Below are 90,907 nucleotides of genomic sequence, written 5' to 3'. Positions count from 1 at the left end.
TTTTTTTTTGGAGGTTTAGCTCAGTTGGGAGAGCATCTGCCTTACAAGCAGAGGGTCAGCGGTTCGAGCCCGTTAACCTCCACCATGAGTCATTAGCTCAGTTGGTAGAGCATCTGACTTTTAATCAGAGGGTCGCAGGTTCGAATCCTGCATGACTCATACTAGTTGTATTCATATGACTAGTATGTTTATCTATTGCCAAATTAAATACTATGCGGGTGTGGCGGAATTGGCAGACGCACTAGATTTAGGATCTAGCGCCGCGAGGCGTGGGGGTTCAAGTCCCTTCACCCGCATCATTACTTTTTTGAATGGCAATACTACTTGCCGGCTTAGCTCAGTTGGTAGAGCATCTGATTTGTAATCAGAGGGTCGAGGGTTCAAATCCTTTAGCCGGCATCATTTGCGGAAGTAGTTCAGTGGTAGAACATCACCTTGCCAAGGTGGGGGTCGCGGGTTCGAATCCCGTCTTCCGCTTTCTAGATTATCTAGATACTGAACGTAAATCTTCTGAATCTTGTTCATTATTGCCGGGGTGGCGGAACAGGTAGACGCACAGGACTTAAAATCCTGCGGGTAGTGATATCCGTGCCGGTTCGATTCCGGCCCTCGGCACCATTTATTTAGCACCCATAGCTCAATTGGATAGAGTACTTGACTACGAATCAAGCGGTTGCAAGTTCGACTCTTGCTGGGTGCATTTCTTTTATTTTATAGAGAAGCATAGAAGCGCATACATACGGGAATTAGCTCAGCTTGGTAGAGCACTTGGTTTGGGACCAAGGGGTCGCAGGTTCGAATCCTGTATTCCCGATAATAAAATCGTGTTTAAAGTGAGTGGACTCGTGTCTAGCTCGCTTTTTTTTGTGTGAATTTTTAATTTTTATAAACTATAGCACAGGATATTGTACACGTTATTGGATTGATTTATTATGAAAGATAAAACAGTTACCTTTTTAGGGAGTGATAGAAAATGACGATAGGTGCAGGGAATGGATCTCTTGGACGTTCTTCAGTTGTAAGAACGATACAAGCAGGTGGACTGAGTAAAATAGACCTTATGAATAAGCTGAATGAGAAAGATATATTTATCAATGAACTAGGTAAGCAATTATTAATGGATGGACGAATGAGTGTATCTGAGAAAATGTATGAATTAAAAACGATTGAATTAACTGTTGGAGATCTCGGGTTAATAGATGGAGCTGTTTTACCGGATATTTATGAGCAAGCTATAAAAAAAGGGTTATTTCTTTGTCCATTAGAAACGGGACCCTATTTAAGGTTAGCTTATTTGGATCAACCTGAAGGGTATACGGATAAACCACTATACGAAAAGCGAGCACCTTATGGTTCAATAACGATCGCTTCAGAAAAAGTTGATAAGAGAGAGGATTTTCCTAGAGGATTTTATATAAGAAAAATCGAAGGCAGACTTTGGTTGAGAGGTTACGTTGCAGATGACATCCACAAATGGAATTCGAATGATCGATTTTTATTTTGTTATTCTGACCAATAAAGAGGGCATGAAAACAGTACAGCAGCAACTTTTTATAAGTGGGCTTTTCAAATCAGCTTTTTTCCAGTATAATATTAGTCAGGATTAGTCAAAGGTTATTGAAGATTATTGACTAAATTAGATGGTCTTTTTTAAAGACTAAAAGAAAAGGAGGGTTATTAAAAATCAGGTATTGGAATGTGTTAGAAAACAGTGTATGATACTAAAACACCAATGACCTATTTTTAATAACAAGAACGCATGGAAAATAAAAATATGTCAGATATCATTGAATCTTATTTGAAAAAAGTGCTAGGGCAATCAGATCAAGTGGAAATCAGAAGAAGCGAAATGGCTGATTTATTTAACTGTGTTCCTTCTCAAATAAACTATGTGATCAATACTCGATTTACAGTGCAAAAAGGTTATTTAGTTGAAAGCAAGCGTGGCGGCGGTGGATACATCCGGATCATCAAAGTTAAATTGTTGGACGAATCCGAGATGTTAGATACAATAATAGAAATAGTTGGCAACAGTATTTCTCAAAATGATGCTTTTTCAATCGTGCAAAAGTTGTATGAAGATGAATTTTTAAATAAAAGAGAAGCCGTATTATTAATGGCTGCTATGGATAAAGTCGTATTAGGATTAGACAATAAAGCGGCTAAAGAGGTAAGGGCACGTATATTAAAATCTTGCCTAAACAATTTGAGGTATGAATAACGATAAGTCGGAGGCGAGAACATGAATGAATTATTTACAGAAAAAGCAAAAACAGTATTAGGGATTGCTCAAGAAGAAGCTAAGGCTTTTCGTCACCATTCTGTTGGAACTGAGCACATCTTACTAGGTATTGTAAAAGAAGCAGAAGGTATCGCTGGTAAAACACTTCGTCAGTTCTCTATCACGGAACAAGATGTTCGTGAAGAAATTGAACATTTCACCGGATACGGAACAATGAAATACATTTCAAAAGAAGCTGTTTTGCCTTATTCTCCTAGAGCAAAACAAGCCATTACATTTGCTACAGATGAATCGAGACGTATGGGTTCAGCATTGGTCGGAACAGAACATTTGTTATTAGGATTATTGCGCGAAGAAGACATTTTGTCGGCTAAGATATTAGGTAACTTGGATGTAAGTTTAAACAAAGCTCGTCAAGTAATCTTTAAAAAAATCGGACAAGATCAAATGAAGAATACAAAAAGCAAGCGTCCAAGATCAGCTGCTAAGCAGACTTCTGCAGGAACACCAACATTAGATTCTTTAGCAAGAGATCTAACAGCGCAAGCTAAAGATGGTAAAATGGATCCTGTTGTAGGTCGTAAAAAAGAAGTGAAACGGATTGTACAAATCCTAAGCCGCAGAACAAAAAATAATCCGGTTTTAGTTGGTGAACCTGGTGTGGGTAAAACTGCAATAGCTGAAGGATTAGCTCAAAAAATTATCGCAGGAGAAGTGCCGAGCACTTTGGCGAATAAACGTTTGATGATGTTGGATATGGGTTCTTTGGTTGCCGGAACAAAATACCGCGGTGAGTTTGAAGAACGAATGAAAAAAATCATCGAAGAAATTTATCAAGATGGAGAAATCATTTTATTTATCGACGAGTTGCACACTCTGATTGGAGCCGGAGGAGCAGAAGGCGCGATTGATGCTTCTAACATCTTAAAACCAGCTCTGGCACGTGGTGAATTGCAAACTATTGGAGCAACGACTTTAGATGAGTACCAAAAACACATCGAAAAAGACGCTGCTTTGGAAAGACGATTTGCTCCGATCCATATCGATCCTCCAAATGCTGAAGAAACAGAAGAGATTTTATATGGTCTGCGTTCTCGCTATGAAGATCACCATGGCGTAAAAATCACAGATGAAGCAGTTCAAGCTGCGGTCAAATTGTCTACGCGTTACATTACTTCTAGACAATTACCTGATAAAGCAATTGATTTGATTGATGAAGCTGCTTCTAAAGTACGCATCGATGTAACTGGAAAACCAACAGCAATAGCAGTTGCCGTTGAAGAATTGGATGCATTGGTCCAAGCGAAAGAAGAAGCTATTCAAAATCAAGATTTTGAAGAAGCCGGCGAAATCAGAACGCGTGAAATGAAACAACGGAAAAAAGTAGATGCCTTAATGAAAAAACAAGGGCAAAAAGAAACACCAACTGAATTAGAAGTTACTGAACATGACATAGCTGAAGTTGTAGCTTTATGGACAAGTATTCCAGTTCAGCAAATGGAACAAAAAGAATCCGATCGTTTATTAAAAATGGAAGATGTGCTGCATAAACGAGTGATTGGACAAGAAGATGCGGTCAAAGCTGTTTCTAAAGCGATTCGTCGTGCAAGAAGCGGGTTGAAAGATCCTAACCGTCCTATTGGTTCATTTATGTTCTTAGGCCCTACAGGGGTTGGTAAGACGGAGTTAGCTAAAGCATTGAGTGAATCGATGTTTGGAAATGAAGAAGCATTGATTCGTGTCGATATGTCTGAATATATGGAAAAATTCAGTACAAGTCGTTTAGTAGGTTCGCCGCCAGGTTATGTAGGATACGATGAAGGTGGACAATTGACTGAAAAAGTTCGTCAAAAACCATATTCTGTTATTTTGTTAGATGAGGTAGAAAAGGCACATCCTGATGTCTTCAACATTTTACTTCAAGTTTTAGATGATGGTCATTTGACAGATGGTAAAGGTCGTAAGGTAGATTTTAAAAATACGATTATGATCATGACTTCCAATTTGGGCGCAACAGCGTTACGTGATGAAAAATCAGTCGGTTTTTCACTGGAAGATAAAAAACACGATCATAAGACAATGGAAAAACGGATCCTTGAAGAATTGAAGAATTCATTCCGTCCAGAGTTCTTAAACCGTTTAGATGAAACAATTGTATTCCATTCATTAGAAAAAGAAGAATTGAATGAAATCGTGAAATTGATGTCTCGTACGATCGTCAAACGTTTAGAAGACATGGATATCTATGCTAAAATCACACCAGCAGCGATAGAGGTTATTTCTAAAGAAGGGTTCGATCCTGAATACGGCGCTCGTCCTTTACGTAGAGCCATTCAAAAGAAAATTGAAGATTTGTTGAGTGAAGAGTTGTTAAGCGGGAACATTAAGATTGGAGATCATGTGACTATTGGAGCTCAAAAAGGAGAAATCCGATTCACTGTTCGTGATCCTAAAAAATCTGCAAAACAAAACAAAGAAAAAGTCTCTGCTCAATAAGACAACTTTTACAGCCTACCAGATACGATTCTGGTAGGCTTTTTATTCGTGATAAAAAAATATTTCTGATATGATGAAGCTGATAAAACAAACGAGAAGGATGTGGATTTTCATGAAAAATTCTACGCGTAATTTGTTATTGGGCCTCGCAACAGCGACAGCAATTGGTGCGGCTTATATGATCTTGTCTGATTCAGCAATGGAAAAAGTAGAAAATAAAATCAATCGTAAACGTGCAAAGTATTTTGTTCAAAAAAAATTGAATGGCAATCCTAAGGCGATGAAAGTGGTAGAAAATTTATCAGATGAAGAGTTGATCAATTTATTAAATGTTGTCGATAAAGTAAGCAATATAAGAGGCAATATCAACGAATACACAGATCAATTTAAAGATGCTACTATGCACAAAATGAAAAAGTAATGAAACTATCCTGGAAATCAAAAGACAACGAAGCATCGCGAAAGATGCTTCGTTGTCTTTTTAATTCAGCGTCAATAAATAGCAAAGCAACAAGTCATCCATATTGCGCAAAGATAAGCCGCTAGCTTGATGGAATCGGTCTATGCGGTATTGTAAAGTATTACGGTGGATATATAGAGATTTGGCAGCCACTGAGATATTACCTTGGCTTTTCCACATCGCTAAAATCAATTCTTTGAACTCAGCATCAAAAACAGTCTCTGCTTTCAACTTCTGCATCAAGGGACTCTTTTTTATGGCGTCAGCAGTATAATGATGCAAAGCAATCGTTGATAAGTCGAACACTTGAGATTGCTTGTTTTTTTGAGTATCAAAAATATTTTGTTCTTCTTTGAAAATCTGCGTCAAAGTTGTTTCTATTGGCCAAAATTGACCGATGTAATACACCGTCTTGATGGAAAAGTCATCATCTAAAGTGCGTATGATTCCAGCCATTTCTTCATTGCTCAGCAAATGCTCTTGCTTTTCTTCAATAAGTATTCCTTTTGTTTCAGTAATGAAAAAAGCTTCTTCTATGTTCAAAAATAAACTTTTAAATGCATCGAGCCAAACAGACTGCGTAAACGTGTCATCTATTTTAACAATCTCAAATTGAATGATGCGGTAACTGCCTTCGTTTCTCGGCAAAGCAAATGACTCTTCCAACAGAAACGACTGCCATTTTGAAGCAGCAGAACGAGTTGAAGAGGTCTTTTTTTGTGTCAAAGCATACTGGATCAAAGCTAATTCAGTGTCGCTTTTTTGTTTTCTTTCAAGTTGGATCCATTTGTCTTTATAAGGGAAAGCTACATATTTTTCTCCAGAGGTGTTGGAATGTGTCAGTACAGCTTCTGGATACAATAATTTCATTTCTTTGAAATTCACTTATGTTCCTCATTTCTGTAGAAAGATATCGGTTGATTAGAGCTTCCTCTTTATTTTATCATGGTTTGACTTTTTTTGTAGGGTTTGAGGAAGAATATGCTATCATAAGGGAAGTGAAAACAGACAGAGGAGAATGATATGGAATTATCTAGCGTTGAAAAAGAGTTTTTTATGCGAGAAGCCATCAAAGAAGCGAAAAAAGCAGAAGCAAAATTAGAAGTTCCGATTGGTGCGGTAGTGGTCTTGAATGGAGAGATTATCGGCCGTGGACATAATTTGCGCGAGCTGACTCATGATGCTACTACTCATGCAGAAATGATCGCGATTCGGGAAGCAAATCAGCATCTAGACAATTGGCGTCTAGAAGATACGCAATTATTTGTGACGCTTGAACCTTGTCCAATGTGCAGTGGAGCAATGATTTTGTCGCGTGTAAAAGAATTGTATTACGGAGCTCCAGACCCTAAGGGCGGTACTGCGGGAACATTGATGAATCTGTTAGGGGATGGGCGGTTCAATCACCAAGTAGACATTGAAAAAGGGTTATTGGAAGAAGAGTGTGCAGCTCTATTGACGGATTTTTTCCGTATGCTTCGTGCACGTAAGAAAGCAGCTAAACAAGCCCAAATAGAATTAGAAGAAAAAGAGGATTAATATGAAAAAGACAAGAAATACAAAGAATTGGTTATACAGTATCGTTGGAGTACTGGTCCTTTTATTTGGAGGACAACAGCTGGATGTATTTGATACGCTGCTTCCATCAGAAAACACGCAGATAGAATCTACAGTTCAAGAGAGTGGCGTTACTGAAGGAAATGCTTACTCCACGAAAGATGAGGTTGCTGCTTACCTGCATCAATTCGGCGAATTGCCGCCTAATTATTTGACGAAGCAAGAAGCAGAAGCTTTAGGTTGGGATAATGAAAAAGGCAACTTATGGGAAGTGGCAGATCAGATGTCCATAGGGGGCAATAAGTTTGGAAATTATGAAGGGTTGCTGCCTGAAAAAGATGGACGCATCTATTATGAAGCGGACATTGATTATCAAGGAGAATATCGAGGTCCCAAACGAATCGTTTATTCGAATGATGGGTTGATTTTTTACACTGATGACCACTATGAGACATTTGAACAGCTTTATTAGGAGGTTGCTATGATAAAGAAAATAATTCTTGACGGCAGTCAAATGACGGATCGAGAAGAATTGCATGCCTACTTGAAGAGAGAGCTGGACTTGCCTGATTATTACGGCAATAACTTAGATGCTTTGAAAGATTGTTTAACGATGGATTTTTCTTGTAAAGTGATCGAAGTCTGGTATCCAGAAATGATGGAAGAGCAGTTAGGACGATATGGAAAAAATTTACTGCGAGTGCTGAAAGATTCAGCTGCTGAAAATCAATATCTTGAAGTTGTAGTAAAAAAAGCTAGAGAATAAACAGTGGTAAGCTGTTTTCTCTAGCTTTTTTTTACTGTGTTCGATTTTTAAAGACAGGTGCGGTGAAACGGTGCAGCAATACGGCCATGAAAGCTCCAACGATTCCTTGAAGTAAATTCATGGGAAATGCTGCTAGACCTGCAGCCAGTCCGAAGAGAATCCAGTCTCCCAAAACATACCCCACTGCCATCCAAACACCAGCTGTCAGAGCAGGAATCAACGGTTTAGAAGAAGGCAGCTTAATAAATAGCCATCCGCATAGCAAACCTTCTATCCCTTTGACCAAAAAAGTGATGGGGGCGTAGAAAGAATAGCCTGTAAATAAGTCTGCTAATGCACTTCCAATACCACCGATCCAAAAACCGCCAGCCGGACCCAGAAGCATGCCTGCCAGCAACAAAATCGAATCCCCAATGTTCACGTACCCTTGGGCAAATGGAATCGGAATGCGAATAATAAGCGTCATTACTACTGTCATTGCAATAAATAAAGCAAATAATACCAAGTTTTGTGTAGTGAGTGTTTTCTTATTCATAAGTTGTCCCCCTGATTTATTTTCTATTATACATTATTCGCTATGCAGATAAGAAGATAGTTTTCAGAAAAATGATGGTAAGGGAAGAAAATAGAGATAAAACTGGTATAATAAACAAAGAATGTAATGGAATAGTGGTGAAATAGATGAAGCAACCAAAAGTATTAGTTATTCAAGACATCTCAGCCAGTTGCCAGATTTCGATGAATGTGGCTGTGCCGATTTTAAGCAGTTTGAACAACAGCACTCATATGCTGCCTACTGCTTTGCTGTCTACACACACGGGTGCTGGATTTGAAGATTACACTTACTTGGATCTGACGAGTGAGATGTCTAAAATTTTAGACCATTGGAAACAACTGGGTCTTATTTTTGATGGAGTATTGATCGGCTACTTAGGCTCGCATGAGCAAATAGAAATAGTGAAACGCATCATTAAGGACTTCACAGCACCTGAAGCAGTCATTGTACTGGATCCGGTAATGGGCGATCATGGAGTGTTGTATGATGGATTTGATGAAGATTATGTTCAGCAAATGCGGGAATTGTGTCAACTGTCGACTGTGATTATCCCGAATTTGACAGAAGCAGCTTACTTAACAAAAACTCCTTACCGAAAAGGACCTTATACACCAGAGGATATCAAAATCTTGATGGATAAAATGGTTCAATGGAATGGAAAACAAGTCGTTTTGACTGGAGTAATGCTGAATGAAACAGAGATCGGAGCAGCCAGTATGTCAAAACAAAACCAACAAGTCAGCTATGCTTTTTCAGCTGTTTATCCTGGGCGTTTTGAAGGTACTGGAGATGTGTTCAGCAGTGTGATCGCTGGATTTTTGTTTCAAGATCTTCCTCTGGAATCAGCTATGACAAGTGCGGTGGAGTATGTGGAAAAAGTCATTAAATGCACTCTTGAAAATAGAGCTAACTTAAGATTCGGAGTACAATTTGAGACAGATCTACTGTTTCTGATTGAAAGGCTGTATGATTTAAAAAAATAGACAAATAAAAACTGCTCATTGGGATAATTACCCAGTGAGCAGTTTTTTTGTTGTACCTTTTAAAATGAATGGAATTGCTTTTAAAAAGCTTTATCTTACTTAGTGTCTACCTTTTCTACAAATACTTTAAAAGCTGCCTTGTAACTTAACATAAAAGTCTTTCCCTCTGGGGTTTGTAAAGCCAGCGAACCTTCATATGCTTCTTTGGCCAGCAATGTGTAGCGCTGCTCTAATTTGATGCCTTTAACAGTAATGTAATCTAAAAAGTCAGGATCGTCTTCTACTTCTTTTACAACAAATGACTCACCAGGCGTCAAATCATTCAATTGAGGGTAGTCATAGCTTTCTGTGGTACCGTCTTTTGCAGGGATTCTTCCGCCGTGAGGATCAAATTCAGGTTCTCCCAAAAATTGATTCAGTCGTTCGATCAGCAAATCAGAAGAAGCGTGTTCTAAACGGTCCGCGTCGGCATGGACTTCTTTCCAATCATAGCCCAGCTTTTCCAACAAAAAGACTTCCCAAATACGGTGTTTTCGAATAACTTGGTTTGCCAGACGCAATCCTTTTTCAGTTACTTGAACACCTCTATAAGGAGTATGAGTGATCAGGCCTTCTTTTAATAATTTGGTATTCATATCTGTTACTGACGCAGCAGATACATTCATCGCTTCTACCAACTGTTTATTGTTTACTACTTTGGTGGCTCCTCCGAGACTAACGATGGTTTTTAAATAATCTTCTTTGCTTGGCGTCATTTGAATACTCCTTTTTACTTCCGCATACAGATAAGAATATTTACGTTGAATGTTCTTGCCTGTAAAAACTTGCTTAATGTAACTGACGTTTATGAATAATTTTCAATAGGTCAGTTTAAATCGGTACTTCCATTATACCTCATACAGAAAAAACAACCAAGTAAGGAATGGACGGTTTTGCTTGTAGCGATCCATTGACCTGACTGGAGCCTATAATCCTCCAGATGTTAAAATTTCAGACAGAACCGTCCATGTATTCCGAAATAGCTGCATACAACATTTATTAGTTTTGTTTTACAGCCAGACAGCAATTCACGTTTTTCTTTTAGCCTACCAGAGACGATTGGATATATAAGCTTGTTTTTTATTTACATTTTCCCACGCGGATAATTTAATAATGAATTAGTTTAGGTTGACTTTATATAATTTTTAGTCTAATCTAAAAATAACTTAAAACAACTCGAAAGAAGGTAAATAAAATGAAAAAACTAGCTGTGCTTTTTTCTGCTGTTGTCCTCTTGATTTTGGCAGGATGCCAATTTGATGCATCAGATGCGAATGAGGGGAATTCGACCGCTCAAGGAGAAGCTGTTCAAATTATTACGACAACAACTATGATCACTGATTTAGTCAACCAAATAGGTGGCGAGCACGTAGAGGTAGAAGGTCTGATGGGACCTGGAATCGATCCTCATGGATACCAAGCTTCTGCTTCAGATGTCACCAATATGATGGAAGCTGATGTCGTTGTTTCAAACGGGTTACATTTAGAAGCTCAATTAGGAGAAGTTTTCGAAGGACTGGAACAACAAGGAAAAGAAGTTTTTGTATTAGAAGAAGGTTTATCAAAAGAAACATTTTTGTCATCTGATGATGATTCACTAGCTTATGATCCTCACATTTGGTTTAGTGTCAGCAACTGGAAATTGGCAGCTGACTATATCACAGACCAGCTAAGTGAATTTGATAGTGAAAATGCAGATGCCTATCAAGAAAACAATGAGAATTACCAAAAAGAATTGGATGAGTTAGCAGCTTATATTAATGACCGTATCACAGAAATTCCGGAAGAAAGTCGTTATTTAGTCACAGCTCACGACGCGTTCCATTATTTTGGAGAAGAGTTCGGATTTGAAGTGGTTGGACTTCAAGGGTTGAATACTCAGTCTGAAGCTGGAACACGTGATGTTAGCGATTTGGCGCAACTCGTAGCAGATAAACAAATCAAAGCGATTTTTGTAGAAAGCTCTGTGCCTACTCGTACGATTGAATCTCTTCAAGAAGCTGTCCAACAAAAAGGTTGGGATGTTTCGATAGGCGGAGAGTTGTTTTCAGATGCATTAGGGGATGAATCTCAAAATGCCGAAACCTATGTAAAGATGTACAAATCCAATATAGATACGATTGTGGATGCTTTAAAATAAACAGAAAGAAGGGCTTGTCATGAATCAAACAGCTATTCATATTGAACAACTAACCGTAGCCTATCAAGCCGTACCTGTATTATGGCAAGTAGGTTTAAACATTAAAAAAGGAAAACGAACAGCCATCATTGGACCAAATGGAGCAGGAAAATCGACCCTCATCAAATCCATTTTAGGATTGATGACTCCGCTGACAGGAGAAGTGGATTTCTCTGTAAAAAATGGAGAATGGTCGGATTACAATTCAATCAAAAAATCAGTTGCCTATGTTCCTCAAAAAAGTTCAGTAGACTGGGATTTTCCTATAACTGTTTTGGATGTTGTCGTGATGGGGAGATATGGTCATTTAGGCTGGTTCAAGCGTCCAGGCAAAAAAGATACGGCACTGGCAGAAGAGATGTTGGTCAAAGTAGGGATGCATTCTTTCAAAGACAGACAAATCAGTCAACTTTCAGGCGGACAAAGACAGAGAGTCTTCCTTGCTCGCGCTCTAGTCCAGCAAGCAGAGATTTATTTATTGGATGAACCGTTGGCGGGAGTAGACATGAAGTCGGAAAAAGTGATTATGGAATTGCTGGAGGAATTAAGTTCAGCCGGGAAGACTGTTATTGTGGTCCACCACGATTTGCAGACGGTAAAAGAATATTTTGATGAAGTTATTTTTTTGAATCGTGAAGTAGTGGCTGCTGGATCAGTTGCAACAACTTTCACTGAAGACATTATTGAAGAGACCTATCGTAAAGACCATAGTGTTGCTGAAAGGGTCGATCAGTTATGATAGAACAATTGACTTCGTTATTGAGCGACTATACGTTTCAACTAGTAGCTTTGGGGACAGGATTTCTTGGACTCCTTAGTGGAGTGATCGGAACATACGCTACTTTAAGGAAAGAAAGTTTGCTGGGAGATGCTTTGAGTCATGCAGCTCTACCAGGGATAGCCATTGGATTTTTATTTATTGGACGAAAAGAATGGATCGTTTTGATGATCGGCGCAGCCGTCAGTGGGCTATTTGCTACTTTTTTGATCCAATGGATGAGCCGAAAAAATGTGGTGAAATTCGATAGTGCTCTGGCGTTGATTTTATCGAGTTTTTTCGGTCTTGGTCTAGTATTGTTGACGTATATCCAAGATCAGCCCAATGCAAATCAAGCTGGGCTGGATAAGTTTATTTATGGACAAGCCTCATCAATGCTGCTGTCCGATGTCAGAATGATCAGCATTATCGGAATTGTGCTGTTAGTGTTAGTAGGGATATTTTGGAAGGAATTCAAAGTTTTTACTTTTGACCCTGTCTTCACTCAAACAGCTGGATTTTCTAGTTCCATACTCCAATTTTTGTTGTCTACGATGATGGTCTTGGTCATTATTTTGGGATTAGAATCGGTAGGGGTCATTTTAATGAGTGCTTTGGTGATCGGGCCTTCCGTAGCTGCCAGACAATGGACTAACCGATTAAGCGGGGTCATGGGATTAGCAGGTGTGTTTGGATTCTTGTCTGGAGTGATTGGAACGATACTCAGTTCACTTGGAAAACAAATCCCTACTGGACCTACTATCGTACTGGTGATGAGTGTATTCGTAGTCTTCAGTCTATTTTTTGCTCCTAACCGCGGTTTGATTCGAAAATACGTCTCTCAGAAAAAACAGCAACAAATGTATAAGAAACAAATAGAACTAAAAAAGGAGGGGAAAGAATATGCTGGTTGAGATCCAATTGATTGCCATTGTAGTAGCAGTTGCTTGTGCTTTACCAGGTGTTTTTCTAGTTTTGAGAAGTATGACGATGCTGTCTGATGCTATAACACATACTGTCTTGTTAGGAATTGTTTTAGCGTTCTTTGCGACTCAAGATTTAAACTCTCCTTTATTGATGCTGGGAGCTACCCTTGTCGGTGTGGCTACAGTATGGGTGATTGGTGCTCTACAACGAACGAAATTATTGAGTGGAGACGCTGCGATCGGGATCGTGTTTCCTTTGTTTTTCAGTATAGCCATCATCTTGATCACGCGCTATGCAGGAAGTGTGCATTTGGATACCGATTCTGTATTGATGGGTGAATTAGCTTTTGCTCCTTTCAAGCGAACTCAATTGTTCGGAATGGACATTGGACCACAAGCATTATGGACGATGGTAGTTATTCTATTGATCAACAGTGTGTTTATGCTCCTTTTTTATAAAGAGTTGAAACTCTCTACTTTTGATGCGGCTTTAGCTGCTGCGTTAGGATTTTCTCCAGTGTTATTGCATTATGGACTAATGTCTTTAGTTTCACTGACGGCTGTTGGAGCTTATGATTCTGTAGGATCAGTATTGGTCGTCGGTTTTATGGTAGGTCCTGCTTTAACAGGGTACCTTCTCACGCGGCAATTGCATCACATGATTTGGGTAACTGTTATAACCGCAGTCTTCAATAGTATAGTTGGTGTGCAGCTGGCTTTCGCTTTAGATGCTTCACTAGCTGGAATGATTGCTGTTGTCACAGGTGTCACAGCATTTGCAGCATTCTTGTTTTCTCCAGAAAAAGGTTGGCTCAAAAAAACGCTGAGTCGTTCAAAGCAGCAAAAGAAATTGTACAAATGGAAAATGAAACAAGAGATGGAACAGCATTAAAATTCACTAAAAAGGCTTCTGCTCAAAAATGAGTAGAGGCCTTTTTGCTTATTCTTTGTTCATATTTCGGTCTTTTTCTACAACGGCGTCAACGGCTTTAACCACAGAAGTCATAAACCCGTTTTCTTCTAAAGCCAGTACACCTTCAATAGTAGTACCGCCTGGAGAAGAAACTTGATCAATCAAGTTCCAAGGTGTCTGGTCACTTTCTTTGAGCATTTTACCGCTGCCGAGAACCGCTTGAGCAGCAATTTTGGTTGCCATCTCTTTTGGGATACCATATTTAACAGCTGCTCGAGAAAGAGCATCGACAAATAAAAAGGTAAATGCTGGAGAACAGCCTGCAATCGCAGAAAAGACGCTGAAATCTTTTTCTTTCATCACGATTGCTTCACCAATCGATTCAAATACACTGACAATAAAATCGATTTCTTCAGCAGAAGCGTGCTCATTCCCGCAAACTGCAGCCATTCCTTCACTAATCTGCGAATTTAAATTAGGCATGACACGAATGATGCGCATGGGTGAATCTTGCCCAATCATAGAATGCATTTGAGCTAAAGAAATACCTGCTGCAATAGAAACAACGACAGGATTGTGTTCAATCAGTAATGGAGCTAATTCTGGGAGTACGGTAGAAAATAAATTCGGCTTAATTGCTAAGATGACAACATCTACTGTTGACACCAGTTCCTCATTGGATGAACACACCGTAGCCCCTGTTACACTAGCTAACCGATCTCGTTTTTCTGGTGTTCGGTTAGAAAGATAAAGATTCTTTTTAGGCATCTGCCCTGAAGCAACTATCCCTTTTACGATGGCACTCGTCATGTTGCCTGTACCGATAAAACCTACTTTCATCATTCAATCTCCTTTCAATACTAGAACTATTTTTCTACACCATTTATTGACTAGAGTAGAACTAGAAAACTACTGTCTTATTTTAGCATAGATTTGACCATTAAAAACAAAAGGGTTGACTTAATTCGATTACAGTTGTAAACTGTGGTTGTAGATGATTACAAATGTAAACGATATAATTTTTTTCGAAAGGAAGAAGACGATGGAAGCTATTGAGAAAACGAAAATCAGCGGTGCTGAATGGGAAATCATGCGAGTCGTGTGGACATTAAAAAATGCAACCAGCAAAGATATCAGTTCTATTTTACAAAATAAAATGGATTGGAAACCGGCTACGACTAAAACATTGATCGGACGTCTCGTTAAAAAAGGTGCTTTGATCACAGAAAATGAAGGAAATCGATTCATTTATTCAGCTGCTGTGAGTGAAGAAGCAGAAGTGAAAAATGCGGCTCAAAGTATTTTACAGAATGTCTGCAATCGAAAAGTCGGGGAAATGATAGCAGACTTGCTCAGTGAAGCTATGTTAAGTCATGATGATGTCGCTTTGCTGGAAGCAATTTTGGAGAAAAAGAAACTCGAAGCTGTTGATCAAGTACCCTGTGACTGTGTTCCAGGACAGTGTACTTGCCAGCACATGCATGGATAGGAAGGACTATAAGGAGGGTAACAATGGTACAAAAGACAGTGAAAATAGAAGGCATGAGTTGCGCTAGTTGTGCTCAAACGGTTGAAAAGGCAACAGCTAAACTAGCAGGGGTACAAGAAGCGAATGTAAACTTGATGACGGAAAAATTAACCGTTCAATTTGATGAAGCTAAAACAAATATGGAAGACATCAAGGCGGCAGTTGATGCGTCTGGCTATAAAGCGGTGGAAGAAGGTCAAACAAAAACGTTTGTGATAGAAGGCATGAGTTGCGCAAGTTGTGCTCAAACGGTTGAAAAAGCAACAGCGAATTTAACTGGTGTAGCCAATTCGACAGTAAATTTAGCGACAGAAAAAATGACTGTTCAATATGATCCGTCTATTCTTTCTGTCAATGATATTACAGGTGCGGTTTCGGCTTCTGGGTATAGTGCTCATGAAGAAGTTGGTAATGCAGATTCAATCGACGAAGACCGCGAGAAAAAAGAAGCTCACATGAAAGAAATGTGGCGTCGTTTCTGGTTGTCAGCAGTATTCACTGTACCGCTATTGTATATTTCGATGGGACATATGATTGGAGCACCTTTGCCAAGCTTTTTAGATCCGATGCATCATGCTGGTGTATTTGCTTTAATTCAATTGATATTGACCATTCCGGTGATGGTATTAGGGAAAAAGTTTTTCACTACAGGATTTAAAGCGTTAGTAAAAAGACACCCTAACATGGATTCTTTGGTGGCTTTAGGAACCAGTGCAGCTTTTATCTATAGTCTGGTTGCTACGGTATCCATTTGGCAAGGGAACGATTCGTTGGCAATGGATCTGTATTACGAGTCAGCGGCAGTTATTTTAACGTTGATTACTTTAGGGAAATACTTTGAAGCTCGTTCGAAAGGGAAAACCTCTGAAGCCATCAAGAAATTGATGGGACTGGCTCCAAAAACAGCCAAAGTCATGCGTGATGGCAAAGAAACGGAGATTTCTGTAGAGGCAGTTCAAGTTGGCGACATTGTGGTGGTTCGTCCAGGAGAAAAAATGCCGGTAGACGGGGTTGTCATTGAGGGAACGACTTCTGTTGACGAAGCGATGTTAACAGGGGAAAGTATCCCTGTGGAGAAATCAGTTGGCTCCCAAGTTATCGGAGCTAGTATCAATAAAAACGGAACTATTCAATACAAAGCGACAAAAGTCGGTAAAGACACAGCTCTTGCGCAAGTCATCAAATTAGTGGAAGATGCGCAAGGATCCAAAGCTCCGATTGCCAAATTGGCAGACATCATTTCAGGCTATTTCGTACCAATCGTAATAGTGCTGGCTGTATTAGCTGGAGTCGCTTGGTTTATTGGAGGTCAATCCGGCGTCTTTGCATTAAGCATAGCGATTTCTGTTTTAGTCATTGCTTGTCCGTGTGCTTTAGGTTTAGCAACGCCGACAGCAATCATGGTTGGTACAGGAAAAGGTGCTGAACACGGAGTCTTGATCAAAAGCGGGGCAGCGTTGGAAACCACTCACAAAGTTCAGACAGTCGTATTAGATAAAACTGGAACGATTACAGAAGGTAAACCACAAGTGACAGATATTTTATCTGCAACAGGCATTTCAGATGAAGAGTTGCTGGCGATTTCGGCTTCTGCTGAAAAGGGATCAGAACACCCATTAGGTGAAGCAATCGTTCGTGCAGCGGAAGAAAAAGGATTGCATTTGCGGAAAACGAACTCCTTCAATGCAGTTCCTGGACACGGAATCGTTGTTCAAATTGATGGAGACGTGTATGCACTCGGCAATAAGAAAATGATGGAGCACCAACAGATTTCATTGGATGATTTCTCCGGCAGATCAGATAAATTAGCTGGTGAAGGGAAAACACCGATGTATATAGCTAAAAATGATGATTTAATGGGAATCATTGCTGTAGCCGATACAGTAAAAGAGACAAGTGGTCAGGCTATCTCTAAGCTGCACCGTATGGGGATCGAAGTAGTGATGATCACTGGGGACAACCGTCGAACTGCTGAGGCTATTGCGAAACAAGTGGGTGTGGATCGTGTCTTAAGCGAAGTCTTGCCGGAAGACAAAGCGAAGGAAATCAAACAATTGCAAGAAGAAGGCAAAAAAGTCGCGATGGTTGGAGATGGAATCAATGATGCTCCCGCACTAGCTCAAGCGGACATTGGTATCGCTATTGGATCAGGAACGGACGTTGCGATCGAGTCTGCGGATATTGTTTTGATGCGCAGTGACTTGATGGACGTACCAACAGCCATTGAACTAAGCAAAGCTACCATTAAGAATATCAAAGAAAACTTATTCTGGGCATTTGCTTACAATACATTGGGTATTCCGGTTGCCATGGGCTTGTTGTATCTATTCGGCGGACCATTATTGAACCCGATGATTGCTGGAGCAGCGATGAGTTTCAGTTCTGTATCGGTATTATTGAATGCTTTAAGATTGAAACGATTTATGCCGTCTGCAAATCAGTAGCCGTTTAACTCAATGAGGATTACACTAGAGATAATGACAAAACAAAAGGAGAAATGACAGATGAGAAAAGAAATCACTATTGAAGGTATGAAATGTGAAGGCTGCTCAAATGCTGTAAAACAACGTTTTTTAGGTGTTGAAGGAGTCAACGATGTCGTTGTCAATTTAGAAGCTAAAAGCGTCCTTCTTGAAGGAAATTCAGCAATAGATGAAAATGAATTGCGCGAGTCGTTATCAGATACAAATTATTCAGTAGTCGGCATCAAGGAAATGGATGCCTAATTGAAAACAGAACGCTTATCTTATTTAATGAGATAGGCGTTTTTATTTAAACCTATTCTTGTTTTAGATGAGGACTAAATACTCAATATAAAATGAAGGAGTGATTTGAATGGATAAGAAAAATATTGATGAACATCAACATCATAACCACCACCATCACCACAATGGTCACGAGCATATGCATCATCACAGACCTAAAGATGAAGAACACGTGGGTCATATTTATCATGAAGAACAAGTAGAAGAAGGGATGCAGGAGGATTCAAATCCTTCTGAAGCGCATAATCATCATCACCACAGAGATCATGACCATGATGATCATCATGATCATATGGACCATGGCGGACACCATCACCATGGGAATTTCAAAGAGATTTTTTTGAAGTCGCTGCCTTTAGGAATCGTGATCTTGATTTTGTCGCCATTGATGGGATTTGAACTGCCATTTCAGTTTGCATTTCCTTATTCTGACATTTTAGTAGCTGTATTGGCAACGATTCTATTCGTATATGGAGGCAAACCTTTCTACCAAGGAGCCGTTGATGAGTTCAAACAAAGAGCTCCGGGAATGATGGCACTGATTACTTTAGGAGTAACCGTGTCGTATTTGTATAGTATGTATGCAGTGGCAGCCAGGTATCTGACAAACGAACATGTGATGGATTTTTTCTTTGAATTTGCATCCTTGATTTTAATTATGTTGTTGGGACACTGGATTGAAATGAAAGCAGTGGGTGAAGCAGGCGATGCACAACAATCGTTAGCTGAATTGCTGCCAAAAGATGCTCATGTGGTATTGGAAGACGATTCAATTGAGACGCGCTCAGTGTCTGAATTAAAAGTTGGAGATATTGTACGGGTACAAGCAGGCGAAAATATACCAGCCGATGGTGTGATCAAGAGTGGCGAGTCTCGAGTGAACGAAGCACTTTTGACTGGTGAATCGAAGTCTATTGAAAAAGGGGAAGGAGAACAAGTTATTGGCGGCTCAACAAACGGCGACAGTATTTTGTATGTAGAAGTAAAAGAAACCGGAGATAAATCGTTTATTTCTCAAGTCCAAACCCTTATTCGACAAGCTCAAGATCAACCTTCAAGAGCTGAAAACATTGCGCAAAAAGTAGCAGGATGGTTGTTTTACATTGCGGTAGCAGTTGCAGGAGTCGCTTTTGTCATCTGGTTGTTGGTCGCAGATATAGAAAATGCCGTTATTTTTACCGTAACGACTTTAGTCATTGCCTGTCCTCATGCGTTAGGTTTAGCCATTCCTCTAGTCGTAGCACGCAGCACTAGTTTAGGGGCAAGCAGAGGATTGTTGGTCAAAGACCGTGAAGCATTGGAATTGGCCATAAATGCTGATGTGATGGTGTTGGATAAAACGGGCACATTAACTACTGGTGACTTTAAAGTGTTAGAAGTTGAGGCGTTGGATGAGAGTTATTCTCAATCGGAACTGATAGCGTTGATGGCAGGAGTCGAAGGAGGATCGAGTCATCCAATTGCACAGTCCATTAGAGCTTATGCAGACAGAAAAGGGATTAAGCCGGTCCTGTTCGATTCTATTGATGTCATATCAGGCGCTGGGGTCAACGGAACCGCTAATGACAAACAGTATAAACTGATCAGTCAAAAAGCTTATGGCGAAGATTTACCTGTAAATATACCTGCAGGGGCAACCCTCAGTGTCTTATTAGAAAACGATAAAGCAATTGGAGCAGTAGCTTTGGGAGATGAGTTGAAAAAAACGAGTTCAGAACTCATCAAAGTATTGAAAGCAAATGGAATTCAGCCATTGATGGCTACGGGTGATAATGAAACTGCAGCTAAAGCCGTTGCAACCGAATTAGATATCAACTACAAAGCTAACCAATCTCCAGAAGACAAATACGACTTAGTTGAGATGCTGAAAAATCAAGGTAAAACCGTCATCATGGTAGGTGATGGAGTAAACGATGCCCCATCACTTGCTCTGGCAGATGTTGGAATAGCCGTTGGAGCTGGTACTCAAGTAGCGTTAGATTCGGCAGATGTGATATTGACACAGTCGGACCCTGGTGACATTGAGTCATTTATTGAGCTGGCCCAAAAAACAACCAGCAAGATGAAACAAAATCTTTTATGGGGAGCAGGATATAACTTTATTGCGATTCCGTTAGCAGCAGGGATATTGGCCCCTATAGGCTTTACCCTGAGTCCGGCAGTTGGTGCCATCTTGATGTCATTGTCTACTGTGATCGTAGCGATCAATGCGATGACGCTTAGATTGAACAACTGATTGTCTTGTAGTGAAAAAAAATCTTTCAACGTTAGTTTAGAAGTTAGAGTGAAATTTCAGAGAATGAATATTAAATAGGTGTTTTACCCCTTATTGTTTTTAGACAAGTGTATAGTAAATACAGCAACGCAAAGGATTCATTAACGTATACAACTAATGAATCCTTTGCGTTGCTTTTTGCAAAATGAAATCTATTAATCTAAATTGATTCTTGCTAGACCTTGTCTATCTTTTAAGAGTCTTTTTTATTCATTATCTTTTTTTTCAAAGTCTGCCAAAAAACCAACCAATTATAAATTCCTTAAAAGTATTGAAAATGCTATACTGAAAAATGTAAGGGATTTTAAAACGAGAATAAATAGTTGGTTAAAAAGCAAATGTACCTAGGAGGAGAAAAAATGAGAGAGATTATTTTTACGACAGAGAGCGGGGCTGACTTGCCAAAAGAGTTAGCTGAAAAATACAACATCAAAACTGTACCAATGCATGTAGTGATGGATGGAAAAGATTATAAAGACGACGGATCATTACCGGTCAGTAAGATTTATGACTATTACAATAGAACGAAGTTGATTCCTTCTACCACATCAACTAATCCAAATGAGTATGAAGGGTTCTTTGCACAAATAAAAGCGGAAAATCCTGGATGTACGATCGTCCACGTTGGATACACCTCAAAAGCTTCATCTTCTTTTCATAATGCAGAGATCGCCTCAGAAAATTTTGAGGATATTTATTTGATTGATGCGTTGAACGTTTCTGCGGGATTGACGGTAGTGACGTTATACGCAGCTCAACTTTTAGAATCAAATCCAGATATGCCGATGGACGAACTAATTCAAAAAATTCAATCCAGTGTGCCGAAAAGCAGGATGTCATTCGTACCGGGGAGTTTAGAATTTTTAAAAGCTGGAGGACGAGTATCGAATGCGGCTTATATCAGTGCTTCTTTGTTGCAAATCAAACCGTTGATTGAGTTGATTGATGGAAAATTGGTCTCTACGAAGAAATACCGAGGAAAAATGAGTCGAGTGGCAGAAGAACTGTTGAAAGATTATTTGAAAAAATACCCAATCGATAAAAAGCAGATTTATTTCGTCTTTTCAATCGGCTTAGATGAACAAGTCAAATTACAAATGGAACAATCTGCTAAAGAAAAAGGATTTGAAAATGTGACTTGGATTCAAGCTGGATCAGTGATCTCTACACACGGCGGACCTGGTGCTTTTGGGATCGCTGGAATGGAGCAATAAATAAGTTTTAACGGAAGGAATGGGCATGGAGAAAGAAATCAACCTAAAAGAACTATATAGTCAGTTGGATCATTATGTGACCGCAGGAACGACTTGGCCGGCAGATAGTATCTATGAAATGATGTTGGGAGCTATTTTAGTGCAAAATACCACCTGGCACAATACGACTCTTTCTTTAGCGCGCATAGGCGAAGCCACTCATTTCGACCCGGAAGCTATTTCTGCTCTAACCATTGTAGAAGTAAAAGAACTGATTTATTCGAGCGGATTTCATAAACGTAAATCTCAACTGATTCTAGATTATTTTGACTGGTTGAAAAAATATGCGTTTGATTTAGAAGATATCAAACGCAAGTACCAGGATAAGTTGCGCGAACGGTTGCTTCAATTTAACGGGATAGGGAATGAGACAGCGGATGTTCTATTGTTGTACGCTTTTGAAATACCCGTGTTCGTAGCGGATACTTATGCGCTCAAATTATTTCGCCAGCTAGGCAGTGAACAGAGTACAGACTATCTGAGTTTGAAGAGATATGTAGAAAATTCTGCTGATTTTAAGCTGAAAGAGTGGCAGAAATTTCATGGACTGATCGATGAATATGGGAAAGTCTATTTGCGTGGAAAACAAGAAAGCATTCATCCTCATTGGGAAGAATACAAGTTAGTGATCAAACCGAGTTGAGCGTCTGGGAGTGGAATGTAAATGGATTTAGTCGTTATCATAGGACCGCAAGCCGTTGGGAAAATGACTGTGGGAAGAGAATTGGAAAAAAGAATGGATGCAAGGTTGTTGTATAATCACGAAACGATTGATTTATTCGCTAAATTTTTAGATTACGGAAAGGAAACGTTTCGTTTATCTGATCAGACTAGAAAAGAGTTGTTCAAAGCGTTTGTCAAAAACAAGACAAATAAAGTCGCAAGCATTATTTTTACAGTGGTAGTGGCATTTGATTTGAAAGAGGATGTAGAATTTCTACAAGAAATCAGGGATATCTTCTTAAATGCTGACGGAAGAGTGTTTTTCGTTGAACTTGAAGCAGAACTAGAGACTCGCTTAGAAAGAAATGTCAGCGAAAGCCGCTTGGTAGCCAAACCTTCTAAGAGGAATTTTGAATTTTCGCGAAATGAGTTATTGACGACTTATAAAAAGTATCGATTGAATTCTTTACCTAATGAAGTAGAGGAAAAAATCCAACAAGTAAATTATTTAAGGATAAACAATACTTATTTAGAACCGGAAGAGACTGCGGAAAGAATAGCAGCATTTATCCAAAGTAAAGATTAAAAGTTAAGGCAATCGTTGAGTCAGTGTCTTAACCATTTAAAAATAACCGATGCTTATTAGGTAGAGCATAGACGGTTATTTTTTTTATAACGATTAAATACCTGTTTACTTATTGCTAGGTCTATTATTTGAAGAGAAGAGCCTCAAAAGGATACAATATAAAGCGAATAAAGAAAGCGCTTCTTAGCTGAATAGATGGGAGAGATGGTAAGCATGAAAAGTATTTTTGATACCGTTGAATTGAATAATGGGGTAAGGATGCCTATTTATGGTTTGGGTACTTCTGGGAACAAAGATCAGACAGTTTGTAATGATACAATAAAAGCAGCGGTTGAGGCTGGCTATCGTTTGATCGATACAGCTCAAATGTACGGGAATGAAGAGCAAGTAGGAAAAGCCATTCACCAAGTCGATCTTTCTGACAAGAACTTGTTCATTACCAGCAAGGTGGATAACCCTAATCATGGGTATGAGGCAGCCAGTAAAGCGATTGATGATTCACTGGAAAAGATGGGTCTAGATTATATTGATTTGTACTTAATCCATTGGCCTGTAGTTAAAGGTCGAGGAGAGAACTGGCAGGAAGATAATATCGAAACATGGCGTGCATTGGAAGATGCTTATGAAGCAGGGAAAGTCAGAGCCATTGGTGTCAGCAACTTTATGGTGAAACACTTGGAAAACCTGCTCGCCAACTGTCGAATCAAGCCGATGGTCAATCAGATTCGACTGCATCCAGGTGTACTGCAAGAAGAAACGGTTGTTTTTTGTGAGAAAGAACAAATCATTATAGAAGCTTGGTCACCTCTGTCTCCAATCAAACAAATGTCTGAGGATGAAAAAGTAAAAGCCATGACAGAAAAATATGGGAAATCTTTGGCTCAGCTGTTGTTGCGCTTCAGTCTGCAACACAATTTCGTTCCACTGACAAAGTCAGCGCACCCTGAACGAGTAACAGAAAATGCTGAGATTTTTGATTTTGAAATCTCAAATGAAGATATGGACTACTTGAACAAGTTGAAATTTGATGATTTTGAGGCACCAGATGTAGATATAGAAAGATAGATTTTGTTCAAATCATCGAAAATAATTTACTGAGAACCCCAACGATCAAAAAGTCTGTTAGGGTTCTTTTTTGATTGCCATTTCTATTTGTTTTTTTCTAAGGTAAAATAGAGGGAAACAAATAAAGAAGGAGTGAAGAATGGTGTCAGTTGAATTTTGGGTCGCTGCAGAGACCTTTTACAACACTACAATGGTTGCAGTTGCTGTTGTTATCCTAGTGCTGATTATGTTGTCCGGTATGATTTTAGGTTATTCAAAAAGTCGGTACAAGAAAAAAATAGCTGCGGCAGGCGGAGTTTTAGTTTTAGGACTCAGTATTTGGTTAATCATAGGACATTTGAGGTATCAAGAATTCTTGGAAGTGAACGAGCATGTCACACCGCTAGTACGCGACAGACAAAAGAAATTTGGCGATTACACCTATCGTTCAGAAGATGAGATGCAATTTTTTGCCAAATTACATGATCCAGACAGCGTAAGGTCGTTAGAGATGTATCGGGAAGAAACGGTCACTGAACCAATCACATATATAGGGAAAGACGCCAACTTTTATTATTTTGAGCAAAATGAAGATCTGTTCAAACAGCGAAGCAACGTCTTATTTGACGCTGACGCAGATGAAACAGAGATGGTGGGAAGCGTTTTTCATTTAATAGATGAATCTTATTTTGACATTGGCTTCCGCAATCCGCCTTATATCATGTTTGATCACATTGTTGTCGATCAAGAAGAAGAGAATGAATTGATCAATGTCGAAAATGATGATTTCGTGGCTACGGCTGAAGAACATTTCAGCAAAACATGGTCGTTTTAATGGAGAACGGAATATAGGCAGGTGAATAATGTGAGCAAAGTTTTGTTAACTAATATGTGTATGATCATAGATTTAGAAACTAAACGGGTCTTGGTTCAAGATCGCAGAAAGAGCTGGAAAGGACTGACTTTTCCAGGAGGTAAAGTAGAGCCTAAAGAATCGATCATCGGTTCAACGATCAGAGAAGTGAAAGAAGAAACAGGGCTCGATGTCACTCAGTTAACGTTATGCGGAGTGAAGGATTGGTATGAAGAGAAAGAAGACTTTCGATACATTGTTTTTCTTTACAAAACGAATCAGTTTACAGGAACGCTATTGAAAGAGACTGATGAAGGTTCTTTGCATTGGATGAAAATGGAACACCTGACAGAAGAGAATTGTTCGCCAGGGTTTGCAAAAACTCTTGATGTGTTCAACTACCCAGAAAAGCAGGAACACTTTTTTCATTATAATGAAAATGAGGAACTTATCAGCAATCAAGTGATTTGATCATTAAATTTAAGGGCGGTGTCTATTATGAATAAAGAATACCTTTTTGCTTTGCACGATCATATTGACGGAGAACGTATTTACTTAAGACATGTGTTGCTGAAAGATGCAGAAGACATGTATGAATACGCTAAGGATGAAGAAACGACTAAATTTGTTTTTGATAAACACGAGGATTTAGAAGACACGCGAAAAAATATCGCTAAATATTTTTTGAGCAGTCCATTAGGCAAATATGCTATCGTCTTGAAAGAAACAGATAAAATGATTGGGACAATCGATTTGCGTATTGAAGAAACTCATAAGAAAGCGGAGTTGGGCTATACTGTGAATAAGGAATATTGGGGAAAAGGATATGCAACGGAAGCTGGAAAAATGGTGATCCAATTAGGTTTTGAAATCTTTGGACTGCAGCGGATTTTTGCTTTTCATGACGTGCGGAATCCTGCTTCTGGTAAAGTGATGGAAAAGATGGGACTGACTTATGAAGGTTATTATCGAACAAATCGTTTTGTTAAAGGAGAATTCGTGGACGATAAATGTTACAGCATCATCAAAGAAGATTATTTTTCTGAATAAATTATAAACTCTCTTTCCAAATTAGCTGTTATTTGGCGAGAGACTTTTTGAGCAAAAAACTTGATGAGCGTCAATTCTTTCAAGTATTTTTTCCTCTACAATGAAGGTACCTCAATAAAGATATCTTGAGGACAAGGAAAGGAAGCGAAGCTGATGTCTTCAATAGAAAGAGACGAACATGATCACAGTTTAAAATCTCATAAAGCGTGTGTCTCTTTAGTCCCTATTTTCAAGCATCTAGACAATGAACAATTGGATGAAATCATGGCTGCAACTCGTTCTGTTTCATTTAAAAAAGGAGAAACCATTTACCGCGAAGGAGATAAAGCTGATTCTCTTTACATTGTTCATAAAGGAAAAGTCCGTATTTATCGATTGACAGAATCAGGAAAAGAACAGCTGGTTCGCTTATTGAATCCTGGGGACTTTACAGGAGAAACTGCTTTATTTACAGACTCTATTCATGGATCATATGCTGAGGCGACGACAGAAACTAAAGTTTGTGTGATTCAGCGGACGGTATTGCAAGGATTTCTATTGAAGTTTCCAAGTATCTCATTAAAAATCCTGGAGGAATTCTCGAATCGATTAAATATTTCAGAAACACAAACTACTCGTTTTTCCAGCGAAACAGTAGAAACGAGAATTGCACTTTTCCTTACTGAACAAATGGATCAGGAAAATGACAGCAACCTAGTCCATTTGCCTATGAGTAAAAAAGATTTGGCTTCTTATTTAGGCACGACTCCTGAGACGATCAGCCGAAAATTTGCAGAATTGGAAGTTAAAGGGCTAATTCTCCAAAAAGGAACCAGACAAATTGAAATTTTACATGTAGATGAGTTATTGCTCGTTTAATAAGATGAGAGCCCTATTCCCAAGTTAAGAGGAATGAATTTAACTTTGGAATAGGGGCTTTTTTTTTTACACAAATAACTTGGGAAAGAAATTGAGTGAAATATTTAAAACCAGCTCAATTATTTACATGAGTTTGTTATACTGGTTAAAGAAACAAAGACTATTTTATTTTTGGGGGAGACTACATAAATGATTGAATTCAAACAAGTTAGTAAAGTTTATGGGACTAAACAAGCATTAAGGGATGTTTCATTTACCATACAACCGGGAGAAATATTTGGGTTGATAGGACACAACGGAGCTGGAAAATCGACAGCAATCAAGACTTTAGTCAGCATCATTAATCCGACTCAAGGAGAAATATGGGTCGATGGAGAAAAATTGGATCAGAACCGACTAGAAATCAAAAAAAAGATAGGCTACGTACCTGATTCACCAGATATGTTTCTTCGTTTATCGGCAACGGAATATTGGAACTTGATGGCTTCAGCTTATGAATTATCTGATGAAGAAATGACTCAACGGTTAACCTATTTATTGGATTTATTTGATATGAAAGAGAATCAGTACGGAATCATCAGTTCTTTTTCTCATGGGATGAGACAAAAAACATTTATTATCGGAGCTATATTGTCCAATCCTGATATTTGGATATTAGATGAACCGATGACTGGTTTAGATCCGCAAGCAGCGTTCGATCTGAAAGAAATGATGAAAGAACATGCAGCAAAAGGGAAAATCGTGTTGTTCTCTACTCATGCTTTAGAAGTGGCACAACAGATTTGTAATCATATTGCGATCCTTAAAAAAGGAGAGATCCTTTATGATGGAACGATTGAAGATTTGCAGGCTAAGAATGAAAATCAATCTCTGGAAAGCATTTATTTAAAAATGGCTGGTAGAGAAGCCCAAGCTGGATCTGTAACAGGAGGCATCGAATAATGAGATGGAGACTAGTAGGTGAATTGACTAAGGTAAATCTTCTGTATGCTAATCCGCAAATGATTGAAAAAAAGCGGAACAAAGAAGCTGAAACAGGAAAACCTTCTAATGTGTCGGCTTATAAAAGTGTGCTGGGACAAAATTTATTGATGTTTGTCATCTTTTTCTTTTTATTTTTTGTAACGATGTCTATTGGAATCAACTATGTGGATTATCCAGGATTATTTACTGTTAATGTGCTTGTCTTTTTAATGATGTCTTTTTTACAGTCTTTTTTGATCGTTTACAATTTGTTTTATGAATCTAAAGATTTAGAGTATTATTTACCGCTCCCTTTTAAATCCAGCGAGATATTTGCGGCTAAGCTTTCAGTATTGGCTTTAATGATTTCACCTTACTTGGTACCTGTAATGGGGTTGTTCGTTTTACTCGGAGTAAGTACAGAAAATAGCTACGTGCTGTCTCTCCTTGGAGCAGTATTATTGTTTCTTTTGCTGATGGCGATATTAGTGCTTGTGTCCTTCTTACTTGTCCACTTCATGACAAGCTTAGCTATTTTCAGTAAGAATAAAAATGTGGTTTCTACCGTTCTTTATACGGTGTCCAGCATTGGGATGATCGTAGCGATTTTGTTCATAACAAATAATCCGTTAGCTGGGGATACGGCGCTTCCTGGACAGTTGATACCAGACAGTCAAGCTATACCATTCATTGAAAGCTTTTATACATTATTAGTCTATCCTTCTCAAATCGAAGGCTGGGCGGGATTAGCTGGATGGCTTGCTGTATTGATTATTTTATCTGGAATTGTGTACAAATGGGTCGTTCCTAACTTTTATGGCGAACAAAAAAATTCAGCTGAAAATGAAACGCAAGAACAGACAGAACAACCTATCCGAAATAAAAGGCAAGTCATTGGCGGACGAGTTAAGAACGCTAAGCCTGAATCAGTCAATCGTATTCTGTGGAAATACAATGCAGGATTGATACAAGACGGGACACTGATTATGCAATTTATCAGTTCGAAGATTTTGTTCCCGGTATTATTATTAGGACCTACTTTGTGGGGTGGGTTAGATTTAAGTTCTATACCGTTCTATTATTGGGGAGTATTCTTTTTTGGAGGTTTTATTTATGCCTTCTTAACCTTGAATAGTATCTCTATTGTAGGGGTCATCATCTCATTAGATAGAGAAAATTTTCTTTACATGAAATCATTGCCCTTTTCAATGAAACACTATTTAAAACAAAAACTTTGGTTTTCTTACAGCATAGAATTGGTTCTTCCATTCGTGTTAGGAGTGATTTTTATGGTTCTTATCAAACTTCCTATTGTTTTAGGCCTATTGTTATTGCTGGGACTTGTATTAGGAACGTATGCTTTATGTCTTTTCTATTTTATACGCGACTATAAAAAACTGCATATTGACTGGCAAAACTTAACAGAATTGTTCAATCGAGGAGGCGGAAACTTTATCCAAGTAATCAGTATTATGGGGTCGATATTCATTGGTATTATTCTAGTAGCATTATTGTCTTTCTTGATTGCTTCACTGCCTCCAATGGGTCGAATAGCAGTTTCGATTACTGCCGTTGTCATCCCAGTTGCCATTAGTGCAAGTGTTATAATATGGGCTAATAAACAATTTTGGTCAAAATTCGAAGAATAAAATAGGTATGAAACTGTTTCTCCAGCATTTTATCCAATGCTGGAGAAACAGTTTTTTCTTGTGTTCAACTTTCAATAGAAACAAGAATAAATTCAAAATCAATGTATAAGAGTAATACAGTTTTTAGTACTGTTTCGATTAATAGATAAACAATATTGTTTTTTAATAAAACTTTGAAAAGCTTGTTTTAGTGGTTTTTATCAACTTTTAGATATTTTTCAATACCCCAAAATGGATTTTATTTCAGACTAAATTGACGACAGAAATCCGTGCTGTTACTATTTGTAAAGCGACTAAAAACTAAAGGGGATTTAAGGATGAAAAAGAAACTGATTTCGGCAATTATCTTACTTGCATGTGCAATGCTGATTATTTCAGCTTGCGGAACTAAAGCGACAACTGATGAAGAACAAAAAAAGGTGACAGAACAATTAGTTTCAAGAGACTGGGAAATAATCAAAGAAGACGGTGTTTTGAACGTGGCAACTTCTGGGACGTATTTTCCTAACTCATATCATGATGAAGAGTTAAACGAGTTGACTGGTTTTGAAGTAGAAATTTTACGAGAAGTAGCAAATCGTTTGGGATTAGAAGTTGAGTTTACTGAAATGGGAGTAGACGGCATGTTGACTTCTTTAAACAGCGAACAAATAGACATAGCAGCACTTGGAATCGATCGGGATGGAGAAAATGCGGATAAATACAACTTTACGATCCCGTATAAATATTCTTTCGGCTCTATGGTCGTTAGAGAAGAAGATAATTCAGAAATCGAAAAACTCGAAGATTTGAAAGGGAAAAAAGCAGCAGGAGCAGCAACGACTTCTTATATGAAAGTAGCAGAGAAATTTGGAGCTGAACTGGTCATCTATGATAATGCAACAAATGATCAATACTTGTGGGATGTAGCTAACGGACGTACAGATGTCATTTTGAACGACTATTACGGTCAATTGATGGCAACTGAGGCGTTACCGGAAATACCCGTTAAAGTCCATGATGTATTTTACAATCCTAGTGAAACGAATTATGCGATCAAATTAGGAAACGATGAATTGACGAAACAAATCAATGCACAATTAGAAGCGATGCATGATGATGGAACATTAAGCGAAATTTCTAAACAATTCTACAACGGAGAAGACGTAACGGTTCAAAAAGATTACGAATTCCAAGAAATAGATGTTTCGAAATAATAAGGAGCTGGCAATAAAACATGTCTGACGTACAATGGCAATACATCTTTGATCCGCAACTAGCTCTAGAGAGTATACCGTTCTTGTTAAAAGGATTGCCTTATACATTAGGGATTGCTTTAGTCAGTACTATTTTTGGGACCATTATTGGATTTATAGTAGCGCTCATGCGAATATCACCCGTTCGACCATTGGAGTGGTTGGCTCGGTTTTATATCTCTTTCATGAGAGGGACACCGGCGTTGGTCTTATTGTTTTTACTTTATTTTGGCCTGCCATTTATAGGTGTTCAGTTCGATGCAGTAACAGCAGCCGTTATAGGGTTTAGTATCAACTCGGCTGCGTATATTGCTGAAACAATCAGATCCGCTTTATCTTCGGTGGATCACGGACAATGGGAAGCGGCGTATGCTCTAGGATTGAAAAAATCGTTTATCATGCGCAAAGTCATTATTCCACAAGCAGCGCGAATCGCTATTCCGCCTTTGAGCAATGTCATGCTGGACATAATCAAAGGAACATCGCTGGCAGCAATGATTACTGTTCCAGAAATGTTTCAAAATGCTAAAATCGTAGGAGGCCGTGAGTTTGATTACATGACGATGTACATTTTAGTAGCCGTCATGTATTGGATCGTTTGCAGTCTTTTTGGAGTACTGCAAGAGTACTTGGAAAAACGAACTTCTGTCTACGTTGAAACACGATAAAGACTGTTAAAACTAGGGATCATAAAAAATCTTTTGAAAAAGGGTAGATATAACTTCAAATATCTAGTATAATAAGAATTGCCGAAAGGCCATATAGCAATGGTGGACTTATGAATCGTGTCAGGTCTGGAAGGAAGCAGCACTAAGTTTGCTTCACCATGTGCTGTATGTTACATAGAATAATTATTTTATCAAAATGATATTATAACATAGCGTAAAACCACACCAGTCGTTTATTCGGCTGGTTTTATTTTTGTTTTAACTCCCTTAGATCTTCAAATGGCTGATCGTAAACTGCCGCAAAAAGATACGATACTATCTTCATGGCCGCTTGCAGAACAAGTTACTGCCATGAGAAGTTTAATCTGATCGCTTATGGCAATTGCGTTTCAAAATCCGGTCATGAGAGAGTTGAACAACAGGTTCATGGTCGAAAACGGATCTTGCATCCGTCTATAAAAATAAAGCAAACATGCTGAAGATCAGCTCTGTCAAATAAGCAAAAAACAATCTCTATGACGGTTTAAATTTGGCAGGATTTACCGTATAATAGTAACTAGTACAGTGGTTAAAGGAAGGGAGAAGCAAGATGAGTTATCAAGCACTTTATCGAGTCTGGCGGCCTCAACGATTTCAAGATATTGCAGGTCAAACCGCTATTACTCAAACGTTAAGAAATGCTTTGATTCAAGAAAAGACGAGTCATGCTTATCTTTTTACTGGCCCTCGTGGTACGGGGAAAACAAGTGCGGCAAAGATTTTTGCTAAAGCGATCAATTGTCCTAATCGAGAAGATGGTGAGCCGTGTAATACCTGCGAAATTTGTACAGCGATTACTACAGGTCAATTAAATGATGTGATCGAGATCGATGCGGCCAGCAACAACGGTGTTGAAGAAATCCGAGATATCAGGGACAAAGCCAAATATGCTCCAACGAGTGCAGACTATAAAGTCTACATCATTGATGAGGTGCATATGCTTTCTACAGGAGCATTCAACGCGCTGTTAAAAACGTTAGAAGAGCCGCCTAAAAATGTTATTTTCATTTTAGCGACTACGGAACCACATAAGATCCCGCTGACGATTATTTCTCGTACGCAGCGATTTGATTTCAAGCGTATTTCTGTTAGAGATATTTGCAATCGGATGGAATATATTTTACAACAAGAAAATATCGCATTTGAAGAAGATTCGTTAAAAGTAATTGCTCGAGCTGCTGAAGGCGGTATGCGAGATGCTTTGAGTATATTAGACCAAGCGATCTCTTTTGGCGATAGTCTGGTTACGATGGAACATGCGATGGCTGTTACCGGAAGCTTGACGCAAGAACGATTGATCGGCTATTTCAAAGCAATTATACAAAATGATACTGAAAAAGGGCTATCACTTGTTCAAGAGATTCTTGCAGAAGGAAAAGATGTAGCTCGTTTTGTCGAAGACCTTATTTTATTCAGTCGAGACATTTTGGTCTATCAACAAGCGCCTCAAAAAGCTGATTTGCTGGAGAGTGCTCATATTGATGAAGGGTTTATGGAACTGAGCCAGCAAGTGCCCGTTCAGACTTTGTATGAAGTGATTGCAACTCTAAACGAGACACAACGCGAGATGCGTTTGACAAGTCATGCTGACGTTTATATAGAAGTTGCGACCGTTAAGCTGACACAGTTCAGATCAACGGCTCAAGTGACTGCTGTTCCCAACCAGATGCAGGCGGAACAGACAGTGGAGAACGCTGGATCTCGTATGCAAGAATTGGAATCAGAATTAGCTCAAATGAAAAAGAAAATTCAAGAAGTTATGGCAAATGGTGCAGCTCAGCCAGCTGAAAAAGCTAAAGCTAAGCCGAAGTCTCCTCATAAAGGGGCCTTCAAGCCCAATTCAGCAGCTATTTATAAAGTCTTGGAAGTAGCGACAAAAACAGATCTAGTGCAGTTAAAAGACGTTTGGCCTGATTTGCTGAATATGCTGTCCGTTACACAAAGAGCTGTTATGAAAGCTTCTACCCCTGTAGCAGCTAGTCCAAATGGTTTGATTGTTTCATTTGAGTATGATATTTTGTGTCAAAAGGCAACAAATGATGCCGAACTGATTGAAGCTGTGAGTGAATACTTAAGAAGATTGATTGGTCACTCGCCGCAAATGATCTGTGTGCCAGCTGAACAATGGCCGACAATAAGAAATACCTATATCAAACAAAATAAAGATCGCTTAAAAGCTAAAAAAGCTGCTCCTGCTGAAAATCTTCCCAAAGGAGACCAAGAAAAAGAACGTTCGACCTCCAAGGAAGTTCCAGGAGATTGGGAAAGCTTGGATCAATTGATCCCAAGCGATGAAGAAGAGCTGGAAGAAAAAGTGGATGAGAAAGATGATCCGCTTGTCAGCCAAGCGATGCAGTTGTTTGGCTCAGACATTGTAGAAATCAAAAATGATTAAGAAAAGAGAGGAAGATTAAATATGCGCGGTGGAATGGGAAATATGCAAGGTATGATGAAAAAAATGCAAAAAATGCAAAAAGAAATGCAAGAGGCTCAAGAGGCATTAAACGCTACTGAATTTGTGGGAACTGCAAATGGAGACTTAGTAACAGTAACCTTTACAGGAGATAAAAAAATGACTGCTATCAATATTGATCCTGAAGTGATCGATCCAGAAGATAGCGAAATTTTAGGAGACTTGATTTTATTAGCAACAAATGATGCTTTAGCTAAAATCGATGCTCAAACAGAAGCTTCAATGGGTAAATATACTAAAGGCTTAGGAATACCAGGTCTTTAATCAGCAGATTAAATAGAAGAATGAATAGGGATGCCACTGCGGGATCCCTTTTTTAAAGGAATAAAAGGCTAAACGCAGGAAGGAAATGGACATGCAATATCCTGAACCGATATCAAAATTAATGGACAGTTTTATGAAATTGCCGGGAATTGGAGCTAAGACGGCTGCTCGATTGGCTTTCTACACGCTTTCCATGGATGAAGATGATGTAACTGACTTTGCAAAAGCGTTGATCAGTGCTAAGCGTGATCTGCATTACTGTTCTATATGTGGTCATATCACTCAAGGCGATCCGTGTGAAATCTGCCAAGACAAAGCACGAGACCGCAGTATGATCTTAGTAGTAGAAGATGCTAAAGACGTGATCTCCATCGAAAAAGTGAGAGATTTCAATGGTTTGTATCATGTGCTGCACGGTATCTTATCCCCAATAGAAGGTACAGGCCCAGAAGACATCAATATCCCTTCTTTACTAAAAAGACTGCAATCCGATGAAGTTCAAGAAGTGATTTTAGCAACTAACGCAACCGCTGAAGGTGAAGCCACAGCCACCTATTTATCACGCTTGATCAAACCAGCCGGCATCAAAGTAACCCGCTTGGCACACGGACTATCCGTCGGAAGCGACATCGAATATGCCGACGAAATAACCCTAATGAAAGCCGTAGAAGGACGCCGCGAAATCTAGAGAGCGGAGAAAAGCGTTTAGCCTATCGGGTATAAGAAAATCCCAATAGACAGGTGCTTTTTACCTGGCAGTTGGGATTGGCTTATAAACGCATAGGCTGCTTTGCGCAGCTCGTTTTAGATCAGAGCCAAAACTCGCTTAAACCCGTAAACCAAACTGACCACACACATATTGTCTCTCGTACCATAAGAAAGTTGGAAGCAAAATGAAATGGAAGAAAAAATATCGTTTGCGCAAGGAATATGATGAATCTTTGTTACTTCTTATGACCAGACTGAGAGAAGACTGGGAGCATGCAAGAAAAATAGAAGAAACATCTATTGAAACAGATGAGTACCTATTTGCGCAGACAAAATTAGCTGAAGCGAAGTTTTTTTATTTGTTCAAAGAAGCACGTTGCCGAAAAATAAAAGGCGATTTGAGCGCATACAGCTCTAAAAAATAAGAATAAAACTAACTAAGGATGGTGAAAGTTGTGAAACGAAGTAAGAATGTTCAACAACAACGCCGTCCTCTTTTTTGTGCACTCAATGATCATGTAGAAAAAGAAAAAGTGTCTTTTCATGTTCCAGGACATAAAAACGGTATGAATTGGCCGCTTGATTCGGCTATGAGGCAAATGTTGCCATTCGACCAAACGGAAGTGACAGGATTGGATTATTTGCACGAACCAGAGGATGTATTGAAAGAAAGCCAAGAGTTATTAAGCAGCTTTTACAGCAGCAAAAAAAGTTATTATCTTATCAACGGCTCAACTGTTGGGAATTTATCTATGGTCATGGGAGCTACGTCTAAAGGAGATTGGGTATTGGTGGATAGAACGTGTCACCAGTCAATCATCCATGCTTTAGAGTTGGCAGGTGTCCGACCAATATTTGTAACGCCAGCTTATCAAATGGAAATAAGAGAAGCAGTCGGAGTATCGTTGGAAAACGTACAAGCGGCATTTAAAATGTACCCGGATATAAAAGCTGTCATCTTAACCTATCCATCTTACAATGGGCAAGTATTTTCATTAGACAAAATCACGGAGTATGTTCATCAAAAAGGAGCTGCTGTTTTAGTAGATGAGGCGCACGGTGCACACTTTGTATTGGGAAATCCATTTCCAAAACAAGCCCTTAGTTTAGGAGCAGATATTGTGGTGCAGTCGGCCCATAAAATGTTGCCGGCTATGACACAAACAGGCTACTTACATATTCATCCCAGAGTTTCAGAAGCAATACAACGAAAAGTCGAGCAGTATCTGCATATGCTGCAGTCAAGCAGTCCTTCTTATGTGCTGATGCAGAGTCTAGAATACGCCCGCTTCTTTGCAGCGCAATTCAATGAAGAAGACCTGAATACTACACTCGGTTATCGAAATCATTGGATAAAAATTTTTAAAAACTCAGGATTGATGTATTTGCAAAGTGATGATCCGCTAAAAGTTAGATTGTACTGGCCAGGAAAAAGCGGCAGTCAATTGCTTAAGGCATTGGAAGAACAAGGGCTGTTTTCAGAAAAAAACGATGAAGAGAGTGTTTTGCTGACTTTTCCTTTATTGAAAAAAGACGACAGATCATTAGAAAAAGTGGAAGCAGTAAAACTACCAGAATCTTTTCCGGATGTTTTGAATAAACATTCGGTTCAATTCAATATGGACAAGTTTCCGATGCTTTCAGAATTGGCGATTTCCTATGAACAACAGCAGCAGTTGCCGATCAAAAAAATCAAGTTAGACAAAGCAGCAGGTGAAATTGCTGCTAGAAATATCGTCCCGTACCCTCCTGGAGTACCTTTAATTTTAAAAGGAGAAGCAGTTACAACAGAAGCCATCGAACAGCTGACATTTTATCTTGAACAAAACATGCGTGTAGTTGGTTTGAATAATCAACTGGAGATGGATTTTTTTTCAAACTTGCAGGAAATCAATTAGACTGAATCGTTGAGATACAGTATAATGATAAATAAGATAAAAGATTAAGGGGTTTTTGAAGGTGAAGGGAATTTTTATAACTATTGAAGGTCCAGATGGGGCCGGAAAAACGAGTGTCATAAAAAAGCTGCTTCCAAAATTAGAACAAGCTTTGGGAGAACGCATTGTATCCACAAGAGAACCTGGTGGCAGTCGAATTGCTGAAAAAATTCGCGAACTGATTCTGGACCCTGAACATACAGAAATGGATATACGCACTGAAGCATTGCTATATGCAGCGGGCAGAAGACAACATTTAATGGAAAAAATCTTGCCTGCCTTAAAACGTGGTGAAATCGTTTTATGCGATCGGTTCGTAGACAGCTCTTTGGCTTATCAAGGTCATGCTCGTGGAATTGGAATGGAAGAAGTTGCTTCTATCAATCGTTTTGCGACAAATGATATTGAACCAGATTTTACACTTTACTTGGATATTGAAGCAAGCGTGGGCTTGGAACGAATCCACAAAGGGAAAGCTGACCGCCAATTTGACCGTTTAGATCAAGAAAAGTTGGAGTTTCATGAAAAAGTACGGGAGGCTTATTTGAAATTAGCGGACGAACATGCTGAACGCATCACACTGATTGATGCTGCTCAAGAGCTGGATATAGTAGTGGATGAGTGTTATAAAGTGATAATAGAAAAGTTGAAAAACAGAACGTAAGTGGACCAGGAGGGTGTTAAAGATGAAACTGATATTAGCTATTGTTCAAGACAAAGATGGAAACCGGTTATCAAACGAGTTCGTTGAAAGAGGTATTCGTGCTACGAAATTGTCTACTACAGGTGGATTTTTAAAAGCAGGAAATACGACTTTTATCGTAGGGGTAGAAGAAGAGCGAGTGGATGAAGTGTTGGATGTTATTCGCGAAAATTGTTCTGCAAGAGAACAATACATGCTTCCTCCAACTAGTTTTGATGTTTCTTTAGAAACAAGTTTCCCTTACCCTGTTGAAGTTGAAGTCGGAGGCGCTACAGTTTTCGTTATGCCTGTCGATCAATTTGAACGTTTCTAAAGATGAAGTAAATATAAATAATGAATAAAAATTTCAGTACAGCAAGGTCGTGAAATCCAATCAAAAATAGAATAAATCGGCTTCAGCCTGTATTAATACAGCAATTTCAAAAAAATATGCAACACAATAAGTTAGCTCACGCTTATCTATTTGAAGGCGCACGAGGGACTGGTAAGAAGGAATTGGCTTTATGGGTGGCAGCAGGTATCTTTTGTGAAAACAAAAAGGAAGGTCTGTCCTGTACGACTTGCCAAAATTGTACCAGAATATTGGAAGGTCATCACCCTGATGTTGTGGAAGTGGAACCGAGCGGGCTGTCGATTAAAGTGGAACAAATACGCTACTTAAAGTCTGAATTCGGCAAACGTGGAGTGGAAGGGAATAAAAAAGTGTTCATTGTAACAGATGTCGAAAAAATGACAGCTGGAGCAGCGAACAGTCTATTGAAATTTCTGGAAGAGCCCAATGGAAACGTGACAGCTTTTCTGTTAACAACCGCTAAAAATCGCGTTTTGCCTACTATCTTATCCAGATGTCAGCTGATTCATTTTTCACCTCTTCCAAAGCCGGTACTGCAAGAAGAATTAGAGAACAATGGAGTTACGCAAAATCAAGCAGCGTTATTGGTCCATTTGACTAATGATGTAACAAAAGCTGTGGAAATGAGTCAAGATGAGTGGTTTATAGATGCTCATCAATTGATTTGGAAATGGTTTATGAAAATAGCTAAAAAAGACAAACAAAGTTTTGTGTTTGTCCAAACATCTATAATGAGTCATTTTAAAGAACGCAGTCATTATCAAATGGCTTTAGAATTGTTATTGATTATTTACCGTGATGCTTTAAAACTGGCTTTTGATGCAAACTCAGAGCAGTTAGCTTTACCTCGGTATCGCCAGGAATTGATAAGATTTGTAGAAGACAAATCTTCAAGAATCATGGTTTCATCGTTGGAAGAAATCTTAGCCAGTCAAAAGAAATTAGAGAGTAATGTCAATGCGCAAGGTGTATTTGAACAATTAGCTATTCGTTTGACGGACGAAAGAACCCTTTTATCAAGAAAATAACTTATTTTGAAAGGAGATCAATGATAAGCGTGGGTGAGAAAATGGATAAAAAAGCATTGTTTGATAGTTTTAATCGTTTGGAAAATGATGCAGGCGAAACATTGAATCGAATTTCAGAATTAAAAGATGAAGTCGAAGCACTTGTTGAAGAAAATGCATCATTGAGAATTGAGAATCAACATTTAAGAGACCGTCTGACAGATTTGGAAAAACAACAAGAAGACGCAAATAAAGAAGCAAGCGGAACAGAAATGTCGAAATCCCGATTGAATTTGGAAAAAATCTATGAAGATGGATTCCATGTGTGCAATGTATTCTATGGCTCAAGAAGAGTTAATGATGAATCTTGCGCGTTTTGTTTGAATGTTATTTATGGTGAGCGTCGCTAAAGGAAAACGTACAAGAATACTCAGTCAATACCGGTCTAGCGATTGGTAATGAAGGGGTATTTTTTATTGATTAAATGAACGCGAGCTGGGACGGAACGGTCATCAGCCTTGAGCTGTTATAAATTGGTGCTCATGGCCATTCGCTATTGCCTTTTCGGCCATGAAGAGTTTGTCGCTCGCTCTCATGGCCGAAATGAATCAGTTATCAGCCATGAGGCCTCAGTTTAAGCTACTCATGGCTGATAACTGAAATTTAAGCGGGTTTTGAAAAATAGATATCTAAAAAATGGCGTGTTATAGTAAATAAACAAAAGGAATCAGAAAGGTGAGATAAAATGAAAGCTGTTAGTATCAAACAACCAGGAAGTGCAGAGAAATTAGTGATTGAAGAGCGTGAAAAACCTGTTGCTCATGAGGGAGAGCTATTGGTAAAAGTGGCAGCAAGTGCTATCAACAGAACGGATATCTTGAAACGGGAAAGCAAACAGCTGCAGCCTCCTTACCCTATCTTAGGTGTCGAAATGGCTGGTGTAGTGGAAGAAAATAATAGCGGAAATCCTGATTTTGCTCCGGGAACTCGTGTAGCCAGTTTAGTCAATGACGGAAGTTATGCAGAGTACGTGACGATACCTGTGGAAAGAGCTATTGTATTGCCAGATGAGTTTTCATTTGAAGAAGGAACGGCTATCCCAGAAGTGTTCTTGACGGCGTATCAAACATTGTACTGGCTGGGTGATTTAAAAGAAGGCGAAATGGTGCTGATCCATGCTGGCGGGAGCGGAGTAGGGACGGCTGCTATTCAACTGGCAAAAGTTTTGACAAAAGCAACGGTAATCACTACTGCAGGGTCACAAGAAAAATTGGATTTTTGCAAGAGCTTAGGTGTAGATGCAGCGATCAATTATAAAACAGAAGATTTTTCTGAACGCGTTGAAGAATTGACTCAAGGCAGAGGAGTCGATTTGATCTTAGACTTTGTAGGGGCTTCTTACTGGGAGAAAAACTTCCGGTCGATCAAAGTGGATGGTCGTTGGATCGTTATTGGAACATTAGGCGGAGCAGTGATAAAAGAAATGAATTTGTGGGAATTGATGGGAAAAAGAATCACTCTTAAAGGAACATTGCTGACTGCCAGAAGTGATGAATACAAAGCGGAATTGACCGCGGATTTTATAAAAGATGCACTGCCTCATTTCAAAAATAAGAAAATCCATCCAATCATAGATCGTGTGTTTCCGTTTGAAGAAGTACAAGAAGCACACCGTTATATGGAGTCCAATAAAAATATCGGAAAAATCATTTTGTCTTTAGATAAATAACGCTGTGAAGCTAAAACTTCTGTCAAAAGCAATACCCTCATTATGCTATAATAAAAAGGTATAGTGTATGGAGGAAGTGTAAAAATGGATCAGTTATTACAAAACGACGAAAGACTCGACCGATTGATCAGCCATGATTTAAGTATTATCCAAAGTCCATCAGTGTTTTCATTTTCACTTGATGCGATTTTACTAGCAGATTTTGCTCAAGTCCCTAAGCATCACAAAGGGAAAGTAGTAGATTTATGTGCAGGAAATGGCGTTATTGGTTTAATCCTTAGTCAAAAAACAAAGAGCCCGGTGATTGGGATCGAATTGCAAGAGCGATTGGCTAATATGGCGGAGCGTAGTATTCGCATGAACAATCTGCAAGACCAAGTTTCGGTGATCAAAGGAGCTATTGGTGATGTATCTAATTGGATACCCAAAGATACGGTGGATGTGGTGACGTGCAATCCTCCTTATTTTGCGGCTAATGAAAGAAGCACGCGCAATCCAAATCAACATTTAGCGATCGCCCGTCATGAGCTGCACACGAACTTGGAAGAAGTGATGGAAGTGACCAGTGGATTGCTGAAAATGAATGGCAAAGCTTACTTTGTCCATCGTCCGGATCGGTTGCTGGAGATTTTGGAAACTATGAAAGCTCATCGGTTAGCACCAAAAAAACTACGGTTTGTGTACCCTAAAATTGGGAAAGAAGCCAATACGATTTTGATTGAAGGAATCAAAGATGGGAAAGATACTGGATTCCGGGTGCTGCCCCCTTTGATCGTATACAATGAAGAGAATGAATACTTGCCGGAAGTGAGTGCTATGTTATTTGGAAAAGAAAGTGATTAGCTACTTTTATGTATTGTTTTGTGCGGATGGAACCTTCTATGGCGGTTATACAACCGATTTAGAGCGACGAGAAGCTGAACACAATGCCGGAACGGGCGCCAAATACACGAAGCCGACCAATAGACGTCCAGCAAAAATGATTTATGCTGAAGGTTTTCTCACTAGAAGTGAAGCCACAAAAGCAGAATATGCATTTAAGAAGCAAACCCGTAAAAAGAAAGAAAACTATCTCATGCAGCGAGGGGTAAAGTTTCCTTTTGATACCCGGCAGCCATGCGTGGTGAACTTGGAAATGGTAGAAATTAAGGAGGAAACTGCACATGTTTCAGCAAAAGAGTTTTGAGGCTCAGTCCACAGGAACATTGTATCTTGTACCGACTCCAATCGGAAATTTAGAAGATATGACTTTCCGTGCGATTCGAATCTTGAATGAGGTAGATCTCATTGCCTCGGAAGATACGCGCAATACACAGAAATTATTGAATCATTTTGAAATCAAGACGAGTCAAATCAGTTTCCATGAGCACAATTCTCAAGAAAGAATCGGGCAATTGATCGAACGCTTAAAAGCAGGATCAGATATTGCTCAAGTGAGTGATGCCGGAATGCCTTCTATCAGCGATCCAGGCCATGATTTAGTAGTAGCTTGTATTGAATCGAGAATCTCAGTCGTGCCGCTTCCAGGAGCTAATGCAGCTCTTACAGCGTTGATTGCCTCCGGACTTAGTCCGCAGCCTTTTTATTTTTATGGATTTTTGCCGCGTAAAAAGAAAGACCAGATCGAAGCATTGGAAGAATTGAACCAGCGCCCAGAGACGGTTATTTTATATGAGTCGCCGCATCGCTTAAAAGAGGTATTGAAAAATATGGGAACCGTATTAGGCGATACGAGGAAAATCGTTTTGTGTCGCGAACTGACGAAACGTTATGAGGAATTCATCCGCGGAACCCTGAGTGAAGTCCAAGAATGGGCCCAGACCTCAGAAATTCGAGGAGAGTTTTGTTTGATTGTAGAAGGTAATAGTGAAGGTTCTTTATTCCCTGAAGAAGATATGAGCTGGAACACGTTAACGATACAAGAACACGTTCAACTGATGATGGAAGAACATAACTTGCGCAGTAAAGAAGCGATTAAAGAAGTAGCAAAAATACGTGAACTGAAAAAACAAGAAGTTTATGCTGCTTATCATGAAATAGATTAGTAAAGAAAACAGGTATGAGTCTTTTTTAAGGCTCATACCTGTTTTGGTATTCTCAATAAATTCATGACGAAAAAGTAAAAAAAAATATGCTCATAATGTAACAATGTTGTGAACTGTTTTTTGAACATTCAAGTGTGTATAACACATTAAATATAACTGATATCTTCCTTTTTTAATGAAATAGATTAGATGAATTGAAACAGGAAGAACGGATTTGTGATACAGAAACAAGTGAATTTAATCACAAAAACACTTTACTTTTTATTTTTTCCAAGCTATAATCATATGTGAAAAACATAACAAGTAATGGAGGGAAAGTAATGTTAAAAGAAGTTGTAAAAGAAATGAAAAAGTCAGAAGTCACTGTAGAAGAAATGATTCAGAAGTATACCAATAAAGCGAAGCGAGCTTTGGTTGAATTAGAAGATTTCAACCAAGAACAAATCGATCATATCGTGCATCAAATGGCATTAGCTGGATTGAATGACCATATGCGGTTAGCAAAAATGGCTGTGGAAGAAACAAAACGAGGAATTTACGAAGACAAATGTGTAAAAAATATGTTTGCAACAGAATCTATCTGGCATGACATTAAAAACGATAAAACAGTAGGGGTTATTCAAGATGATGAACAAGCAGGTGTAATGACGATTGCTAGTCCAGTCGGAGTAGTTTGCGGAGTGACTCCGGTGACAAACCCAACTTCAACTACGATGTTTAAAGCGCTGATCGCGGTTAAAACAAGAAATCCAATCATTTTCGCATTCCATCCAAGTGCGCAAAGATCATCTGCTGAAGCAGCCAAAGTATTGTATGAAGCTGCAGTAAAGGCAGGCGCACCGAGTAATGTTATTCAATGGATCGAAACGCCATCTTTAGAAGCGACTAACGGGTTAATGAACCATCCGGACATTGCTGTTGTATTAGCTACAGGTGGTTCAGGAATGGTTAAAGCAGCATATTCAACAGGTAAACCGGCTCTTGGGGTAGGACCAGGAAATGTACCAAGTTATATTGAAAAGACAGCAAAAATCAAACGTGCTGTAAATGATGTTATTGTTTCTAAAACCTTTGATAATGGAATGATTTGTGCTTCTGAACAGGCAGTCATTGTAGACCAAGAAATCTATTCAGAAGTCCGTTCTGAATTTGAACGTCAAGGTGTTTACTTTGTTTCTAAAAAAGAGTTGCCGTTATTGGAAGATGCAGTTATGACAATGGACAAAACGGCAGTTAATCCTGCTATTGTCGGGCAGTCTGCAGACACAATCGCGCAGCTTGCAGGAATCAAGGCTCCGAAGGGAACAAAAATACTGATGGCGGAGTTGGAAGGTGTAGGAAGCGACTATCCTTTATCCAGAGAAAAATTGTCTCCTGTGTTAGCTATGTTAAAAGTAGAAAATACTGAACATGGATTTGAATTGTGCCAAAAAATGTTGGAACTTGGCGGATTAGGTCACTCTGCTGCTATTCATACAAAACGAATGGATCTTGCAGCAGAATTTGGTGAAAAAATGAAAGCTGGCCGTATCATCGTCAATTCGCCAACTGCTCAAGGCGGGATCGGAGATATTTACAATAATATGCTTCCATCATTAACTCTTGGTTGCGGAAGTTACGGTCGTAACTCAGTTTCTACAAACGTTTCAGCGGTTAATTTGATCAATTTGAAAACAGTAGCTAAAAGGAGAAACAATATGCAATGGTTTAAATTGCCGCCAAAAATCTACTTCGAAAAAAATTCTGTTCAGTACTTGCAGAAAATGCCGAATGTTAAACGCGCTTTTATTGTGTGTGATCCAGGAATGGTTGAATTCGGATATGCAGATATTGTGGAAAATGAATTGAACAAACGCCAAGATCCAGTAGCTATACGTATTTTTTCAGATGTTGAACCGAACCCTTCTATTGAAACGGTTGAACGCGGTACAGCAGCAATGAAAGAATTTCAGCCAGACACGATCATTGCTTTAGGAGGCGGTTCAGCAATGGATGCTGCTAAAGGAATGTGGCTGTTCTACGAGCAACCAGAATCTAGCTTTAGCGGAGCAAAACAAAAATTTATGGATATCCGTAAGAGAACGTACAAGATACCAGACTTAAAGAAAACGACCTTTGTTGCGATACCGACAACATCTGGTACGGGATCAGAAGTAACACCGTTTACGGTTATTACAGATAATGCCATCAATGTGAAATACCCATTAGCAGACTATGCTTTGACACCTGATGTAGCAATTATCGATTCCCAATTTGTCATGACTGTGCCAAAATCGATCACAGCTGATACAGGTATGGATGTGTTGACACACGCAATAGAGTCTTACGTATCTGTTATGGCAAGTGATTTTACAAAAGGTCTGAGCTTGCAAGCAATCAAATTGGTCTTTGAATACTTGGAAGAATCGTATGCTTATGGTACAGAAGAAGCAAGAGAAAAAATGCATAATGCTTCTACTTTAGCTGGTATGGCATTTGCAAATGCATTCTTGGGGATCAATCATTCATTAGCTCATAAAATTGGTGCTGAATTCGAAATACCACACGGCAGAGCAAATGCGATTCTTATGCCACATGTGATTCGCTACAATGCATCAGCTCCAACGAAGCATCAAATTTTTCCAAAATATGAATACTTCAGAGCAGACGAAGATTATGCTGAGATAGCTAGATATCTTGGATTAAAAGGTTCAACAACTGAAGAACTGGTAGAAGCATTAGTGCAAAACATTTACCAATTAGGTGAAAAACTGAATATTGAAATGAGCATGAAAGCACAAGGTGTTACGAAAGAGCAATTAGATCAAGCAGCAGATAGATTGGCAGAATTGGCTTTTGAAGATCAATGTACAACAGCTAATCCAAAAGAACCGCTGATCTCAGAATTAAAAGCTGTTTTATACGCAACGTACGAAGGATAATAAAAGGAGCGGGACAAAACGCTTTTAAACCTGTTCCAGTAAACAAAACAATGCCGAATGAGAATAGACTTCTCATCCGGCATTGTTTTGTCTCTTTATTTTTCTCATTAAATGGTTGGATCTTTTTTGTCTGCTAATAAATCACGGATTTCTTTTAAGTATTGTTCTGTCAGCGGCAATTCGACTTCAGCAGTTTCTTCTTCTACTTTCTTGTTGAATTTCATTTGTGCATTGTTGATGAGTTTTATAAATACAAAAATGACAAGTGCAATAATTAGAAAATCAATGATGGAGCTGATAAAAGCACCATACATTAATTCTGCTCCTGCAATTGTTAAAGAAAGACCAGCTAAATCAGTTCCTCCTGTAAGAGCACCTACGACAGGGTTAATGATGTTTTCTACCAGCGAAGTAACGATACCTGTAAATGCTGAACCGATAACGACCCCGATAGCCAGGTCTAGAACGTTGCCTCTAAAAGCAAAATTTTTAAATTCTTGAATAAATTGTTTCATTTTTTCACCTCCATTTACCAGTATAGAGGCTATAGGGAAAATTGAAAAGGAATGACCGGTTAGAATAATATTATTTTGATAGTATTTTCTGTGTATTCTTTATATAATTGATTCAAGGAAGGTAGTTCTTATCCAAATGATTGCTTCCTTAAAGCTGATGTAATAGAGAGTATAAAAATCAGCTCAAAAAAGAAAGGGAGGAATGACATGAAAAACAAAAAAGTAACGTCAGCCATTCTGTTACTAAGTACATTGGTTATCGGAGCTTGTGGAAATGGGGAGAACAGTGCAGCAACATCCAATTCGCAAGAAATAGAATCTAGTGTAGAAACTACGCAAAGCGAAAGTGTTTACCAAAATATGTATGACGAAAGTCTAGTTTTATATGAATCAGGCAAATACAGCGAAGCAGGCGGTACATTAGAACTGTTATTGCAAAACGATCTTTCTGAATATGGAGAGTTGGAAACGAAAGCTTTAGAACTGAAAGAAAAAATCACTGCTGCACAAGTAGAAACAGCTAAGGAAGAACCGGTCAATGAAGTAGTCGAAGATTCAGAGTACAAAGATGAACGGAATTCTGTTTTAGTCAGTCAAGAATATTCCGATGAAACAGGCAAAGATATTGCGACTGTTTCTGACGAAGAACTAGCATCATGGTTAACAGAAAAAGAAGAAACTAAACAAACTGAAACAGTTACCGAAGAAAGCGAGTCAACAGCTTCTGAATCAGAAATGACAGCTGAGGAAGAAGAAAATTATGTGTTAGATCAAGTCATTGCTCAAACTGGAATTTCTCCTTCAGAAAACCAATTTTTCACTTCTAAAATAGGCGAAGATACTTATCAAGTAGAAATCCGTCATTCTCATGAAGTAGATGGGATAGATATTTCTAATATGATCGGAATGTTTGAATACAGTCTTTCAGAAGATCAAGTTAAGAGAATGAATCCTGTTACTGGGGAATACGAAGTTGTAGCTCCACAATAAAATAATTAAATAAAAAACAGAGAGCTCTACAAAATGTGTTTAGCCTTGTTTATATTCAAAACATACCGACCGAGAAATCTATTTTCTAGGTCGGTATTTTATATGCTAAAATGAGAAGCATCAAATGATGGAGATGACGCTTATGGAACTGACAATACTCGAGACAAGCGACTTGCACGGTTATTTATTTTCGACTAATTACCAGAAAAGAAATAGGGATGAACCATTCGGTATTTTGAAAGCAGCAAGTATTTTTAAAGAAGAACGTCTAAATGCAAAAGGACCTGTTCTTGCCGTAGAAAATGGAGATTACATACAAGGTTCTCCGCTCAGTTATTATTTGGCAAAGCAGCGACAAGACCCAAGTGAATTGATTCAAGTACTGAATGAGATGCACTACGATGTAGGGGTTATCGGGAACCACAGTTTGAATTATGGACTGGAGTATTTAAAAAAAGCTGTTTCAGCTAGTCAGTTTCCTGTTTTATCGGCCAATATTTTGAATGAAGAAGGAAAATCAGCATTTGGTCAAGGGTATCAAATTATCGAAAAAGAAGGAATAAAAATCGGTTTTCTAGGTCTGACAACACAATACATTCCTCATTGGGAGCATCCGGACAATTATGCAGGGCTCCATTTTCAATCGGCTGTAGAATGTGCGAAAGAAATCATTCCTAAATTAAGAGCTGAAGCAGATGTCGTAGTTGTCAGTTATCACGGCAGTTTTGAAAGAGATCTGAAAACAGGCGAGCCTACTGAACTGTTGACTGGAGAAAACGAGGGGTGTGAGCTGCTCTACGAAGTGGAAGGGATAGATGTTCTGTTAACAGGCCATCAGCACCGCAAAATAGCTGAAGTGGTCAATGGGGTAGCTATTGTCCAACCGGGGGATAAAGGAAGTTTTGTAGGCAAAGTAGTAGTGGAGTTTGAACGGGCGGGTTCTAAATTAAAAGTCAATTCTGTAAAACCGACGCTGATTTCAGTGGAAGGAAAGAAAAGTGATGCCGAGCTGACACAAAAGTTCCAATCGCTGCATGATGAGGTAGAAGAGTGGCTGGATGAACCACTAGGCACAGTAGCTGGAAATATGAAGATAGAAGATGCTCATACGGTGCGTTTAAAAGAACACCCATACATTGAATTGATCCACAAAGTACAAATGGAAGCTACGGGTGCAACAATTTCTGGAACATCGCTCCTCACCAATGCAGGAACTGGGTTTCAACAAACGATTACCATGAGGGACATCGTCACCAATTATATTTATCCAAATACTTTAGCTGTATTAGATTTGACAGGTGCTGAACTGAAAGCAGCTTTAGAAAAAGCTGCTGGTTATTTTGCTCTTGAACGTGATGGATCTATAGGCCTAAATTGGGTATATGTGCATCCTAAACCTCAATATTACAATTACGATATGTATGAAGGGATCGATTACACAATAGATGTCAGTAAACCGATCGGCGAACGCATTGTTCGATTTGAAAAAGACGGTCGTCCTATCCAAGATGAAGATCGGCTGGAAGTTGTCACGAATCAGTACAGAGCCATCGGAGGTGGAGATTATTCTATGTTCGATGCCTCTAAAATTATTCGAGAAGTGACAAAGGATATGAGTGAACTGATTGCAGATTACATTAAAAAGCAGTCAGTTATTGATGCGTCCGTCAACAATAATTTTCTAGTAGTAAATGGTGAAGAAGTTCAATAAAAATTCGAGACCTGATCATAAATCAGGTCTCGAGTTTTTTATTGTTTTGAGATGTAATTTTCAATAGGATAGTCGCTTGGTAAAAGATCTGGAGCTTCACCATTGATCAGTTGTGTGAGGATACGAGCGATCATTGGTCCGGAAGTAAGCCCTGACGAACCAAGACCACTAGCAGCATAAAGACCGGGAGCATCAGGAACTTCACCGAAAAATGGAGCAAAATCAGACGTGTAAGCTCTTGTTCCTACTCGTATACCTTTGATCTCCGCTTCAGCAAGATCCGGAGCTAGTTCAATTGCTTCATCCAGCATCACTCGCAAATACCGTTTGGTAGGTTCTAAATCATAACCTTGATCGTTTTCGTGAGTTGCCCCTACAATCACTTTTCCATTTGCAAATGGGATGATATCTTTTTCACCATCTGGCATCACTACTGGCCAGTTATCTGTCTCGGCATTTACTCTTAGTTCGACCAGCTGTCCTTTTTGTGGACGGATGTCAACTTCATAGCCTAATGGGTTTAATAACGCAGGAAGCCAGGCACCGACAGCTAAAACAACTTTATCAAACGATTTCTGACCAGATGAAGTGGTCAATATATATGGCTGCTGTTGCGCAGGTTGAATCGAAAGTTCAACAGAGTCGGTTACAATATTAGCCCCGTTTTTTCCAGCTTGTTCTTTCATTTTTTCTGTCAGCAAAGCACCATCTACTTTAGCTCCTCCTGAAGCGAATAGAGCAGACTCTGACACATGAAGAAGCGGCATTTTTTCGTTGACTTCTTTAGGGGATAGAATCGACAACTCTCCAATGGCCGGTTCCGTTTCCCGTCGTTTAATCGCTATTTTTTCTAATTTTTCCAGCAACTTAGGTGTTTTTTTGATGACTAATGCTCCTACTTGACGGTAAATAGCAGACCGATCGGGATCTTCACCAAGATCTTGGATCAAATCAGGGTAAAAAGCTGCTCCTTTAGCCGCTAGTTGGTACCACTTTTTGTTTCTGCGCTGAGACAACCAAGGGCAAATGATTCCCGCAGCAGCAGAAGTTGCTTGACCTACTCCGCTATCGTATAAAGTCACTTCATAATTGAGTTGTTGACTAAGGTAAAAAGCTGTTGTAGAGCCGACGATTCCGCCGCCCACAACAGCAATAGATATTTTTTCGTTCATCGTATTTGACCATTCCCATACACGATCGTTTTATACGAGGTCAATTCCGGTAAGCCCATTGGTCCGCGAGCATGGATTTTTTGAGTACTGATTCCAATCTCTGCACCAAAACCAAATTCAAAACCATCAGTGAAACGAGTAGAAGCGTTGATATAAACAGCAGCAGAATCGACTTCGTGAAGGAAACGTTGACCGGCAGCATAATCATCTGTAACGATTGCTTCAGAATGACCGGTGCTGTATTTATCAATGTGTTCCATCGCTTCTTCAATGGTAGAAACGACTTTCACAGCTAAAATATAATCTAAAAATTCTGTTTCCCAATCTTCCTGGGTTGCAGGAACAGAAGAAGATAAAATAGCGGCTGCTTTGTCGTCGGCACGCAATTCGACATCGTATTCAGACAAAGCTTTTTCTATCTCTGGTAAGAATTCAGCAGCAACTTTTTCATGGATCAATAAAGTTTCAGCAGCGTTACACACAGAAGGACGAGAACATTTTGCATTCACAATAATATCTTTTGCCATGTCCAGTTGAGCATGTTGATCAATATACACGTGACAGTTTCCGACACCTGTTTCAATAACTGGGACAGTAGCGTTTTCTACTACCGCTTTGATCAGACCGGCTCCGCCTCTAGGAATCAGGACGTCTAGATAATCTGTTAATGTCATCAGTGCAACAGAAGAAGCTCTAGAAGTGTCTTCAACTAATTGGATCGATTCTTGTGGGAAATCAGTTTGGCTAAGTGCTTCTTGAAGAATAGAAATGATGGCTTTATTTGTATGGATGGCTTCTTTTCCGCCACGCAAAATCACAGCATTTCCGGATTTGAAACATAAAACACCAGCGTCAGTAGTCACGTTTGGACGAGACTCATAAATGATCCCGATCACTCCAAGAGGAACGCTTTGACGGCCTATCTTCAATCCGTTGTCCAACGTGCGCATAGAATGGATGGTCCCTACAGGATCAGGGAGTTCAGCCACTTGATCGATACCTGCTGCCATAGCCAAGATGCGATCTTCATCTAGTGACAAACGATCTAACATTGTCCCCTTGATTCCATTTGTTTCAGCAGCAGCCAAGTCTTTTTGATTCGCCTCAATGATCATGTCTTTCTTTTCAATCAACAACTCGCTCATGATAAATAAAGCGGCTTTTTTTTCTTTTGCAGAAGCTTGAGCCAGTTTTCGCGCAGCTTGCTTAGCGTTTATTCCTAACTGAGTTACACTCTCCATAATAAACTTCCTTTCTTATTGATCTTTTGAAGTAAACAATGTGCCGACTTCTTTCCCTACTACGATATCAAAAATCGTATCTGGCTCTTTCCCGTTTGTCAGCACCATTTGAGAATTAAGATCGATCATGTATTCGGCAGCTTTTAATTTAGTGATCATACCACCTGTTCCAAAGCGAGAGCCTTGACCGCCTGATTGTTGATAATGCTGATCTGTGATATCTGAGATTTCTGAAAATAAGACAGCATCTTGATGAGTATTCGGGTTCTTATCGTAAAAGCCCTCGACATCGGTCAACATAATCAGTAAATCAGCATTAGTGATCTCTGCTACGACTGCGGATAGTTGGTCGTTGTCTCCGAACTTCGTTAAATGATCCAATTCTTCGACTGAAACAGAGTCATTTTCATTTACGATTGGAATGACGCCGGTTTTTAACAACTGTTCAAATGTGTTTGAAGCATTCATACGGCTTTCTGGAAAATCAACGATATCGCGAGTCATTAAAATTTGTCCGATGATTTGTCCGTAACTTAAAAAGAACTTGCTGTACAAATTCATCAATTGACTTTGACCTACAGCAGCTACAGCTTGTTGTTCAGGAATCGTTTTTGGACGTTGAGAAAGGCTCATTAAGTTCATGCCCACTCCGATAGCTCCGGAAGAGACAAGGATGACTTCTTTGCCTCGATTGTTCAGATCGGTCAGTACAAATGCCAAACGTTCAATTCGTTGCAAATTGACGCTTCCGTCCGGGTACATCAAAGTACTTGTTCCTACTTTGATGATGATTCGTTTGCTTTGAGAAACCTTTTGCCTTGCTAGAGTTTTCAAGTTTGTCCCACCTTAATGTTAGAAATGCAATAATGCATCATTTTAATGATTATTGTATCAGTTTACCAAAGGAAAAACCACCATACCAAGGGAATCATTAGCGTGAAAGGCTTTTAAAATGAAAGAAAATTTATTTTACTTTGGATAAAATCTTGTATCCGTATTCAGAAGCTGTTAAAATGAAGTCGTGAAATCTTAGAAAGGTACAGGTGTGGAGCGATGCGTATTATTCAATCTTAATTCAGATGAAAATCAAACAGTCCAATAAATGCAGGTTTAATGATCAGCTTATTTGACATGGACAATATGATGACTGAAAGTAGATTGAATGAACAAACTGACTTTGCCTATACTTATAAATAGGTTTATTTAGCGAAGTTTAAACAATCTTCTTCAGTAATTGAAGGAGGTTTTTTTATGCTTATTGAAGCAAAAGGAATTGAAAAAGCAATAGGAGAAAAAGAGTTGTTTGCTATTTCAGAATGGCATATCTATGAAGGAGACCGAATCGGGATCGTTGGGCGAAACGGTTCGGGAAAAACAACTTTGTTGCGTGTTTTAGCTGGTAAAGAGGATCCTGACGTTGGAATAGTTCAATTAAATGGTATGGCTGGTTTTATCGAACAATTAGCAGAAAATGGTCCGCACAATACGTTAAGCGGCGGTGAACAAACAAAAGAACAAATCAATAAAGCCCTGTCTATCCGCTCAGGAATTTTATTTGCGGATGAACCGACCAGCCATTTGGATACAGATGCACGTCATTATTTGGAAAAACAATTGAAGCAGTTTTCGGGAGCCGTCTTAGTTGTTTCTCACGATCGGGCGTTCTTAAATCGTGTCTGCAATCGGATCATAGAACTGGAAGAAGGGAAAGTTCATTTTTATTCAGGAAACTATGACGATTACCTTCAGCAAAAAAACTTGGAAAAAAACTTTGCTCAGCAAGAGTACGAAAACTATGCCAGAGAAAAGAAACGATTAAAGAAAGCCATGGAAACTACGCATCGAAAGTCACAAGGCATAAAATCGGCTCCTAAGAGGATGGGTCCATCAGAAGCTCGGTTGCATAAAATGGGCAATCAGTCCAACCAAAAAACACTGGATAGAGCTGTTAAAAACTATGAAAAGCGAATCGAACATTTGGAAGTCAAAGAAAAGCCGGTAGAATTGTCTACTGTCACTATTCAGTTAGACAAAGGAAGTGAAATCCATAATCCTGTTTTGGTCACAGGAAATCGTATCTTTAAACAATTTGGACACCAGGTGTTGTTGAAGGATATCGATTTTCAGTTGTTGAACCATTCTCGAACAGCTTTAATAGGGGCGAATGGTTCAGGGAAAACAACTTTATTAAAAATGATTTTGAATCAGGAGAACGGCATTCATTTAGCTAAAAATGTTCGTTTTGGTTATTTTAGTCAGTCTCTAGACTTATTGGACGAAACTAAAACGATTCTTGAAAATGTGATGCAAAAGAGTACAAAAGAGGAGTCCTTCGTCCGGATGCTGCTGGCGAGATTGTTGTTCAAAGGAGAAGAGGTATTTAAACCTGTTTCTGTTTTAAGCGGTGGAGAAAAAAATAAAGTTTCTCTCGCACTTTTATTAGTCAGTGATGCAAATGTACTCATACTGGACGAACCGACCAACTATTTGGATATTGCATCAATAGAAGCAATCGAAACAGCTTTAGCTGGGTACGAAGGCACTTTATTATTTGTCTCTCATGATGAACAATTTATCAAAAACGTTGCGACTCACATTTGGCAAATACAAAACCAGGCGTTGATCTCAAAAGAAATAGACGTTGGCTCACTGTCCAATGCTCCAAAAAAGGATTCGTTTGAAACGAAAGAAGAACTGATGGTATTAGAAAACCGATTAAATGCAGTTATTGCACAATTATCACTCCAGTCAGGAAAAGACCCTTCTGATCCGTTGGAAAAAGAGTACAGTCAATTATTGCAGCAAATCAAACTCCTCAAAGAAAGATAAACTATTTGTTCATTCTGAAAGGTGAAGGATAAAAAGACACCCGATGCATCAGTTGATGCATCGGGTGTCTTTAGATTCGTTTAGAATCATAGATAAGGGTATCTTTACTTTGGAGGAGTAAAGAGTAGCAAGGGTTTGCTTGTTTGGTATAAATAGAGTATATCCGCAAAATATGAAGAAAGTGTGATAGAACTTTTTTCTTTTAACGAATTTATTTTTCGATAGGAACCAATAAAAAAATTTCTAAGAATCATATGCGGTTCTTGGTCACACATTGACGAGATAAGTTATGGAAGCAAAGGTTTGCTTTCCCTTCACAGTGGAGATTTTTTGAAAAAGGCACGCTACTTGCTGACCACCTCTCAATAAGTATAAAAAACCACTTGCTGCTTGAGCAAGTGGTTTAAAGGAGTAGTACCTGATACTTTGGAGGAGTATAAGGTAAAAATGAAAATATAAAAAAGTTGGTTGTTATTGGTATGTATTTATACTACTGAATGTTTGTGAAGAAATTGTGTTTAAAATGTATTTTTTCTATTGTCTTTCTTTTTAGGCTTAATCTAAAAAGTAACATAAAACACCAAAAGCAAATAAAAAAGCAGAAACCGGGATAGGGTTTCTGCTTTAAGGGATAAGTCTCTTTTCATTAGGGGGAGAAAAGAGAATGAAATTTTAGGTTTACTTAAACGACTAAAAAGAGTATACCAACTTCGCAGCTTTAGTTCATGAAAGCATGGTAAAGTTTTTACGGTACTTTTATGAAAAATTACTTATTTAGTAAGCGATTAATTTAATGCTTCTACAATCGCTTTGTTGAAAGCAGGTAAATCTTCAGGAGTACGACTTGAGATTAGTCCGCTTTCATCCGTTACTACTTCAGCATCTACAAAATCTGCACCAGCATTTTTTAAATCCACAGCTACTTGTTTGACAGCTGTGATTTTCTTGCCTTTTACAACTTCTGCATTGATCAATAGTTGTGGACCATGACAAATAGAGAAGATAGGCTTTTGGTCATTTGAGAAAGCTTTTACGAAAGCAAGGAAGCGATCGTCTTTACGAAGTTGATCAGGAGAGAAGCCGCCTGGAATCAACAAAGCGTCAAATTCATCAGGTTTTACATCGTCAATTCCTTTATCGATGGTAACAGATGCTTCACCTTTTTTACCTTCAACCGTTTCGCCGGCTTCAAAGCCAATTGTAACGACTTCATGACCGGCTTCGTTTAGAGCTTCTTTTGGAGAAGTAAATTCTGAGTCCTCAAATAGTTTGGTAATGACTGTTGCAATTTTTTTACCCATAAAAATCCCCTTCACTTTTTTTATTTTTGATCTATTTTTAGTGTAACGAAAGTAGAAACAGGCTTCAAGAAATTGAACTTATAGAAAAAAGGTACTACAAAACAAACTTCATTTGGTTTTCAAAGATTAAGTGATATGATGAAAGAGAAAAGAATGCTGAATGGAGTGGATGATTTGATGAAACTGAATATTGCTTTAATCGCTCATGATAAAAAGAAAGATGAAATGGTAAAAATGAGTATAGCATATAGAGAAATTCTAAAAAAACACACCCTTTATGCTACTGGAACAACAGGTGGAAGAATAATTGAAGCTACAGGACTTTCTATTCACCGCTTCAAATCCGGTCCACTGGGGGGAGACCAGCAAATAGGAGCTTATGTATCAGACAACAAAATAGATATGATTATCTTTTTGCGTGATCCTTTGACGTCACAACCTCATGAACCAGACATTTCCGCTTTGCTGCGTCTTAGTGATGTATATGAGATCCCACTAGCCACTAATCTTGGAACAGCTGAGATGTTGCTGCTAGGTTTGGATGCCGGGTTTTTAGATTGGAGACCGATCGCTAAAAAAAGAGAAATAGATCCTGCAGCGGATCCTCTTGAAGACAATTAACAAAAACAACACCCTCTATCAATAGAGAGTGTTGTTTTTGTTATAAGCCGCATTTTAATTGTGCATTGCAGTTGGTGCAAGTGTTGCAGCCCCCTAAATCTTCAACTGTTCCTTGACGACAGATCGGGCAAGTGTCACCGACTTCGTTTCCATAAGAAACCTCTATATTTGACGTTGAAGTTTGTGGTGCAGCTTTATCCGTTTTTTCAGCAATTGATGAAGATTCGTCATTCCAGTCATTGTCTTCAGCTTTCAAAGTCAAGACTTGAGTATCACGACTTCCGTCAACATATACTGTTCCGCCTTTTGCGCCGCCATTGTACAATCGTTCGTAAACTTTTTGCACTTGTTCTACGCTGTACCCTTGAGGAGCATTAACCGTTTTAGAAATCGAACTGTCTACCCAGCGTTGGATCGTTGTTTGTACATCTACATGCGCTTCAGGAGAAAGTTCCATAGCTGAAACGAAATAGTCCGGCAAGTTTTGAGTATCTGCTTCAGGGTGGTTTTCCAAGTATTCTTTAACGATATCTGCTTTGACTTCAATAAATTTACCTAAACGGCCGCTTCTAAAGTAGGAGAAAGAGAAGTAGGGCTCTAACCCTGTAGCTACTCCTACCATGGTTCCTGTTGAACCTGTCGGCGCTACAGTCAATAGGTGAGAGTTGCGGATACCGTGTTTCAATACTCCTTCGCGAATGTGTTCAGGCATTTCTTTCATGTAGCCGCTGTTGATAAAGTTTTCTCTTAATTGTTGAGTTTCTTCCTGAGAAGCGCCTATTAAGAATGGGAAGCTTCCACGTTCTTTAGCTAATTCAATAGAAGCTTCGTAGGCAGAAACCGCAATGGTTTGGAAGACTTGGTCAACTAATTGGTTCCCAGATTCAGAACCGTAAACTTCTCCTGCGTAAATCAATAAGTCGGCGAGTCCCATAACACCTAAACCAACTCGACGTTCGCCAAGGGCTTGTTTTTCATTTTCCGGCAAGAAGTAAGGAGTAGCATCGATAACATTGTCTTGCATTCTTACACCCGTTTTAACGGTTTGAGTCAATTTGTTAAAGTCGACTGTTTTCAATTCTTTATCTACCATCAAAGCCAAGTTGACAGCAGCCAGGTTACAAACTGAATAAGGTGCGAGCGGTTGTTCGCCACAGGGATTAGTAGCTACGACTTTTTGACCGTAAGCTGCAGCATTGGTTTTCTTATTAGCATTATCAATGAAGAAAACACCAGGCTCAGCAGAATACGTAGCGCAAATGTTAATCAATTTCCATAGCTCTCGAGCTTTCACGCTGCGGTAAACATGGATACCATGTCCTTGAGCTTCCCATTCGCGCACATCTCCGCAATCTGCCCAATGAGTATTATAGTAATCCATTTCTTCAGGACTGTAATTTTCAACATCCGGGAATTTTAATTGGTACTCTTCATCATTTTCTACAGCTTCCATAAAGTCGTCTGTTAAACAAATAGAGATGTTAGCACCTGTCAGAAAGTCTGGTTTATGAACAGAATACGTTCCTCCAGCCGTTAGTTTATCTTCAGCTTCTTTTATTGTAGCTGTATCAAATCCGCCATTGCCAGGACTGTATTTGTAATTTAAAATTCCTCGATATAGAGCTTTTTCTTTTTCTGTAAAAGGTGTAAATTTCAATTTTTCCTGAGCTAGTTCTCTGATTTGCTCATCTTCTGTTTGCTCGATCAAGAATCGAAGAATCCGCGGATTCTGCATCTTAGAGATGATGAATTCGATAATGTCAGGGTGCCAGTCAGTCAGCATGATCATTTGAGCACCTCGACGGCTGCCGCCTTGTTCGACCAAATGAGTTAATTTAGCAATATCATCCAACCAAGATACAGAGCCAGAAGATTTGCCATTTACTCCGCGTGCTAAGGTATTTCTAGGACGTAAAGTTGAACCGTTCGTTCCGACGCCGCCACCACGACTCATAATTTCCATGACTTGTTTACGGTGTTCTGAGATCCCTTCGCGTGAATCTTGGATAAATGGCATGACGTAACAGTTAAAATAGGTAACATCAGTTTTAGATCCTGCACCATACAATACACGTCCAGCAGGTACAAAATTCAATGATTTCAATTCAGCATAAAACGTATCAAATGCTGCTGCCTTTTTCTCAGGATCAGTTTCAACAGAAGCTAACCCTGTTGCGTTTCGTTTAGCAATTTGTTCATAAAAGACTTCTAAAGGCTTTTCGATAGCATCGATGCTGCGCACGATTTCTCCAGATTCTCTTTCATGATCGTGCTCTAGAATACTTCTGTACTCTTCTTCTACGATGACTGTCGCTTGATTTTTTTGCTGATTCAATTCTTTGATGTATCCAACACCTCGAGCAGGGTACTGCGGATCTTCTTTTATCGTCAAAACGACCAAATCGCCAGCAGAAAGAGTTATTTTGGAAGTATCTTTAAATGAATAACGATCCAGCATAACTAAACGAGAGACCCCGTCAAAAGTCAGTCTCATATCCTCCGTGATAGGGTGGACTTGAGAGAACCCCTTTATATCCTCATTCAATTGTTCTTTATTTAAAGTAATTTTTGATGATACATTCATCGCCATAACCAGCACTCCAATCTGTAGAATATAAGTCTATAATCAAAGTGTTGAAACACTATATGTAGTGTTATTGTTGTTGATTATAATCTATATGTTGTGAAACCTCATCTATTATACCTCATGAAAAAAAAGTTTTTCAGCCTTGATTTTGAGGAACGATTGTGCTTGTTATTTGGAAAGTATATGAAAGCTCTAGCAGATGAGTTTCTGGAAAAAATAAAAAACTTAGAAAAAATATCTAAGTTTTTTTGAATGAAATTTTTATTTAGATTTCATTTAAGAAGTCGAGAGCATAGTTGACATGTAATTCAGTAGCGATAGCCAATCCGTTTTCGTCAATATCAAAATTTTCATGATGATGTCCATACCAAGTATCTGGATTTTCCAGATTACGTGTTCCGACAAAAGCATAAACTCCTTGGGCAACCGCTAAAAAGTCAGCAAAATCATCGGCTCCCATGCTTTTCGGCGCATCTGTAACAATATTTTCTTCACCGATGATTTGAGCCGCCACTTTTTGAGCTCTTTTAGCTGCAATCGTATCATTGATCAAAGGAGCAGCAGCATCATAATTCTCAAAGTCGACTGTTGTACGGTGTGCTTTTGCGACATCACGAGCCACTCGTTCCACTGCTTCCAAAACAAATCGACGAGTCTCATGACTGAAAGTTCTTACTGTGCCTTCTAAACAAGCTTCATTTGCTACGATGTTGTAACGAGTACCGGCATTTAAAACACCAACAGCTACAACTGCTTGGTCTAGTGGATCAACTTCACGAGCTACGATACTTTGTAATTCCACAGTGATAGCTGCTGCTGATAACAAGGCATCTTTTCCTAGATGCGGTTTTCCTACATGACTGCTTTCTCCATGCACATTAATTTTAAAAATGTCGCACGAAGCATTAGAAGCACCAGAAGTGATTTCGATTTTTCCAGTGGGTACAGCAGAGGAGAGGTGGATGCCGAAAACTTGATCGACATTGTTCACAAAACCTCCTTGTACAAATTGACGAGCGCCTGCACCGATTTCTTCAGCTTGCTGAAAAGCTAATTTGATGGTGCCGCTGAAATCGGCAGTGTGGTTTTTCAAAATTTTTGCCGCTCCTAATAAAGCAGCTGTATGTCCATCATGTCCGCAAGCATGGTGTAAACCAGGCTTCAACGATTTATAAGGTTTGTCTTTAGCATCAGGCAATTCTAAAGCATCAATATCGGCTCTCAACAAAATCGTTTTTCCTGGTCCTTTTCCGCCTGTTATAGTCCCTATAGCACCTGTCTCGCCAACAGATTCGAAAGGAATGTCTAATTTAGTCAGTTCTTGCTTGATTCGTTTGATCGTTTCGTATTCTTTTAAACTAGGTTCAGGGTGTTGATGAAAATATCTTCTCAAAGAGATAACTTCATCTGCCCCTTGTTGGATTTCTTCTTTGATAGTTGATCTGGTTAAAGTTGTCATAATAAATTCCTCCTTATGGATTGATTGATGATTGGAGTCGGACGCTCTGTTCCTGCCTCTGATTTGAAATGCGTTTCGAAAAGTCAAAAGTGAGCTCTACAAAAGTTTAAACGGCTTTCTCCACGCTCTACCATGCGGGGACGGATGATCCTTTTGAGGTTTCTTCTATGATTTCTTTGGTATCTTCTGATTGGTAGGCTTCAACTATTTTTTGGTAGACTTGGTTTTCTGTGTCTTCAGATCGTGCAACGATGATGTTGATGTAGGGCTCAGATTTTTCATCGACTGGTTCTAAGAAAATAGAGTCTTCTGTTGGTACGAATCCAGCGTCAACGGCCATACCACTATTGATGATAGAAGCCGCAACATCTGGAAGTGCACGTGCTGTTTGAGCAGCATCTAATTCTTGGATATCTAAGTTCAAAGGATTTTCTGTAATATCGTTTACGGTAGGTGTTGAACCTGCTTTAGGGTCAACTGTGATCAATTCTGCAGTTTGCAAAAGTAATAATGCTCGCCCGCCATTGGTGACATCGTTAGGAATAGCAATACTGTCGCCATCTTTGATTTCTTCAATAGAAGAAATATTTTGAGAGTAAACTCCAAGTGGAGCGATAACCGTATTTCCAATGGCTGTTAGATCAGTACCGCTGTCAGTGTTATAAGAATCCAAGAATATTTGATGTTGGAAAGAGTTTAGATCTATTTCGCCTTCTGCTAGTGCATTATTTGGTTGAGCATAATCTGTAAATTTGACTAGTTCCAAAGTAATCCCATCAGCAGCTAATTTGTCTGAAACGAAATCCCAAACGTCTTGATCCTCACCGACAACACCTAAAGTGACTGTCATATTCTCGTCTCCAGAAGCTGCGTTGCCGCAAGCGCCTAGAATGAAAGCTCCAAAACCTAATATAATACTAGCGAATAATTTTTTGTTATTTGTCATGTCAAAAACTCCTTTTTAATTGTTTTGTGGTAAGTATTAGTGACTGATTTTTCGAATCAAATAATTTCCGATTCCTTGACTGATGAAAACAAGCAAGAGAATCAAAATAGTTGCTACAAGAGTGACATCTGTTTGGAAACGATTGTAGCCTCTGGCAATAGCTAAGTTCCCTAGCCCACCTCCGCCAATAGCTCCTGCCATAGCTGTTAGACCAATCAAGTTGATGATTGTTAAGGAAGAGACACGAATAATCGGAATCAATCCTTCTTTCAAATAAACCCTAAAAATGATTTCTAGTGGAGTGGACCCCATTGCTTGTGCTGCTTCAATGATTCCTTCGTCGACTTCTAATAAAGCATTTTGAATTTGTCGAGCGAAGAATGGAGTAGTCCCAACTACTAAAGGAACAATAGCGGCTGAAGTGCCGATAGACGTTCCTACCAGCAGGCGAGTAAAAGGGACAATAAGGGCCATCATAATAATAAAAGGTAAAGAACGGAAAATATTGACAAATTGATCCAAGAAATTGTAGATTCGTTTATTTTCAAGTATTCCATTAGGACTGGTGACTACTAAAACAACTCCTAAAAGAATTCCAAGGATACCTGCGACAGCTGCTGTTACAAGAACCATATAAATCGTTTGAAAAGTACTTTCAATCACTTCATCTTGAATTTTAATCACATTTGGGAAATAGCGCGTTAAAAGTTGTGTCATAAGATAAGTCCTCCTTAACTGATTTTTTGTTTAAATTGAACGATTTTTTCGGTTTGATTTTTCAATGTATCTATCGAAACACCTTTGCTTTCTAAGTAAGCAAAAGCCTTTTGTTTTTGGACAGGGTCTCCAGATAAAACGACTAATAAATTACCGACAGGAGTTCCTTGTAAGATTTCTACGTTTCCATAAAGAATATTGGTAGCAATATGGAAGCGACTGGATAAGTGAGAAATTAAAGGTTCACTTGTATTAGTCCCTACATATGAAATATTTGCTAAAGTATCGTTTTCCTGCAAATTCAACAAAGTAGGGTGGCTAAGGATTTTATCTAAAGCTTGGTCAATGTGAGTAGCTGTATTGATGAACTCTTTTGTAATGAGTTCTTTAGGTTGAGTGAAAATAGAAACGACATCACCATTCTCAAGAACGTGCCCATTTTCCATGACCGCTACTTTGTTGCAGATCTCTTTTACGACTTGCATTTCATGAGTAATAATAACAATGGTCAAAGCTAGTCGTTTATTCAGTTCTTTCAGCAACTCTAAAATTGAAAGAGTCGTTTTAGGATCTAAAGCACTGGTAGCTTCGTCACATAAGAGGACGTCGGGATCATTGGCTAACGCTCGAGCGATAGCTACGCGTTGTTTTTGACCACCGGAAAGTTGAGAAGGGAAGGCGTCGTATTTATCTAAAAGACCAACTAACTCCAGCAGTTCAACGACTTTTTCTTTAATAGCTGTTTTGCTTAAACCAGATTTTCTCAATGGGTAGGCTATATTTCCAGCTACAGTGCGCGAATCCATCAGATTAAAGTGTTGGAAGATCATTCCCACTTTTTTTCGCGCATTCCGCAGCTCTTTAGAATTTAAAGCCAGCATGTTTTGGCCACTTACCCAAACAGATCCTTTAGTAGGTCTTTGCAGCAAATTGATCGTTCGAACCAAAGTGCTTTTTCCTGCACCACTGTAACCAACGATTCCATAAACGTCTCCTTTATCAATGGAAAGGTTGACTTTCTCTACAGCGTTTATTGTTCCGTGTGTTCCTTTGAAAGTAACACTGACATCTTTTAATGTAATCATTTTATGTTCCTCCTTTTGGTTTAAACGACTTTCTCCACTTCAAAATGCGTTGCGAAAGCCAAACTTTCTATGATTTCATTTTGTCTTTTTGGTGGTAAAAAAGCACCACCTAAAAGACAAAAGTGAACTCTACAAAAGTTTAAACGGCTTTCTCCACGCTCTGTCTAAACGCCATGCTCCGCTCTCTTTCTAAAACGAGCTGCACAGGGCAGACTGTGTGTCTATAAGCTGAAACAGTCCTGTTGATAAAAAGCATCAACTGTACTGTTTCTTCTTAATAGCCAGCAGTCTAAGCGCCCTGTTCCGCTCTCTAAAAAAAAGCGCTCGTCCTTTCTATAATTTGCTTATAGAAAAGGACGAACGCTTCTGTTCGTGTTACCACCTTTTTTCAAGATTCCTTCACAGAAATCTTCTCATCAAGTACCTAAACAGTTTGGTTTAGAGACTCTGGCACTGTAATGGGTGCGCCCATGATAGCCTTATGTTTTTACATTCGGTATCCCGCTCGGAGGCCATTTTCCTTCTTCTCCAGCAAACCTGTTCTCAGCATTTCAGGCTCTCTGTTGTTGCTTTACAAAGAAGTACTTTTCTCGTCATCGCATTATTGCTCTATAAAATTGTAAAAAAAAGTCGTCCTTAACAAAAGCCTGTAAAAGACTTTTGTTAAGGACGACAGCTTAATTTCGCTTCGTGTTACCACCTTAATTTGTAAATTCATCACTGAAATTACCTCATTCAGTACTCAAGACCAACGCGTCTTTTTATACTGCGGCACTGTAACGGGTGCTCCCGTAATAAGCTATATCCTTTTTAGGGTAGTCGCTTATTCCACTCAAAGACCATCTTCTGCCAGGCTCCGCTGCTCATTTTCACCAACCATGAGCTCTCTAAAAGTTTTGCCAAAACGTACTCTTCTTTTCGTTGCGTTTATTGTTGTTTAACTTGTGTCTAAATATAACCGTGATTTATTAGGATGTCAATAGAAAAATTTGAAAAAACTCATTTTTTGTTTTTTATTTCTAAAAAGTAGGTCATCGCATTCTTATTTGATTTTGATTGAACATATTCCCTGGACTATTTCTGCTTTACTCCAAAAAGGAAAAGGATATTGTAGAAAGACGTGAAACATAGTATAGTGGTCTGTGGAGAATTTGAAACAATTCTTCAATAATCAGAGTAGAAAATAAAGCGTTAAGTGCTGAACGGATGGGATGTTGCCTTCAGACGAAAAACCGACTGAGTTGGTTTGCGGTTTTATTTTTGCATTCGCTGCATAATTAATGTGTGGGGAGCTCTATAAAGGAGATCTTCAAGATGAAAGACATAAAATGGGATGCTAGGACCATCTCGAGAATTGCCTTATTAATGGCATTAGATATAGTTCTAACGCGTTTTGTTGCGATACAAACGCCTATTGTACGAATCAGCTTTGGCTTTTTGCCTTCCGCTATGATCGGGATGCTATTCGGACCATTAGCAGCAGGAGTCGCTGGAGCAATGGCGGATCTGGCAGGAACTTTTTTATTTGGCAGTGGCGGACCGTTTTTCCCAGGTTTCACATTGTCAGCTTTCCTAGGCGGACTTATTTACGGGTTGTTTTTATACAAAAAGCCTAAATCTTTATTACGTGTCAGTTTAGCCGTTATTGTCATTACTATTGTAGTGAATTTGGGATTGAATACATTGTGGATATATATACTGACTGAGCAAGCTGTTGTGGCATTTTTTCCAGCGCGTTTGGTTCAAAATCTGATTTTAGCACCAGTCCGTATAGCCGTTATTTATTTTGTAGCCAATAATCAAACGTTGCGCAGAGCGATGCAATTGACTGATTAAATACTGAATTGTAAAGTCGTTTCCAGTTATGGAAGCGACTTTTTTCTTTTTTAAAATGGAAATTCTAGAATACTTATGATAGTAGTTTCATCTAATTTTCATTGTGTTATAATCTTTGTAAAGATTTAATAACAATGAGTACGTAAAGAGAGGTGACATAAGATGATTGCAAAAACGGTTTTTATGGAAACCTTTAAAAAAATGATGCGCAACAGCAAAAATCGGTTAGTTTTGATCGTTGCTTTGCTTGGAGTAGTGATTTATTCAGTGGTAGTCCTTCCAAATAATGAATCAATGGATACTGTAGATATGAAGCGGTTGGGTGTTGATTTGCTGGGAAATAAAGGGTTGATGGAAAGCCAATTTGAGAAGGGAACAACAGAAGCCAATATTTTTACTGGAATGTCTACTTATGAAACGGCGAAATATAACTTTGAACAGCAAAGGGCCTTCAAAGGAGCGGTCAATACAGGAGATGCACGAAGATTTATTGAGTTGAATTATATGCCGGAAGAACTGGCTAAAGAAATAGAAAATCATTACTTAAAGAATTCTGAAGAACCTCTTAAAGACTTGCGCTATGATCGCAGTAATAAACAATTAAGGTTAAATAGTTACATAGAAGAGGTTTCGGATATCACCTTTCATCTAATTCAAGAAAAAACGGCTTGGCAACAGACTCATTTGTTCTTACTTCGCATTGGACCGCTAACTATTCTTGTTTTGACGGTTTTTATGGTGAGTGATGTAGTAACTGGCGACAGAGATGCTCGAACACAAAAAGCAGGGATACCTTATAGTTGGAGAAAATATTTGGCGGTAAAATCTGCCGCATCATTTTGCTTCGTTTGTTTATTCTTTATCCTGATTTTTTGCTGGTTTTTACTCGTTAATGGTCTTTTATTTGGGTTTGGAAGCTTGGCGTTAAAGGTGCCGGAGTATACCTATTCTTCAGATTACGCCACCGGTGACGCGGTTTTCGGCTTAATGTCTATTGGAGACTTTTTAGTTCAAGTCGTTCCTTTTATTGTGTTATTTGTTTTCTTAATGCTTCGTTTGACCGTATTGTTCAGTCTACTGTTCAAAAATGAAGTGGTCGTTTTAGCATTAGGAATATTCGCTGTAGTTTTTGAAAAAATTTATTACAGCAGACGCATGAGAGATGTTTTTGGAATCGACATAAGCTTTTTCCCGCAGACCTATATTGATTTTGGAAAAGTTGTCAGTGGAGAAAAGAATTTCCTCTTGAATACACCAGCTATCACGGTGGGAAAAGGGCTGCTTGTCGTAGGAGCAACTATTCTGATTGTTGAGGGTTTATTATGGGTAGCGACTAAATACATTCCTAGACAACGATTCGTAAGGTAAAGGAGGAGAACAAATGGGTTTAGCAAAATGGCATTGGTTAAAATTATTGAGAGAGTGGAAAACCAGAATCATTCTAACAGCATTCCTCATATTTTTTAGTTCTTTTTCTTTGTTCTACCGTCAACAGAGTTTAGACTTGCCGTTGGATGAAGCAAGAAGTCAATATGAAGTTACGCAGCAACTATTCCATATTATTCCTGAAACGCATTTCGAAGGAGAGTTGGGAACTGAAGTTTATGACTTATTAGCTCAGCAACAACGGCTTTACGGGATGCAGCGCTATATTTTATCTGAAAAAGAAGGGAATACAGTCGAAGCTATGGTGTCGGTCGTGGACAATTATCTAGACAATGGACGAACGATCGTTGAAAATCAGCTTCGCTTATGGGAACTGACAGATTTTGAATCTTATGTTGTTTTGACGAGCATGTTGCCGGATCGTGAAAATTTACAGCAAGAATTAGCATTTTACACCTATTTGGATGATCATCAACTCAATATTGAATGGAATCCTTACTCGGCCAGTCAAGTGTTATACCAACAAGCAGAATTGATTGCAGGGATCGTCTTATTTGTATTTGCAGCTTTATTGGCAGCAGATCGATTCACACAAGATCAAAAAAATAATTGGAGTGTGACTCAAGGGAATCCTATAGTTTGGAAAAAACAATGGCGTCAGCGCAGTGCGCAATTGTGGGTGTTGATGTGGATAGTAAGCGGAGCGGGAATGCTGGTGAGTTATGGAGTAAACTTAGTGCGAGAAACCTCAGGAAGTCTTTGGTACCCCATAGGAGTCTCTCTTGGTGAAAAAATCGAATATATTGCGACCTGGGAATATATAGGTCTCCTAGTCATTTTTGGAATGATATTAAGTTACATCATATTGTTATTCAGCACAGGGTTGAGCTGGATAATACGAAATATTTATTTGACGATTGGAGCAACAATCAGCATTTACTTCATCCCATACATTTGGCAGTTGATCGGACCATTCAGTTCATGGCAGCCCTCTCTATACTTGCACATCGTACCGGTCATAAAAGGCACAAGTGCTGCAGAATCAGGAATAGCTGCTATCACTACTTGGAAAATGGGGTTGTTATTTGGAGTGTATCTGTTATTGCTTGAAGGAATCTTTGCTTTAATTTTCCAATTGATTCCTACCAAGACAATGGGACTGAAAAGGAGGGAAACGTCATGAGTTTAGAAATAAAAGGACTGCAGATATCTTATGGAGAACGTTCGATCTTAGAGCAAATAGACCTTCATTTAGAGAACGGACAAATCGTAGGTTTAGTAGCTCCAAATGGAACAGGGAAGACGTCGTTGTTCAATGCCATTATGCGATTTATTCCGATTAAAGCAGGACATATTTTGATTGATGGTAAAGAATATACCAGTTCGGCTAAAGATGTTTTGGAGCTCCATAAACGTGTGACTTTTTTTCCGGATCAAGCTGATTTGCATGAAAATTTTTCTGGGAAAGAGCACATTCAAATGTATGCGGATATTTGGAAGAAAAAGAACCGTTCTATCGAAGAGATCATTGACCGGTTGCAAATGAGAGGATATGTGGATCGAAAAGTAGAGACGTATTCGTTAGGAATGAGGCAGCGATTGTGTTTTGCGATGATGATTGCGGCAGATTCACCTATCATGTTAATGGACGAAGTGATGAACGGATTAGACCCTGAGAACGTGAACTTAGTATCGGGGACTTTAAAAGAATTGAGGGAAACCGGGAAAATCATTTTTGTTTCTTCTCATTTATTACACAACTTAGATGAGTATGCAGATCAAGTGGTTTTCTTAAAAAATCGAAAGATCCATTTCGTTTACCAGCTGCAGGAAAAAGCTGTTGATTACTACAAAGTATTATTGAACGACGAACAGCAAAAGGTTTTGATGGATAAATGGAGCTTGCCACCAGGAACCATTTGGCTGAACCAAAATAAACTATGCATTCCTTTGGATGGTTATACGTCTCAGCAACAAATAGACTTGTTTCAAGTTTTAAGAAAATTAGAAGCAGAAAGTTTAGAAGTTGGAGCATTAGGAACGGCTGAATATTATACACATCTTTATGGAGACTCTAAAACTACAATAGAGGAGGCTGCAGAATGAGTCAAAAAGGTCGGTCAATACTTCTCCAAACGAGTGTACTGGTGGTGATGAGTTTCCTGCTTTCTGGATGCGCAAGTTGGAAAGGCTTGATGCCGGAAAAATACGATGGAAAAACCGTTCAACGAGATGAGACATCTATTGAAGCGTATTCAAAGGCAAAAGAAATCGTTGGAGAAAGTAAAAATCTATACATCTTGGAGCCGTTTAGTGAGAGTTTATTAAACCCTTCTCTTCCTCTAGAGGGGTTCGATTTCTTTAAAATAGAGGCCGGAGAATACGTTGTGGGAAAAGACTTTCCGGCTGGAAGATATCAGTTTCGATATATGAATGAGCAGTTAGAGCCCCATTTGATGAATAATGCAACCTTACGAGTGACAGACGAAAAAGACCAGCTTATGACAGAAGACCTGCTGACGCCATATAAAATTGGTTATGTAGAAACTGATTTGTATGAGGGAAACAAAGTGTCGTTATCAGGAGAAGGGTTTTCAGTAGAAATGGGAGTCAGCAAAGATTTAGCTTCACAGTTAGTTGAGCAACCACTAGAGGCAGGAGAAGTACTGCTCACAAATGGAGTTTGGGAAGTGGGGAAACATCTAGAAGCAGGTACGTATGTTTTTACGGAGTTGCCTCCTGGCGGTTATCTTTACTTATTTGACAACACTCTTGATCCTAGAGTATTCGAACTTCGAGGACAAATGGAACTGAACGAAGAGACTGGGGAATTTATACCTGTCAAAACTCATCTGGAACTAACGGTTGAGAACGGACAAAAAATGTATTTGAAAGATTTAAATCAACCGTTAAAGTTTACAGCGAAAGATACATCAGAATAAAGGCAGAAGGCTATTGTTGACTAAGAGAAAGTTATTGGTTATGATGATGAAAATTAGATGAGAAAAGAAACAAGAAAAGTAGGGATGATATGGCTGCTAACCAGTTTGGAAAAAAAATTGAAGGAGTCGCGTACCAATTCAGAATGGGTATCCACTTAATCGTTTTTAATTCTGCGCAGGATAAAATCTTGCTTGTTTCACCGCCAAATGGTTCTTACTTGTTACCAGGAGGAGAAAGAGAAGATGATGAAACCCACATTGAAACGCTTAAACGTGAATCAATGGAAGAACTAGGTTTTGACATTGAAGTAGGAGAGTACTTAGGGAAAGCAGATGAGTATTATTATTCCACTCACCGCAAGCAATACTATCATAATCCTGCTCATTTTTATGTATCTTCTTCATGGACAAAGATCTGTGAACCCTTAGAGGATTTCAACACTTTAGAATGGGCGACTATCCCTGAATCGTTACGTTTATTGAAAAGAGGCAGTCATCGATGGGCAGTTGAACAAATAGTTGAACAGTAAAGTTAAAGTCTTTTTCTATCCGACAAAAAAACTCCTGAGAAGTAAATTCTCAAGGAGTTTTTGTCGGTCTATTTTTATTCTTCGCCTGAATATTCTTTTGTTTTGATCGTTACTTCAATATTGCCGCTGGTTGCTTTTGAGTAAGGGCAATAGCTGTGTGCTTTGTCCGCCAATTCTTGGACTTTTGCATCATCTAATCCTTCGATCGCTACTTCAATTACTGCAGCCAACTTAAATCCGCCGTCCGTTGGATCACTTAGTAAGTTGATCGTTGTTGTGACTTCTGATTTATTAGTGATTTTTTCTTCTCGCTTGTAATGGTCTAATGCAGAGTGATAACAAGCACTGTAACCTAAAGCGAATAATTGTTCAGGGTTGCTTCCTTGTCCAGGACCGCCCATCTCTTTAGGAGTAGAAACTTTCACTGAAAAAGATTTATCGGGTACGTGACTCTCTCCTACACGACCCCCAGTGTTTATTGCAGTTGCGGAATATTTTACTTCTGATTCTGACATAACATAAAATCTCCTCTCATTTAGTTCTGTGTACAACTTCTATTATACAAAGCCTAAATAAGAATGCGAATAAAACGATTCTGGTAAAATTAATCGATCAATGCAAATTTCTCGATAACAGTTGCTACACCGTCATTTGCGTTTGTATCTGTGATGTAAGTCGCGTTTTCTTTGACTATAGGAACAGCATTTCCCATAGCTATACCCATTCCCGCGAATTGAATCATATCCAAGTCATTTTCGTTGTCGCCAATAGCCATTACTTCGTCAGGAGTCAATCCTAAAATATCGATCAAACTTTTCAATGCTTGCCCTTTACTTGCAGAAGGGTTAAGGATCTCTAGATAGAAAGGTTCGCTGCGCAAAACGGTATAACGGTCAAGAAAATCTTTAGGAAGTTGTTTGATTCCTTCATCCAACACAGCAGGTTCATCGATCATCATCATTTTACTGATTGCAATAGACTCATCCATTTCTTCGACCGTGCGGAATTTCAACGGCATATTCACCAACATTGCTTCGCGAACGGTATATGCACTGATGTCTTTATTAGAAGTATACATCGCGTCTTGAGTAGTTGTATGGTAATGGACACCAACTTTGCGACTCATTTCTTCGATTCGGTAAAAGTCGGTGATATCTAAAGTATGGTTTGCTAGAACTTCTCCTGAGTGTGTATCCTGAACTAAGGCGCCATTATAAGTAATGGCATAGTCGCCTTTATTGGTCAATTCTAATGCAGTTAAGTATTCTGTAGCACCGGGTAAAGGTCTCCCAGTACTCAATACGATTTTTATTCCAGCTTCTTTAGCTTTTAGTAAGGTTTCCTTGACGCGTTCGCTAATGATCTTTTCGGGTGTTAATAATGTTCCATCGATATCAATGGCAATTAATTTAATCGGCATGTTGTAGTTGTTCTCCTCTATAAATAAATATTTTTAAAATGCAAATTTCTCTATCGCCGTTGCTACTCCATCATGTACGTTGCTGTCAGTGACGTAATCACTGGCTTCTTTAGCTTCAAAAGAAGCATTCCCCATAGCTACGCCCATTCCGGCAAATTCCAACATATCTAAATCATTTCCATTGTCTCCAATCGCCATGATTTCTTCTCTTGGAATATTCAAAATTGCTGCCAAGTCTCTTAAGGCTTGCCCTTTACTAGCAGACTTGTTCAAAACTTCTAAGAAGAAGTCTTCACTTCTTAACAAAGTGTATTTTTCAGCGAATGCAGCTGGAATTTGAGCAATAGCTTCTTCTAGAATTTCTTTTGGTTCAACAAACATCATTTTGCTGATTAATATAGAAGGGGCCATTTCTTCAACTGTTCGGTAACGTAAAGGAACGGTTGTCAAAAAGGACTCTCGTACAGAGTAATAGCTGATATCTTTATTAGTTGTATAAACTCCTTGATCGTTTACAGCATGGCAATGGATTCCCAGTTTTTGGCTGAGGCTTTCGACTTCAAGAAAATCGTTGTAATCCATGGTATGATGTGCCAGTATTTTCCCATCATTTGTTTGTTGGACTAAAGCCCCGTTATAGGTGATGACATGATCTCCTTCATTTTCCAAATCCAGTTCTTCCAATAAAGGCAGTACTCCCGGTAATGGTCTTCCGGAACAAAGCACCAGTTTGATGCTTTTTGAACGAGCAATCGTTAATGTTTCAGCTACCTTTGGAGAAACGGTCCCGTCTGGAAGTAAGAGGGTGCCGTCTAAATCAAGCGCAATCAATGAAATTTTCACAATACAAACTCCTTTTTATTCGTTTTTAGTTGGATCGTATATAGCACCATTTTTAACATACTTAGAAAAACCAGTATACAGTTCTTCAAATAAAGTGATTTCAACCGATTTGTCCGGTTTTAAGAATTCTTTAGGAACATAGAAACGTTCATCCCCATATTCTTTTCCAGCTATGGAGGTTACCAAAGCACTGGCTTTAGACAATTCGGTAAACGAACCATCAGGGTACATCAATTCGATTTGAGTGATTTGATTGTCCGTTTCAGGCCGGTAGAAGTCATAAGGCAAATCGTAACTATTGTTGACAGCTGTATAGTAATCTGTATCGTATCCAGCTTCTTGAATCAATTTGCTGAGTTTTTCAAGAATAGCTTCATCGGTCTGTTTGGAGAAGGAAACTGATTTAAATGGCTTCCGATCTAGGAAACGAGAAGACAGATCGCTGAGGATAGGATCTTGATCTTCTCTCCATAAGGTAAAGTAAGTATTCAATACTCCATCGTCCAAAGCCAAGTAATCGGTTAAAGTAAAGTTTCCTTCAAAAAAAGGCACCAATAAAGAAAAGCTGTGTTTGAAACTGACTGATGGATCTTGGTAAACCTTTTTGGCTCTTTTGAGCAAATGATCCAATATGACTTCCATCCCTCTGGATACTCTGTGGAAATAAACTTGCATGTACATTTGGTAGCGACTGACAATATAATCTTCTACTGCATGCATGCCTTGAATTTGAAAAGCGATGCCGTCTTTATAGGGACGAATCACACGCAAGATGCGGGTCAAGTCAAATGTTCCATAATTAACTCCTGTGAAGTAGGCATCTCTCAGTAAATAATCCATGCGGTCTGCGTCAATTTGACTAGAAATCAACTGGACAACTTGAGGATTGGGGTATGTTTTTCCGATCACACTAGCCACTTTTTGAGGGAAGTCCAGACTCACTCGACTCAACACTTGATTCACTTCAGTCTCTTGTGAAAGAATGATAGCCATCGTTAATTCTTCATGATTGGTATAGAAGATACTTTCGAAAGTATGAGAATAAGGACCGTGACCGATATCGTGCAGTAAAGCCGCACATAAAACCACTAACCGTTCTCCATCGTTCCAGCCGCCATCACCTGGTTCTATAGTAGGAAAATTGCGCGCAAATTTATCGCAGATTCTTCGAGTAATCTCATACACGCCCAAAGAATGACCAAAGCGGGAATGCTCTCCACCGTGGAAAGTAAAAGAAGTCGTTCCCAATTGTTTGATGCGGCGCAGACGCTGAAACTCTTTAGTGTTGATCAAGTCTAAAACGACTTGATGCTGAACATGGATATAATCATGAACAGGATCTCTAAATACTTGTTCTATAGGAAGTAATTGATTTTCGTCATACATTAGGTTCATCCAAAAGCCTCCTATCTAAATGGTCGTTGAGCATTTGTTCATTTCGGCGAATCATTTTTTGAAAAGCCGCGTGGTAATCTTCTATAATCTCTTCTGTATAAACTCCTTCAGATAAAGCAGCGCCAAGTTCGCGTAAAGCGTTGAGAATCAAGGATTTTAATTTATCGACCGTCATCTGAACATCTAATAAATCTTCTAAAGTTGCCATAACTGATGGATTGATCTTAGGGTAGTGCCATTTGACCGTTTCATTTTTTAAACCGGCTTGATAAAAATCCCGAATCAATTCTGCACGTTTGGTTTGATTGCCGTTAACGCTCATATAAATCATAATAGCAATCCCTTTTTTCAATCGTCTTTGAGCGATCCCGGCAAATTTCTTGCCATCAATGCTTAAATCAAAGTCTCCGGGACAATAAGACTCTTCTATCTCATAAGCTTCGATTGTTTTGCCGTACTGTTTTAATGCCATATCTACGAGAAGCAACATAATAGCATATCCCTCCTTTATAGGAATACGTTCGCGCTCAGGCAGAATGATGGAAAAGTTTAATACCCCTTCATCGCCAACAACTGCTAAACCCCCAGAGTTTCTCACAATGGTATCTTTTCCAGCAGCTTTTAAAACAGATAAAGCATCGCTGAAGTGGGGAAGTTTTGTATCCATCATACCTAAGATAACTAAGTTGGAAGTAGGCCAAAAGTGGACCATAGGCTGCTGGTATCTTCCAACAGAGGCCATCAAGGCATCTGATAAAGCGAAATGGGAAATAAATTTATTTTTAAAAGGCATTGTTTCAGCGCTATAATAAAGAAAGGATTGATCAGTAATATAATTAGCGGGTTCTAAAGAAGTCATTCTATTGACGTACTCCTATCTATTAAAGTAATCTCAAATCAAACGAATTTAATCGTATCGATTGTATTATACCAAAAGCTTGTCAATAATAGGGAATTAAACGAAAAGACCCCAAGATTTTGTTCAGAAGAAACGATTCTGATGAAATAAAAGGTTTTACTAAAGCCATTGAATGTTCTATGCTAAAATGAAAGAGATAAAATATGTTTGAGGTGAATAAATTGGATCTATCTAAAGGAATGCCGGCAAAAGTACATGTTCAAACGTCTATTACTCAAAATAATGATACAGAAGAATTTGTTTTCGATGAAAAAGGTAAAGTGGTTCAAATGGGCGGATCTTATTACGTTCGCTATGAAGAAAATTACCAAGAAGGTGGACTAATTCCTGTAACATTTAAAATTGAGCCAAATGGAGTTGTTACGTTGACTCGAAAAGGAGACATGACGACAAGATTAAGATTCGAACAAGGGAAGAGCTACGAAACGCTTTACCGCACAGACCAAGGTAATATTTTTGTGGATACTGTAACGCGTCATTTGCAGATCAGTTACACGGATAACCCCTTTTCTGGAAACGTTCAGATTGCTTATGATTTGTTTATAGGCAATGAAAAATTAGGAGAATACAAAATACGATTGCTTTTTACTGTTTAAATATTGTAAGATAAGGGATAGACTCTTGAAAGGACGGAACTTTAATGGAACTAAAACAATTTGATGGACAAATTAGAAGTGAATTGTCAATGATTGAAGTTGCTCATGCTATTTTAGAACAAAAAGGCGAGGTCATGGACTTTTCTGATTTGTTGAAAGAAATTATCGACTACTTGAATTTAAGTGATGAAAAAGTTGAACGAGAAATGACACAATTTTATACCGACCTGAACATTGACGGGAGTTTTATTTCTTTAGGGGATAACCGTTGGGGCTTGCGCTCATGGTATCCAATTGATTCAATTGACGAAGAATTAACACATGACAACGATAACGAAGATGAAAGACCACGTCGTCGCAAAAAAGGCAAGACTACTACTTATGGCGAAGACGAAATTGACTACAACGCTGACGATCCTGAAGATTCTGACGAATACGAAGAAGATGAAATCGTTGAAGATGAAGAAGAAGAAAAAGTAACAGTTTATGGTGCACGTGTAGATGTGTCGGATACTGGTGTAATGATCGATGAAGAAGATGAAGAAGATCTTGGTGAATATAAAGAAGATCTTTCAGCTATAGGCGCAGATGACGATGATGAAGAAGATGAATTACCAGATGGTGTCGAAGGTGATTTGACATTGATCGAAGACGATGAAGAAGAGGAAGAAGAATTCTAATTTTTTTCTTAAAAGCACTTGTCCACATTTTGGGGAAGTGTTTTTTGTCTCACAAGCAAATGGAAATCATCACAATGTGGAACAATTAGTTAGTAGAACGCAAATGGGAAAACACTCTGATGAGTTTCGTTATGTGAAATTTTTAAGTAATAAGAAGTACGTTAAATCGCTGAAAATGAGAGTTTTAGGGTGTAAAATGAGAACAGTTCACTTTTTTTACAAATTCATGGAAAAATCATCAGTTCTCTGATACAATTGGAACGTCGGCTAAGTTAATTAGCACGCAAAGATATCTCTGAGGAGGCAACAAAGTATGACTCGTTTAGTAAGCATGACAGATATGTTACAAAAAGGGTTGAAAGGTCACTACGCAATTGGTCAATTCAACATCAACAATTTAGAGTGGACTCAAGCTGTACTGACTGCTGCACAAGAAGAAAAATCACCAGTAATTTTAGGTGTTTCAGAAGGCGCAGCAAAATACATGGGCGGATTTAAAGTAGTAGCCGCTATGGTAGAAGCATTAATGGAAACAATGGATATTACAGTTCCTGTAGCATTGCATTTAGACCACGGTTCATCTTTAGAAAACTGTACTGCAGCTATTGATGCAGGTTTTTCTTCAGTAATGATCGACAACTCAAAATTCCCAATTGACGAAAATATTCAAGCAACAAAAGCTGTTGTAGAATACGCACACTCAAAAGGTGCTTCTGTAGAAGCTGAAGTTGGAAGTGTCGGTGGAGAAGAAGACGGCGTAACAGGCGGCGTTATCTATGCAGATGCTCAAGAATGTAAACGTATGGTTGAAGAAGCAGGAATCGATGCTTTAGCAGCTGCTCTAGGTTCTGTTCACGGAAACTACGATGGCGAACCAGTTCTTGGATTTGATGAAATGAAAGAAATTTCTGAATTAACAGGAGCTCCATTAGTATTACATGGAGGATCTGGTATTCCAGAACACCAAATCAAAAAAGCTATCGAATACGGTCACACTAAAATTAACGTTAACACTGAGTTGCAACAAGTTTGGACTAAGAAAACTCGTGAAGTTATCGCAAACAACGAAAAAGTTTACGATCCACGTAAAATCATTGGCCCAGGTAAAGAAGATATTACTGCAACAACAAAAGCAAAAATGCGTGAATTTGGTTCATCTGGCCAAGCTTAATTTTATATTTTCTAACAAACTTAGAAAATACGAGAAGTCTTTCCTTTTTAGGAAAGGCTTCTTTTTTGTACATTCTCTGTCTTATTAGCGAATCCTTCTATTATGCTGATGCCCCGAAACTATTATAATGGTTGTAAGATATAAAGCGATGTAGTAGAATAGGGCTAATGTCTTACAGTTTTTTATACTATATGAAACTGAACAGGAGTGCACACGACCTCAACATAGACTGCTAGATTTATAACTAATCAACTAGCGGCTATACCTCGCTGCCCCATCATAAACCTTTTTCCTGCGCAATAGATAGAATCATCTTCTCTAAATACAAAGAGAATAAAAAATTATTCAAGTGATGTTGTAAAGAATAAGGGAATGAATTGGTCGATTTTTACAGAGGTGGTTGCCATAGATAACTTTAAGATATTTCAATAGATAAAGAGTAAGTCGTTGCGTTATCAACACAATAAAATCAGGCTGCTTATTAACATTAAGATTGCACAAGAATTTTCCATAAAAAATAACATTGAACGTATATTATAAGTGAGGTAAAAAAAATGAAAAAATTTGTCATCCGTGGCGGTAAAAAATTATCAGGTGAAATCAGTATCAGCGGAGCTAAGAATAGTACAGTTGCATTGATTCCAGCTACAATTCTTGCTGATTCTCCTGTAACTTTAGAAGGTGTTCCAGACATACAAGATGTCCACTCTTTAATTGAAATCCTGAACGATATGAATGTGAAAACAGACTTTGACGGTAGTACTCTAGTTGTGGATCCTACTGAAATGATTTCTATACCAATGCCGAATGGTAAAATCAAAAGTTTAAGAGCTTCATACTACTTCATGGGTGCATTACTGACTAAATTTGGCCAAGGCGTCGTTGGTTTGCCAGGCGGCTGTTTCTTAGGCCCACGTCCGATCGATCAACATTTGAAAGGGTTTAGAGCATTAGGTGCAACTGTTGATAATGAAATGGGTGCTATGTATTTAAAGACTTCTGAAGAAGGATTAATAGGAACTCGTATTTACATGGATGTGGTATCTATCGGTGCTACGATCAACGTGATGCTGGCAGCTGTAAAAGCTAAAGGAAAAACCATTATTGAAAATGCTGCTAGAGAACCTGAAATTATTGATGTAGCAACATTGCTGAATAATATGGGAGCAAAAGTACGTGGAGCAGGTACAGATATCATCCGTATCGAAGGTGTGGAAGAAATGCACGGATGTCGCCATACGATTATTCCTGACCGAATTGAAGCAGGTACTTATTTGTCCATGGCAGCAGCTGTTGGAACAGATATCTTAGTGAAAAATGTGATTGTAGAGCACATTGAAGGATTATTAGCTAAAATGGAAGAAATGGGCGTTCCTATGGAAATTGGAGAAGATAGTGTACGTGTATTTGAGCCAAGTGAATTGAAGCCTATATCTGTAAAAGCAGTTCCTTATCCAGGATTTGCTACTGACTTGCAACAACCGTTAACACCTTTATTGCTGATGGCAAATGGGGAATCGATCATCAAAGATACTATTTATCCAAAACGAGTCAAACATATCCCAGAGTTAGTGCGTATGGGAGCTAAAGCTAGGGTAGAAAGTGATACAATTGTCTTAGAACGCTCAACTAAACTAATCGGAGTCGAAGTTGAAGCAAGTGATTTAAGAGCTGGAGCATGCTTAGTTATTGCTGGATTAATGGCTGAGGGAACAACGACTATTACAGGAATCGAAAATATTCTCAGAGGATATGATCATATTATTGAAAAACTGACTGATTTAGGAGCAGACATTCAGATGATCGAAGAATAAGAGAAAGCGAGTGAGGGGCATTTAATGGATGAAATTCTAACACTTAAGGAATTAGAGAGTAAAACACTAAAAGAAATATATCAGTATGCTAGAGCGCTAAAAATTCCTTACTACAGTCAAATGAATAAAAAGGAACTTTCTTTAGCAGTTATTCGGGCTCAAGAGGAAAAACAAGGTTTCTTTATTGTGGAAGGCGTATTGGACATTATGGATCAGCAAGATTTTGGGTTCCTGCGTCCGATCAATTATACGCCAAGTAAAGAAGATATCTACATTTCCGGTTCTCAAATCAAACGTTTCGGTTTAAGGAATGGAGATAAAGTTTCAGGTAAAGCTAGACCCCCTAAACCGTCAGAACGGTATTACGGTTTGATGCACGTTAAGTCAGTTAACGGCAAAGACCCTGAAGATGCAAAAGAACGTTCTCACTTCCCTGCCTTAACACCTCTTTATCCAGACAAACAAATTGTCTTAGAAACAGCGCAAACAAAAGTGGCTACGCGAATTATTGACGTGATATCACCGGTTGGTTTTGGGCAGCGTGGATTGATCGTTGCTCCACCAAAAGCTGGTAAAACGGTGTTGCTGAAGGATATCGCTAATGGGATCTCAGAAAACTACCCTGATGTTGAATTGATTTTATTGCTGATCGATGAAAGACCAGAAGAAGTAACAGATTTAGAAAGAACCGTAAAAGGAGAAGTCGTTTCCTCAACTTTTGATCAGTTACCTCAAAACCATGTTCGAGTATCGGAATTAGTGCTTGAAAGAGCGATGCGCTTAGTAGAAGACAAACGAGATGTCGTTATTTTGATGGACAGCATCACGCGTTTGGCTCGAGCGTATAATCTTGTGATTCCGCCAAGCGGACGGACACTGAGCGGTGGGATCGATCCAGCTGCATTGTATAAACCGAAAAAATTCTTCGGAGCAGCACGAAATATCGAAGAAGGCGGAAGCTTAACGATTCTGGCCACTGCTCTTGTAGATACTGGAAGCCGCATGGACGATATCATTTACGAAGAGTTTAAAGGTACCGGAAATGCTGAATTGCATCTTTCAAGAGAACTTGCGGAAAGACGTATTTTCCCCGCTATCGATATCAAAAAATCAGGAACCAGAAAAGAAGAGTTGTTATTGGATGGCAGTCGCGTAGAGTCTATATGGAAGGTTCGTCACGCTATGATCGGCGAATCCTTGGAATTTACGGATCAATTCATACGAGCTTTAAGAAAAGCTAAGACTAACGATGAATTTTTCGAGACGTTTCCTGAATCGACTTTAGCACAATCTAAAACATACCGTAATAAACGCCGTTAATTAAGCCATTTTTAGTAAATGAACTACTAGTTTAAGCTGAAATAATTCATTGCTTTTGTTAAGCAAACATGATAATATGCTATTGTTGTAAAAAAACAGCGAATAACTCTGATTCAGCAGATGATTCAGGGCATAAGGAGAGAAATAATATGAAACAAGAAATCCATCCAGATTATAGACAAGTTGTATTCATGGATACAACTACAGGTTACAAATTCTTATCAGGATCAACTAAAAGTTCTTCTGAAACAGTTGAATGGGAAGACGGCAACACTTATCCAATGATCCGTGTTGAAATTTCTTCTGATTCACATCCATTCTACACTGGACGTCAAAAATTTACTCAAGCAGATGGACGCGTGGACCGTTTCAACAAAAAATACGGCCTTGCAGACAAAACTTCAGACAACTAATTCCAATTTATTGGATATTGAAAACTCTTCGAAATTGCTTCGAAGAGTTTTTTTTGTGATAAAATACCAAATGGTCTTTTTACTTCTAAGTTTTACCCTTATTTAGAAAGAAAGCGATATTGTAACTGTAATTTCATCATATTGATACAGTAAAATTGGTTATTTGTAGTACAATAATGATGACTATGAAATAAGGAGAATGTATCATGGAGCACGAGTATATCTATGTTCATTTGGACAGCGTCTCTAACTCTGTTTTGAGTAAGGGGATCAGTTTTTCCAATTATAAAGAAATCGTCCAACAACCATTGAAAAACTTGCTGTTGCTGAATGCAACTAAAGATATAGGGGAGTTTGATTCGTATACTGGATTTCGGATGATACGGGGTGAACAAAAAGTAGAGGAATTTATAACTAGCGAAGCTTATCAGAGGTATGTCCAAAAGGCAGGCAACTGGATCGATTTTCAAAATTTAGAATTGTTACATGAATTGACACCTGTAGAAATATCAGAATTATTGTACATCTCTCATGCCCATTCATCGTTGCATTCACCATTTTATTACAAACTGCAAAATAACTTTATTTTATTGACACTTCCTGATGGTTTTACAAAAATCTATTGTCGTGATTTGAATTTGTTCTATGAGTTTTTCGCTCGAAAAATTACTAAACAAGTGAACGAGAGTGTAAACGAAAGAAGGAAATTATTTAAAAAACAGAAAAATATTGCTATGATTCCATTGGAAATCACCCACGAACTGACTCCGCTTTTAAAAGAAGGAGTAGTGTTGTCTTTTTCGAAGATATCTCCTAGAGACACTATCTCAGAGATAAAAGTGTATTTAGTAGAAGATCGAGTGCGCAATTTACAATCCCAGATGAAAGAAAGTGAATTGATGTCTTTGCTTTTATACAACCATGAAAAACAGGAATGGACTATTGAAGAGTTGCAGACGCTGTTACCGAGTTTGTAGAAACTGATTCAGGATTTTATTTGACCCCGATAAAGAAAGCAATTAGTCCTGACCAAACTAGGATTCTAAATAAAAATATGATACAATTACACCTGAATTAGCGACAGTGACTGATTTATAGTGATAAGTCCGAAACGTGGAGGAACAAATCATGAAAATTTTTCTTTTGTATGGCGGTAAAAGTGCAGAACATGATATTTCTATTTTAACTGCCCATTCTATTATCCAAGAAATTTATTACCAATATTATGAAGTAGAACCTGTTTACATCACTCGAGATGGCCAATGGATACGAGGACCAATCATACGTCAAGTTGAAGAAGTACCTTTTGCTGAATCTTTGCGTATGGAAGTTTCAGAAGATAAACAGTTTTCTATGGACGAAACAGTTTTATCTAAAGGACAATTAGTTCAACCGAGTGATATTAAAGAAGAAAATGCTGTTATTTTCCCAGCTCTTCATGGACCTAATGGTGAAGATGGAACTGTACAAGGATTGTTTGAAGTCCTGAACATGCCTTATGTAGGTGCGGGAGTGCTGGCGAGTGCAGCAGGAATGGACAAAATCGTAACCAAACATCTTTTCCATCAAGCGGGATTGCCACAAGTTCCTTACGAACCTGTCTCAAAATTTGATTGGGAAAACGAGAGAGAAAAAGTCTTCATTCGTTGTGAAGGATCTTTAATCTATCCAATGTACGTCAAGCCAGCAAACTTAGGCTCTAGTGTTGGCATCAATAAAGCTGCGAATCGAGAAGAATTGGAAATTGCTGTTCACCAAGCTTTTGAATATGACCGCAGGGTAGTGGTCGAGCAAGGTATTGAAGAAGCGAGAGAAGTGGAAGTAGCTTTATTGGGCAACGATGATATTCATGCATCGGTACCTGGAGAATTACTTAAGTCAGTAGATTTTTACGATTACGAATCTAAATACATCACCAACGATGTGAAAATGCAGATTCCGGCTCAATTGTCAGAGGAAACTACTGCCAAATTACGAACTTATGCAGTAAAAGCTTTCCAAGCTATTGATGGCAGTGGTTTAAGCCGTTGTGATTTCTTCCTGACTAATAATGGAGAAATTTTTGTCAATGAGATCAATACCATGCCTGGATTTACAGCCTACAGTATGTATCCATTGTTGTGGCAGCATACTGGTTTAAACTATGGAGATCTGATTGAAGAATTGATCCAATTGGCTTTGAAACGTTTTGAAGAAAGACAAGCGTTTCAACAAAAGAATCGCGACGCAATGGACTAATAAACAGAATAAAATAAGCTAAAGGGGCTTGACTAGGTATTTTCGGTCCAGCCTCTTTTTGTATGGAGGAAGAGAAATGATTTCTTTAACAGTAAAAGAAATAGCTCAAGCTTTAGGGGCTTTGAATGATACAAGCAAATGGAATGATACTGAAATTACGTCTGTTGGATTTGATACACGCAAAATGGAGGTTGATTCTTTGTTTGTGCCGTTGATCGGCGACAATGACGGACACCAATTTGTACAAAATGCTATAAATAATGGAGCTAAATCCGCTTTATGGAGTGCGCCTTTAGATGAGGCACCTGTTGATTTTCCAGTCATCCAAGTAGAGGATACACTAGTGGCTTTGCAACAGTTAGCCAAGTACTATTTGAAAAAAGTGGCTCCTAAAGTAGTAGCAATAACAGGAAGCAACGGGAAGACAACCACAAAAGATATGACTGAAGCTGTCATGTCCAGTAGCTACCGTGTCCATAAGACTCAAGGGAATTTCAACAATCATATTGGGTTGCCGATCACTATTTTGAGTATGCCGTCGAATACGGAAGTCGTCATTTTAGAAATGGGGATGAGCAACAAAGGAGAAATTGAAGTCTTGTCTCGGATCGCAGAACCAGATGTTGCAATCATTACGATGATTGGAGAGTCTCATATTGAGTTCCTAGGTTCCAGAGCAAATATTGCAACGACAAAAATGGAAATTACTGCCGGAATGAAAGAAAATGGTGTATTGATTTATCCAGGAGAAGAAGTGTTGCTACAAGAAAGAGTGAAAAAACTGACAGGAATTCAATTAAAAACCTTTGGGGCTGACTCGTCTAACGATTTATACCCTCTTCATGTAAACAGTCAAATGAGAGAAACAACATTCACTGTGAACACAGATCCAACGATTGATATTAAAATTCCGGTGTTAGGAACTTATAATGTCAATAACGCTTTAGCGGCTTTGACAGCAGGAGAAGTGCTGGGCATTCCAATCTCAAAAAGCTATTCAGCACTGGCTCAATTCCAGTTAACCAAAAATCGTACTGAATGGGATAAAGGTATTAATGGTAGTATGATCTTGAACGATTCATACAATGCCAACCCAACTGCAATGAGATTAGTAATCGAAAATTTCAGTCAATTAGAAAATAAAGGTAAAAAAATTGTCGTTTTAGGGGATATGCTGGAGCTTGGTGAAATGTCTAAGGAATTGCATTTAAGCATAAAAGATTCGCTAGACCCTGCCCGCATAGATGAAGTGTATTTATATGGAACAGAAATGGAAGCAGTAGCAGAAGCTTTATGGAATGAAGGGTGCTTTAATAAAGAAGCTGTTCATTCTTTTATTGGAGATAAAACTCCTTTGATAGATGAGATAAAAAACAAATTAAATAAAGAAGACTATATTCTGATCAAGTCCAGCTTCGGAACAGATTTATTATCTGTAGTTGAAGCGTTGAAAGCTGATTAATCAAAAATAGTAAGCTCCCCTAAAAAAGTGTGATTACATGAAGACTTATTTGGGGGATTTTCATTTTAGGAAAAGCTTACTTATGGATAAAAAGACCGATAAAAGTAAATAAGAAGTACATGTGACAAATGAACTCCCTTACATTTTTTAAGGAAACGTATTCATTGGAACATCGAGCTAAAAACATTGCTAAATGAACTTTTAAATGATATTATTAGAAAAGTTGCAAATTAAGCAACGAATTGAGAAATGAAAACACTGAGGGTTTAAGTAACTCAGAAAAGCAGAAAATAAGTAGCTTGTGTTTACAAGCTTGTTATATGAGAAGAAGCTGCTGGCGACAACCGAGTTTAGTTGCCAGGAATTTATAAAGACTGACCATAGCAGGTGTCCTTGATGAAGATCAACAATATACCTGTTCTTTTTTTGCAAAAACTCTCTTTAGGTTTTCAAAATACGGGAGGAAAATTAGTTGAAATTTTCAGAATTAGGATTAACACCAGAATTGCTTAAAGCAATTGAAAGAATGGGATTTGAGGAAGCTACCCCCATTCAAGAACAAACGATTCCTTTAGCTATTGAAGGAAAAGATGTTATTGGACAAGCTCAAACAGGTACAGGTAAAACTGCTGCGTTTGGATTGCCAATGTTGCAAAAAATCGACAATACAAATAAAAACGTTCAAGGGTTGGTTATTGCACCGACTAGAGAATTAGCTATTCAAACACAAGAAGAATTATTCCGTTTGAGCCGCGATAAAAAAGTTAAAGTACAAGTTGTTTACGGTGGAGCTGACATCAGCCGCCAAATCCGTGGATTAAAAGATGGACAACACATCGTTGTTGGTACTCCAGGACGTTTATTAGATTTAATCAAACGTAAAGTGTTGAAATTGAACAATGTAGAGACATTAGTTCTTGATGAAGCAGATGAAATGTTAAACATGGGATTCATTGAAGATATCGAAAGTATCATTCAAGAAACTCCAGCTGCACGTCAAACATTATTGTTCTCAGCAACAATGCCAGCTGCAATCAAACGTATTGGTGTTAAGTTCATGAAAGACCCTGAACACGTTCAAATCAAAACAAAAACATTATCAAGTGCATTGATTGATCAATACTTTGTTAAATGTAAAGATTTCGAAAAATTCGATATTATGACTCGTTTATTCGATGTTCAAACACCGGAATTAACAATCATATTCTGTCGTACAAAACGTCGTGTTGATGAAATCGCTAGAGGATTAGAAATGCGCGGGTATAGTGCTGAAGGAATCCATGGTGACCTTTCTCAACAAAAACGTATGAGTGTATTAAAAGCATTTAAATCAGGAAAAGTAGATATCTTAGTCGCTACTGACGTAGCAGCTCGTGGATTAGACGTTTCAGGTGTAACTCATGTTTATAACTTTGATATTCCTCAAGACCCTGAAAGTTATGTTCACCGTATCGGTCGTACTGGTCGTGCAGGTAAAGAAGGTATGTCAGTATCTTTCATTACACCAAATGAAATGGGATATTTACGTACAATCGAGAACTTAACTCGTAAAGAAATGACTCCTTTGCGTCCGCCTTCTGATTCAGAAGCGTACAAAGGACAAATCAAAGCAGCTATGGATCAAGTTCAAGAACTGATTGAAAAAAATGAGTTAGAACGTTATGAAAAAGCTGCACATAGTTTATTGGAAGAATTTTCAGCTGAAGATTTAGCAGCTGCTTTCTTGAAGAGTATGATTAAAGACTCGACTGAAATTCCAGTAAAAATTACTCCAGAACGTCCGCTTCCTAACAAGTCTCACAAAGGCGGCAGCGGCGGTGGCGGCGGAAAAGGTCGTCCTCGTTCAAAAGGAAAAACTTACGGAGATCGTCGTGGAAGCAGCAGTCGTCGTGCAAGCAGCGGCCGTAGCGGTGAAAAACGTTACAGCTCTTCTGACAAACGTCAAAGCGGATCGACTGATAAAAAAAGCAGTGACCGTCGTGGATCAGGAAACAGCAAACGCGATTTCACTATCCGTCAAAAATAATTAAATTCAAAAAGGAGATGGATACTAGCCATCTCCTTTTTTTGTTTGAAATTTTTTCGATGGTTATTAAGTGTTTTTTTAGAAAGAATCCTTTATCATAAAATATAGGTAAATAGTTGAAAAATGAAATGATTTTTTATGATTCAATGGTGTATACTAAGGAAAAAATAAGAATAAATAATTGAAGGAGTTTTAAATGATTATTGGGATAGGCTTGGATATTACCGAAATAATTCGGATCGAAAAAGCATATAATAGGAAGGAAACTTTTTCAGATCGAGTTTTAACAGATAAAGAGTCAGCTATCTTTTCTCAGTTAAAAGGAAAAAGGCAAATAGAGTTTTTAGCAGGGAGATACGCTGCTAAGGAAGCTTATTCAAAGGCTATAGGCACTGGAATCGGTAAACTTGGTTTTAAAGATATTGAAATCTTACCGGATGAATTGGGTAAACCGGTTGTGACGAAAAGTACTTTTGATGGAAATATTTTCTTGAGTATTACTCATACGGATTCAATCGCTGCTGCACAAGTAGTGCTTGAAAGAAGAGTTTGACTTGTACTAAGAAAGGAAGAATAACTTGGTTACTGGAAAATATCGCAATACGGCAGCAATCATCGATAAAAAAGCTATTCAATGGAATATCCTACAAGAAAGAGGACGTTTAGCAGATAACGAGTTGATTTATGCAGTAGTTAAAGCAGATGCTTATGGGCACGGAGCTGTAGAAATTGCCAAAACTGCATTGGAAAGCGGTGTAGATGGATTTTGTGTGGCTCTATTAGATGAGGGAATAGAGTTACGAAACGCAGGAATCATGGAGCCGATATTGGTTCTAGGGTTAATCGATCCGAATTATATCGATTTAGCTGCTGAATATCAGCTGACAGTGACAGTTGGGCGTGTGGATTGGATTAAAAAAGCAGAAACGAGATTACGTGAAAAAGAAATCAGCTCCACTATTCGTGTGCATATGGCTTTAGATACTGGAATGGGCCGAATAGGTTTCAGAACCGAAGAAGAAGTGAAACAGTGTGAAAGAGAATTACATAATAATATTTTTTTTAAGTTAGAGGGAGTATTTACTCATTTTGCTACTGCGGACAGCGAAGATGATTCACTGTTTTTGAAGCAGCAAGAGCGATTTACTGAGTTAATCAAATCATTTGATAAAGAGCCTGAAATAGTTCATACTGCAAATAGTGCTACAACTTTATTTCATCCGAACAACTCATCTAAATTGATTCGTTTTGGAATCGCTATGTATGGATTAAATCCTTCAGGTAATCTGATGGATCCCCCGTATCCATTAAAACCAGCTCTAAATTTAATCAGTGAACTTGTACATGTGAAAAAAGTGAACCGAGGCGATTACATCAGTTACGGTGCAACATACCAAGCACAAGATGATGAATGGATCGGCACAGTTCCTATTGGTTATGCTGATGGATGGTCACGTGAATTACAAGGTCAAGAAGTATTAGTAAAAGGCATGCGTTGTGAAATCGTAGGAAGAATTTGTATGGATCAATTCATGATTCGCTTACCTAAAGAAATGCCCGTTGGGACAAAAGTTGTATTGATAGGGAAAAGTAAAGATGAAGTAATAACAGTTCAAGAGATTGCAGATAAATTAAATACTATTCATTATGAAGTTTTATGTGGTATTTCTCAAAGAGTCAAGAGAATCTATCTTTCATAAATTGTTTGTGAATGAGTTTTGAACATTAGGTGGAATATCCAAAATTCTATTTTAATGTTTTAGATTACATGTTACTATAAGCTAAAGCTAGTTATTCCGGCTTATTGGGTATTTGGTAATCTTTAGGAGGCAAATTCATGAGCAATAAAGACTTTAAAGTGGTAGAAATACAATTAGAAGCGGATGTTTATGAACAAGTACAAGAGTACTGCGCTTTGGAGAATCTAGGAGAAGAAGAACTAGTTAGTTGTTTTATGACAAGATTCGTTAAAGAAAAACTAAATATAATCGATACCTTGCGCAAAGGTTATTCGGAAATGGCTGGCATAAATCTTGATATCTGTAATGAATTTGAGGCATGCGAGAAAGAGGTCTTTTCCCAATACTAGCACGTGCAGGTATTGTAGGAGGAGGTACCTATGGTTAAACGCGGGGACATATATTATGCAGACTTATCCCCAGTTGTGGGTTCAGAACAAGGCGGTATGAGACCTGTTCTTGTTGTGCAAAATAATGTAGGGAATCATTACAGCCCTACAGTTATTGTGGCAGCAATTACAGCGAAGATTCAAAAAGGGAAAATGCCGACCCATGTAGAAATCTCAGCTGAAAAACATGGAATTGAACGTGACTCAGTCGTTTTGTTAGAACAAATAAGGACTATTGATAAACAAAGACTAAGAGAGAAAGTCACGCACTTAGACTATGCTACTATGGAAAAAATTAATGAAGCTATGGAAATCAGCCTTGGATTAGTAGCTAAATACAGTACTTAACAATTAAATATACTTATATCGAAGAACCCGTTTTCTGAATGATTTTTATTGACGAAAAAGGTTCTTTTTTTGTTGTGAAACTATTTGTTGAACGAATCTTTTTAAGAGAGATTGTGTTTTAAAATCGATGGTGTTATGATAATAAAGTTCAACTAACGTGGTTCGTCGACCATCCCACGTAAAAAAACTAGGAGGTTAATTATGAAATTAAAAACAATGGTAACGAATGCTATTGTAGCAGCTTTATATGTAGCAGTTACAACAGTCATTGCACCCCTTGCTTATGGAGCAATCCAATTTAGGGTGTCGGAAATATTTAATCATTTAGCAGTCTTTAATCGCAAATACATAATTGGGATTGTAGCCGGGGTGTTTATCGCTAATTTGTTCTCGCCTTTAGGTTGGTACGACATAGTATTCGGTACAGCACATTCACTGGTTTCTCTACTGGCGATGACTGTAGTGACAAGAAAAACAGAAAACACTTGGGTCAAAATGGGAATCAACATATTTATGTTCATGTTCTTCTCGTTCATCATTGCTTGGGAATTGAAGCTGGCTTTTGATGCACCTTTTTGGCTGAATTACGTTACTGTTGCTTTTGGAGAACTAGTCGTTATGGGCATTGGAGCTCCTGTTATGAAATTATTGAATGATAAGATCCATTTTGCTAAACGCTTAGAAGTAAAAAGATAGCAGAAGGATAAAAAATATACCCCAAAGACCTTACAGCCTTTGAGGTATATTTTTCTTTATAAGTTATCGAAACAAAATGAATCTCAGTACTTAATTATTTAAGTTCTCTTTTTCAATGATGCGGAAACCTTTTTTATCTAGAGCAACGGAAATTTGTTCAACTGTTTCTTCAGTAATTCCGGGTTCTAAAGTAATGATGGTACGACGAATCAAATCTTCTCTTTCTACATCTAAAGTAAGGCAACTTGAAATAGAAGCATACTTATTAATGATTTTCGAAATAGTCGCCAAATCACCTTTTTGGCCTGCAGAAGCAATCGTTAAAACAAAACTTCCGTTGTCAATACTCCATGATTGTTGTAGCATTGAAAGTAAAGAACTATGTGTTAAAATACCATAGAAGTGGTTATCTTGATCAAGTACTGAGATGTACGGCAACTCTTTAATAGTAAAAAAGATTTTGAAAAAAGAATCGTCTAGATGAACATACTTTGTAGCGTTTTTCAATAAGTGAGTGACCGGTAAAGACATATCTCCGCCATTAGCTTTATGGCGGTAAATGTGCATTTTATATATGTTTCCTCGGAAGATTTTTCCGCTTTCATCCAATATCGGAACACAGCGGTAACCAGAGTTCTCCAGAATATCGATCGCTTCTTCTAATGTAACGTCTTCGTTAACAGTTGTTAGATTTTTTTTTGGAATACAGAGTGATTTAATGAGCATTTTGCTATTCTCCTTTAACCTTTATTTAATCTTATGATACCACATTATGGAAGTTCTAAACAGTTATTTTATAGAGAAAAGTAATTTTGCAGATGTATAAGATGTATACAGAGCAACAGTAAGCTGACAAAGAAAGTAGGATGTAATAATGACTCAAAATGAAATGATGGATCGTCCGGTTATCAATAATGATGTCCGTGAATTTTTAAGAACTGCTCAAAAACCTTTGCCAGGAGTATTAGGTGAAATTGAAAAAGATGCTCATGAAAGAAGAGTTCCGATCATTCCTCATGAAACAGTGGTTTTTTTGAATGTGCTTCTAGGGCAGCTAAAACCTAAACAAATATTAGAAATTGGGACAGCTATCGGATTTTCTTCTAGTTTAATGGCGCAGCATATTGGTGAGAACGGACAAGTTACGACCATTGACCGCTATGAAAAAATGTTTCAAGAGGCTAAAGAAAATTATAAGAAACAAGGAATCACAGATAAAGTAACTCTTTTGGAAGGAGACGCAGCAGATATTCTTCCTACTTTAGAAGGACCATACGATATTATATTCATGGATAGTGCTAAATCAAAATACTATGATTTCTTCCCTGAATGTATGAGATTATTGAAAGTCGGAGGCATGTTGATTGTAGATGATGTTCTTCAAGGTGGAACAATACTAGAACCTAAAGAGAACATCCCACGTAAAGTACGCACGATCCATCGCAAATTAAACATGTTTTTAGATGTTGTGATGAAGCACCCGTCAGTAGAATCCAGTTTGTTGCCATTAGGGGACGGACTTTTGCTGATTGTAAAACAAGATGAAACAGACTTTTCTTATTTACTAAAAAGTGAATAAGTAAAAAAGGTCACCGCTTTTAAATCTCCCTTCTATTCTAAGTACTAAGTAAGATTTGTAACTTTTAAGATAGAGGGAGGTATATCAAAGCGAAAATAAGGTATAGCGAGTAATGTATAATAAATGACTACGTAATAAGAAGCATTATGCAAATAAAACGCTCTAATTTAGTATTGACGTACAAATGAAATTCTGTTAATATAAATAACGTTGCTGCTTATCTTATATCAGCAGATTGAAATAATTGTTTTTCAAATTGTTATTGACAATAGATTGAAGAACATGATATTATATTAAAGTCTTAAGAGCGAGATGAATGACTGAGATGAATATTTATTCATTGTTAGTAAATTAAATTCAAAACAGTTGTTGACAATGCTTGAAGATGATGATATTATTAAGAAGTTGTGAAACAAGAATTGACCTTTGAAAACTAAACAAAGTAAAATGAACCAAACGTGTAAGGAGTTTCGGCAAGTGCCGAAACAACAACATTAGTGAATAATTATTCGCTAGCAATTCAATTAATGAGCTTCAAGCATCATTAAG

Annotated in this window: 87 protein-coding genes, 8 tRNA genes, 1 other RNA gene, 1 pseudogene, 2 riboswitches and 2 other annotated features; of the genes and pseudogenes, 77 read left to right on the top strand and 20 right to left on the bottom strand. The window is 38.5% G+C overall.

Translation table 11 applies throughout. From position 1 onward, the window contains the following. The first annotated feature begins 9 nt into the window (after positions 1-9). From ACE025_RS05070 to ACE025_RS05015, 12 genes are all read left to right on the top strand, one after another. Positions 10-85: transfer RNA gene (locus ACE025_RS05070), tRNA-Val, on the top strand. 1 nt (position 86) lies between these two features. Next, positions 87-159 (top strand) — tRNA-Lys (locus ACE025_RS05065). Between the two features lie 55 nt (positions 160-214). Continuing rightward, positions 215-296 (top strand) — tRNA-Leu (locus ACE025_RS05060). A gap of 30 nt (positions 297-326) precedes the next feature. Further along, a tRNA-Thr gene (locus tag ACE025_RS05055) sits at positions 327-399 on the top strand. 6 nt (positions 400-405) lie between these two features. After that, positions 406-477: transfer RNA gene (locus ACE025_RS05050), tRNA-Gly, on the top strand. Positions 478-529: 52 nt separating this feature from the next. Further along, positions 530-618: transfer RNA gene (locus ACE025_RS05045), tRNA-Leu, on the top strand. Between the two features lie 8 nt (positions 619-626). Then, positions 627-700 (top strand) — tRNA-Arg (locus ACE025_RS05040). 40 nt (positions 701-740) lie between these two features. Next, positions 741-814: transfer RNA gene (locus ACE025_RS05035), tRNA-Pro, on the top strand. 159 nt (positions 815-973) lie between these two features. After that, a complete protein-coding gene (locus tag ACE025_RS05030; RefSeq protein WP_485938089.1) occupies positions 974-1,519 on the top strand; it encodes a hypothetical protein in 546 nt (181 codons plus the stop codon). A gap of 240 nt (positions 1,520-1,759) precedes the next feature. Next, entirely contained in the window at positions 1,760-2,221 is a 462-nt protein-coding gene (locus tag ACE025_RS05025; RefSeq protein ID WP_485938087.1) for a CtsR family transcriptional regulator, read from the top strand. 21 nt (positions 2,222-2,242) lie between these two features. Beyond that, positions 2,243-4,738 carry an ATP-dependent Clp protease ATP-binding subunit gene (locus tag ACE025_RS05020; protein ID WP_485938085.1) on the top strand — a complete coding sequence of 832 codons (2,496 nt, stop codon included), beginning with the start codon at positions 2,243-2,245 and terminating at the stop codon, positions 4,736-4,738. A gap of 112 nt (positions 4,739-4,850) precedes the next feature. Then, on the top strand, positions 4,851-5,159 hold the full coding sequence (locus ACE025_RS05015) for a hypothetical protein (protein WP_485938083.1): 309 nt from the start codon (positions 4,851-4,853) through the stop codon (positions 5,157-5,159). A 60-nt stretch (positions 5,160-5,219) separates the two neighbouring features. Here the strand turns inward: ACE025_RS05015 and ACE025_RS05010 are convergent, their stop codons facing one another. After that, positions 5,220-6,083, bottom strand: coding sequence for a helix-turn-helix domain-containing protein (locus tag ACE025_RS05010; protein WP_485938081.1), 864 nt, complete (start codon positions 6,081-6,083; stop codon positions 5,220-5,222). A 138-nt stretch (positions 6,084-6,221) separates the two neighbouring features. Between ACE025_RS05010 and tadA the strand changes: the two genes are divergently transcribed. From tadA to ACE025_RS04995, 3 genes are read left to right on the top strand one after another with little or no spacing between them, the layout of a single operon-like run. Then, complete coding sequence (tadA, locus tag ACE025_RS05005; RefSeq protein ID WP_485938079.1) at positions 6,222-6,737, top strand: tRNA adenosine(34) deaminase TadA; 516 nt, start codon at positions 6,222-6,224, stop codon at positions 6,735-6,737. Between the two features lies 1 nt (position 6,738). Continuing rightward, positions 6,739-7,227 carry a ribonuclease domain-containing protein gene (locus tag ACE025_RS05000; RefSeq protein WP_485938078.1) on the top strand — a complete coding sequence of 163 codons (489 nt, stop codon included), beginning with the start codon at positions 6,739-6,741 and terminating at the stop codon, positions 7,225-7,227. 9 nt (positions 7,228-7,236) lie between these two features. Continuing rightward, positions 7,237-7,521, top strand: a complete 285-nt coding sequence (locus tag ACE025_RS04995) for a barstar family protein (protein WP_485938076.1) — start codon at positions 7,237-7,239, stop codon at positions 7,519-7,521. 31 nt (positions 7,522-7,552) lie between these two features. Here ACE025_RS04995 and ACE025_RS04990 read toward each other — a convergent pair whose 3' ends face one another. Beyond that, on the bottom strand, positions 7,553-8,056 hold the full coding sequence (locus tag ACE025_RS04990) for an ECF transporter S component (RefSeq protein ID WP_485938074.1): 504 nt from the start codon (positions 8,054-8,056) through the stop codon (positions 7,553-7,555). Between the two features lie 146 nt (positions 8,057-8,202). Between ACE025_RS04990 and ACE025_RS04985 the strand changes: the two genes are divergently transcribed. Beyond that, on the top strand, positions 8,203-9,060 hold the full coding sequence (locus ACE025_RS04985) for a pyridoxamine kinase (RefSeq protein WP_485938072.1): 858 nt from the start codon (positions 8,203-8,205) through the stop codon (positions 9,058-9,060). Positions 9,061-9,155: 95 nt separating this feature from the next. On the opposite strand, the gene ACE025_RS04980 is transcribed toward ACE025_RS04985, so the two are convergent. Continuing rightward, positions 9,156-9,815: a metal-dependent transcriptional regulator gene (locus ACE025_RS04980; RefSeq protein ID WP_485938070.1), complete on the bottom strand. Its 660-nt coding sequence runs from the start codon at positions 9,813-9,815 to the stop codon at positions 9,156-9,158. Between the two features lie 479 nt (positions 9,816-10,294). Between ACE025_RS04980 and ACE025_RS04975 the strand changes: the two genes are divergently transcribed. Genes ACE025_RS04975 through ACE025_RS04960 form a run of 4 tightly spaced genes read left to right on the top strand, consistent with a single transcriptional unit; the run spans position 10,295 to position 13,853 of the window. Then, positions 10,295-11,239: a metal ABC transporter solute-binding protein, Zn/Mn family gene (locus ACE025_RS04975; protein WP_485938068.1), complete on the top strand. Its 945-nt coding sequence runs from the start codon at positions 10,295-10,297 to the stop codon at positions 11,237-11,239. 19 nt (positions 11,240-11,258) lie between these two features. Continuing rightward, positions 11,259-12,017, top strand: coding sequence for a metal ABC transporter ATP-binding protein (locus ACE025_RS04970; protein ID WP_485938066.1), 759 nt, complete (start codon positions 11,259-11,261; stop codon positions 12,015-12,017). Further along, positions 12,014-12,949, top strand: a complete 936-nt coding sequence (locus ACE025_RS04965; protein ID WP_485938064.1) for a metal ABC transporter permease — start codon at positions 12,014-12,016, stop codon at positions 12,947-12,949. The genes ACE025_RS04970 and ACE025_RS04965 overlap by 4 nt, the downstream gene beginning before the upstream one ends. Then, positions 12,939-13,853, top strand: coding sequence for a metal ABC transporter permease (locus ACE025_RS04960; protein ID WP_485938062.1), 915 nt, complete (start codon positions 12,939-12,941; stop codon positions 13,851-13,853). The genes ACE025_RS04965 and ACE025_RS04960 overlap by 11 nt, the downstream gene beginning before the upstream one ends. A gap of 48 nt (positions 13,854-13,901) precedes the next feature. Here the strand turns inward: ACE025_RS04960 and proC are convergent, their stop codons facing one another. Continuing rightward, entirely contained in the window at positions 13,902-14,714 is an 813-nt protein-coding gene (gene proC / locus ACE025_RS04955; RefSeq protein WP_485938060.1) for a pyrroline-5-carboxylate reductase, read from the bottom strand. 202 nt (positions 14,715-14,916) lie between these two features. On the opposite strand from proC, the gene ACE025_RS04950 reads away from it, so the two are divergent. From ACE025_RS04950 to adhE, 31 genes and pseudogenes are all read left to right on the top strand, one after another. Beyond that, on the top strand, positions 14,917-15,363 hold the full coding sequence (locus tag ACE025_RS04950) for a CopY/TcrY family copper transport repressor (protein WP_485938058.1): 447 nt from the start codon (positions 14,917-14,919) through the stop codon (positions 15,361-15,363). Positions 15,364-15,386: 23 nt separating this feature from the next. Further along, a complete protein-coding gene (locus ACE025_RS04945) occupies positions 15,387-17,846 on the top strand; it encodes a heavy metal translocating P-type ATPase (protein WP_485938056.1) in 2,460 nt (819 codons plus the stop codon). 60 nt (positions 17,847-17,906) lie between these two features. Continuing rightward, complete coding sequence (locus tag ACE025_RS04940) at positions 17,907-18,128, top strand: heavy-metal-associated domain-containing protein (RefSeq protein WP_485938054.1); 222 nt, start codon at positions 17,907-17,909, stop codon at positions 18,126-18,128. A 109-nt stretch (positions 18,129-18,237) separates the two neighbouring features. Continuing rightward, positions 18,238-20,403, top strand: a complete 2,166-nt coding sequence (locus ACE025_RS04935) for a heavy metal translocating P-type ATPase (RefSeq protein WP_485938052.1) — start codon at positions 18,238-18,240, stop codon at positions 20,401-20,403. 398 nt (positions 20,404-20,801) lie between these two features. Continuing rightward, a complete protein-coding gene (locus tag ACE025_RS04930; protein WP_485938050.1) occupies positions 20,802-21,656 on the top strand; it encodes a DegV family protein in 855 nt (284 codons plus the stop codon). Positions 21,657-21,681: 25 nt separating this feature from the next. Continuing rightward, a complete protein-coding gene (locus ACE025_RS04925; protein WP_485938048.1) occupies positions 21,682-22,338 on the top strand; it encodes a deoxyribonuclease I in 657 nt (218 codons plus the stop codon). Between the two features lie 21 nt (positions 22,339-22,359). Next, positions 22,360-22,944 carry a P-loop nucleotide/nucleoside kinase family protein gene (locus ACE025_RS04920; protein ID WP_485938046.1) on the top strand — a complete coding sequence of 195 codons (585 nt, stop codon included), beginning with the start codon at positions 22,360-22,362 and terminating at the stop codon, positions 22,942-22,944. A gap of 213 nt (positions 22,945-23,157) precedes the next feature. Beyond that, a complete protein-coding gene (locus ACE025_RS04915) occupies positions 23,158-24,009 on the top strand; it encodes an aldo/keto reductase (protein WP_485938044.1) in 852 nt (283 codons plus the stop codon). A gap of 142 nt (positions 24,010-24,151) precedes the next feature. Beyond that, positions 24,152-24,823: a hypothetical protein gene (locus ACE025_RS04910; protein WP_485938042.1), complete on the top strand. Its 672-nt coding sequence runs from the start codon at positions 24,152-24,154 to the stop codon at positions 24,821-24,823. A 60-nt stretch (positions 24,824-24,883) separates the two neighbouring features. Beyond that, entirely contained in the window at positions 24,884-25,312 is a 429-nt protein-coding gene (locus tag ACE025_RS04905; RefSeq protein WP_485938040.1) for an NUDIX domain-containing protein, read from the top strand. A gap of 27 nt (positions 25,313-25,339) precedes the next feature. Continuing rightward, complete coding sequence (locus ACE025_RS04900) at positions 25,340-25,891, top strand: GNAT family N-acetyltransferase (RefSeq protein ID WP_485938038.1); 552 nt, start codon at positions 25,340-25,342, stop codon at positions 25,889-25,891. A 153-nt stretch (positions 25,892-26,044) separates the two neighbouring features. Then, positions 26,045-26,749, top strand: coding sequence for a Crp/Fnr family transcriptional regulator (locus ACE025_RS04895; RefSeq protein ID WP_485938036.1), 705 nt, complete (start codon positions 26,045-26,047; stop codon positions 26,747-26,749). A 189-nt stretch (positions 26,750-26,938) separates the two neighbouring features. Continuing rightward, positions 26,939-27,691, top strand: coding sequence for an ABC transporter ATP-binding protein (locus ACE025_RS04890; protein WP_485938034.1), 753 nt, complete (start codon positions 26,939-26,941; stop codon positions 27,689-27,691). Continuing rightward, a complete protein-coding gene (locus ACE025_RS04885; RefSeq protein ID WP_485938032.1) occupies positions 27,691-29,361 on the top strand; it encodes a hypothetical protein in 1,671 nt (556 codons plus the stop codon). The genes ACE025_RS04890 and ACE025_RS04885 overlap by 1 nt, the downstream gene beginning before the upstream one ends. A gap of 317 nt (positions 29,362-29,678) precedes the next feature. Beyond that, positions 29,679-30,557, top strand: a complete 879-nt coding sequence (locus tag ACE025_RS04880) for a transporter substrate-binding domain-containing protein (protein WP_485938030.1) — start codon at positions 29,679-29,681, stop codon at positions 30,555-30,557. A gap of 20 nt (positions 30,558-30,577) precedes the next feature. Beyond that, complete coding sequence (locus ACE025_RS04875; RefSeq protein WP_485938028.1) at positions 30,578-31,264, top strand: amino acid ABC transporter permease; 687 nt, start codon at positions 30,578-30,580, stop codon at positions 31,262-31,264. Between the two features lie 83 nt (positions 31,265-31,347). Beyond that, positions 31,348-31,446, top strand: an RNA gene (gene ffs, locus ACE025_RS04870) — signal recognition particle sRNA small type. Between the two features lie 407 nt (positions 31,447-31,853). Then, complete coding sequence (gene dnaX / locus ACE025_RS04865) at positions 31,854-33,698, top strand: DNA polymerase III subunit gamma/tau (protein WP_485938026.1); 1,845 nt, start codon at positions 31,854-31,856, stop codon at positions 33,696-33,698. Positions 33,699-33,719: 21 nt separating this feature from the next. Further along, positions 33,720-34,040 (top strand): YbaB/EbfC family nucleoid-associated protein, encoded by a 321-nt coding sequence (locus ACE025_RS04860; RefSeq protein ID WP_188204775.1) that lies wholly within the window; start codon positions 33,720-33,722, stop codon positions 34,038-34,040. 91 nt (positions 34,041-34,131) lie between these two features. After that, entirely contained in the window at positions 34,132-34,728 is a 597-nt protein-coding gene (gene recR, locus ACE025_RS04855; RefSeq protein ID WP_485938024.1) for a recombination mediator RecR, read from the top strand. 205 nt (positions 34,729-34,933) lie between these two features. Then, positions 34,934-35,173 carry a YaaL family protein gene (locus ACE025_RS04850; protein WP_485938022.1) on the top strand — a complete coding sequence of 80 codons (240 nt, stop codon included), beginning with the start codon at positions 34,934-34,936 and terminating at the stop codon, positions 35,171-35,173. A 30-nt stretch (positions 35,174-35,203) separates the two neighbouring features. Then, entirely contained in the window at positions 35,204-36,646 is a 1,443-nt protein-coding gene (locus ACE025_RS04845; protein WP_485938020.1) for an aminotransferase class I/II-fold pyridoxal phosphate-dependent enzyme, read from the top strand. Between the two features lie 61 nt (positions 36,647-36,707). Next, positions 36,708-37,349: a dTMP kinase gene (gene tmk / locus ACE025_RS04840; RefSeq protein ID WP_485938018.1), complete on the top strand. Its 642-nt coding sequence runs from the start codon at positions 36,708-36,710 to the stop codon at positions 37,347-37,349. A gap of 22 nt (positions 37,350-37,371) precedes the next feature. Next, positions 37,372-37,701 (top strand): cyclic-di-AMP receptor, encoded by a 330-nt coding sequence (locus ACE025_RS04835; RefSeq protein WP_485938016.1) that lies wholly within the window; start codon positions 37,372-37,374, stop codon positions 37,699-37,701. Positions 37,702-37,760: 59 nt separating this feature from the next. Beyond that, complete coding sequence (holB, locus tag ACE025_RS04830; RefSeq protein WP_485938093.1) at positions 37,761-38,768, top strand: DNA polymerase III subunit delta'; 1,008 nt, start codon at positions 37,761-37,763, stop codon at positions 38,766-38,768. Positions 38,769-38,809: 41 nt separating this feature from the next. Continuing rightward, positions 38,810-39,157 (top strand): DNA replication initiation control protein YabA, encoded by a 348-nt coding sequence (locus ACE025_RS04825; RefSeq protein WP_092481133.1) that lies wholly within the window; start codon positions 38,810-38,812, stop codon positions 39,155-39,157. A gap of 335 nt (positions 39,158-39,492) precedes the next feature. Further along, complete coding sequence (locus ACE025_RS04820) at positions 39,493-40,476, top strand: NAD(P)H-quinone oxidoreductase (RefSeq protein WP_485938014.1); 984 nt, start codon at positions 39,493-39,495, stop codon at positions 40,474-40,476. Positions 40,477-40,560: 84 nt separating this feature from the next. Continuing rightward, the gene (locus ACE025_RS04815; RefSeq protein WP_485938012.1) at positions 40,561-41,319 is read left to right on the top strand and encodes a tRNA1(Val) (adenine(37)-N6)-methyltransferase; all 759 of its coding nucleotides are present in this window, start codon (positions 40,561-40,563) and stop codon (positions 41,317-41,319) included. Beyond that, positions 41,300-41,551, top strand: a pseudogene (locus tag ACE025_RS04810) (GIY-YIG nuclease family protein); the annotation flags it as partial. The gene ACE025_RS04815 and the pseudogene ACE025_RS04810, both read left to right, overlap by 20 nt. An 88-nt stretch (positions 41,552-41,639) precedes the next feature. Continuing rightward, positions 41,640-42,521, top strand: coding sequence for a 16S rRNA (cytidine(1402)-2'-O)-methyltransferase (rsmI, locus tag ACE025_RS04805; protein ID WP_485938010.1), 882 nt, complete (start codon positions 41,640-41,642; stop codon positions 42,519-42,521). Positions 42,522-42,841: 320 nt separating this feature from the next. Further along, on the top strand, positions 42,842-45,442 hold the full coding sequence (gene adhE, locus ACE025_RS04800; protein ID WP_485938009.1) for a bifunctional acetaldehyde-CoA/alcohol dehydrogenase: 2,601 nt from the start codon (positions 42,842-42,844) through the stop codon (positions 45,440-45,442). A 107-nt stretch (positions 45,443-45,549) separates the two neighbouring features. Here the strand turns inward: adhE and mscL are convergent, their stop codons facing one another. Beyond that, positions 45,550-45,957 (bottom strand): large conductance mechanosensitive channel protein MscL, encoded by a 408-nt coding sequence (gene mscL, locus ACE025_RS04795; protein ID WP_485938007.1) that lies wholly within the window; start codon positions 45,955-45,957, stop codon positions 45,550-45,552. A 207-nt stretch (positions 45,958-46,164) separates the two neighbouring features. Here mscL and ACE025_RS04790 point away from each other — a divergent pair, with 207 nt between their 5' ends. Further along, entirely contained in the window at positions 46,165-46,947 is a 783-nt protein-coding gene (locus ACE025_RS04790; RefSeq protein WP_485938005.1) for a hypothetical protein, read from the top strand. Between the two features lie 142 nt (positions 46,948-47,089). After that, positions 47,090-48,658: a bifunctional metallophosphatase/5'-nucleotidase gene (locus ACE025_RS04785; protein WP_485938003.1), complete on the top strand. Its 1,569-nt coding sequence runs from the start codon at positions 47,090-47,092 to the stop codon at positions 48,656-48,658. Positions 48,659-48,696: 38 nt separating this feature from the next. Here ACE025_RS04785 and ACE025_RS04780 read toward each other — a convergent pair whose 3' ends face one another. From ACE025_RS04780 to proB, 3 genes are read right to left on the bottom strand one after another with little or no spacing between them, the layout of a single operon-like run. Next, the gene (locus ACE025_RS04780) at positions 48,697-49,830 is read right to left on the bottom strand and encodes an NAD(P)/FAD-dependent oxidoreductase (RefSeq protein ID WP_485938001.1); all 1,134 of its coding nucleotides are present in this window, start codon (positions 49,828-49,830) and stop codon (positions 48,697-48,699) included. Beyond that, positions 49,827-51,071, bottom strand: coding sequence for a glutamate-5-semialdehyde dehydrogenase (locus ACE025_RS04775; protein WP_485937999.1), 1,245 nt, complete (start codon positions 51,069-51,071; stop codon positions 49,827-49,829). The genes ACE025_RS04780 and ACE025_RS04775 overlap by 4 nt, the downstream gene beginning before the upstream one ends. A 15-nt stretch (positions 51,072-51,086) precedes the next feature. Then, positions 51,087-51,905, bottom strand: a complete 819-nt coding sequence (gene proB / locus ACE025_RS04770) for a glutamate 5-kinase (protein WP_485937997.1) — start codon at positions 51,903-51,905, stop codon at positions 51,087-51,089. A gap of 417 nt (positions 51,906-52,322) precedes the next feature. On the opposite strand from proB, the gene abc-f reads away from it, so the two are divergent. Further along, positions 52,323-53,900, top strand: coding sequence for a ribosomal protection-like ABC-F family protein (gene abc-f / locus ACE025_RS04765; RefSeq protein WP_485937995.1), 1,578 nt, complete (start codon positions 52,323-52,325; stop codon positions 53,898-53,900). Positions 53,901-54,685: 785 nt separating this feature from the next. Here the strand turns inward: abc-f and ACE025_RS04760 are convergent. Next, complete coding sequence (locus ACE025_RS04760) at positions 54,686-55,201, bottom strand: type 1 glutamine amidotransferase domain-containing protein (protein WP_485937993.1); 516 nt, start codon at positions 55,199-55,201, stop codon at positions 54,686-54,688. Between the two features lie 183 nt (positions 55,202-55,384). On the opposite strand from ACE025_RS04760, the gene mgsA reads away from it, so the two are divergent. Continuing rightward, on the top strand, positions 55,385-55,822 hold the full coding sequence (gene mgsA, locus ACE025_RS04755) for a methylglyoxal synthase (RefSeq protein WP_485938091.1): 438 nt from the start codon (positions 55,385-55,387) through the stop codon (positions 55,820-55,822). Positions 55,823-55,862: 40 nt separating this feature from the next. On the opposite strand, the gene ACE025_RS04750 is transcribed toward mgsA, so the two are convergent. The 5 genes from ACE025_RS04750 to ACE025_RS04730 all read right to left on the bottom strand — a co-directional run bounded on the left by ACE025_RS04750 (position 55,863) and on the right by ACE025_RS04730 (position 62,616). Further along, positions 55,863-58,412 carry a vitamin B12-dependent ribonucleotide reductase gene (locus tag ACE025_RS04750; protein WP_485937991.1) on the bottom strand — a complete coding sequence of 850 codons (2,550 nt, stop codon included), beginning with the start codon at positions 58,410-58,412 and terminating at the stop codon, positions 55,863-55,865. A gap of 262 nt (positions 58,413-58,674) precedes the next feature. Then, complete coding sequence (locus tag ACE025_RS04745; RefSeq protein WP_485937989.1) at positions 58,675-59,868, bottom strand: amidohydrolase; 1,194 nt, start codon at positions 59,866-59,868, stop codon at positions 58,675-58,677. Between the two features lie 127 nt (positions 59,869-59,995). Continuing rightward, positions 59,996-60,814, bottom strand: coding sequence for a MetQ/NlpA family ABC transporter substrate-binding protein (locus tag ACE025_RS04740; protein ID WP_485937987.1), 819 nt, complete (start codon positions 60,812-60,814; stop codon positions 59,996-59,998). A gap of 36 nt (positions 60,815-60,850) precedes the next feature. Beyond that, positions 60,851-61,531: a methionine ABC transporter permease gene (locus tag ACE025_RS04735; protein ID WP_485937986.1), complete on the bottom strand. Its 681-nt coding sequence runs from the start codon at positions 61,529-61,531 to the stop codon at positions 60,851-60,853. A gap of 14 nt (positions 61,532-61,545) precedes the next feature. Beyond that, complete coding sequence (locus ACE025_RS04730; RefSeq protein ID WP_485937984.1) at positions 61,546-62,616, bottom strand: methionine ABC transporter ATP-binding protein; 1,071 nt, start codon at positions 62,614-62,616, stop codon at positions 61,546-61,548. A 349-nt stretch (positions 62,617-62,965) separates the two neighbouring features. Next, positions 62,966-63,222, bottom strand: a binding site (T-box leader). A gap of 56 nt (positions 63,223-63,278) precedes the next feature. Further along, positions 63,279-63,547: a binding site (T-box leader), on the bottom strand. A gap of 239 nt (positions 63,548-63,786) precedes the next feature. Further along, positions 63,787-63,890: riboswitch (THF riboswitch) on the top strand. 40 nt (positions 63,891-63,930) lie between these two features. On the opposite strand from ACE025_RS04730, the gene ACE025_RS04725 reads away from it, so the two are divergent. The 6 genes from ACE025_RS04725 to ACE025_RS04700 all read left to right on the top strand — a co-directional run bounded on the left by ACE025_RS04725 (position 63,931) and on the right by ACE025_RS04700 (position 69,310). Continuing rightward, positions 63,931-64,452: a folate family ECF transporter S component gene (locus tag ACE025_RS04725; protein ID WP_485937982.1), complete on the top strand. Its 522-nt coding sequence runs from the start codon at positions 63,931-63,933 to the stop codon at positions 64,450-64,452. Positions 64,453-64,614: 162 nt separating this feature from the next. Further along, positions 64,615-65,820: a hypothetical protein gene (locus tag ACE025_RS04720; protein ID WP_485937980.1), complete on the top strand. Its 1,206-nt coding sequence runs from the start codon at positions 64,615-64,617 to the stop codon at positions 65,818-65,820. 13 nt (positions 65,821-65,833) lie between these two features. Beyond that, positions 65,834-67,021, top strand: a complete 1,188-nt coding sequence (locus ACE025_RS04715) for a hypothetical protein (protein ID WP_485937978.1) — start codon at positions 65,834-65,836, stop codon at positions 67,019-67,021. After that, the gene (locus ACE025_RS04710; protein WP_485937976.1) at positions 67,018-67,944 is read left to right on the top strand and encodes an ABC transporter ATP-binding protein; all 927 of its coding nucleotides are present in this window, start codon (positions 67,018-67,020) and stop codon (positions 67,942-67,944) included. Before ACE025_RS04715 ends, ACE025_RS04710 begins: the two co-directional genes overlap by 4 nt. Continuing rightward, positions 67,941-68,780 carry a hypothetical protein gene (locus ACE025_RS04705; protein WP_485937974.1) on the top strand — a complete coding sequence of 280 codons (840 nt, stop codon included), beginning with the start codon at positions 67,941-67,943 and terminating at the stop codon, positions 68,778-68,780. Before ACE025_RS04710 ends, ACE025_RS04705 begins: the two co-directional genes overlap by 4 nt. Positions 68,781-68,869: 89 nt before the next feature. After that, positions 68,870-69,310 carry an NUDIX hydrolase gene (locus ACE025_RS04700; RefSeq protein ID WP_485937972.1) on the top strand — a complete coding sequence of 147 codons (441 nt, stop codon included), beginning with the start codon at positions 68,870-68,872 and terminating at the stop codon, positions 69,308-69,310. A gap of 74 nt (positions 69,311-69,384) precedes the next feature. On the opposite strand, the gene ACE025_RS04695 is transcribed toward ACE025_RS04700, so the two are convergent. The 5 genes from ACE025_RS04695 to ACE025_RS04675 form a co-directional block, all read right to left on the bottom strand. Next, positions 69,385-69,825: an organic hydroperoxide resistance protein gene (locus ACE025_RS04695; protein ID WP_188205298.1), complete on the bottom strand. Its 441-nt coding sequence runs from the start codon at positions 69,823-69,825 to the stop codon at positions 69,385-69,387. Positions 69,826-69,914: 89 nt separating this feature from the next. Continuing rightward, positions 69,915-70,730 carry a sugar-phosphatase gene (yidA, locus tag ACE025_RS04690; protein ID WP_485937970.1) on the bottom strand — a complete coding sequence of 272 codons (816 nt, stop codon included), beginning with the start codon at positions 70,728-70,730 and terminating at the stop codon, positions 69,915-69,917. Positions 70,731-70,763: 33 nt separating this feature from the next. Then, the gene (yidA, locus tag ACE025_RS04685) at positions 70,764-71,573 is read right to left on the bottom strand and encodes a sugar-phosphatase (RefSeq protein ID WP_485937968.1); all 810 of its coding nucleotides are present in this window, start codon (positions 71,571-71,573) and stop codon (positions 70,764-70,766) included. 15 nt (positions 71,574-71,588) lie between these two features. Further along, complete coding sequence (locus ACE025_RS04680; protein ID WP_485937966.1) at positions 71,589-72,968, bottom strand: HD domain-containing protein; 1,380 nt, start codon at positions 72,966-72,968, stop codon at positions 71,589-71,591. After that, entirely contained in the window at positions 72,952-73,827 is an 876-nt protein-coding gene (locus ACE025_RS04675) for a lipoate--protein ligase family protein (protein ID WP_485937964.1), read from the bottom strand. The genes ACE025_RS04680 and ACE025_RS04675 overlap by 17 nt, the downstream gene beginning before the upstream one ends. A gap of 203 nt (positions 73,828-74,030) precedes the next feature. Between ACE025_RS04675 and ACE025_RS04670 the strand changes: the two genes are divergently transcribed. From ACE025_RS04670 to ACE025_RS04600, 15 genes are all read left to right on the top strand, one after another. Beyond that, entirely contained in the window at positions 74,031-74,483 is a 453-nt protein-coding gene (locus tag ACE025_RS04670; RefSeq protein WP_485937962.1) for a YwiB family protein, read from the top strand. Positions 74,484-74,527: 44 nt separating this feature from the next. Next, on the top strand, positions 74,528-75,163 hold the full coding sequence (rpoE, locus tag ACE025_RS04665) for a DNA-directed RNA polymerase subunit delta (RefSeq protein WP_485937960.1): 636 nt from the start codon (positions 74,528-74,530) through the stop codon (positions 75,161-75,163). A 313-nt stretch (positions 75,164-75,476) separates the two neighbouring features. Continuing rightward, the gene (fba, locus tag ACE025_RS04660; protein WP_092481060.1) at positions 75,477-76,334 is read left to right on the top strand and encodes a class II fructose-1,6-bisphosphate aldolase; all 858 of its coding nucleotides are present in this window, start codon (positions 75,477-75,479) and stop codon (positions 76,332-76,334) included. Positions 76,335-76,888: 554 nt separating this feature from the next. Further along, complete coding sequence (locus tag ACE025_RS04655; RefSeq protein ID WP_485937957.1) at positions 76,889-78,148, top strand: UDP-N-acetylglucosamine 1-carboxyvinyltransferase; 1,260 nt, start codon at positions 76,889-76,891, stop codon at positions 78,146-78,148. Between the two features lie 24 nt (positions 78,149-78,172). Next, positions 78,173-79,468, top strand: coding sequence for a transcription termination factor Rho (gene rho / locus ACE025_RS04650; RefSeq protein WP_485937955.1), 1,296 nt, complete (start codon positions 78,173-78,175; stop codon positions 79,466-79,468). A 149-nt stretch (positions 79,469-79,617) separates the two neighbouring features. After that, positions 79,618-79,881, top strand: coding sequence for a type B 50S ribosomal protein L31 (locus ACE025_RS04645; RefSeq protein WP_092481215.1), 264 nt, complete (start codon positions 79,618-79,620; stop codon positions 79,879-79,881). Positions 79,882-80,087: 206 nt separating this feature from the next. Continuing rightward, complete coding sequence (locus tag ACE025_RS04640; RefSeq protein WP_485937953.1) at positions 80,088-80,858, top strand: hypothetical protein; 771 nt, start codon at positions 80,088-80,090, stop codon at positions 80,856-80,858. Positions 80,859-81,009: 151 nt separating this feature from the next. Next, positions 81,010-82,119, top strand: a complete 1,110-nt coding sequence (locus tag ACE025_RS04635; protein WP_485937951.1) for a D-alanine--D-alanine ligase — start codon at positions 81,010-81,012, stop codon at positions 82,117-82,119. Between the two features lie 76 nt (positions 82,120-82,195). Further along, positions 82,196-83,581 carry a UDP-N-acetylmuramoyl-tripeptide--D-alanyl-D-alanine ligase gene (locus ACE025_RS04630; RefSeq protein ID WP_485937949.1) on the top strand — a complete coding sequence of 462 codons (1,386 nt, stop codon included), beginning with the start codon at positions 82,196-82,198 and terminating at the stop codon, positions 83,579-83,581. Between the two features lie 472 nt (positions 83,582-84,053). Continuing rightward, the gene (gene cshA / locus ACE025_RS04625) at positions 84,054-85,607 is read left to right on the top strand and encodes a degradosome RNA helicase CshA (protein WP_485937947.1); all 1,554 of its coding nucleotides are present in this window, start codon (positions 84,054-84,056) and stop codon (positions 85,605-85,607) included. A 196-nt stretch (positions 85,608-85,803) separates the two neighbouring features. Continuing rightward, entirely contained in the window at positions 85,804-86,160 is a 357-nt protein-coding gene (gene acpS / locus ACE025_RS04620) for a holo-ACP synthase (RefSeq protein ID WP_485937945.1), read from the top strand. Between the two features lie 25 nt (positions 86,161-86,185). Then, positions 86,186-87,307 (top strand): alanine racemase, encoded by a 1,122-nt coding sequence (alr, locus tag ACE025_RS04615; RefSeq protein WP_485937943.1) that lies wholly within the window; start codon positions 86,186-86,188, stop codon positions 87,305-87,307. Positions 87,308-87,444: 137 nt separating this feature from the next. After that, positions 87,445-87,696, top strand: a complete 252-nt coding sequence (locus tag ACE025_RS04610; RefSeq protein ID WP_485937941.1) for a hypothetical protein — start codon at positions 87,445-87,447, stop codon at positions 87,694-87,696. Between the two features lie 30 nt (positions 87,697-87,726). Continuing rightward, positions 87,727-88,083: a type II toxin-antitoxin system PemK/MazF family toxin gene (locus ACE025_RS04605; RefSeq protein WP_092481223.1), complete on the top strand. Its 357-nt coding sequence runs from the start codon at positions 87,727-87,729 to the stop codon at positions 88,081-88,083. A 151-nt stretch (positions 88,084-88,234) separates the two neighbouring features. Then, positions 88,235-88,280, top strand: a riboswitch (PreQ1 riboswitch). 4 nt (positions 88,281-88,284) lie between these two features. Then, complete coding sequence (locus ACE025_RS04600; RefSeq protein WP_485937938.1) at positions 88,285-88,779, top strand: QueT transporter family protein; 495 nt, start codon at positions 88,285-88,287, stop codon at positions 88,777-88,779. A gap of 90 nt (positions 88,780-88,869) precedes the next feature. Here the strand turns inward: ACE025_RS04600 and cbpA are convergent, their stop codons facing one another. Then, on the bottom strand, positions 88,870-89,505 hold the full coding sequence (gene cbpA, locus ACE025_RS04595) for a cyclic di-AMP binding protein CbpA (RefSeq protein ID WP_485937936.1): 636 nt from the start codon (positions 89,503-89,505) through the stop codon (positions 88,870-88,872). A 148-nt stretch (positions 89,506-89,653) separates the two neighbouring features. Here cbpA and ACE025_RS04590 point away from each other — a divergent pair, with 148 nt between their 5' ends. Continuing rightward, positions 89,654-90,358, top strand: coding sequence for an O-methyltransferase (locus ACE025_RS04590; protein ID WP_485937934.1), 705 nt, complete (start codon positions 89,654-89,656; stop codon positions 90,356-90,358). Positions 90,359-90,907: the final 549 nt, after the last annotated feature.

The organism is Desemzia sp. AGC72 (assembly GCF_057334175.1).
This window is presented reverse-complemented; position numbering and strand designations above follow the sequence as displayed.

Bases quoted from the DNA above. Each gene is read 5' to 3' on its own strand.
- ACE025_RS05030 (WP_485938089.1), top strand. From the start codon at position 974: ATGACGATAGGTGCAGGGAATGGATCTCTTGGACGTTCTTCAGTTGTA.
- ACE025_RS05025 (WP_485938087.1), top strand. From the start codon at position 1,760: ATGGAAAATAAAAATATGTCAGATATCATTGAATCTTATTTGAAAAAA.
- ACE025_RS05020 (WP_485938085.1), top strand. From the start codon at position 2,243: ATGAATGAATTATTTACAGAAAAAGCAAAAACAGTATTAGGGATTGCT.
- ACE025_RS05015 (WP_485938083.1), top strand. From the start codon at position 4,851: ATGAAAAATTCTACGCGTAATTTGTTATTGGGCCTCGCAACAGCGACA.
- tadA (WP_485938079.1), top strand. From the start codon at position 6,222: ATGGAATTATCTAGCGTTGAAAAAGAGTTTTTTATGCGAGAAGCCATC.
- ACE025_RS05000 (WP_485938078.1), top strand. From the start codon at position 6,739: ATGAAAAAGACAAGAAATACAAAGAATTGGTTATACAGTATCGTTGGA.
- ACE025_RS04995 (WP_485938076.1), top strand. From the start codon at position 7,237: ATGATAAAGAAAATAATTCTTGACGGCAGTCAAATGACGGATCGAGAA.
- ACE025_RS04990 (WP_485938074.1), bottom strand. From the start codon at position 8,056: ATGAATAAGAAAACACTCACTACACAAAACTTGGTATTATTTGCTTTA.
- ACE025_RS04985 (WP_485938072.1), top strand. From the start codon at position 8,203: ATGAAGCAACCAAAAGTATTAGTTATTCAAGACATCTCAGCCAGTTGC.
- ACE025_RS04980 (WP_485938070.1), bottom strand. From the start codon at position 9,815: ATGACGCCAAGCAAAGAAGATTATTTAAAAACCATCGTTAGTCTCGGA.
- ACE025_RS04975 (WP_485938068.1), top strand. From the start codon at position 10,295: ATGAAAAAACTAGCTGTGCTTTTTTCTGCTGTTGTCCTCTTGATTTTG.
- ACE025_RS04970 (WP_485938066.1), top strand. From the start codon at position 11,259: ATGAATCAAACAGCTATTCATATTGAACAACTAACCGTAGCCTATCAA.
- ACE025_RS04965 (WP_485938064.1), top strand. From the start codon at position 12,014: ATGATAGAACAATTGACTTCGTTATTGAGCGACTATACGTTTCAACTA.
- ACE025_RS04960 (WP_485938062.1), top strand. From the start codon at position 12,939: ATGCTGGTTGAGATCCAATTGATTGCCATTGTAGTAGCAGTTGCTTGT.
- proC (WP_485938060.1), bottom strand. From the start codon at position 14,714: ATGAAAGTAGGTTTTATCGGTACAGGCAACATGACGAGTGCCATCGTA.
- ACE025_RS04950 (WP_485938058.1), top strand. From the start codon at position 14,917: ATGGAAGCTATTGAGAAAACGAAAATCAGCGGTGCTGAATGGGAAATC.
- ACE025_RS04945 (WP_485938056.1), top strand. From the start codon at position 15,387: ATGGTACAAAAGACAGTGAAAATAGAAGGCATGAGTTGCGCTAGTTGT.
- ACE025_RS04940 (WP_485938054.1), top strand. From the start codon at position 17,907: ATGAGAAAAGAAATCACTATTGAAGGTATGAAATGTGAAGGCTGCTCA.
- ACE025_RS04935 (WP_485938052.1), top strand. From the start codon at position 18,238: ATGGATAAGAAAAATATTGATGAACATCAACATCATAACCACCACCAT.
- ACE025_RS04930 (WP_485938050.1), top strand. From the start codon at position 20,802: ATGAGAGAGATTATTTTTACGACAGAGAGCGGGGCTGACTTGCCAAAA.
- ACE025_RS04925 (WP_485938048.1), top strand. From the start codon at position 21,682: ATGGAGAAAGAAATCAACCTAAAAGAACTATATAGTCAGTTGGATCAT.
- ACE025_RS04920 (WP_485938046.1), top strand. From the start codon at position 22,360: ATGGATTTAGTCGTTATCATAGGACCGCAAGCCGTTGGGAAAATGACT.
- ACE025_RS04915 (WP_485938044.1), top strand. From the start codon at position 23,158: ATGAAAAGTATTTTTGATACCGTTGAATTGAATAATGGGGTAAGGATG.
- ACE025_RS04905 (WP_485938040.1), top strand. From the start codon at position 24,884: ATGATCATAGATTTAGAAACTAAACGGGTCTTGGTTCAAGATCGCAGA.
- ACE025_RS04900 (WP_485938038.1), top strand. From the start codon at position 25,340: ATGAATAAAGAATACCTTTTTGCTTTGCACGATCATATTGACGGAGAA.
- ACE025_RS04895 (WP_485938036.1), top strand. From the start codon at position 26,045: ATGTCTTCAATAGAAAGAGACGAACATGATCACAGTTTAAAATCTCAT.
- ACE025_RS04890 (WP_485938034.1), top strand. From the start codon at position 26,939: ATGATTGAATTCAAACAAGTTAGTAAAGTTTATGGGACTAAACAAGCA.
- ACE025_RS04885 (WP_485938032.1), top strand. From the start codon at position 27,691: ATGAGATGGAGACTAGTAGGTGAATTGACTAAGGTAAATCTTCTGTAT.
- ACE025_RS04880 (WP_485938030.1), top strand. From the start codon at position 29,679: ATGAAAAAGAAACTGATTTCGGCAATTATCTTACTTGCATGTGCAATG.
- ACE025_RS04875 (WP_485938028.1), top strand. From the start codon at position 30,578: ATGTCTGACGTACAATGGCAATACATCTTTGATCCGCAACTAGCTCTA.
- dnaX (WP_485938026.1), top strand. From the start codon at position 31,854: ATGAGTTATCAAGCACTTTATCGAGTCTGGCGGCCTCAACGATTTCAA.
- ACE025_RS04860 (WP_188204775.1), top strand. From the start codon at position 33,720: ATGCGCGGTGGAATGGGAAATATGCAAGGTATGATGAAAAAAATGCAA.
- recR (WP_485938024.1), top strand. From the start codon at position 34,132: ATGCAATATCCTGAACCGATATCAAAATTAATGGACAGTTTTATGAAA.
- ACE025_RS04850 (WP_485938022.1), top strand. From the start codon at position 34,934: ATGAAATGGAAGAAAAAATATCGTTTGCGCAAGGAATATGATGAATCT.
- ACE025_RS04835 (WP_485938016.1), top strand. From the start codon at position 37,372: ATGAAACTGATATTAGCTATTGTTCAAGACAAAGATGGAAACCGGTTA.
- ACE025_RS04825 (WP_092481133.1), top strand. From the start codon at position 38,810: ATGGATAAAAAAGCATTGTTTGATAGTTTTAATCGTTTGGAAAATGAT.
- ACE025_RS04820 (WP_485938014.1), top strand. From the start codon at position 39,493: ATGAAAGCTGTTAGTATCAAACAACCAGGAAGTGCAGAGAAATTAGTG.
- ACE025_RS04815 (WP_485938012.1), top strand. From the start codon at position 40,561: ATGGATCAGTTATTACAAAACGACGAAAGACTCGACCGATTGATCAGC.
- rsmI (WP_485938010.1), top strand. From the start codon at position 41,640: ATGTTTCAGCAAAAGAGTTTTGAGGCTCAGTCCACAGGAACATTGTAT.
- adhE (WP_485938009.1), top strand. From the start codon at position 42,842: ATGTTAAAAGAAGTTGTAAAAGAAATGAAAAAGTCAGAAGTCACTGTA.
- mscL (WP_485938007.1), bottom strand. From the start codon at position 45,957: ATGAAACAATTTATTCAAGAATTTAAAAATTTTGCTTTTAGAGGCAAC.
- ACE025_RS04790 (WP_485938005.1), top strand. From the start codon at position 46,165: ATGAAAAACAAAAAAGTAACGTCAGCCATTCTGTTACTAAGTACATTG.
- ACE025_RS04785 (WP_485938003.1), top strand. From the start codon at position 47,090: ATGGAACTGACAATACTCGAGACAAGCGACTTGCACGGTTATTTATTT.
- ACE025_RS04780 (WP_485938001.1), bottom strand. From the start codon at position 49,830: ATGAACGAAAAAATATCTATTGCTGTTGTGGGCGGCGGAATCGTCGGC.
- ACE025_RS04775 (WP_485937999.1), bottom strand. From the start codon at position 51,071: ATGGAGAGTGTAACTCAGTTAGGAATAAACGCTAAGCAAGCTGCGCGA.
- abc-f (WP_485937995.1), top strand. From the start codon at position 52,323: ATGCTTATTGAAGCAAAAGGAATTGAAAAAGCAATAGGAGAAAAAGAG.
- ACE025_RS04760 (WP_485937993.1), bottom strand. From the start codon at position 55,201: ATGGGTAAAAAAATTGCAACAGTCATTACCAAACTATTTGAGGACTCA.
- ACE025_RS04750 (WP_485937991.1), bottom strand. From the start codon at position 58,412: ATGGCGATGAATGTATCATCAAAAATTACTTTAAATAAAGAACAATTG.
- ACE025_RS04745 (WP_485937989.1), bottom strand. From the start codon at position 59,868: ATGACAACTTTAACCAGATCAACTATCAAAGAAGAAATCCAACAAGGG.
- ACE025_RS04740 (WP_485937987.1), bottom strand. From the start codon at position 60,814: ATGACAAATAACAAAAAATTATTCGCTAGTATTATATTAGGTTTTGGA.
- ACE025_RS04735 (WP_485937986.1), bottom strand. From the start codon at position 61,531: ATGACACAACTTTTAACGCGCTATTTCCCAAATGTGATTAAAATTCAA.
- ACE025_RS04730 (WP_485937984.1), bottom strand. From the start codon at position 62,616: ATGATTACATTAAAAGATGTCAGTGTTACTTTCAAAGGAACACACGGA.
- ACE025_RS04725 (WP_485937982.1), top strand. From the start codon at position 63,931: ATGAAAGACATAAAATGGGATGCTAGGACCATCTCGAGAATTGCCTTA.
- ACE025_RS04720 (WP_485937980.1), top strand. From the start codon at position 64,615: ATGATTGCAAAAACGGTTTTTATGGAAACCTTTAAAAAAATGATGCGC.
- ACE025_RS04715 (WP_485937978.1), top strand. From the start codon at position 65,834: ATGGGTTTAGCAAAATGGCATTGGTTAAAATTATTGAGAGAGTGGAAA.
- ACE025_RS04710 (WP_485937976.1), top strand. From the start codon at position 67,018: ATGAGTTTAGAAATAAAAGGACTGCAGATATCTTATGGAGAACGTTCG.
- ACE025_RS04705 (WP_485937974.1), top strand. From the start codon at position 67,941: ATGAGTCAAAAAGGTCGGTCAATACTTCTCCAAACGAGTGTACTGGTG.
- ACE025_RS04700 (WP_485937972.1), top strand. From the start codon at position 68,870: ATGGCTGCTAACCAGTTTGGAAAAAAAATTGAAGGAGTCGCGTACCAA.
- ACE025_RS04695 (WP_188205298.1), bottom strand. From the start codon at position 69,825: ATGTCAGAATCAGAAGTAAAATATTCCGCAACTGCAATAAACACTGGG.
- yidA (WP_485937970.1), bottom strand. From the start codon at position 70,730: ATGCCGATTAAATTAATTGCCATTGATATCGATGGAACATTATTAACA.
- ACE025_RS04680 (WP_485937966.1), bottom strand. From the start codon at position 72,968: ATGAACCTAATGTATGACGAAAATCAATTACTTCCTATAGAACAAGTA.
- ACE025_RS04675 (WP_485937964.1), bottom strand. From the start codon at position 73,827: ATGACTTCTTTAGAACCCGCTAATTATATTACTGATCAATCCTTTCTT.
- ACE025_RS04670 (WP_485937962.1), top strand. From the start codon at position 74,031: ATGTTTGAGGTGAATAAATTGGATCTATCTAAAGGAATGCCGGCAAAA.
- rpoE (WP_485937960.1), top strand. From the start codon at position 74,528: ATGGAACTAAAACAATTTGATGGACAAATTAGAAGTGAATTGTCAATG.
- fba (WP_092481060.1), top strand. From the start codon at position 75,477: ATGACTCGTTTAGTAAGCATGACAGATATGTTACAAAAAGGGTTGAAA.
- ACE025_RS04655 (WP_485937957.1), top strand. From the start codon at position 76,889: ATGAAAAAATTTGTCATCCGTGGCGGTAAAAAATTATCAGGTGAAATC.
- rho (WP_485937955.1), top strand. From the start codon at position 78,173: ATGGATGAAATTCTAACACTTAAGGAATTAGAGAGTAAAACACTAAAA.
- ACE025_RS04645 (WP_092481215.1), top strand. From the start codon at position 79,618: ATGAAACAAGAAATCCATCCAGATTATAGACAAGTTGTATTCATGGAT.
- ACE025_RS04640 (WP_485937953.1), top strand. From the start codon at position 80,088: ATGGAGCACGAGTATATCTATGTTCATTTGGACAGCGTCTCTAACTCT.
- ACE025_RS04635 (WP_485937951.1), top strand. From the start codon at position 81,010: ATGAAAATTTTTCTTTTGTATGGCGGTAAAAGTGCAGAACATGATATT.
- ACE025_RS04630 (WP_485937949.1), top strand. From the start codon at position 82,196: ATGATTTCTTTAACAGTAAAAGAAATAGCTCAAGCTTTAGGGGCTTTG.
- acpS (WP_485937945.1), top strand. From the start codon at position 85,804: ATGATTATTGGGATAGGCTTGGATATTACCGAAATAATTCGGATCGAA.
- ACE025_RS04610 (WP_485937941.1), top strand. From the start codon at position 87,445: ATGAGCAATAAAGACTTTAAAGTGGTAGAAATACAATTAGAAGCGGAT.
- ACE025_RS04605 (WP_092481223.1), top strand. From the start codon at position 87,727: ATGGTTAAACGCGGGGACATATATTATGCAGACTTATCCCCAGTTGTG.
- ACE025_RS04600 (WP_485937938.1), top strand. From the start codon at position 88,285: ATGAAATTAAAAACAATGGTAACGAATGCTATTGTAGCAGCTTTATAT.
- cbpA (WP_485937936.1), bottom strand. From the start codon at position 89,505: ATGCTCATTAAATCACTCTGTATTCCAAAAAAAAATCTAACAACTGTT.
- ACE025_RS04590 (WP_485937934.1), top strand. From the start codon at position 89,654: ATGACTCAAAATGAAATGATGGATCGTCCGGTTATCAATAATGATGTC.